The organism is Shewanella sp. SG41-3 (assembly GCF_014164545.1).
GTDB lineage: Bacteria > Pseudomonadota > Gammaproteobacteria > Enterobacterales > Shewanellaceae > Shewanella > Shewanella vesiculosa.
The window spans coordinates 124,764-240,106 of sequence record NZ_JACJFJ010000008.1 but is presented as its reverse complement, the minus strand read 5'-3'; the positions used below and the strand labels follow the sequence as shown (position 1 = coordinate 240,106).

Genomic DNA, 115,343 nt, shown 5'->3' with positions numbered 1-115,343 from the left:
TAATCATTGATGATGAACCGTTTGCCCGCCAAGAAGTGGCCGATTTACTCGACAAACATCCTGATATAAGAGTGTTGGGGCAATGCAGTAATGCCATTGAAGCTCTACAGCAAATTAACCTTGTAAAACCTGATCTTATTTTTGTTGATATTCAAATGCCGCGGATCAATGGTATGGAGCTGCTTGCGATGCTCAATCCAGAGCAAATGCCACGAGCAGTATTTATTACCGCATTTGATGAATATGCGATAAAAGCATTCGATAACAATGCCTTCGATTACTTATTAAAACCCATCGATGAGAAACGCTTTAACCAAACCTTAGATAAAGTTAGAGCCAATATCGCGCCGCAACGGATGTCTCAGATATTACCGACGCAATTAGCTCATTTACCCTGCTACAGTGGTAATAAGCTCAAAGTCGTCGCGACCGCTGACGTTGAATTTATTGTTAGTGATATTGGCGGTATTCATGTGTGTTCAAATAAAGGTTTAAGCCATACTCAATTAACCCTAAAAGTCTTAGAGCAAAAAACCGCACTTTTTCGTTGTCATAAACAATACCTACTGGCACCGAGTGCAATTTCTGAAATTGAAATCACCGACAGCGGCGCAGAAGTCACTACCCATAGCGGCGCTAAAGTTCCTGTTTCACGCAGATATCTCAAAGAGTTGAAACTGTTGCTTGGATTTCAATAGTATTTAGTTCAAAAGACATGTGATACAGGCCACATTTACTCTGCTGGTCAAACCGCTCACAGTGAATATTTACCGCTTACGCAAGACATTCAACCTGTCACAGAGTTCGCCCCCAATTGACCACCTTGATGCTTTAAAGTGGTCACACGATATAAATGGGGAGATATAAAAATGACTTGGTTTCTACTCTGTGTTGCTTTACTCATCGGCGGTTACTTTATTTACGGGACCTTTGTCGAAAAAGTATTCGGCATTAACACTCAAAGACAAACACCCGCTTTTACACAAACAGACGGCGTCGATTTCGTGCCAATGTCTAAAGGCAAAGTCTACTTAATTCAATTATTAAACATTGCTGGAGTCGGCCCAATTTTTGGCCCTATTCTCGGCGCACTATACGGCCCAGCGGCTATGCTGTGGATTGTATTTGGTTGTATTTTTGCTGGTGCCGTTCACGATTATTTTTCGGGGATGTTATCGGTACGCAATAACGGTCAATCAGTTCCTAACCTAGCGGGTAAGTATTTAGGCAAAAGCGCTAAACACTTTATGAACTTTTTTGCCATTATCTTATTATTGTTAGTTGGAGTGGTGTTTATCTCTGCTCCTGCGGGCTTGTTGAGTAAACTAACTGGTTTAGATGTCACCATTTTTGTCGGTATTATTTTTGTCTATTACTTAGTTGCCACTATCGTTCCTATCGATAAAATCATTGGCCGCTTATACCCATTCTTCGGTGCATTACTGGTATTTATGTCACTGGGTCTTATCATAGCCCTAGCAGTGTCAAGTGAACATACCATGTTGCCAGGCTTTGTAATGGGCGACTTTTTTAGCAACCTAAACCCTAATGACATGCCACTATGGCCTGCATTATTCATCACCATTGCTTGTGGAGCCGTATCAGGTTTCCATGCAACACAATCTCCATTAATGGCGCGCTGTGTTGAAAATGAGTCAAATGGTCGCTTTGTGTTCTTTGGTGCCATGATTGGTGAAGGTGTGATTGCGCTAATTTGGTGTGCTATTGCATTATCATTCTTTGGTGGTGTGGAAGGATTAAATGCCGGCATGGGTGGCAACCCCGCTAACGTGGTATACGAAGCATCTAATGGACTACTAGGCACATTTGGTGGCTTCTTGGCTATCTTGGGTGTGATTGTATTACCTATCACCTCAGGTGATACCGCATTTCGTTCAGCACGTCTAATCTTGGCTGAGTTCTTTAACATTAAACAAGTCGAGCTACCTAAGCGCTTACTGCTAGCATTACCATTATTTGCTGTTGGTGCAATGCTCACTCAAGTCGATTTTGGCATTATCTGGCGCTACTTTGGTGTTGCAAACCAAACCACTGCGGTATTGATGCTATGGACTGCAGCGGCTTACTTACTGCGCCATAATAAGTTTCATTGGATTTGTACTGTACCAGCGATGTTCATGACCTGTGTTGTCATTAGCTTTATGTTGAACTCATCAACATTAGGTGCGGGTTTACCGATGACAGTATCAACCATTGCAGGTTTAGTCACTACCGCAATTATTGCCGCAATGATTATTATTAATACTAAAGGTAAAGGCGATATAGATTCAGATGATGAAGAAAAAGTCGTATTCGTCAAAGAGCAATAATCGCTCATATTAAATAAAAACGGCAGCCTAGGCTGCCGTTTTTGTGTAGATATCTCTTTGGTTGCAATATAGGTATAATATCACCAAACTCAATTAGCTCGCACGGTCCATGACACAAGCAAACAACCCGCTTCACGGCATAAAACTAGAAACGATAGTGACTTCACTGGTTGAAAAATACGGCTGGGAAGAACTCGCATCGAGGATAAACATTCAGTGTTTCAAAGATAACCCGAGTGTAAAATCAACCTTGAAGTTTTTACGTAAAACGCCTTGGGCCCGCGACAAAGTTGAATACTTGTACCTTAAAGCTAACAAGCTGCCATTGCCGCCACCGAAAGAAGATAGTCGCGGAGCATTTACGACCAAACCTCGGCCATCAAAGGGAAAAGTAGCCTCAACGAGACCTGCAACCCACAAAGCGACTACAGCAAAACCAAGCTCAAGCACAGCTGCAGAAAAATCGACAACACCTGTCAATGCGGATATTTGGGGAACAAACTCAAATTAATGTATTAAGAGGTAACCATTGCAGGGGCTTATAACGGAAACTCAAAAATCAATCGCCACACTTTAAGCCCACCACCTACTTGATAACTTAATCCAAAATGCTCTATTTCAACACTGTCTAAACCTATTGCACTCAAGGTAATAGGTTTAGAAAAAGCCAACGTAGTACCAATTTCATAAGTATATGAGGTTAATACATTATCCCCAACCGGCGAGACAAATTTTAGCTTATCGAAATACCAATGTCCGGCAATAAAAAATCTCGGTTCAACCCGAGTATCCTGCCACTGCCAATCATAATTAACCCCAAAATCAATACCGCTTTTAAACACAGAATAGCCTTCTGTACTGTCATTTTGATTACTTTGATAACCCGCATAATAAATCCGATTGACCCATACTGGAGTAAATAAAGGCGCATCGAGCTTATAGAGTGCAGAAATGCCAGTTGAAAAAATGCCTACATGGCTGGAAGTTGAAAAATTATGTCCATAACCTAAATCAACATAACTCTCTAAGGTTAACTTATCATCCACTCGCCAGTGATATTCAAGCCCAGGGGTTAACGTTATCGTACCAACACTTTTAGGAATGCTGCCTTGAGGTAAATCGTTAAATGAATAATCAAAAAAACCCAGCGATGCGGTAAAGCGAAGTTTAAGTAAATAATCGTCGGTTGAGTCAAGCACAAACCCCAAAGGAATATTGGCCACTGCAGCACTTTGGCCTGAGGTGCGATAAATACCACTGCCTAAATAATTGGCAAACGCATAATGTGAAGCATCAGGTTCAGTGATTAATTGAGGGGATGTTGGTGAAGGTAATTCAGATCCATAGCTACCCCTACTGCAAAAAAACAGAAGCGCTACCAAGATTAAGCGAAAAAGTACCGCTGCAAAGCGCGCAGAAGCAAATGATGATGACCCAATAAGCTGTGTGTTCTGCCCTTGTCTCATCATCATTTAAACTATTTCTGTGCCAAACTATTCATCGTGAAAATGATATTCCGACATCATATGACCTAGCTCAGTGGACTTGGTCTTTAAATATGATTCGTTGTAGCGATTTTTACCGACTTGCAACGGAATACGTTCCACTACTTCAATGCCCACATTTTGCATTGCCATCACTTTACGCGGATTATTGGTCATCAACTTTACTTTGGTCACCCCAATTTGGGTTAACATCGGCAAAATCATGTCGTATTTACGCATGTCGGCTTCAAAACCCAAACGCAAATTGGCTTCTACGGTATTAGCACCCGCATCTTGGAGCTCATAAGCACGAATTTTATTGAGTAAGCCAATCCCACGCCCTTCTTGACGTAAGTACAACAAAAAGCCTTGGCCTTTTTCAGCGATACTTTGCATGGCGGCTTGTAATTGAAAACCACAATCACAACGTAAACTAAATAATGCATCACCGGTTAAACATTCAGAATGAACACGACCTAGCATAGGTTGAGTGGGATCCAGTTGACCAAATGTCAACGCAACGTGTTCTTTACCAGTAGCAATTTCTTCGAAACCGTGCATGGCAAAAACACCCCAAGGTGTGGGTAACTTAGATGTTGCGATATATTTTATCGGCATGAATTAACCTTACGACAACTAACTGTAAAAGAAAATATTAGAACTTAGCAGGAGCAAAACCCGTGACTTCTTTTATGCCCATCTCACGGCCTAACGCCGTTAAAGGATGCACAACCACTAAGCCTTTAACCGATTTATTTAACTTACCCATATCAGCTTGTTCAGCTTTGGTTAAAGTGCGCTTAAAACCGAGCGCTTTTAGTGCTGTACCTTCTTGACTAAACTGACGCGTTTGTTGGCCTTTAATACTCGCGATTCGCTTAGTAACAGTGGCCACTTCTTTCTTAAACTGCAGGACAATCGTGGCGTCGCCACGTGCTTCAGCCGCAGCTAATTTGCGACGAAACTTGTCTAATTTATCATTCAATGTCTGCAGTTCTAGCTTTAAATTCATTTGATTACCTTAAGTGCTTTGGTGTGTTAGTGAATCGTTTACGTTTATACGTTTATCACAACACCGTTTCGGAGGCAGATTATATACCCAAAACCCCCTAAGATGCGAATAGGAAACGCTTCTTATAGACATGTACTGGTAAAGTTTTTCAACCTCGATACACAATTTAGCCAGTACTACCCTGCGAAAAACCAACGCTACTATTCCACTTTGTCCTGACCTTGTGAGCATAATTAATGATTTTTATGGTCTCGACTCACTAATTCCTCGCTGATGTAACACTTTAAAAGCTCCTCACCGCTGTCTAATTACCACTCATCTTGTTTAATTGTTCAGCAACCACATCTAGCAAAGCCGCTTTCTACAGCATTTCCGTCAAGCCACTATTGCAATACTTATGATAATCATTATCATTCGCATAAATATTAATAGAGGTCCCATGTTATGTCGCCACTGCGTTTATCACTACTTGCTATAGCTTGCCAAAGTGTATTGTTTCCCGTTTATGTTCATGCCCAAACACCTATTCCATCGCCAGAGATTATTGCACCAGCATCAAGTGATTCGAGCAGTGCATCAGACTCAGAACACTATGAGCGAATGACGGTTTACGGCAGACAAAATCAAGTAGTAATGAACTCAGGATTAGCGACTAAATCTGATATGTCGCTTATGGAAACGCCTGCAGCGGTAGTGATCGTTGATGAGACACTCATCGACTCACAAGGCATCACCAATATGCAGGATTTAGTGCGTAACATAAGTGGTGTAACCCAAGCCGGTAATAATTATGGTATTGGCGATAACATAGTCGTGCGAGGGTTAGGTGCAAACTACACTTACGATGGTATGTATGGCGGCGCAGGTTTAGGTAACACCTTTAATCCCACTCGTTCATTGACTAATGTGAGTTCTGTTGAAGTTCTCAAAGGTCCAGCAACAGGGCTTTATGGTATGGGCAGCGCGGGCGGTGTAATTAACCTTATTGAGAAAAAGCCTGAGTTTGTCAGCAAACAACTGTTTGAAGCCGAAGTAGGTCAATGGGATACCTACTCTCTTATGGCTGATTCTACTGGCGGTATATCTGACGACCTAGCCTACCGTCTAGTGGCGAAAACCGCCCGTAGTACCGGTTATCGAGATCTAGGTACCGATCGCGATGAAATATATGGCTCGCTTAAATATATGCTTAATGAAAATCAAAACATTATGCTATCAACGGCTTATATTAATGATGCTATTCCCGTCGACTCAATAGGCCATCCTATCCGCATCTATAATGCCGCCTCTGTCGAGGGCAAAACCGCAGGTGAAGTGAACTGGCAGGATTTGGTCAATGATCCAACCAATAATGGCTTACAGCTAACAGATCAACAACGTCAACAATTAGCGGATTCATTAAGTGCAAACGATGGCTTAACACCTTATCAATTTGGCCATAATGGTCTTATTTCACCGATGGCGAAAGACAACAAGGGTGAAGAGTTACGCTTTAAACTCAGCCATAATGTGTACTTAACCGATAATTTGTTTTTAAATCAGCAGTTGCAACACCGTGATTACGAAACCAGCTTTGCACGTCAAACTGGTGCTTATAATTACGTTTATTGGCGACGAAATGGCGTTATTAATGCCGATCCCCGTGCGCCTTTAGTTGAGGATGGCACCTTATACCCTTTTGCCGCCCGTCGTCAGGAATATCGCAAAGTCTCGGCAGAAGAAAAGTCGTGGCAGTATTTTGCTGATTTGCGCTATGACTTCGATATCGGCAATATCAGTAACGAATTACTGATCAATGCTAACTTTGAAGACCGCGACATCCGCTTTAAACAATATTCGATTTACGATGCCGATTACACTTTGAAAGATGCCAATGGCAATCAATCCTATCAAGGAAGCTTGCCGTACATTTATGACATCCGTAACCCTAATTGGGGCGAGGAAGAGTTTGAAGAGTACGATCCGTTATTAACCAGTAATTATAATAAATCAGTAACGGCATGGGGGTTAGGTATACAACATGTGGGCTATTTAGGCGGCGGATTTACCAGTCGTATTGGGTTTGCTTTTAACGAAATAAAACAAACTTACCAACACTTAGGCGTTGATGCTCGTTACAGCAGTAGCCTAGCGGATCCACAACCAGAAGCAGACACCACAGATAACGGTGTAACCTACAATTTAGGCCTAACTTATATGCCTACTGATGATATCTCTGTATTCATTAATCACTCTAAAGGTCGCACGACTTATAGTGTATTAGGTGATGTAAAAGGTAATGAAGCTGATCGTGATGATTCACAATCAATCAGTAATGATTTGGGTATTCGGATTAAAGCATTTGATGACCAATTACTGGCATCATTAGTATTGTTTAAAACCTCACGAACCAATGTAGCCTACAGCAATCCAGATTACGACAGTAGCGCAGTCACGCCTAACATTGACCCCTACTTTTATAATGGTAGCGAAGACACCAAAGGAGTTGAATTAGATCTTAATGCATATTTAAGCGAACAGTGGAAAGTCAACGTAAACGCAGTTTACCAAGATGCCAGAGACAACCAAAACCCCAATAGTAATGATTATGGACAACGCCAAAAAGGCATACCTTATGTTACTGCAGGCGCTTGGGTAACTTATGCCGCAGCATTGGGCTTACCTGCGCCACTGTCATTAAGTTTAGGCGCTAAATATGTCGATGAACGCAGCACGCAGTCTAGCTCATTTGGCATACCTGACGGTTATGTCCCCAGTTATAGCGTCATCGACTCTGCTATTAGCTATGATGTTGAACGTTATAAAATTCAACTGAACATTAATAACCTATTTAATCAAACGTATTTCGATAAGGCCATGTTCTTAGGGGGTCTTCCTGGCGAAGAGCGTAATGCGAAGTTAACCTTAACTTATCGTATTTAAAAACATATCAATCTGGATTTTGTTTGCTCGAAATCTAGATCTCAATTTAGCGCTAAATTGAGTAACGAGATGATGAAAGCACTGCCTGTGGCAGTGCTTTTTTTATCGCTATCTAATGAGCATAATTGACTATTTAGGCTACATGTAGGATAAACGAAGCATTAATTCAATAGCTTATCTTAGGATGTTATTTGATGGCTAATACCATTTTTAGTCCATACACCTTGACCAATGGTGCGATCATTGCCAATCGCTTAGTCAAAGCGGCAATGGAAGAGAATCTTGCCAACGTTCAGCAACAACCAGATCAAGCATTGTTCAACTTATACGATGCTTGGGCCAAGGGCGGTGTTGGATTAATGATTACCGGTAATGTGATGATTGACCCTTTAGCCATGACAGGCCCTGGTGGTGTGGTACTCACATCCAGCAGCGCACTTGAGCCGTTTATCCAATGGGCCAAAATAGCCAAGCAAAATAACGCCAGGGTGTGGATGCAAATTAATCATCCAGGCCGTCAGGTATTTAAAGCGATGGGGGGCAAAAATATTGCACCTTCAGCTGTCGCACTTGATTTAGGTAAACACTCATCGATGTTTTCTCAGCCTAAAGCAATGACAACCACTGACATTGATGATGTTATCCAACGCTTTGTCACGACCGCAAGCATGGCTCAACAAGCGGGTTTTGATGGTGTACAAGTTCATGCCGCACATGGTTATTTGTTAGCGCAGTTTTTATCACCGTTAACTAATCAGCGCGATGATGAATGGGGCGCAAGCTTAGAGAATCGAGCCAGGTTATTAATTGAAGTGGTCAAGCAAATTAGGCATAAATGTGGTGCAGATTTTGATATTGCGGTAAAGCTTAACTCAGCCGATTTTCAACGCGGTGGTTTTGATGTCGACGATGCCGAAAAAGTGATTAATATGCTCGCACCGCATCAAGTTGAAATGGTCGAGTTATCCGGCGGCAGCTATGAAGCCCCCGCAATGCAAGGTCGCAGCGCCGATGAGCGCACCTTAGCTCGAGAAGCTTACTTTTTACATTTAACCGCACAGTTAGTTCTGCGTAGTCCAATTGCGTTGATGTTAACGGGAGGCATTTATCGCCTGCCTGTTGCGCAACAAGTCGTTGATGCCGGCTTTACCTTATGCGGCATTGCCAGCGCCCTTGCCTTTTATCCTGACTTAGCCAATATATGGCGCAGTAAACCTGAGTTCACCCCCACTATGCCCACAGTGAATTGGCAGAGCAAACCTTTAGCCGGGCTAGCGACTATGGCAGTCATTAAACGCCAGCTTCGCCGTATAAGCCAAGGCAAACACCCTCAAATTAATGACTCCCCCATATGGAGTTTATTGGTCGATCAATTTAACACCAGACAACGTACTAAACGTTATCGTTATGGTTTAGGTCTTTCTAATGATCAACATGTAAACGATTAGCCTCTTAAAAATTAACGTGCTAATAATGAACCAGCTAACCATTAAAGCGCTGGCATTAAACGACTAGTCTTAAAAAACGCTAGCGCTTAAAACGATAAATCTGCTGATTGCTACTTCCGCGCCATAATAACGCGGGATCGGCTTTATCTTGTTCAAACTTACCGTCAATAAGTACATCGACTAATGCCACCACAGCTTGCTGCTGTGGCGTGAGATCGGCCTGTTGGTAACCAGTCCATAACCAAATGTCTTTATCGGGACATTCGGTATTTACCCTAGTCACTAATTGCAATACGGCTTCCAGGTTAGCCGGATGCAGTGGGTCACCACCACTTAACGATAGGCCGCGCCGATAAATACGGCTGTCGGTTAAATCAGCAATAATCTGATCTTCTAACGCTTGGCTAAATACATGGCCAGCATCTACACGCCAAGTACTTTGGTTATAGCATCCCTTACAGGCATGTTCACAACCGCTAACAAATAAGCAGCAACGGGTACCTTCGCCGTTGATCACATCAACACTATGGTAAGCACTGTAATGCATTATAAATGCTTCACTCTGCGTTTAACTTCTTCTTGCTTACCAAAGTTAAACGGCCGCGCATCAGGACTGCCTAAATAACCACATACACGGCGAGTCACCGATACCCTACTAGGCTCATGGTTACCGCATTTAGGGCAGACAAAGCCCTTACTGGTACAATTGAACTCACCAATGTAGCCGCAATCGTAACACTCATCTATCGGGGTGTTAGTGCCGTAATATGGCACCCTGCTGTAGCTGTAGTCCCAGACATTTTCCAGTGCTTCAATGTTGTTTTGCATGTTCGGAAATTCGCCGTAGCAAATAAACCCACCATTAGCGATGGCTGGGTAAGGTTGTTCAAAATCAATTTTATCAAAAGGATTCACTTTCTTTTCAACATCTAAATGGAAACTATTAGTGTAATAGCCTTTGTCTGTCACCCCAGGTACTACACCGAACTGGGTGGTATCAAGTAGGCAAAAGCGACTACATAAATTTTCACTTGGGGTACTGTACAAACTAAAACCATAACCGGTTTCTTGCTTCCAAGATTCAGTGGCTTGTTTTAGATGATGAATAATGGCGACCGCTTTGTCACGTAGTTGCGCGTTATCAAACACATGCTCAGCATTGCCATATAAAGCATTAACCGTTTCGTGCAGGCCAATAAAGCCTAACGAAATTGACGCACGGCCATTTTTAAAAATGTCGCTAACATCATCATCGGCATTTAAGCGTACACCGCAAGCACCTTCCATATATAAAATCGGCGCAACACGGGCTTTAACCCCGGTTAAGCGTGCAATCCGCGTATCTAACGCTTTGCGAGCAACTAACAAACGTTCATCGAGTAATTGATAAAAACGCTGCTCATCTTTACCCGCTTCTAACGCAATGCGCGGTAAGTTAAGGCTAACCACACCTAAATTATTGCGACCTTCATGTACTTGTTGACCATCTTGTTCATAAACCCCCAAAAAGGAGCGACAACCCATGGGGGTTTTAAATGAACCAGTGACTTTAACCACCTGATCATAATTTAAAATATCTGGATACATACGCATAGTTGAGCAAGTTAAGGCCATCTTTTTGATGTCGTAATTGACGTCAGTAGCTTGATGATTGACGCCATCTTTAATGGCAAACACCAATTTAGGAAAGACGGCCGTTTTGCGGTTTTTACCTAAACCAGCCATGCGCACAGTTAACATCGACCGCTGAATTAAGCGAGACTCCCACGACACACCTAAACCAAAGCCAAAGGTCACAAACGGCGTTTGGCCATTGGCGGTATGCAAGGTGTTGACTTCATATTCCAACGACTGGAATGCATCATGACACTCTTTTTCGGTTTGCGTCATTGCATAACCTTCGACATCGGCTACTTGCCATTTGCGAGCCACAGCAAGGTGTTTTTGATAACTAATTTGCACAAACTCAGCCAACACTTCATCAATACGGTTAATGGTTGTACCGCCGTAAATATGGCTCGCCACTTGGGCAATAATTTGCGCAGTCACCGCCGTTGCTGTTGAGATGGATTTAGGCGGTTCAATTTCAGCATTACCCATTTTAAAACCATGAGTTAACATGCCAGCTAAATCAATTAGCATGCAGTTAAACATCGGGAAAAATGGTGCATAGTCGAGATCATGATAGTGAATTTCTCCTTTCTCATGAGCGCTAACCACATCTTTAGGTAACAAGTGAGTTTTAGCGTAATGCTTGGCAACTATCCCTGCGAGTAAGTCTCGTTGAGTTGGGATCACTTTGGCATCTTTATTGGCATTTTCGTTTAAAATGGCATTGTCTGATTGCTCAACCAAACCACGAATAGCGCAGTTTAATTTACTCTGAGTCTCACGATGAGTGTCACGGTCGTGTCGATACTCAATATAGTGACGTGCCACCGACTTAAACGGTCCTGACATTAATAAGTTTTCAACCGCATCTTGTAGCTCGTGAATATCAACTTCGGTTTTGCAAGCCATTTGCTGCTCAACCGTTTGCGCTAACTGCAGCGCATATTGATGGTCAGCTTGACCTGCAGACTCCATTGCAGCCACAACAGCCTCTTTGATCCGACATCCATCAAATGCTGTCCGGCATCCATCCCTTTTCACGACTACAAGCATACAACCATCCTTACAAGCACTATATATAGAGCTTTAATTTACAAAAGACACAATATAGAGTGTATTAGATACATTAACGCTGAGTATTACTTTGATCCAGATCATAATTGTCGGCAGTACTTTTTATTGCAAATAACTTGCTATTCGCAATAAATATTGTAGGTGTGGAAAATGATTTGTATGACGGGAGATCGCATGGTAGAAAAAATTGAAAATAGCATCGCGATGTAAGATTTTGGCAAACAAGTTATCTCATAGGTAACCGTGTAGTTGTGGTTTTTAGCCGTTCAAAATGATGATCATTTCGATAACCTGGCATCAAATGCAGCGTTAATGACAGTATCAACCGCATAAGTGACTGATTCATTACGACAAGATGAATACTCAGGACGAAGAGGCGCGACATGAGATTGAATAAGTTAAACTAATACAGATTGCGCCGATTAAACGCATCCCAGAATAAATAAGCACCCTCTCCTTGATGCTGAACATCCATGTGATACCAATATCGGTACCACGATTGACAGGCACTGACTGATTAATCACCCATTAAGCACTTAGACGCGAACGGGTATATTGCCGTCAATACACCAGTCCGACATCGCCTAAGTGTTACTTTAAGGTTGCTTCAATTAAATGGTGAATATCTTTGACTGCCTGCTCACCCGCTTCAATGGCTTCTTTGGCGCGATGAAACTCCATGGTGCCAATATCAGCCACATCGGGCACAATACAAATATCAGGTGGCTCGCCCATTAAACGCGAACGTTTATGGCGTTGTTCTAAAATATCCATGGATTGTGACATCACCGCCAACATACCAGGATGAGATTTTGAGCTGCCCATGGCCAGCTTATCGGTTAAGCCACTCATGTACTCTTTGCCTTTCCCCCATAAATCCATAAAGCCGGTTTCAAGCTCACGCTTTTGTTCAATAGGTTCTGACTTACTGGCTTTGCGGCTTTTTACTTGTTCTGGGATCAAATGCATTTGGCCTCGGCGATGAGCATTTAAATCTACCGCAATAACCACATCAACGCCCATCGAACGGGCTAATGAAACAGGAACCGGATTGACGACTGCACCATCGACAACCCATCGATTACCTTGCTGCACGGGTGGTAAAAATCCAGGCATCGAACATGAAGCACGCACGGCATGGCGCAAGTCACCTTCTTTAAACCAAATCTCTTGCCCAGAATATAAATCTGTCGCCACCGCAGCAAACGGGCGCTGCAATTGTTCAATATTAAGGTCACCAATACGGTTAGCTAAAACATCAAACACTTTCTCACCACTAATAAGTCCGCCTTTACGCCAGCCTAAATCCATTAGGCCAAGTACATCCCAGCTTGAAAAGCCACTGACCCAAGTTTCAAGCTCAGCCAAATGATCATTGGCATAAGCTGCGCCGACTAACGCCCCCACCGAACAACCAGCCACTTTGTCTGGGTAAATGTCTAACTTGGCTAATCCATTCAATACCCCAATATGTGCCCAACCTTTAGCGGCTCCACTGCCTAGCGCTAATCCCACGGTGAGCTTTGTCATCTTTGTTCCTTCCATACTCTGTATTCATCTTTACCATAAAGCTCGGCTTAGTCGACCAATGACCTCGTCGAACTCAGGCAATAATATAATGCTAAAAAATAGCATAACTAAAGCGACTCTTGTTGGCTATAGCAAGGTGAAACAGCTATAATCGTCGGCTTACATTTTTTAGGGGATCTACCTTTGCAATTTACCGATTTTTCGTTGGACAAGCGCCTGCTTGACAGTTTAAAGCACCTTGGCATTTCTACGCCTACCGATGTTCAAGCGCAAGCACTTCCCATTGCCTTATCAGGTAAAGATTTAATGGCATCGTCTAAAACCGGCTCAGGTAAAACCTTAGCGTTTTTGTTGCCTGCTATGCAGCGAGTGATATCCACCAGAGCATTGTCGAAAAAAGATCCGCGGGTATTGATTTTGTTACCTACGCGAGAACTCGCCCAACAAGTTTATGGCCAATTACGTTTATTAGTTGCTAATACCCAATATAAAGCCATTAGCGTACTTGGTGGTGAGAACTTTAACGACCAAGCTAAAGCCTTGGCCAGAGATCCGCATTTTATCGTTGCCACACCAGGGCGTATTGCCGATCACTTACAACAACGCCATTTATATTTAAACGGCTTAGAATTGTTGGTGCTAGACGAAGCAGACCGCATGCTCGATTTAGGTTTTGCACCGCAATTAAAGGCCATCAACGATGCCGCCGATCATAAACGTCGCCAAACCTTAATGTTTTCGGCCACTTTAGATCATGACAGCATAGGTGATATTGCAGCAACATTACTGAAAACCCCAAGCCATGTCTCCATTGGTGAGTCTTACAGTGAACACAAAGATATTGAACAACGGATTATTTTGGTTGACCATTTAGACCATAAACAAGCCTTGTTGCAGCATATATTAAGCCAAGAACAGCATAAGCAAGTAATTGTATTTACCGCGACGCGTTCAGATACAGACCGTTTAGCGACCCTGTTAGCCGCTCAAGGTTTTGCGACCTCAGCGCTCAGTGGTGATTTGAAGCAATCGGCTCGTAACCAGATTATGGATCAATTTGCTCGAGGCCAATCGCAAATACTGGTGACTACCGATGTGGCATCACGTGGCCTTGATTTAATCAACGTCTCCTTAGTGATTAACTTTGATATGCCAAAGTTTGCAGAAGAGTACGTCCACCGTATTGGCCGAACAGGTCGCGCAGGCGCTAAAGGCGATGCTGTGTCGTTTGTGGGCCCTAAAGATTGGGACAGCTTTAAAAAAATCCAACTATTTTTACGTAAAAACTTTGACTTCACTGTGGTTGAAGGTTTAAAAGCCAAATTTAATGGCCTAAAAGACAAGCCTCAAGCAGCTAAAGCCGGTACCAGTGCAAAAGACGCCGTAACCAGCAATAGAGCTAGCGTGGCGAAAAAAGCTAAAGCAGCCCCTAAAAGTGATAAACGCTTTATTACCGGGGTTGATGTGGGTGATGCACCTGTGCGCCGTAAAGTTAAACCGATTGTCATTATTGAAGACGACGGAACAACAGAAGACTAAACGGCACATCAATCGCTGATAAACTGCGGTGACAGAATAATCAATGTAGGGCAGAACACTGCCCTACAACAAATGAACAATAACGAGCATGCTAACAGCATTATCGTATGAATAAACCAGTAAGGATTAACATGAAAATTTGTGGTGTGGAATTAAAAGGCGGCGAAGCCATTATCTGTTTACTGACCTATGAAGGCGAAACGTTTAACGTGCCAGCATGTCGTAAAGTTTCATTCAGTATTTCACAATCAGCTAGCACTGAATCCATTCGTGAATTTGATTTTGCGTTTAAAAAACTAATGAGCGATTATAAAGTTGATGAAATCGCCATTATTGAACGTGAGCAAAAAGGTAAATTTGCTGGTAGTGCCACCAGCTTCAAACTTGAAGCTACACTACAATTAATGGACCTTCCGGTTTCGCTTATTTCTCCTTTAACCATTAAAGAGCAACTAAAGCGCAACCCACCACAAGTTGACTTTGACTCATTGGACCTAAAACGCGTCCAGTTAAATGCTTTTGACGTTGCTTATGTTCAACATAATCGACTCATTTTCGGTAAAGTGTAAACACAGAACCGTTGTATTGTGGCGTTACCCATACCGAAAAAACGGTCGCGGTAGCGCCAGAACTAATCAGTTGATTTATGACAGACACTAAAACTAAAACGCTCAAAGCCCCGCCTAAAATGCCAGTCAAATCGGCGAGCCAGTCATTAAAACCAAAAGCAGACCTCAGCCTGCTAGTCACTAGCGCAGATATCAAAAAACAGCAGAGTGAACAGAGCCCTTTACGTTACCTAAACGGTTATCGGCCTGATGTGGTTGATAAAATCCGCCAATTGGTTGATACCAATGCATTGGGTGATCACTTTCTAACCCGCTACCCCAAAGTACACCAAGTACGTACAGACAAAGCCTTATATGATATGGCCATCGCATTAAAAAACACCTACATGCGTCAGTCAGACCCATTAGCCAAAGTCATTTTTGATGAAAAAATTAGCTTGAGCCATCACGCGCTAGGTTTGCATTCTTATGTTAATCGCCGTCAAGGCAATAAAGTCAAAGCCAAAAATGAGATTAGAATAGCCTCACACTTAAAGCATATTCCGTTTGAGCTTTTACAAATGGTCGTGGTGCACGAACTGGCCCACTTGCGCGAAAAAGAACACAACAAAGCTTTTTATCAGCTGTGTACTTTTATGCTCGCCGATTACCATCAATTAGAATTTGATATGCGAGTATGGTTAGTCGCTGAAGAAGTTGGCCAATCGCCCTACGGAAAATAATCGAAGGATTTTAATCATTGCCAACTCGCATCAGGCTTCCAGTTATTCATCCACGCGGGGATATCACAGGCAGGCATAGGTCTGGCAATGCCATAACCTTGTGCTAATTCACAGCCTAGTTGTAATAATGCAGTGCCATGTTCAACGGTTTCAACGCCTTCAGCAATCACGTCACGTTTAAATGATTTCGCTAGGGCGATTACGCCTTCAACAATGGCGAAATCATCAATATTACTCAACATGTCTTTGACAAAGCTCTGATCTATCTTAATCAAACTGGCAGGCAAGCGCCTAAGGTAAGTTAGCGACGAATAGCCAGTTCCGAAATCATCTAAAGCAAAATGGACACCTAGGCTCATGCAGTCATTCATGATAATTGACACATGATTAACATCTTCTAATGCGCTGGTTTCCAGCATCTCTAGCTCTAAATAGCGAGGCTCAACATTGGGGTGGGCAGCGAGAAGATCCGTTAACGTCTGTATGAAGCCAGGTTGCATTAATTGTACTGCCGCAATGTTAACACTAGTACTTACCGGGAGATCAAGCGCCATAGCTTGCCATTGGCCAATTTGTGTTAATGCGGTATCAATAACCCATTCACCTATTTCAATCATCATGGTGTGATTTTCAATTACAGGCAAAAACTCGATTGGACTTAATAATCCGCGCTCTGGATGTTGCCAACGAATAAGCGCCTCAACGCCCACCACAGTACCTATCTTCATATTAACTTTAGGTTGGTAATAGAGGACAAACTGATGATGATCTAAAGCATAGCGAATAGCCTCTAGACTTTCTCGTTGCACTTTAACGGCATCATCTTGCGCGGTATCAAATAAATGATAACGATTCTTGCCGGATTCTTTAGCCATATACATAGCTTGGTCGGCATGCCTCATCAGTAAATCAGCATCTACATTATCTCGCGGATAAAGCGTAACACCAATACTGGCGGATATATTGAGTACCACACCACTAACGGTTACAGATTCTGACGCGGCCAATAATAACCGCTCCAATACTGGCTCACAATCTTCAACTTTGGTTAAATCGGCCAACACAGCGACAAATTCATCACCGCCAATACGGCTTAAGCTGTCACCTTCGCGAAGCGCCTCTTTCATCCGGATCGATAGTGCAATAAGCAGTTCATCACCGATATCATGCCCATAGGCATCGTTGACCGTTTTAAAACCATCTAAATCTAGAAATACCACCGCTAAGGACTGCCCGTGCCGACTGCACTGCAGCATGGCTTGAGATAATCTGTCTGCCAGCAATACCCGATTGGGCAAATTGGTCAGTACATCATAATGCGCAATACGTTCTAATTGTTCTTGATGCTGCTTCATCGGCGTAATGTCGCTCGCTAAAGAGACATAATGGGTCGTTATACCGTTTACATCACGAACTGCACTGATGGTCTGCATTACTGCATACACTTCATTATTTTTACGGTGATTCCAAATTTCGCCATACCAGTATCCTTCGTTGACGATGGCTTGCCACATATCAACATAGAACTCTGGTGATTGACGTTCTGACTTGAGAATACGAGGGGTTTTCCCTATGGCCTCTTCACGGCTGTAACCTGTGATGTCACTGAAGGTCTTATTGACTTCGATAATAAGACCTTCAGCATCCGTGATCATAATGCTTTCACGGGCATGAGTGAATACCTTGGCGGCAAGGGCTAATTGTTTTACGCGCTGCTCTTTCTCTGCGTTGGCCAGAACTAACTCGTCTGCCCGCTTATCTTTCTCTTGGTTTTGAAAAGCCAGCTCTATGTTAGCAAGGGCTAATTCATTAGCACGTTGCTCTTTGTCTGCATTGGCCAGAACCAACTCGTCTGCCCGCTTATCTTTCTCTTGGTTTTGAAAAGCCAGCTCTATGTTAGCAAGGGCTAATTCGTTGGCGCGCTGTTCTTTGTCTGCGTTGGCCAGAACCAACTCGTCTGCCCGCTTATCTTTCTCTTGGTTTTGAAAGGCCAGCTCTATGTTAGCTCGGTTTTGACTATCTTCAGCTTGTTTTCTATCACTGATGTCAATCATAGCGGCAAGACAGTCTGTGCCTGTGATACCGAGATTAGCCTCAATATCGAGCCAAAGCGTATTATTACTCACTTGGCCTAATACTTCGCAAGATTGAATACCACTACCGCTAAAGGCTTTTCCTAAGCAACGTTTAAAAATTTCCCGATATTGTGCTGTGACATAGTGTGAAAACGGTTTGCCGACTAAGTGATCACGATCAATACCCAATAGGCTGGCACCTCGTAAATTGACTTGACTAATCATGCCATTGAGATCAAATACAAAGTAAGCAATCGGAGCAAATTCAAATAACTCGGTGTAACGATAATATAACCGTTCTGTTATCCGAGCTTGCTTTAACTCCTCATTTTGCATTTCCAATTCAATCTGATGAACCTGCAACTCATGGAGCATCTTTTTGGCTTCATAGTCACTAGAAGGAGATTGCGTATCACTAGTTTGTTTTTTCAGTTTAGCTTCCGCACGCTCACGTAGCACTTTGGTAGACGGCTTGGCTGACTTAGGAGTAGTCTTCATAAGCTAGGCCTGATCTTACGTAACTCTGATTCAAGCAGCTTGGCTTCACTGATATCGGTAAAGGTGATCACCACACCATCAATTACATCATCTTGGGTACGGTAAGGCATGATACGGACTTTGAACCAGCGTTGGTTTTTAGCGGTTATTTCTTTTTCGATGAAGATAAGCGTCTTCAATACTTCCTTTGAATCCTCTTGTAGCAGGACATAATCTAATTCCGTAACGATATCAGACAACGCACGGCCCACATCACTTTGGATAAGCTTAAATAAATGCGTCGCATAGTTAGTGAAGCGGCGAACATGCAGTTCATTATCCAGAAAAATGGTGGCAATTTGAGTACTATTAAGCAGATTTTTCATGTCGTTATTGACCCATGACAAATCATCCACTTTTGATTGCAGCTCATTATTGACGGTTTGCAATTCTTCATTCATTGACTGCATCTCTTCTTTGGATGTGGTCAATTCTTCATTGGTGGATTGCAATTCCTCATTGGCAGATTGCAGCTCTTCATTGGCAGACCTTAGCTCTTCTTGAGAAGATTGCATTTGTTCGCGAAGCGATTGTATTTCGTCATAGGCCTGTTGCAGTTCGGCCTGAGTTTCTTTGGCTAGTGAATCGCTTTTTCTACGCGGATATGGGGGCGGTGTCGCCACCTCAGTAAAGACCACCATCATCAAGCCGAGCAAAGCTTTTGGTTTAGAAATAGCTTGTACGGTCAAATTGATCGTACATGTGTCTATGCTTAGGTTTTTAATGATTACGGGATCGACTTGCATCTGGGCATTCTTCATAGCCAGATCAAGTTGATATTGCAGTTCTTCACGCACCATCACATGAATATTCCAGTTGGCTTTTCCTGCCGCGGGTTCTAAATATTTTCCAGTGCGGCCATTAATATAAATAATGTCACCTGCCGCATTAACCAAAACCGCTGCTGGAGAAAAGTGCTGTAGGAGAAGTTGATCTGCCTGGATTTGTAGATTAGTAATCGTTGTAGTCATCTTACTGGTTCTCTCAGGTTCACTTTCTACCAAAGATATAATCGGAAATATCCTGGGTAAAAAGTCGACTTCCGTCTGCGGTGCAGGGCCATCAATGCGGGTGTATATGCGTGTATTTTCTTTGAGCTCTGAGAACAACGAAGTGTAATGACCAATGGTTTCAGCACTTCCCAAAATTAACATACCTTGAGAAGTTAATGAGTAGTGGAACAAGGGGATTAACTTTTTTTGTAATTCCGGTCCCAAATAAATCAGCAGATTACGACAGGTAACAATATCTAACTTAGTGAACGGTGGATCCATGATGATATTTTGTGGCGCAAAAATGACCATGTCTCGAATGCGCTTATTGATGCGATAACCACTTCCATCTTTAATGAAGTATCGATTCAATTGCTCTGGCGAGACATCAGCCTCAATACTTGCTGGGTAATAACCTTTTCGTGCAACATTGATGGCATCCTCACCAAGATCAGTTGCAAATACCTGTAGTGTGAAATGCCCTTTTGGCTTAACGTCATCCAATACATCCATAATCGTCATCGCAAGCGAGTAAGCCTCCTCGCCGGTAGAACAAGCCGTTACCCATGCTCTAAGTTGTTTACCTTGTGGATAATGGGCTAACAGTGCAGGAAGTGAGACGCGCTTAAGCTGCGCCCACACTTTTTGGTCTCGAAAAAAATGAGTAACGCCTATCAATATTTCTTTGAACAGCAGGTCTTGCTCTTGCGGATTATCACGCAAATAGTGCGCGTAGAGTACAATGTTTTTAAGCTGATGCAAATCCATACGTCTTTCTATACGACGATAGATAGTATTTTTCTTGTACAATGAAAAGTCATTGCCACTGCGTCCACGTAAGATAATAATGATCCGCTCAAGCGCGCTTGTTGACATGAGCTCCGCACTCGATTCAAAATCGTTTGGTACACCGCGAGGGCTATGTTTGAGAAAAGCGATAATCTGTTCTGGTAAAGCTTCAGCAGGAGCAACGATGTCAGCCAGTCCAGTATTAATCGCGCTATAAGGCATTGAATCAAATTTGGCAAACTCAGGTGACTGCACCACAGACACCCCAGCATTTTCTTTAATGGCGCGTAAACCTAGGGTGCCATCAGACCCCATACCAGACAAAATAACCCCTACAGCCCGCTCATTCTGATCATTAGCCAAGGCCCGAAAAAAGAAATCAATCGGTAAACGCAATCCGCGACTGGCGGTTGGATCAAGTAGAAATAGCGATCCGTGAAGCATAGATAAATCTTTATTAGGTGGTATCACATATACACAGTTCGGCTTAACTTCCATCCCATTGCTGGCTTGGGTGACTTTCATTAAGGTGGTGCGTTGCAAAAGCTCAGGCATAATGCTTTTGCGAGTTGGGTCAAGGTGTTGAATAACAACAAATGCAATGCTGCTAGGAGTTAATACATGGGAAAAAAAATCTGCCAATGCTTCCAAGCCACCAGCTGAAGCTCCAATACCCACAATGATAGGTGTATTCACCACAGCCAACCTACTGTAATCCTTAAGTGGCTTAGTCAATGTTTTACTTTGGTTTTTCATTGGGTGAGCTTTTTATTATGCATGCATTGATTGTAGACGAATTAATCAGACAAGTATGTCAACTCAATCACTGCGGGACAGTAATTTATCCATTAAGCCTACCTTTGGCCTAAATATGAGTGACTTTATTAACGCAGACCTTTGTTTGTTGATAAAAAGCGTCTAAGTTTGTGCGTGAAACGGTGAGGCGGTTTATTTTTAAAAGTGCTTAGCTTGTACTTTTAGCGGTCAAATAAATTGAACACCGTTTGCGATTTTTTTCTTAAGGTTATGAGTACCGAAAACGGATAAAAGCTACAGAGCTAAGTGATTGAGGCCATATCTCTGAGGCGGTCGAAAACAGTAAACCTTCAGGATCCATCCATTAAATTCATTTAAAAATCAAATTTATAAATACTTAGGTATATATTTATTACACTCTGCCGCAGCAATTGATTGTATTTAATTGATGCTCTAAACAAGCTTTGAGACATAACAGTGAGGGGGTAAAGATGCCTGAGTTTGAGGGAAAACGGTTGGTGTATCCCCCTCTTGGTTATATGAACTTAGACATGCACCTGTTTTTGACTATTTGAACTACTTAGCGCTGATATTCTCATAAATAGGATGAGTGCCAACAATGGCAAAGCACAGCCAATTGCCGCGACGTAAATCCAACCACCATGGGCATACACAACACTGGCCAATATAGAACCAAGGGCGCCACCAATAAAAATACTCGTCATATATAGTGCATTCAAACGACCACGACTGTGTGGATCAAGTGTGTAGACGGCTCGCTGACCTAGCACCATATTCATTTGCACGGCAAAGTCGAGTAATACGCCGGTTAGCGCCAGAAATATCACACCATACGGCAGGTTAAAAAACCCCGGAACAAAACTAATCACGGCTAACACCATGGCAAACTTTGACATTTTTTCGGTGTGCCCCGCATCCGCCATTCGTCCTGCAATAGGCGCAGCAACAGCACCTATTGCACCAACTAATGCAAACAACGCAATTTGCGTTTGGCTTAACCCGTAGACAGATGACAACAGTAATGGCGCAGCGGTCCAAAACAAGCTGAATGATGCAAACATTAACCCTTGATACAAAGCACGCTGGCGTAATAAGGGATAGCGCTTAAATGACACTACTTAATGGGCGAAGGCATACCATGAGGTGACGAGCGAAGATACTGCGGTGGTGCAGTCACTTGCGCCCCTAATTCAGCGGCCGCATGCCAAACCCAATGTGGGTTGTAAAGGATCCCTCGAGCTAATGCCACGGCATCGGCCTTGCCAGTGGCGATGATCTCATCGGCCGCCTTTGGCTTGTCTATTAAGCCCACCGCAATAACCGGGATATCAACAGCGTGTTTTATGGCGTCAGCAAATGGCACCTGAAACTCTGGTGCAACGGGGATCTGTTGTTGAGGACTTAATCCTGCTGTGCTGACATGAATAAACTGACAACCCTTAACGGTAAGGGCTTTGGCTAATATAATACTTTGCTCAAGATCCCAGCCACCATCGACCCAATCGGTAGCTGAAATACGCACTCCAAGCGTGATCTTATCGGATACTGCAGCGCGGATGGCATAAATGATCTCGAGCAATAAACGCATACGGTTCTCAATGCTTCCACCGTATTGGTCATCACGCTGATTCGACAATGGAGATAAAAATTGATGAATTAAATATCCATGGGCAGCATGCACTTCGATGGCATCAATGCCTAATCGCTCTGCACGTTTAGCCGCTGCGGCAAAATCTGCCACAATATGACCAATATCGATAATACTAGCAGCTTCTGGTCGCGGTCCATCAAGGGTAAACGGTATTGGTGAGGGGGCAACGGGTCGCCATCCGTTCGGTTGATCAGCAGCGATAATATTGCCACCATCCCATGGTTTTTGAGTTGATGCCTTACGGCCAGCATGTGACAACTGAATGGCAATGGGCATAGTGGAATAACGGCGAGCAACAGCCAATGATTTAGCGATTGCCTGCTCTGTTCTATCGTCCCATAATCCCAAATCGGCATAGGTAATACGCCCAGTAGGATTGACCGCCGTGGCTTCAAGAATGAAAAATCCTGCACCAGATAATGCAAATCGTCCCCAATGCAAAGTATGCCAATCCGTTGCGGCGCCTTCATCTGCTGAATACTGACACATTGGCGCAATAATGACCCGGTTTTCCAAAGTTAACTGACCCATTTTCAGGGATTCAAACAAATGACTCATAAAAAGGTTTCCTTGTTGGTATAAGGTGACACAGGTGACTCATGGATCGGCGTCAGTAGTAAATATATATTCGTGGTAACAATAGATCTAAACGACTTAGGTTTAGTCTTATTTTTCCTCACTACACCATTAGCCTATTTATCAACAATCAGCTAAATACTGTTAACCCGTTGATAAAATTGTTTCAAGTGGCTTAGGTAGATACGTAAAATTGTGCCATAGCTTAGCTGGTAATAATCACGCTAACGAAGAGATTATTACCCAGAGACGAGAGCTCAAGCGTAGTGATGATTTTAATCAGACATGATAAAGGAATAACTATCACAGCAGAATATCGACTGGACGCAAAACACTATTGCTTATTTTGCAACACTCACCCGTAACGTATATCAGTTTATGAACCTGTGAGTTAATCACTGATTATGTAACTATCTCTCTAATAAAATCGATAAACGCATTAACCCTTCTCGAACCACGATGATTAGGTAAATATAAGGCCGAAATTGCTGCACTGGAACTGTTGGGATTAACTTGATATGACGTCAGTAAACTGATCATTTGACCACTATTAATGTCTTGTTGAATTAACCAATCTGGTAATAAAGCAATACCATGGCCTGATAACACCACTTCTCTGATCACTTCGACATTATTGGTCTTTAGCTTACCTTTAATAGGGATCCGTTGCTCTTCGTCTTCAGACAAAAACGTCCAGACCAGCTGACTACTAAAGCGCAAACATAGGTGATGTAACAAATCTGCTGGTTGCTGTGGCAGGCCATATTGTTTTATGTACTCTGGACTGGCAACCACTAGCCGTCGAAACTGACCTAGGGGTCGACTGATTAATTCTTCGGTCGGTGCAGCAGAGCCCAACCTGATGGAGAGATCGATGCGCTGGGTAAATAAATCAGTAATGTCATCACTGAGCTGCAAATCCAAATCTAATTTGGGGTATTGATGCAAAAAACGGCCAATGTGTGGTGCAATAACAAAACTGCCAAATGTTGTTGGCACTGTCACGCGCAGTGGACCTGATGCCTCATCTTGGCTGTCTTTTATTTGTTCATCTGCATCTAACACACTGTCGAGAATTTTCCTCGCACTCATGTAATAAGCCATGCCCGCATCAGACACAGTAATTTGACGAGTTGAACGGTTTAACAGCACGGTACCGAGCTCAGATTCAAGCGAATCGACCATGCGGGTTACCGATGACGTAGCCACCGAAAGATTGCGAGCCGCCGATGAAAATCCCTTCGCATCAACTGTCTCAACAAACATTTTCAACGCCAGTAATTTATCCATCTATGATCGTACTACCTCATTGTGGTTTCTAACTTATTCAACGCGACTTAGGTTATCACCACGATAAAAATAGCCGTTACACGCTATTTTGCAGTGTAGCCTACTGCTCTATTGTATTCAGTACAATTGATAATTTTACGGTTTTTTTACGCGATATACTGCTTGTCATTTGATATTGTTACTTCACTGAATTTTAAGTGATAAACAGCATTATGTGGGCAAATTTAATTTCAACTCGCTATATTTTTAGTTTTGTAGTGCTATTTTTGGTATTAACAAGTACCTGGATTATCGATTATATATGGGGTTCACCAGCTGTAATATTATTGCTATTACAATTGGCCATCGTGGTTATCGCGTTGCAATGTAGCATCAAGCTTGCCTATTTTTCTGCCATCATTGAAGCATTAAGCTTCAATTTTTTGTTCACCACGCCGCGTTATTCACTACAAATGTTCAACATTAACGACATCATGAATTTACTGGTGTTTATTTTTGTGGCATTTGCTACCAGCAAACTGGCGCAACATTACCGTCGTCAACAGCATGAATTAAAGCAGGCGCAACTTAGAAATAGTATCTTGTTGTCTGTGTCTCACGATCTGAGAACGCCACTGGCGACCATTATTGGCACATTAACGACACTCAAAGAATACATGGCTAAACTTAGCGAGTTTGAAAAGCAGGAGTTGCTCGATAGTGCAACAGCTGAAAGTCATCGATTACATCAATACATTGAAAACTTACTGCAAGCAACCAGGATGCAGCATGGAACATTAACGTTTAAAAAACTGCCTGTGTCTATTGTTAGTGTGATTGATCGTGTTGTTGAACGTTTTAGCGATGGCTCGAACCGAATTGCCTTGAACACAGAAAAGGTTTCGCAGTTATACATTAGTAGCTCATTGATTGAGCAGGCGATATTTAATGTTGTTGATAATGCTCTCCGATATTCCCCGAAAAATAAACCTGTCAGTATCAGTCTTTATTGCGCCCAAGATTATGTTCATATTGATGTCCAAGATTATGGCCAAGGCATTGATCCAAAATACGCAGACAATATATTTGAGCTTTTTTATTCAAGCCACGATCACCAACCTAGTGACTCTGGCAGTGGATCGGGTATTGGACTTGCCGTTTCAAAAGGCATAATTGCCGCGCATCAAGGCCATATTTCATTCATCCCTGTTGAGCAAGGCTGTTTAATCCGCATTGCGCTCCCCATAAGTAAACCTGAGGCATAAATGACTTATAAAATACTGGTCGTTGATGATGAACCGCAAATTCATACCTTTATTCGTATTTCGTTAACGGCTGAAGGTTATTGCTATGTTGGTGCGCAGTCTATTGAAGAAGCTAAAACTATATTCAATCAACAGCGTCCTGAAGTGATTATTTTAGACTTAGGTTTACCTGATGGAGATGGCATAGATTTCCTTAACTATGTCCGCCACAGCAGCAAAACACCTGTGCTTATTTTGACAGCAAGAGATCAGGAAGACGAAAAAATCCGCTTATTAGAGGCTGGAGCAAACGATTATCTGATCAAACCCTTTGGTGTAAGAGAGTTAATCGCACGTATTAAGGTATTAGTGAGAGATTTAGTCATCAATGAGCCTGTCACGGATGTAATCAAACATGGGGTATTAAGCTTACAAAAAAGTACCCATCAGTTCTGGCTTAATGGTAATGAATTAGCGCTAACAAAAAAAGAGTTCGCCTTTATTGAGCTCTTACTGGCTCAGCCGGGAAATCTGGTTAAGCAAGAAGTCCTGCTCAAACGGATTTGGGGACCGAGTCATCAGGAGGACACTCATTATCTGAGAATTATGGTTAGCCAATTACGTAAAAAACTCAATAACACTGCTGAGCAACCATTTATCAAAACCGAAGCCGGATTAGGTTATCGATTAAATATAGCGGCGGATCCTGATGATCAGTGATCGCTCGGTATATCAAGTTATCGATCAGGCTATTTCGTTTTCTTTTTATCAACAAAAATACAGGTCATAAATGGCACATTTTACAGTAATTGGCTTAGGCCGTTTTGGAGTGTCAGCTTCTTTAGAGCTGATCCATTTAGGGCACACGGTAACAGGCGTGGATCTTGACCCTAAAATTGTCGAGAAATACGCAGAAGATCTAACCGAGTCGGTTATATGCGACTCTTCTGATGAGAGCGTTTTGAGGGAGCTTAATCTGTGTACGAGTGAGGCGGTGTTGGTGGCAATTGGAGAGGACATGCAATCAAGTTTGCTCTGTACTCTGGCCCTTAAAAATATTGGTGTTAAAAATATTTGGGTAAAAGCCAGTACCAAAGCCCATCATACTATTGTGTCTAAACTCGGGGTACAAAGGATCATTCATCCCGAAGATGAAATGGGCATTCGAGTGGCTCAGTCACTCAATTATCCTATGGTGAATAATTATCTTGCCATTGGTCATGGCATTTATGTTGTGGAGATCCATATAAAACAGATCCTCAACGGTCAGACATTATCGCAAGTATTAGGCGACGTAAAAAACACCATTAAGCCAATAATGGTTAAACGGGAGGAAACTATTTTCTCTCAGCTCGAGCCTTTATTTGTATTACAGGCTAATGACATCTTACTGCTGTGTGGCACGCGTGCTCAATTAAAATACGTTGCGCCCAGGCTGGTATAACATGATTTTATGGCATCCCTCTATCACGCCTATTGAGCGAAAACCCAAAGCGGGTAAGAAATTATTTGCAGCACCGCCGCTTATCTTATGTGGCAGCTTTGTCGTATTAATCTTGCTCGGGTCAGTGTTATTAAAATTACCGATAGCCACTTATGTCCCAATAAGCTGGCTTAAAAGTATCTTCACTGCCACCTCAGCGGTAACGGTAACAGGATTAGTCGTTGTTGATACTGGCACGGCTTTCACGCCTTTTGGTCAGATTGTTATTGCCATATTAATTCAATGTGGTGGTTTGGGTTTGATGACGTTTGCCATTGTGACCTTAATCGCATTAGGGGGTAAGATTGGCTTTTTACAAAGTACTGTCGCACGAGAAGCATTTAATCAAACCGACTCGTCAACCTTAGTTTCAACAGCGAAATCAGTGATCATTTTTGCGCTCATTGTTGAATGCATTGGTATGCTGATTTTGACCCTGTATTGGCGTAATGAATTAGGTTGGGAAAAAAGCCTATTTCATGGCTTTTTTTATACTATAAGTGCATTTAACAATGCTGGTTTTGCACTCAGTGCGGACAGCTTGATGCCTTACGTTGATGATGTAGTGGTGAATATAACGATTACGTCGCTGTTTGTTATTGGCGGACTAGGATTTTCTGTTTGGATTGATCTTAATCGAAATCGAAAATGGGCGCGTTTAACTGTCTATAGCAGAATGATGATCTTGGGAACCATCTTAATTAACGCAATCGCTGTTATCCTGATTTACCTTATTGAATATGATAACCCAAATACATTAGCGCCACTGAGCGAGTCAGGAAAATGGTTAGCGTCTTGGTTTCAAGCATTAACCCCCAGAACTGCGGGCTTTAATACACTGGCGATTGATCAACTTGAAGATGCAACTACGGCAGTCATGTTGATGTTAATGTTTATCGGTGGCGGCTCGATGAGTACCGCAAGTGGCATAAAAGTAGTGACATTTATGATTTTAATATTAGCCACTTACTCCTATTTTAGACGTGATGAAGCGGTTTACGTGTTTAAACGTGAAATTCCAAAAGAAACCGTCAGCAAAGCGTTTGCGTTAACCATCATGTCTATCGGAGTCAGTTGTTTAGCCATATTTTCTCTGTTACTCAGTGAGAAAGCCCCCATGTTGGATATCATTTTTGAGGCAATCTCAGCCCTAGGTACAGTTGGCTTATCAAGAGGTTTAACTGCCAATCTGTCTAGCGCTGGCGAACTTATCATTATCTTCCTGATGTTTATGGGACGCTTAGGACCATTAACATTGGCCTATTTCCTCGCGAGCCCTCGGACTACCAAGCTGCGTTATCCATCAACCAAACTGGCTATTGGATAACTTATATCAACAAAGATTAGACAACCGAATATCATTTTTTGATTATAAAGTTTGATCACTTTCAAACTCACTTTTGGACATTTCCGAGTTGGAACATTAATGTTAATTCGTGAGTTTCAGGTTAAATTTTCTATGTGTAACGAATAGTTAAGAGGAAAAAAATTATTGACTAAAATTAGCGACGAAGGAGCAAAAGCCAACGGTTTTTTGTCCTTTTAAACGACTTATTATGAGTAAGTTACACCGTAGTTGTAATCTGTTTAATTACTTTCGCAGGATTACCACCGATGACAACATTGCTACCAAAGCTCTTTGTAACTACTGCCCCTGAAGCAACAACTACGTTATCACCTAAAGTCACTCCAGGATTAATTGTTGCGTGCCCCCCAATCCAGCAGTTATCTCCGATAGTAATTGGTTTGGCAAGTTCTAGTCCGCTATTTCTCTCAATTGGGTCTAAGGGGTGGGTTGCAGTATAAATGCCTACTTGTGGTGCAATCATACAATTGTCGCCAATTCGAACCTCTGCTACATCTAAAATAACACACCCAAAGTTAACGTAAAAATTTTCTCCAACGTGAATGTTAGAACCGTAATCACAGTTAAATATTGACTCAATATGTATATTTTTACCCGTACTACCGAACAGAGACTTTAATAATTTAGTTCTTACCTGTAAATCTGCTACAGAGGTTTGATTTAACTTCTCTGTCGTTAGGCGAGCACTTAATCTCATCTCAACAAGTTCTTTATTGCTAGGATCATACAATTCCCCTGCTAGCATTTTTGATTTTTCTGACACTTGATGAAGCTCCTTAATACAAGATTTACTCATAACACCCCAAGCAGCGGAAAGCGCGAACGCTGTGGCGCAGCCAGTGACTGATTGTCCGATAACTTGGTTTGTTATGTGTTACCAAACTCGTACCTTTATTTCTAAATAAATGGAGGTTTCGTCCAACTCTCCAGATGGCATAATTGTAATTGACTTGGTTTCAACTAATTTATCGACCGCTACAGCTTCATGCAACCAGAAGTCTTCACGATCAATAAGTTGTTCTGGATATCCACCGGCACTGTGGTAGTCGTTATCTAATATTTCGATGGAAATAACATCAACCAATTCACCATCTTCAAGCAAGGGACCTGCGTGGCTAATCTTCCCGTTTGTAATTTCAAATTCAGAAGACTCCCACCACTCATCTGAACCCACAAGAGGGTTTTGATCGAAAAAGCTGGGAAAGGCAGCAGCAATTTCTTCATTTATATCTGTTGCCCACTCACAAGATTCTGACTTAAGGTCAAAAATTATTGTCACAAAACCTCCAGTAACACATAACGCCCGCCGATGCTGCAATTATGAGTGTTTTGCAACGAAGTTGCAGCGAGTAATGTCCAAGCCCAACTTGTTGGGTGAATATAAGGCGCTTGTTATGCACGTTTGTCTACTTTCCATGGTGGGTTTAAACGATTTTCACCAGCCCAATAAAGCTTTATTTTATTACCAGACGGGTCTTTAATTATCGCTTCTTTCCAAAGATAACGCTGTTCTGTTGGTTCTTGTTCAAAGACAATACCTTTTTGTGCTAGGTTTTCACATAGTTCTTCAAGGTCTTCGTGCTCGAAATAGATAACTGAATGATTTTCAAATTTGTCGTTTTCGAGAGAAAGAGAAAAGGTAGAATCGCCGTCTGGACAAGAGAAACGAGCATAATGGGGGGTATCAACTATTTGAGTGAAGCCCAGCTTTAGATAAAACTGAACAGCATCTTCCATATTTTTAACGGGTAAAGTTACCTGATTAAGTTCCATCTATCCTCCAAGTGCATAACGCTTTGCTAAGCGGCTATAAATGGCTGGCTATAATAACGAGGAACGAGCACAGCCAGCTGTTTGTGTCAGTTTAAGTAACTTGTTATACGAATTTTCTGCATAGAGCCTTAACTTTATCATGACTATCCATACATTTTACAAGCTCGGATTCTGAAGTATTATAAAAACTTAAAACATCGTGAGTTGAAGATATTGCAACATTAATTGTGGATGACAAAATAAAGAGTAAATCAGCATCACTAATTTTAGCGGTCATAACTACTCTATCATTTTCAAAATTTTTAGATGCTAATGCACTTATATTTCCGTGGGTATAACGACACAAAGTATTATAAACAGTTGAATAAAGATCTTCACAACCAGCTTTTTTGAAGCGTTCAAAGATATTAATACTATTAGTTTTTTCTTCTTTTAAGTTTTCAATATGTTTGGGACTTGCTTTAGCTATACCCTTGTAATAAGGGTTAGACTCAGAATGTTTTTTTAAGTTTTTATACATAGAGTCAGCTTCCGCTGCCATGATATTTTTTACATAGTCCTCATCTGAAATTAAACACCGAAGATCAACGAATGACTCCAGAGTACTCCGCATTAAAATCTGAGGTGAAACAAAACAATCACTCTTAACTAATACAATGGTTTCTTCACAAAGTGAATTTATTCTTACCCATAAAGCCAAAATAAATTTTGATCTGTCATCGGTAAAATTTAAACTTTCCAAATAGATATTTCGAAAATCACAAAATTCATCCCATATTTGATAAAACGACGCTTTCATAAATGCCTATTCGTATAACGCCGCAATTTGCACACGGAGTTCCGCAAGATTACCTTGTTAAATGCTGAGTTCAATGATTTCACCATCTTTATTTATATATTGAATGCCACTATATTTTTTAGTTGTTCTTGACCATTTAGCGGTTGCCTCAACAGGAAGTTGGTAGTCATTACTTAACAAAAAATTAGACATACTTTCAATATCTTTTTGCTCAGGTTTGACGACGCCATACCAAAATGAAAACCCTTGATCATTTGCTACTAAAGTAAATGATGACGCACCATCGTAAATACCTAAGGCTACCTTTCCATTTGCGAACTTAAATTCAGCCAACTCTAACTCAATGGTGTCTGCTGAGAAATCAGGATGGGTATCTGGAATTACATGTTCAAAAGCATCGAAGCCTTCTTCGTCATTTTGGTAAAAGCACCATCGATGAGACTGTAGATCTTCCAATGTTACTTCTCCAATCAGTTTAGGCTTGCACATATTTATTGCCATTTAACGCCTTACTAATGGGCGCATAAATGCTTGGCTAAAATTAGCGACGAAGGAGCACAAGCCAAGCGTTTTGCGTCCTTTTGAGTAACTTGTTATAGCTCGCGTTCCCACGGTATATCTTTAGCTACCTTTACACCCTGATAATTGCAATTTACAAAATATTCAAAGTCCAACCGTTTACCATTAATTGTTAGGTTGCCAACAGCTTCGTTGCAATCCTTGGTAAATTTAATGTACCTCAGAATGTTGTTTATTTGGACTTTAGTACCTTTAGGTAATAAAACTATCAGTCTCCCGCTAGCGCAACAGTCTGATTGGCGCACTAACGCACTTTTAAAAAAGCTAAAGTTATGTTCGTTGTTTTCAAACAATGCCATGTCTTCGGTAAGATAAAAGTCTCCACCAATATATTCAGGATAATGATGTGACATGTTTTCGGTTTTTGCTGCACATGCTGCTACTAGCATGATTGATAGAAAAACGAGAATCTTACGCATACTTTCCTTGAGAGCTATAACAGCTTATTGAACGGCTCACCCGATAAAGTCGGCTGTTCAAATTATTGATTAATAACATCCTACATTTTTTATCTTATTGATGTAAAACAATAAGTTATTATTGAACCATAAAAACAAATCGAGGTTGCACGATAAAAGTGGCTAAAAAATGATAATTATTTTAAATAAATAACTATCAACAACTTAGGGGGTAACGAGATTATTCCATCATACTACTTTCGTTTACTTATTCATCGTTCTCATTCAATTTGCCCTAAAAACTTATTATAACTGTATATAAAAACAGTTAACCAATATGTTCATTAAATTAACCATAAATGGTCTTTGCTACAGAGGAATTATGATCTTTTTTATTAACGAGAAATGATGACCCATAAATGAAATAGAACGCTATTCCTAACTTGGAACGAGGCAAAACCAAGTTAGCTGTTAACTTAACATTCGTACCAAATGAAGCTAAATCGAAGAGATAGCATGAACCAGTGAAGATGCGACTGAAGGTATCGAAAACAGGAACGTCTTCGTTAAGTGGCGTAAAGCGTGTCACAGCAGTATCTGCACATCAGCCCAATGCAGGTGATTGACTACAATGAAACTACAAGCTTCAAACCCATTTAACCAATACCCACTCAGCTAAACACGACTCAACCAAACATAAAAATGCCAGTTTAGCGGCAATACTGTAATGGCTATTTGCTAATGGCCAGGAAATACATGCCCATGAATCATGACATCAGCGTAACTAAATACGGTGTATGATTAAACTTAAGAAATAAAATAAAAATGCAGCCATCAGGCTGCATTTTTATTTTGTACTAACGCTAAGCAATTGTGATAAATAGCGTGGATTAATCGAAGTTAATTAGCCTAAATCCATCATCATGCTTCTGCTTTTAACCAAAGCTTGAAAGGCTTGCAATTGCTTTTTAGGTAATACTTTGGCTTCTGCGATATTGGCTTTCATCGCGTCAACAGGGCGACCATTTACAATAAATTCATAATGTAAATGAGGGCCTGTTGAAGCACCTGTATTACCCGATAGGGCAATCACTTGACCGCGAGTCACTCGCTGTCCTTTTTTAACCAAAAACTTCGACAAATGTAGGTAGCGAGTGCTGACTTTATTATCGTGTTGAATCACAACATAGTTACCCGCAAAAGGATGCTTAGTCACCAAGGTCACCACACCATCACCGGGAGCCACAACAGGAGTGCCAATTGGTGTCGCAAAGTCGGTACCATTGTGAGGACGCACGCGGCCGGTAATAGGATGTTTGCGATTAGGGTTAAAGCGAGAACTCAAACGGTATTGTCTATTAAGCGGTACACGTTGAAAAGCTGGGGTTAAACTTTGGCCTTGGATGTCGTAATAGTTGCCATCAGTATTTTGAAATGCGGTTATATCGCGACGACTGGTATTAATCCTAATACCTTCAATCGTTGTCATCCCCGTTAGTTCACCTTCAACGAACTGATCATTTACCAAAACCGAAAAGGTGTCACCTGCATGTAACTCGCGTGAAAAGTTTAATTTCGACTTTAGTAATGACTCCACTTTTTGAATTTCAGCAGCACTTAAACCGGCTTTTTTAGCTGACACATAAAAAGAACCATTAATTTCGCCGCCGACGATACGATTTTGCCAAATACCATCAATATTAATGTCATTTACAGCGTAAGTTCCGTCTTCAAAACGAGTGAAAACCACTTGATGAGCAGGATTAAAATATAACTCTAACTTATCAAGTTCGCCGTTCGCGTTATCCCAGAACTGGATACGGTTACCGGGTAACAAAGTATCTAACGCTAACACTTCTAAATCAGCCTCAAGGACTTTGTACATGGTTCGTTGGTCGATACCAGCTAACTCAAATAACTGACTTAAAGTATCACCACTTTGGATCACGCGGTCTAAAATTGGCGATGTCGGCTTAACAATTTTCAAGGTACTGTCTTGCTGAGCGATATGTGGCAATAGTGAATCGATATCAATAGCCACGGGAATTCGTTGAGATGAAAACTCTTGTTGTGTTGGCCATAATAAGGCGGCACCGACAACAAACACGCTTGCTAGCAAGAATTTCTTGTGCAAGTTTGGTAAGTTCAATTGACTTACCGATGGCCGTTGGAAGGCCATTATTTTACTCATTAGCAATGTTTAATCCACCCTAAAAGATGACGTTTTATATTTATTGTTTTTTCTTTTACTGCAAACTGTTATTGCGATACTGAGAATAAAATGAGCTAACACGTTACGTTTAGGTCATTTTTGTCATCAATATGGCCTAATATTTGATACTTCGCAGTCCGGTAAAAACAGCTTAAAACGCGGGCTTCTGTACTCAAATTGCATTTCAACGCTCTTTTATATCAAAAAAAAATCATATTACAAATATAAAATGTTATTTAATTAATATTAATTTTGAACTCAATGGCAGTAATAACGGGAGTTTGAGGTAGATCAACTGCCGTTAATCGCAAATTCATGCTGTAATTTACTTATACCAAGACCATTCATTTTATTCACTTTTATCTGCACGTCGATCCGCTCTTTCATCGCTTCAATATGGCTAATCACGCCTATCATTTTGCCCGATGCATTTAAATTATCTAATGCATCGAGTGCGGTATCTAGAGTTTGGCTGTCTAAGGTACCAAAGCCTTCATCCAAAAACAGTGAGTCAATGCTCGTTTTATGACTTACCAAGTCAGATAGCGCTAACGCAAGCGCTAGGCTAACCAAAAAGCTTTCACCGCCAGACAAGGTTCGGGTATCGCGAACGGCATCACCTTGCCAGGTATCGAGCACTTGTAACTCTAATGCATCCGACTCTTTGCGCTCTAATAAGTAACGGCCCTGGAGACGTTCAAGCTGTCGATTAGCTAACGCTACTAAATGATCTAAAGTAAGCCCTTGAGCAAATTTGCGGAACTTATCGCCTTTTTGTGAGCCGATGAGAGCATGCAAATAGGCAAGATCGTCATAAACTTGCAGTGATTGCGCCTGCTGTTTTAACAGTTGCTGCTGCCCTTCTCGCCTACTGGCATCAAGTTCGAGCTCGTGCGTTAAGCGCCACAAAGTTTGGGTTAATTGTTGATGCTCTGAATCGAGCGTCTGATGCTGCTGTAATATTTCACCTTGTTGGGCTAAATCATAACGATGTTGTTGCCCAAGCTGCATCAACTCAGTTTGGCGCGCAACGGCCTGCTCAACCAAGGTTTTGGCTTTAACAATTTCATTGTCTAATTGCTGTTTAAGTTGTTGCAATCGATAACGTTCATCCGCGCTAAGTAACGCTTGCTCAAAAGCCTGTCGATCATCAAATGGACTAGCATGTAAGGCACTCATCCATTGGCGGTGTAATTGCTGCCATTCTTGATTAACTTGTGTTGTCTGAGTTTGGGTGGCGCTTTGCTGCGCACTTAAGCTCGCAAGATGTTTATCCGCTGCTTGTAATTGCTGCTGTACTGTCGCTAATTGTTGCTGAGCTTGCTCTAATGCTGTTTGGCTTAGCTGTTTTTCATCCTCAATCACTTTATCTGCAAAAATAAGCTTACGTTGTGCCTGTAGGTTGCTGAGCTGCTGTTGTGCATTATCGAATTGCTCTGTCACTGCACTTAACCTTGTACTCAAATCCTCCGCTTGCAGATTATTGGCCATGAGCTTTTCAGCCGTAATACTCAATTGCTGCTGATTATCATTTGCCTGCTGCTGCGCTTGAGTCCAAAGCTCGAGTTGCTGTTGTAACTGGTTTAGCCAATCTACGGCATCGGCTATTGTCGGCGCCGTTAACCCTGTGGCGATAATCTGTTTTTCAAGCCCGCTGAGTAATGACGTTTGCTGCGCAGTCACCGTCTCCACTTGCTGCTGATGACTGAGTATGCCTTGCTGCAAGTTATCAAGCTGTTGTTGTAACAGCGCTTGCTGATTAATCAACTCAGCAAGCGCTTGTTGAGCTTGCACCACATACTGCTGATGCTTATGTAAGGTTTTTTGACATTGGCTAAGCTGAGAGATTGTGAGCGCTAATTGCTGTTGCTTGGTTTCAGTTTGGTCGATGTAATCGCTTAAAGCGGACTGCTGCTGCAAATCCAATTCAAGAGATATTGATAAAGCCTCTGTTTGCTGCTTCCACTGATGAACTATGGTTTGGATGTCTGCTTGAGTTTGAGTTAACTGTTGTTGCGTATTGTCATAATTAATTTGCAGCGCCGTTTGTTGATGTTTAAGTTGCTCACCTTGTTGTTTAATCGCGTCAAGCTCAGCCTGCAACTGTTGTGCTCTTTGTTCTGTCGCTGACACATTGAGTGTTTGGTAGCGCTCAACTAAGGGATGCTCGGTTGAACCGCATAAAGCACAAGGCTCACCGGCTTTAAGTTTGGCACGCTCTATGGTTAAACTGGCAATTTGCTGTTCTTGGTGCAATAACATTTGCACATCTTTAACTTGCTGATTTTTATCACTCCACTGGCTTCTTACCCCAGAAAGAGACTGCACCAGAGCTTGCAACTCAGTCTCAAATTGCACCGAATGAGCAGTTAACTGCTGGCATTGCTGTTGCTGGCGGATAAATTGGCTCAACAACTGGGTTAATTGATAACGTCCCGCTTGCTGCTCAATCAGTTGCTGATAATCAGCATTAATTTGTGCTTCATCTTGGCCGGCCAATAATGCTGCTAATGCTTTTTGGCTGTCTTCTTGCTGTGATCTTGCTTGAGCAAGCTCAGTTTGAGCTTGTTGTATTTGTGGCGCGAACGCCCCTAGCTTCACCTGATTGTGCTTAATCGCATCTTGTTGCTGCGTACATAGGCTATTAATCTGGCTCAGCTGCTCGCTAAGTTGCACAACTTGTGTGTACTGGTTTTGCCAAGCGGCAAACTTTTTAGCCACTTCCTGGCCTTGTGGCAAACTCTCGAGCTGTTGCTGAATGTGTTGCTTTGCGGCGGTCAGTGTCTTTTGCTGCACTAATAAATCTTGTTGTTGCTCGCGCGTCTTTTGTTGCTGCTCATGGGTTTGTTGATGAGTTAATTTAATGTGGTTTAATTGATAATTGTGTTGATGGATCTGCTGATCCAACGGCAACACTTGCTCATCAATTAATGCCAGTAAAACGTTATGTGCCTGATTAACATTTTCAAGCTGTAGTAGGCTTTGAGTCTGCTTATGTTTATGCTCTTGCAGTAGCGTTTCAGCTTGCTCGGTTTGTTGACTTAATTCACTCAACTGCGCCGTCAATAGTTGCGCTTTTTCGTGAGCTTTCTGCTGTTGTTCAAATAATGGCAAAATCTGCTGCGCAGGTTCACTGCGCTGTAATTGCATTAACGCGTCACTGTGTTGTTGCTGATGTATTAGCGCCTGTTGCTGCTCAGCCTCAAGCTTAGCTAATGACTGCTGGGCTTGCTCAGAACTATTGGCCCAGGTAATAAACTGACTTAATTGAGTCAGCTGTAATTGTTGCTGCTGCAAGGTTTGGCTATATTGTTCAATCTGGTCTTTGTGTTGCTGTATTTGCTGTTCATCAAACAACTCGACACTGCCAAGTTTTGCCTCGAGCAATTTCAAATTGGTTTTGGCTTCGCTAAAATGCTGGTGAACTCGTTCTGAGATCAGTCCATAAATTTCGGTGCCGGTGAGCTCTTCTAACAATTCAGCACGATCATTGGCATCGGCATTCAAAAAGGCCGCAAACTGCCCTTGAGACAACATCATTGATTTGGTAAAACGAGCAAAGTCGAGTCCAGTAATTTGTTCAATTAATTCTGTTTTACGCTTTATTTGGCTGGCAAGAATTTTACCGTCACTTAGCTGTGCCAGCTCCACTTGTGCATCTTGCAGATTACCATCGGCTTTATCACGCGAGCGCCTTTGACTCCAAAAAGCACGATAAGCAACGCCTTTAACTTCAAACTCAACTTCAGCTAAACATTCAGCGGTGCCGCGAGTCATTAACTCATTAGTGGTTTTAGAGATATTATTTAACCGTGGCGTGCGATGGTAAAGCGCTAGGCAAATAGCATCCAGTATGGTGGTTTTACCCGAACCTGTGGGCCCAGTAATGGCAAATAAACCGTTTTCAGCAAAAGGTGATTGGGTAAAGTCGATTTTCCACTCATTTTTAAGCGAGTTAATATTTTTAAAACGAAGGCTTAAAATTTTCATGACTGTTCACCGTCTGTCGCACTTTGTGTAACAACCTCAGTGTTAACCTGATGAGACATAGTCTCTTGCAACACATGACTTGCAGCGGTTTCTTGAGTATGTCGCTCAGACTCAACCTCAGCAACCACTTGGCTAAAGCGCTGCTTAATGCGGCCTAACTGCGCCTGCTGCAACTCACTGTCAAATGTTTCTTGGGCTAAGCGTCGAGCAAAGACCTCATCAACACTTAACTCAGATAAGGTTTCATTATCTAACTGTTTAATGTGTTGTTGACGTTGGCTACGGGCACGTTTTAATTGCAATACCTCAACCGCTTGACCTTGAGTCATGTCGGCGATACGCGATTGCAGATCTGAGAGGTAATCTTGCTGCGAGACTTCAATGCTTAACCAAGTCATGGTTGTGGCATCGGTTTGCACAGCAAATGCACTTATCTGTTGTTCAATACTGTCTAAGTCGCCTTTGAGCACCTGCATCGGCTGAAAAATGGGTACAAGCAACGGCGTAACCTGGCTGAGTGCGGCATGGCTAAACTCAACCAGAAATACCGATTTATTTGGCGTATTGTCGCTTGATAGCTCATCAAAACTGAGTGCAATAGGTGAGCCGCTATAACGAATATGGGCAGATTTCGCCACCGCTTGTGGCCGATGAATGTGGCCTAAGGCAATGTAATCTGCTGCCGGAAAAAGTGCCGCGTTAAAAGCATCTAAACTGCCAATATAAATATCACGTACGGATTCAGAAGTACTTGCACCAACAGTGGTTAAATGGCCGGTCGCAATAATAGGCACTGGTGTTGCCAGCCTTGTATTAACAAGCTTTGCTTGCTCAAAACAACTTTGATAGAGCTCACTAATGGCATCACCTAATTTGCGTTGTTTATCGATTGAAGATTCACCAGATTCACTTAACACCACATCTCGTGGACGTAAAAAAGGTAACGCACATAAAATAGCTCCTACTTCACCCATGCGATTATTGAGAGTAAAGACATGCTCTTCAACACGTTCAAGAGCCCCTGGGATAACCACGGTATTAAGGCAGGCTAACAGATTTTTAGATTCATTTAAGGTTGATACTGAATCGTGATTACCACCCAGTAAAATTAGCTGACAACCTGTTTGTTGAATTTGAACAATGAATTGATTATATAAGGCGCGGGCATAGCTTGGCGGCGTGCCAGTATCGAAAATATCGCCCGCAACAATAAGGGCATCAACTTGATGAAGGTCGATTTGCTCAAGTAACCATGCCATAAAAGCTTGATGCTCGGCTGCGCGGCTTTTGCCATAAAAATATTGGCCGAGGTGCCAATCTGATGTGTGAATAATGCGCATAACATCCCTTTTAATCAAAAACGCTTAATAATGGCGTGAGTAAACCCGAATTGCCGCTATTACGATCACATATATTGCGACCACAATAATTTACCGCTCATTCCCAATGACATGATCACCACCAAAGGTTTAATAATTTTAACTCCTTTAGTGACCACAAGGCGTGAGCCTAATGTGGCACCAATGGCCTGGCCTACCAGCATAATTAATCCTAATATCACCGCCACTTGACCACCAATTAAGAAGAAAATGAGCGAAGCAATGTTCGTGGCAAAATTGAGTAGTTTTGCATGCGCAGTGGCTTTAGCTAAACCAAAACCGGCTAATGAGACAAATGCCAAGGCAAAAAAGCTCCCAGTACCTGGGCCAAAAAAACCATCATAGAAGCCAACGCCTAATGCAGCAGTAAATGCAAATACGCTTGGCGTGAGAATTTGTTGGCGATCTTGCTCACTGATTTTTTTAGACAATAAAAAATAACAACCAATGGCTAAAATCAAAAAAGGTAACACTACCTCTAACAGTTTCGCGTCGATCATTTGTACTAATATGGTGCCAATTGAGGCACCGATAAAGGCGCAAATCAACGACAGTTTTATACTGCGTAAATCGACCAAGCCTTTACGGACAAAATATAGACTTGCAAAAAAACTCCCACCACAGGCTTGTAACTTATTGGTACCTAAAGCCGCTGCTGGCGGCAGCCCAGCCCACATCAATGCCGGAATGGTGAGTAAACCGCCCCCACCAGCTATTGCGTCAATAAAACCTGCAATTAAAGCAACAGCAAACAAAATAACGCCGAGTTGGAGCGTGAGTTCAAACATGAAAGTTCTCTATAATGGCAACAAATGTGAAGTCAGTAAGACAATAATAAGGCGTTATTAGACAATCTTTAACGTCAAAATACAAAGCGTTCCGAGTTATTTATTCGATTTAACTTAACTAATCGCTACTCGCATAAATAAATAATTATCAAACAGCTCAATGTTTGCATTGATTATCGTTTTAGGACACTGGCACTTTGCGCTTCAGTTGTGCATTGATATAGTAGCCGACCTAATGAACACTAGCTGAAGGCTTTATTATGATTGTTATTACCGGCGCGAGCAGCGGCTTAGGTGCCGCATTGACCCATCTTTACGCTGCAGAAAAACACAGTCTATTGATCACTGGTCGCAGTGAGCAAAAATTGGCTAATGTCATGGCAGACTTAACCCCACTTGAACAAGCTAATGTAACCGCTCACGCAGCAGACTTATGTGTGGCTCAGGATGTTAGTGATTTATTTTCGCGTTTATCGACGCCGCCTAGTCGGGTAATTCATTGTGCAGGTAGTGGTTACTTTGGCCCAATTGAACAACAATCTCCACATGCGATTAATCAACTAATTAACAATAACCTCACCTCAAGCATTCTAATGTTACGAGAGCTAGTAAGTCGTTATCGTCATCACAAGGTGACGGTTGTTGTAGTCATGTCGACGGCAGCGCAGGCTGGCAAAGCAAATGAGTCAACCTATTGTGCTGTGAAGTGGGCGGTAAAAGGGTTGCTTGAATCCTTGCGACTAGAATTAAAAGACAGTCCCATGAAATTAGTTGCCGTTTATCCCGGAGGCATGGCAACCGACTTTTGGCAAACCAGTGGCAAAGACATCGATACCTCAAGCTTTATGACTGCAGCAGAAGCAGCCACGATGCTTAAACAAGCTTTAATCGCTACTGAGCATGGTTATGTGTCGGACATTACCCTTAATCGTAGTTAACAAGCCGTTTGTTGATTAAAGAGTTGGCTTTGTTGACCAATACCAGCAATATATCCAACCTGCTGGAGCAAAAACAATGTTTAACACTAAGGCATAAAATCCGACAAGCGGTAAATTAGTGGTTTTACCTTTGGCAAACTTTAAGGTGAAAAACACCACAACCAAGGTTAGAACGAAAATAATTTGGCCAATCAATGTGGCATTTAAATTCATGATTTTACCCTTTAATCATCAAGCCCGTTATGCTGAAATAGCAATATCGTTAACTGATGATACATTTAATATTAGATTATTGATAAGGCCACCACAATGTGTAAAAAAGTCGTCGTAATACTGGTGTCGATCAACCTGCTTCTTGGCTTGTCAGCTTGCGCTGAATTAAAACACACTGGCAAAGAAATCGGTCACACCACAAAAAAAGTGACCACAGCAATCGGTCACGGTACGCGCGATGCCGTAAAGGCCATTGGTCACGAAACTAAAGAAGTCATTAATGACATAAGAGAAGATGACTAAATTCCGTTGTATAAACTAAGAAAAAGCCGTTAATGCGTGGCATTAACGGCTTTTTTTGAATTGGACAATTCAATTTTTAATCATGACTAAATGGCGATATTAGTGTTTACAATGCTCACCGTGTACATGGTCATCATCAGCAAATTCATCATCGCCACCTTGATTTTGCATTACGCCCCAACCATCAGAAATACCGTCAAATTCTTGCGCAAAGCTATTTAACTCGGTCTCTTTACCAACCAGTGCCGCGTATTCTGGCACCATTTGCAAGCAAACAATCACTTCCCACTTAGTGTTTTCTTCATCAAAATTTAGCTCAAGCTCGCCTTGCATATCGGTTTGGCTTAATGCCTCTAAGGCTGACTCTGCATCACGTTGATCATCAAACACTAAGAAGAAATCGACTTCTATTGACTTAGTAAGATCAATACCGGCATCCGCCATTGCTGCCAACATTTGGCCATTATCATCTTCTGGGAATTGCATTTATCAATCCTTACTCTGCTGGAACAATTTCAATTGTTGTACCATTGAACGACACCATATCGCCAACAACACACTTTTTACGTTTACGCGTATCAACTTCACCATTAACGGTAACCTGACCTTCGGTAATGACATGCTTTGCTTCACCACCACCGTTAACTAAACCAAGTACTTTGAGTACTTTGTACAGTTCTACGAATTCATCACCTTGAAGTAATGCAAACGCTTGAGTTTGAGTCGTCACAATAATCGCCTTTTTATCAAAATATATCGGCTATTATAGCCTATGCCAGTTTAGCAAGCATCAAGCATTTTAAATGGACTACTAAAGGCATATTCAAAGCCTAACTGATGGCAGATTAATTGACCGTCGATAATTTTACTGGGTTGTTCCTGTTGATTAAACTGCGGCGCAATTAATCCCAGATGCTCGGTCGCAGCAACATAAAATTCACCGCGAGTAGGATGCTCATTTGCAGTAAGATTATAAATAGCTGAGGTATCTTTACGTGACAAAATCAAGCTAACGGCAGCAATACAGTCATCTAAATGCACTAAATTTACCGCAACATTGGCACCACTCACATCGGTTTTACCCGCAAAAAAACGTCCAGGATGACGTTTCGGTCCAACTAAGCCTGAAAATCGCACAATACAGCTGTTTTGCATTGCAGAAAATACCGCTTCTGCTTGTAGTAAAATATCGCTGCTATCATTAAATGCCGCCGCATCTTGTTCGGTGACGATTTGATCTAGCGACGGATAAACCCCTGTCGTACTGATAAAAATCACTTTTTGGTATTGGCGTTCACCGATAAAGTTTTTCAATTGAGTTAAATAAGCAAGATAGTCAGTATCACCGCGCCTTAGTCCAGGCGGTATATTAATCACGATCGCATCGGCATCGAATAAAGATGAGTGCTTTGCATCAGCAATAATATGGGCCAAATCGAGTTGATAAGCCTCGATACCCGCTTGCTGTAACTGAGCTAAATCATCAGGATCACGCTTTGAAGCTTTTACCTTGAAACCTTGTTTAACTAACTGTGTGGCTAGTGGGAAACCAAACCAACCACATCCGATAATGGTAATTGTATTCATGTGTTCTCAGTGTAACTAAGTGATGTTTTAGTGATTGAAGTGGTTAAAATAAAAGCTGATTGGGCTGTTGGCTTGTAATGTTTTAATCGCGCCTTCTGATAAGTCTTCTAGCTTAATGACTTCTTTTATTTGCACATCTTCATCAATTAAAAATCGAAAGCTTGGCTCTGAACCGCTGTCATGGCAGGACCATACATGAGGTTGTTTGACATCGGTAGTCGTCATCATCACCTTGGCAATATTATCGTCGGTTAAGCGCACTATTGTGCCTGGTGGATAGATACCTAATATTTTAACTAACACCGAAATCAAATTGTTACTGTGCTTACTGCTTTGAGTTTTAAATAATATGCCCAATGCAATTTGTGGACTCTGATGTTGATGTAAAAGGATTTCATAACTATTGGCCAAAGACACTATTTGGGTTGTCTGTAAAATTTTTGCTTCGGTTAAATGATTAGGAAATCCACTGCCATCAATAAACTCGTGATGATGCAGCACAATATCCAGCATGGCTTCAGGAAACAATCCGGTTCGATTAAGAATGTCATAACCAAAGTTAGGATGCATTTTCAAAAAATTACTTTCGTGATCGGTTAATTCACCCCGCTTGCGCCTAATGGTTTCGGGCACTTTGAGTTTACCGATATCATGAAACAAACTGCCTAATGCAATGTCACGCACCTCACTTTTAGTCAGTAATAAAGTATGAGCAATCAGCATAGAAATAACCGCCACTGAAATACCGTGCTGTGTGACGCTGATATCGGTTTCACCGCTGCCCACTAAGGTTAAATGAGGGGTTTCGCTTTCATACAAATGATCAACTAAATCTTCGACTAAAGTGGCCGCTTCCCGATAAGCGCCTTCAGGATCGCTAACGATTTTGCCAAACACGGTTCGACTATCATTAACTGATTTAAGAAAATGTTGTTGGCTAACGCGCATACTCTTTTTTGCTAATGGCCGATAATCGATTTCTTCATCAACCACTTCTTCAGGTAATTCGATGTCTTCAGGCTCTGCAATTTGCGGCAATAAATCATGACCTTCAATCACATAAACGTATGACAAATCGAGACCTTTTATCATCTCAATTTGGATTTGTTTTTCAAGCTTAACTTTACTGCGGAAAAAAGGATGGCTAGTCCAAGATAAAGGCAGCTTAACGGTTAACCCGAGCACCATTTGCGAAACAGGTATTTTTAGTAATTCTGCTTTAGCCAAAATATCGATCCTTTTCACATTCGCCGAATGATGGCGGTAATGAAAGTGCCATTGTTACACTGACATTTTCACAAATAGACTTATGTGTATCAAGGTGTTACATCTTTACCTTTGGTGATGATCAAATATAGTGCATTTATGCCTAGGCGTACATTATTTCGTATCTTGTTTACTCTCATCTATTGATGACGTTGCAACTTGCGCCTCGGTCTCATCTTCAGTCCAATCGGCAAAGTAGTAGTATAATCGTTTTGACTTTAATACATAAATCACTGACCAAAAAAGAAAAAGTGCGTCAATTGAATAGCCAATTTTAAACAAAAAGTCATCGTGCATCATCCGCTGGAATAAAAATATGCCATCAAGGATAAGCAATGCCCATAAAAACCAACCACTGTTCTTAAACAGTGGAATGAGTATCGGCCAACTGCGTTTTCGTTCGGCAATAATAAGTCCATAAAGCAACACGGCGCCAACGCCAGCAATTAATGCTAAGACAAAGTCGCTTTTTTCAGGATAAAACAACCGAACTAAACCAGCGCGGTCATTAAACTGGGTGAGTGAGGCGATAAAAATACACCAACCACGGGCTAAAAAAACTAAGATTAAATACAAAAACAACGGTGGTTTAATATGACCGCGATCATCAAGCCAAGTAATATTACTAAAATTCACAATAGCCTCTTATCGGCTGTCACAAGTATAAATAAAACATCTTTATTAGCATCAATATCAGCTCGGTTAGTTTGATCCATTGAGTAAATCCAGCAAACCTTGCTCGTCGATGACCTTAACCCCCAACTCCTGTGCTTTAGCAAGCTTAGAGCCAGCAGCTTCACCAGCAACAACACAATCGGTATTCTTAGACACACTGCCGGCCACTTTTGCACCTAAGGCCTGTAATTGGGCTTTAGCATCATTACGATTAAGTTGAGTCAATGTGCCAGTTAATACCCATGTTTGACCTTTTAGGCTTAATTGTGACTCATCGGCTTGTTCTATAACCGGCCAAGTAATACCCGCAGCAAGCAATTGTTGTATTACTTCGATGTTGTGTGGCTGAGCAAAAAATTGACGAATGTGCTTTGCAACAATGTCACCAACATCTGCCACCTCAAGTAACTGTTCCACACTGGCACTGCGGATTAGTTCAAAATCAGCGAAGTGTTGTGCCAAATTAGCTGCGGTTGCTTCACCGACTTCTCGAATACCTAGGCTATATAAAAAACGCGCCAAGGTAGTGGTTTTAGCATCTTTAATTGCCGCCACGATATTGGTCGCCGACTTCATTGCCATGCGATCTAACATGGTCACCGCAGAAGCCGTTAGGGTAAATAAATCGGCAGGGGTTTTAACTAATTCTTTATCAATAAGTTGCTCGACAATTTTATCGCCCATACCATCAATATTTAACGCTTTACGCGAGGCAAAATGCTTGATCGCTTCTTTACGTTGCGCTTCACAAAATAGTCCACCACTGCAACGCGCAACGGCTTCGCCCTCTAAACGCTCAACAATACTTTGGCAAACAGGACAATGCAGAGGAAACACAATATCTCGAGCATCATCAGGGCGCTGCTCTGGGACTATCGCAACAATTTGTGGGATAACGTCGCCAGCGCGGCGAATGATCACAGTGTCGCCAATCTTAACCCCAAGGCGAGCGATTTCATCTGCATTATGCAAGGTAGCATTTGATACCGTCACGCCACCAACAAATATTGGTTTTAGACGGGCTACTGGGGTAACGGCGCCAGTTCTGCCGACCTGAAAGTCAACCGACTCCAGTAAAGTCATTTCTTCTTGAGCAGGAAATTTATAGGCTATGGCCCATCGAGGGGCTTTAGCGACAAAACCAAGAGTTTGCTGCTTAGCAATGTCGTTAACCTTGATGACTACGCCATCGATTTCATATTCAAGTGCAGTGCGTCTGGCCATAATGTCAGCATAATAAGCGTACACTTGCTCCAATGACTCAGTCACTTTCACTTCATTGCTAACCGGTATCCCCCATTGTTTTAGCTGTGTTAACTGGCCAAAATGAGTGGTTTGCATCGGTTGTGATTCACCTTCAACCACACCGAGTGCATAAGCATAAAACCCTAGTGCGCGTGCAGCGGTAATTTTACTGTCTAACTGGCGTAAACTCCCTGCAGCCGCATTACGCGGATTCACAAACACTTTGTCACCTTTGCTGATTTGACGTTGGTTTAATGCCTCAAACGCCGCTTTAGGCATAAACACTTCGCCACGCACCTCAACAAGATCGGGAAATCCTTCACCACGTAATTTAAGAGGAATGGAACGGATAGTGCGCACATTTTCAGTAATGTCTTCACCGACACTGCCGTCACCCCGTGTTGCTGCTCGCTCAAACAGACCCAAACGATAAGTAATACTCACCGCGAGACCATCGAGTTTGGGTTCGCAGACATAATCAACGCTATCGACTTTATCAGTGATACGCTTGTTAAAGGCAGCAAAGTCGGCTTGTTCAAAAGCATTATCAAGGCTTAGCATTGGTTTAAGGTGGGTAATTTGAGCAAACTTTTGCAAGGCCATACCACCGACTCGCTGTGTCGGTGAGTCAACTGACTTAAATTGCGGATACTCTTGCTCTAGCTCAGTTAAGCGCTTAATTAATCTATCGTATTCAGCATCGGGAATTGACGGAGCATCATCAACGTAATAACGAATATTATGCTGATTAATAGTATGAGTGAGTTGATCCATTTCAGTTTGAATAGCGTGCATTGTGGTATCCGTAATACGAGTTGTAACCGTAATTTTCTTATAAAAATGAACAGGTATAAAACAATTAAGGCCGCTGCTGCGGCCTTAATAAAAACATCAACCTACGCCGCATTGAGTCGTCGTAAATACTCTTTTTTGGTCCCATCGGTCCAAGGTTGACGTTGTCCATCTAGTAATTGTGCATTGAGATCGTCGGCAATTTGATAAGCCGAGTTCAACATAATGGTAAAGTTCATCATTGGATCGCCGTATCCAGGTAAGGTCATAAATAACACCACACCTTGAGTCACAAACTGCTCCATTTCATCTGGATCAAATACGCCTGGCTTTAACATGTTGGCAAGTGAAAACAGCACTTTACCTGTACCAGCATTATCGATGTGACGATGAAAAATATCCATGTCTCCAAATTTAAAATTAAGCGATAACAAACTTGGTAATAATTCAGCGCCCTGAATTTGTTCACCTTCTTTTGCCACTATATGTAGAACTAAGACATCGGTCGGCTCTAGCGGTTCATCAGCCGGGGCATCAGCTGGCTGAGTTGAATTAGCGTTATTGTCTAACTTAACCTCAGGGTTAATCTCAGCGGCAGGTGTTGGCTCTGCCATTTGCGTTGCTTTATGGGGTTCGGCTTTGGCTGCCAGAGGCTTACCGGTATAGCTTTCTAACTTGGCTGTACTGGTTGAAGGATTAAATATCTTTTTAGGCGTATTCATTGATACGCTTGACGTCACAGCAGCTTGAAGATCATCTTCAACAAACAATGTCTGTTGTGTTGGTTGCGCAGTTTTAGCTTCAGCATGGCTAGGCTCAGATGGCTTAATCGCGGGCTGACGGAGCGAGTCTTGCAAGGGTGTATTGGAAAGCTTTGCATCACTTGAATGAGGCTTTTGGCTTAAATTAGTTTTTAATATCGGCTTAATGACCGTCTCTTCAACCTCGCCAGGTTTACGCACGCGCACCGGGCCAATACCATCGGCGTCAAAACCGTCAGAGTCGATACGTTTAGCTTGTTCTTTATAAAACCCAGCCATAGGACTTTGTTTCATTGACTTAGGTTGTTGCTTACGAATCGACCAAAAACCGTGCACTAACACCGCAATGATTGCGATTGCGCCTAATACGAATAACACCAGTTGTAGATCTTTCATAGATTCCCTGTCTTCCTAATTTATACCGCGTCAGCCATGGCGACTGCGGCTTCAATGTCCACTGCGACTATTCTTGAAACGCCAGGTTCATGCATAGTAACGCCAATAAGTTGATCAGCCATTTCCATTGTTATTTTATTATGACTGATATAAATAAATTGCACACTTTGTGACATTTCTTTCAGTAACCGACAAAAACGTTCGACGTTGGCGTCATCCAAAGGTGCATCAACTTCATCTAGCATACAAAAAGGTGCTGGATTCAGTCTAAAAATGGCAAAGACCAATGATAAAGCGGTTAACGCTTTTTCTCCACCACTAAGTAAATGTATGGTGCTATTCTTCTTACCTGGCGGCTGCGCCATGATGGTAACCCCCGTTTCGAGAAGGTCATCACCCGTTAAGGCCAAGTACGCTTTTCCGCCACCAAAGACTTTAGGAAATAGCAGACCTAAATCATGATTTACCGTTTCAAATGTTGCTTTAAAACGACTGCGGGTTTCTTTATCTATCTTACGGATAGCGTCTTCTAATATCGCTAATCCTTTATTTAAGTCGTCATCCTGACTGTCTAAATACGCTTTTCTCTCTCGTTGCGATTCAAATTCTTCAATGGCTGCAAGGTTGATGGCACCAAGACGTAAAATGTTCTGTTTCACTTTTTCAAGCTGTTGCGACCAAGCGTCAATAGATGCCTGCTCTGGCATGTCGGCAATCACTTGTTGCAGCTGGATTTGCTGTTCTTGTAGTAATTGCAGCTGACCATTGGCCTGCCCTTTTAAACCTTCACGACGTAACTTTAACGCGCTTATCTTTTGAGTCAAGTCCTGTAGCACTACAAGCTGTTGTTTTTGCATCAATACTAAACTGTCTAAGCTGGTTTGCAGCTCTGCTTGTTGAGAACGATTATGCTGTAATTGCTGCTGCAGAGCTTGCTGCTGCTCGAGTACTTGAGCTAACTGAGTTGAAAGTTGGCTCAAATCATGTTGACCGCGTTGCTGCTGATTGTCGAGTAACATTTGTTGTAACTGAGTCAATTGGTTGATTAATTCAGTCTTTTTTTCATGCTTTTGCTTTAATTTTTGCTCGCTCAATGCTTGTTCAGTGACATGCTGTTGCACTTGTGCTTGCTGGTGCTTAACACGATTGGCAGCATCAGAGCGAATAGCTTTGGTTTCTCGAAGCTTAGCTTGACTCGTTTGCCAAGCTTGTTGGGCCAGCTCGTGTTGATTCATTGCCTGTAACAATGCTTCTTCTTGAATAAGGATCTGCTCTTCAAACGCATCAACTTGTATGTGTTTATCGTTTATTTGCTGAGTAAGTTGGTCAATAGTCTGACTATATTGTTGTTGCTTTTGACGTTTATCAGCGACTTGCTGAGTTAAACTCGTGACCAAAGAGTGCAGTTTTGTCTGCTCTATTTGTAACTGATGACAGGCTTGTTGGCATTGATTCAGTTCTAGCTGAGTGGTTGCGGCCCGTTGAGTTAACGATGTCAGTGAGTGCTGAGACGATATCTGCTGTTGCTCAAGTTCTGCTAACTGCTGACTTAAGCTTAAGCGCTCTTGGCTGAGCACAATAGCTGATTGCCCCGACTGAGTATGATTAAGCACAAAACCATGGCCAATCAAAAAACCTTCTTGGGTGGCAATATATTGTTCGGGGGCTAATGTCGGCAATAACACTTTGGCTTCAGCCATACTCGTCGCCCACACCACGTGTTGTAACCAAGGCGCTAAATTCACCGGCGTGGTCAAAGCAGGATAAGCCACGGTTTCTTGCTGTTCAAACCCCATTATTGGGCTGGTTTCATCCACCAAAGACGTTATGTCCTCAGCTAAAATAGGTAACTGACTTAACCCTTGCAAGACTTTATCGACCGCTTTTTCCCAGCCGGGCACCACCTCAATCACTTGCCATAATTGTTGACCCTCATCTTGAGTGTGCTCAGCCAGTAGCTCGTCGATAAACTGCAAGCGCGAATGATGATGAGTCACCGATTGCTTGAGTTTTTGATAGGTTTCGCTTGCTTCAGTCACAGCTTGCTGCTGTTCAACTAAGGTCAATTTAAGTTGACTGTGTTGCAGCTGTTTATCAGTAAGTTGTTGATCAAATTTGGCTAATTCGGTCTCACTGAGTTGCAATTCTTGATGGTTATTCTGTTGTGCCAAAGCAGCGAATTCGCTTTGAGATTGAGATAAACGCTGCTCGTCTTGCCGAACACTATGCTGTTGATGACTGAGGGTTGATTGACTCAGTGCCAACTGCATTTTATTGCTCGCCAAGGTTTCGGCATACTGGGTTAGCTGGCGTTGCTGATCATCACAAGCTTCTTCAATAGCAAAAACCTGCTCATCGATCTGCTCAAGCGCCTGGTTTGCCTGATCATAAGCGGGTTGATGAGTATTCACTTGTTCAATTAACTGCTGGTGAACGTCAGTCATCCTAACAATATGTTCCTCAGCTTGCTCAACTTGCTGTTGTAACGACTGAATTTGTTGTTGCAGCTGGTTATCTTGTTGCTGTTGATGCGCAAGCTGTTGCTCAAGCTTGGTGGTGGTATTGCCAGCTTGGTAATACTGTTCAACCAGTTTATGTTCGGCATCACTGAGTTCAGCCAATTGCTGTTTCAGCTGAATAACACTGGTATCGCCCTGCTGGGCATTCTTGGCTAACGCTTCAGCTCTCAGTTCACCTGCAGCCGTTTCGGTGTCGAGCTTGTCGGTTTGCTGTAATAGTTGTTGATAGCGCATAACGAGGAGCTGGCTATGTAACTGGCGTTCGCTGTGTTTTAATTCGCGATAGCGCAACGCCGCTTTAGCTTGTTGCGATAATTTATCTAACTGAGCGCCGAGCTCAACCCGAATATCATTTAAACGTTCAAGGTTTTCACGGGTATGACGAATCCGATTTTCAGTTTCACGGCGGCGTTCTTTATAACGCGAAATGCCGGCGGCTTCTTCAATAAATACTCTCAACTCTTGAGGTTTAGATTCAATTAAACGTGAAATCGTCCCCTGTTCGATAATTGCGTAGCTTCGTGGCCCAAGACCGGTCCCCATAAATAAGTCGGTAATGTCTTTGCGGCGACACTTTTGACCATTTAAAAAGTAACTTGATTCACTATCGCGGTTGACTTGGCGCTTAACCGATATTTCTTGATAACTAGCGTACTGACCAGTAAGTCGTCCTTGGGTATTTTCAAATACAAGCTCTACCCCTGCCACCGAAATAGGCTTGCGCGAAGATGAACCGTTAAAAATAACATCGGTCATCGAATCGCCACGTAAATGCTTGGCACTACTTTCCCCCAGCACCCAGCGTACAGCATCAATCACATTGGATTTGCCGCAGCCGTTAGGGCCAATAATGGCCGATAAGGCATTATCAAATGGGATTTTTGTTGGGTCTACAAACGACTTAAATCCAGCAAGTTTTATTTGTTTTAATCTCATGTTGCCAGTTCAGGTACGCATTAAAAGGAAAAAGCAGTTCACTTTAGCAATTGAGCCGCATTTTGTAACGATTTTTATCCTATTGATCCTGTTTATCACTTGTTTTATTGTCTCTGGCTGGTCAAAATCAATGTTATGAGTCATAAAAAAGGCGCGTTAAATGGTAAACAACACTCAGACCGTTAAAAAGAGCGGTGTAAATTATTTTATGCAAGGCTTTCAATTAATTAAACAGCCGGGGTTACGCTCGTTTGTGTTTATCCCGTTAATGATAAATTTACTGCTGTTTGCTGGGGCAATGTATTTTGCCTTGGGCCAATTGACTGAGCTATTCGATTGGATGAATGGCCAACTGCCTGACTACTTAAGTTGGTTACATTTTTTCTTATGGCCATTAGCCTTGTTAACCATGTTAGTGGTCATGTCATTTATATTCAGCTCAGTGATGAACTGGCTGGCAGCTCCCTTTAATGGTTTATTGGCCGAAAAGGTTGAACAACACTTAACAGGTAAAAATTTAAATACCGGCACATCTGTCGATATGGTGAAAGATTTGCCCCGTGTGTTAGGCCGAGAATGGATCAAACTGAAATACTATTTACCTAGAGCATTATTATTTTTAGTGTTGTTTTGGGTGCCGGTCATTGGTCAAACAGCAGCCCCCATTTTATGGTTTTTATTTACCGCTTGGATGATGGCGATTCAATATTGTGACTATCCTTTTGACAACCACAAAGTCAGTTTTGATGATATGAAGTTTGCCCTTAAGAACACTAAAGGTTCAAGCTACAGTTTCGGGGCATCGGTGACCTTATTTTCGATGATCCCTATTGTTAACTTTATCGTTATGCCTGTAGCCATTTGCGGCGCAACCGCGATGTGGGTAGATAAATATCGTCAAGCCTACAAAAACAATATTATCGCTCCTGATTAATCGGCTGTTATTGGCCTCGATGAATAAATACTAATCTAACAGTCTAATGGCATACCTCTAAAAATGATTTATGAGTAAGGCGCCATTGGAGAATAGATCGACTTGATACTCCCTCAGCCCGATGCTTAGCAGCGGGCTTTTTTATTATAGCTACCATCAAGATTTAACACTTGGTAACAATTTATCGGTAATTTTAACACGGGCCAAACCTCCGCTTTAATAGGTTTTTTGAGATAATGGCGCAAATAACAAAAATATCAAAGAGTACCTGTGACCAACTTGTTAACCTCAGCCAAGACCCCGCGTCCAATCAACCGTTTACGCCAAATGAATAACCTTGCTTGCGGGTTAATGTTGAGCAGTTTTCTATCCTTCGCTGCACTTGCAGGTTCCAGCCAACAATTTCATCTCGACATTCCGACCATCAATGAAGATATAGTACTTGATGGCGACTTTAATGAAGCAGCATGGCAACAAGCCACTGAAGTGATGCTTAATTACGAAACTTCTCCTGGAGAAAACACTGCCGCGCCAGTCAGTACTAAGGTCAAGGTATATGCTTCAAACACCAGCCTATATTTTGCATTTACTGCCCAAGACCCTAATCCCGATAATATTCGAGTCAACTTACGTGACCGCGATAAATCCTGGGGCGATGACATGGTGGGGATTAAACTGGATACCTTCAACAATGCTCGTTTAGCGTATCAATTTTTTATTAATCCTTATGGCGTCCAAAGTGATTCCATTGAAAATGAACTCACAGGCCAAGAAAGTGATGCCTGGGACGGTATTTGGTATAGCGAAGGCAAGCTCACCGCGAACGGCTTTCAAGTTGAAGTGCAGCTGCCATTAAGATTATTTAATTTTGATGGTACTAATCCTATCCAAACCTGGGGCATTGAGCTGATCCGCTTTTACCCTCGCAATGAAACCCATCGTTTATCCACCCACCAAATTGACCGCAATGTGTCATGTCAGTTATGCCAATTAGGCACGGCATCAGGCCTAGCAGGTGCCACTCAAGGTAAAGATTTACAGCTCACACCATCGATTGTTGCTAACCAAAGTCAACAAAGAGATGTCGGTCAGTCCCAACCTTGGAATGATGAAAACAATGTTGATATTGGAGTTGATTTACGTTGGGGAATCACCCCGACTACATTGTTAAATGCCACCCTCAACCCTGACTTTTCTCAAGTAGAAGCCGATGCTGGCCAGCTTGATGTTAACAACACCTTTGCGCTGTTTTTTCCAGAAAAACGAGCCTTTTTTCTTGATAATAAAGATTACTTTGATACTCAACTGGATTTATTGCACACCCGTAATATTAGTTCGCCAGATTATGGCTTAAAACTCACGAGCAAAACCGACGACCATACATTTGCAATACTGGCAGCCAATGATGTCCAAAGTCAGTTTTTAGTGCCCGGTAATTTAAGCTCAGACATTGCCGTTATCGACGAGCCAAGCCATAACGTAGCAACCCGATATCGTTTCGATCCTAGTAAGCAATTTTCAGTCGGTGGTTTAGTGACGTTGAAGCAGGCTAATGAATACCATAACTATGTCGCTAGCGCCGACATCAAGTATCAACCGACAAAGCAAGATACATTGACGGCTCAATATGCCCACTCACAAACCGCCTATCCTGATGCGCTATTTAATCAATTTTGTGGCGGCGATAATTGTAGCCAAAGCCAACTTGATTGTGACCGAGGAGATTGTGCGATAAATGAGCGCGTGCTTCGTACTCGTAAAGACGGTGAATTTAGTGATGCTATGTACAGCATCACTTACAAGCATGAACGCCGTAATTGGTATGCCAACACACAATACCAATCTATTGGCCGCGATTTTAGGGCCGATTTGGGATTCATTGATAAAGTCGATGTGAGCAAGTTTGTTGCTGGCGGCGGCTATATTTGGTACCCAGAACATAACTTCTTCAGCAAAATAACATTTGGTGGCGACTGGGATATTAGCCATAGCCAAGATAATGAGCGTTTGGAACAAGAAACAGAAATGCTTGTTGAATTCGAAGGTGGTCTACAAAGCTATATCGCCTCAGGTATCGTACAACGTGAACGAGTGGGTCGGCGTCATAATCCAAGCATCATCAACATTGATGGCAATACCACCATGTTTGAAGAAACCTTAGGCTGGTTTTACACTAACTTCACTCCCATTGGTTCACTCAAACTCGAGCTGGATGTAAACTATGGCGATGATATTGATTTTGCCAACGATCGTCCGGCAACAATTACCATGTTCAATCCAGGTGTGGAATGGAAACTAACCGAATCTCTTGTGCTGGATATCTCGCATCGTTACCAAGTATTAGACGTTGACGATGGACGTTTATTTACAGCCAATCTCAGTGACGTTCGCCTAAATTGGCAGTTGACGCTAAACAGTTTTATCCGCCTTAGCAGTGTGTACACGCGTATAGAGCGCGATCCTGATTTATACCGCTACCAACGCCCTGATACACTTTATCAAGATATGGGTAATGAATTACTGTATGGCTATAAACTCAACCCACAAAGCGTATTCTATCTCGGTTACTCAGATGCCTTTATTGCTAATGATGACATTGATTCATTAACCCAAGACGAAAAGACCTACTTTATGAAAGTCAGCTACGCTTGGTTACTGTAAGCATTAATCACAAAACCGTGACGGGTAAACTAATGCGATAGATTTGTGCCATGGCGAAATACCCCAGCACCAAGCGAGTTGCTGTAGACGCAATAAGGCCGTTGATACTGAGTATCAACGGCCTTATTAATTGAAGATCTTATCCGCTCAAACGGCTCACTTAGCCATAGAACAAGAGCTACTTTTATTATATTGAATCAATCGACGCTAGCAAGGTAGGCATCTTAATGACGGCCTATCAGCCAATTAGCACTTCTCAAGTACAATACTACCAATAGAATAACCCGCACCAAATGAGCACAATAAACCTAAGTCACCGGTTTTAAAATCTTGATTAAATTTATGAAAAGCAATAACCGATCCCGCAGAAGCGGTATTGGCATACTCATCGAGTACTATTGGTGCTTTATCTGCTTCAACATTGTCACCGAGAAGCTTTTTCACCACAAACAAATTCATATTAATGTTGGCTTGATGCAACCATAAACGCTTAAATTCTTCAGGCTTTATTTGCTCATCAGTAAATTGGGCATCTAAATGCTGGTAAATCATCGGTAATAATTCTTTAAATACTTTACGACCTTGTTGATGAAACAATTTATCAGCCGTAGTAGCATTTTCAGGATCGCAACGATTTACAAAGCCAAAATTACTGCGAATATTACTAGAGTAATCAGTTAAACAACGCATAGACAATACGCTAAAGGCACGTTTTGAGGTCGATAACTCTTCGCGCTCAACCACAACTGCGGTAGCAACGTCACCGAAAATAAAATGACTGTCACGATCACGAAAATTGATTTGTGGTGAGGTTAATTCAGGATTGATGACCAATACTCTGTTTGCCGTACCACCACGAATCGCATTAACCGCATTCACAATCGCAAAAGTCGCTGATGAACAAGCCACAAGCATGTCATAAGCAAATCCTTTAGTGCCCATAGCTTGCTGGATCTCAATCGCAATAGCCGGGTAAGCCCGCTGTGTATAAGCACAAGCAACAATCACTAAATCAATGTCTTCAGCCGTTAGGTTTGCTTGCTCTAGGGCTTGTTTGGCTGCGTTAATCCCCATTTCAGCTTGCATAGATAATAATTCAGAAGACTTATCAGCAATTAATGGCATCATGATATCGGTATCGAGAATCCCCTCTTTCACCATCACATAACGGCTTTTTATCCCAGAGGCCTTTTCGATAAACTCACTTGAAGAGTACGCCATTGCAACCGTGGCTCCGGCTTCGATATCTGCTGCATTTTGCTGATTAAATAGGTCTACATAGCTGTTGTAACTGTTAACCAGTTCGTCGTTAGAGACACTGTAAGGTGGTGTGTATAAACCACTGCCTGAAATCACAACTTTATTCATTTTGCTCTACCATTTTTAGTGAATGAGTTAGCGAAAGTTCATCTGCGCCAGAGAGATCGACATCAATTCATCGATCTAATTTATTGAAAGGTTTACTCTCCCTTATCAATAAACCATGCTCGTCAATTGGGTAGCACGACATAGAAACATTTGCTGATTAACGCCATTCTAGTATTTTATGATTTATTCTTGGCATACTAAATTAAATTTATCTGATGGTCAGACCATTGAATGATGATAATTCGCCCCAAAAGCCTAATATAGCAGCATATAGAGGTTTTTTAGAATAAAGGTTTACACCTTAATAACTAAAAGGAATAAAGAAGAACAAATTATCACTTCTAAATCCTGCTAAGCAGATTATGATTAGACAATGCAACCATAGGAGCAAATAATCCATGAGCAAAATTTTCGAAGATAATTCATATACTTTAGGCAACACACCGCTAGTTCGTTTAAACCGCGTCAGCAATGGCAATGTGTTAGCAAAAGTAGAATCACGTAATCCTAGTTTCAGTATCAAATGCCGTATTGGCGCGAACATGATTTGGGATGCTGAAAAAAAAGGTCTACTCACTAAAGATATCGAGTTAATTGAACCTACATCTGGTAATACAGGTATTGCACTTGCTTATGTTGCTGCGGCGCGTGGTTACAAATTAACCTTAACGATGCCAAACACGATGAGCTTAGAACGTCGTAAGCTGCTTAAGGCATTAGGTGCTAACTTAGTGCTAACAGAAGGCGCTAAAGGTATGAAAGGTGCTATTGAGAAGGCAGAAGAAATTCGCCAATCAGCACCAGAAAAATATCTAATACTTGGCCAATTTGATAATCCTGCTAACCCAGCAATTCATGAACAAACCACAGGTCCAGAGATCTGGAATGATACTGATGGGGAAGTTGATGTATTTGTTGCAGGTGTAGGTACTGGCGGTACATTGACCGGTGTCAGTCGTTTCTTAAAAGCACAAGGTAAAACCATTACCTCTGTCGCTGTTGAGCCTGTTGACTCACCTGTTATTGCTCAAGCTTTAGCTGGACAGCCTATACAGCCCGGTCCACACAAAATTCAAGGTATCGGTGCTGGATTTATTCCTGGTAACTTAGATTTATCTCTTATTGATCGCGTAGAAGCCGTTACAAATGACGAGTCAATTGAAATGGCCCGTCGTTTAATGAAAGAAGAAGGTATCCTTGTAGGTATTTCTTCTGGTGCTGCTGTTGTTGCTGCTAACCGTATTGCAGCATTACCAGAATTTGCCGATAAAATGATTGTGGTTATTCTTCCATCTGCCGCAGAGCGATATTTATCAACAGCATTATTTGCTGGTGAATTTAGTGACAGTGAAAACGTGCAGTAATACCGGTTAGCTTAATTTAATCGTTAAGCGCTAAATTAACCCCAAAATGCCAGCAAATTGCTGGCATTTTTTATCGCAAATAATAATACCGCTCGCCTACTTGTCTGCTCTTGTGAGTTAGATATTACCGAATAAAAATTAACCACTAATCAACAACCGATTAAACAGGAATAACAAATCAAGATAACCGCATAAATACCACTTCAATTATCTTTCCTAGTAAGAAAATAATATCGCACGAGTCACTTAAGTTATTAATAGCGTTATTCATAACTCTATTAATGACTAATACTGCTTAGTCTAAAAAGGATTATTTACCCTATCATTTTCAGCGTCATTAAATAATTTCATCTTTTTTTACACCAACAAAAATTACAATCCTATAACAACCAGTAATTAAAACCCGCTCAACACCTCAATAAATAAACATATATTCAACAACAAACCAAAAACAACGAAACGAATTAGCATCAAACCACTCACAACCAAGTATTTCAGACACTGAATTGCTTATTTTGTGTTAATTAAAGATGTTTAATGTGTTAACGCATATTTAGGTAACATGCTGATTTATAAGTATTGTATTTTAATCTCATTATGGTTATATCCATATTGGTGTAATTTTGTTTCATTTTTATATTAAAAATGTTTAAAAAAATCATCACATAATAAAAAATAATTCTGGGAGAGATAAATGCAAGTAAATTCACAACTAGCCAATGCGATTCGCGTAGCGCTAATCGGTGGTGCGGCACTGTCTGCTGCAACTACTTTTAATACTTTTGCAGCAGAAGACACTGCTGCTGCACCGGTAGAAAGAATATCTGTAACGGGGTCACGTATTATTCGTGAAGGCGCTGTAGCACCAACACCGGTTACAGTAATTACTGGCGACGAGTTATTATCAACAGGTGTAACTAATATTGGTGAAGCGCTAAACCAATTACCTGCACTCGGTAATACCTACTCGCTAGCCAACTCTGGGCGATTTATTGGTACATCTGGTCTTAACTTGCTCGATTTAAGAAGCATGGGCACCGCCAGAACACTAGTATTAGTCGACGGTAAACGTCATGTATCAAGCTCTGCTGGTACATCCTCTGTTGATGTTAATACTATCCCAAGTGTTTGGATTGAAAGAGTTGAAGTGATTACCGGCGGTGCATCTGCTATTTATGGCGCTGATGCGGTAACTGGTGTAGTTAACTTTATTTTAAAGAAAGACATTAACGGTTTAGATGTATCAGCAACCAAAGGTTGGGCTGATGACAGCGGCCACAATAAGGATCGTTTTTCTTTATCTTATGGAACTGACTTCGCCCAAGGTGATGGTAATGTTGCCTTCGCAGTTGAATACAGTGCTCAAGAGCAACTTCGCGCCTTTGATCGCGATCAAACATCAACTTCATTTTCGAGTCTAGCAAATAAAAATCGTCCTACCGATAATAATGACCCATCAGATCCAGATAAAATATGGACACCTAATGCTGGTCATTACACCATTAGTAATGCGGGCACTTTCAATTTAGACGGTTGGAAAAGCTTTAATCCTGATGGCTCGTTAAGAGATGTCTATAGTGGTCAAAATGTTGATGGCATTCGTTGTGCTAATTGCGATGTAACCAACTTGAATCAATTTGTTGAGTTACAACCCGAATTTGAACGTTACAATATTAACTTCAAAGCAAACTACCAGCTTAATGATAACCATAACGTTTATTTTGAAGCTAAATACGTTAACAGCCAATCAACAGATGAAGGTCAACCGGCATTTTTCTTTGGCAACCCGGTTAACAATATTAAAATTGATAACGCTTTTATCAATCCTGAACTTGTTGCTTTAATGAAAGCAAACAAAGATAGCGATGGAAATGCTGCGCCATTAGACACTCTCAATATCCGTCGTTTTATGACGGACTTGGGTGCACGCATTGAAGATGATACTCGTGAAACCCAACGCTATGTTGTCGGTCTTGAAGGCATAGTATTTCAAGATTGGGATTACGACGCCTATGCGATATACGGTCAAACGGATTTAGAACGGGTTAATAAAAATAACTTAATCTATGATAATTATACCAACGCACTTGATTCAGTTTTAGAAAATGGTGTTGCGGTATGTCGAGATCAAGCCGCTAGAGATGCTGGCTGTGTGCCGGTTAACATCTTTGGTTTTGGCGCGCCAAGTCAAGATGCAATCAATTATATAAATACCACTTCAACAGGTACTTCAGTTATTAAGCAAACTGTACTTGGTGGCTCATTAACCAACTCGAGTTTATTTGAATTACCTGCCGGTTATGCAGGCTTCTCTACCGGTGTTGAATACCGTAAAGAAGAGAGCGAGATTTTTGAACCATCAAATGCGGCAGGTACTTTCTTTAATGCATTAGGTGAAGATAAAGGTGATTTTGATGTCAGTGAGGTTTTTGCTGAAATCACGCTACCATTATTAGCCGATTTACCTATGATGCGCCAATTAGATCTTGATCTTGCGATTCGTTTTGCCGATTACAGTACTATTGGCAATGCAACGACTTGGAAAACAGGTTTAAGCTGGGAGGTCGACGATCAACTACGCGTTCGTACAACATACTCTGAAGCCATGCGTGCGCCAAACATTAGTGAGTTGTATGGTGCAGAAAGCCAAACATTCTTCTCAGTAAATGATTCTTGCCGTGCTAAATACTTAAATGATTTAGAAGATCCAACTCAACGTCAGACAAATTGTGCCGCTTTAGGGATCCCAGCTGGCTTTGATGCAGACTACGACGATAAAACGCTTGAAGGATTAAGTGGTGGTAACCGCGAGCTAAAAGCAGAAGAATCGAAAAGTTTTACCCTAGGGATTGTCTATCAACCTGATTTTATCGATGGATTATCGATCACTACCGATTACTGGAATATTGAGATCGAAAACGCAATCAGTGCCGTTGGTGCTCAAGATATTATTGACCGTTGTGTCGATTCTAAAACTGGTGTGAATAACGAGTACTGTAGCTTAATTACTCGTGATCCAGCGAGCCATGAAATTACTCAAATTAGACAGTTCTCGTTAAACATTGCGTCGCTTGAAGCTGCTGGTATCGACTTTGATATTGGTTATAACTTTGAAGCCTTTAGTGGTGATGTTCGCACTAACCTTATTGCGACTCGCCTATTAAAACGTAAAGACTTTTCATTCCAGGATGAGCCAGATACATTTGAAGAACTTGCAGGCACTGCCGGTTATGCTAAATGGCAAGCAAACTGGAGTTTAGGTTATTCAATCGATAGCTGGGATATTAGCTGGAGAACACGCTTTGTTGAGGGTGTAAGCCTTTATACCGATAAAGAATTAGCCTTAAATGCGAATCCAAACAGCAACATGGAATTTGGTGATTACTTTATCAGTGATATGGCAGTTGCATATAACTTTAACTCAGGTATTACCTTGAAGTTTGGTATCGATAACGTATTTAACCGTGACTTGCCTTACGGCTATACAGGTACAGATACCACCAGCTCAGCTTACGATAACGTTGGTCGCTTCTTCCATACTACCGCTAGCTATAAGTTTTAAACATTGATCGCTTAGCTATTTACCTAACCACTAAGGTTAGATAGGTTAAACGGCATCTTAGGATGCCGTTTTTTTATTCGTTAATTCATTCAATTACAATCTGATGCCCATCAAAATTCAGGCAACGTCTTATAGAGATCGTAAACCTTTGTCTTGTTCACTTCGCCAGTTAATTTCATCATTTAGATTTAAGCATTGTAAAAGTGAACATTGTTAGATAGCAGGTATGGCGATTTTTCCAACGGATAAATAACCATTATTGAAGCAAGGCCACAAATTTTATAGTGTTAAGTATACCTAGGATCAAAAATAGCTGATCATGGAAACATTGTTTTATATCTTGTTTTTCACCAATAAGGGATCTCATGCATTATACGCTTAAGCAAATAGCCGTTTTCGATGCTGTTGCAAGTTTAGAGAGCGTTAGCGCAGCAGCCAAGAAACTGTCAATGAGTCAATCAGCGGTTAGCATGTCGTTAAGCCAACTCGAACATTTATTGGGCCGACCATTATTTATCCGCCAGGGAAATCGACTTATCTTGAGTCATTGGGGAAGATGGTTACGTCCAAGGGCCCAAAAACTACTGCAAGACGCACAACAAATCGCTCTGGGCCTTCACGATCAACATATTATTAGTGGCACAGTAAAACTGTGCGCGAGCCAAACCGCTGCGGAGCATTTATTACCCGCCTTGATCAGTAAAATTGATAACGATTTTCCAGAGCTCAGAATCGAAATTGCCGTTGAAAATAGCGACCATGTAGCACAAGAGGTACTCGATTATCAATTTGATTTAGGGGTTATTGAAGGTCGAATTGATGACAGTCGATTGCATCAAGAACCATGGATTGATGATCACCTAGTTGTTGTTGTCTCTCCGCACCACCCGTTTGCGCAAAACAAACGCACTAGCATCGCTCAACTTGAACAAGCCAAATGGGTTTTAAGAGAGCCAGGTGCTGGCACTCGGCGTATTTTTGATGCCGCCATCCATGGGGTAATTGTTAAATTAAATGTCTGGAAAGAATACGATCACGTCGGATTATTAAAAGCTTTAGTTAAAAATGGCGTGTATTTAAGCTGCTTGCCCTATTTGGATGTCGAACAAGATGTCGCCAATGGCGAATTAGTTGTGTTAACTACGCCTGAATTAAACTTAAAACGACATTTATCATTTATCTGGCGCCAAGATACTGGTGATAACCCACTCAGAGATTGCCTTATTGCAGAAGCAAAGTGTGTTACTCGCAGTTAAGCTTCATTATTGACCAAGAACTTGTACAACATATTTAGTGCCGGCTGTTAATCGGCATGGCCTCTATCTTCGCAGCTTAAACACCACACCATTAGCGCTAAGCGCAATAGTAACAGGTTATGCTCGCCTGCTTTGCTGCATCTATTTTGATACGACCGACTAACCTGCCTCATAACATCGCGCTGTGGCAGGCTAAGTTGGCGTAAACTCAGCTAACACATGTGGATTGTATTTAACGTCAACTCGAGTTAATTATTCCTGCTACAGTCATATTAACTAAAATAATATTGAGCTTTAAGCAACAGTAAGATTCGTCAGTATCATCAGTATCATCAGTATCAAGTTTCTCGATACTCAGTTTTACCTTCAAACGATTTGCATAAGCCGAGATAATTTTTATCTCAACAAAATTTTTTTGTCTAGTATTGATGCTATAACCTGCTTTGATATCAACTACGATTGAACGATGACGATACTTTGTATCAATTATATTGATGTGGCATGATATTTTTAACCGCAAAGGGCTAAGCGAGCTAACTTTTAGACTCATTTCTTCGTCTAATAATGCAGTCAACTTGTTATCCAGCTCTCACTTCCAACAAACAAAACATCAACTTTATTGATACCAAGTGATGCAATCAAATCACTATGCTAAAATTCGTGAGGTAAATTGGTCTTACCAAGAAAGACTTAAATAAGGACATCACTGTAATGCTTCACAAATGAAACATTACAGATGAGTAAAGTGATAAGAGCTATTAGCGGCTCTCTGGCAAGCAGCTCTTATGAATATCGCCATCACTTCAAGGGAACACACTTAAACTTCATCATTTGATGGATTAACCTGTTCTTTTCGGAGAATGAGAAATTATGTCAGAAACTGTCAGCAATTCAGAAAAACAAGCACAAGAAGCGAGCTATCGCGAACTTCACCGCCCTGCGAGTGAATTTGATACTCGCGATGCCTATTTAGAAAACGAACTAAAAATAATGAAACCAAGACGCTGGGGACTTAACCTCCCTGGGCGTGATTTTCGCTTTGAATGGGAAGACTTAGTTCCAGCTATCGCAGGAACCATTGGTATTACTGTGATGTATTCAGCAGTAATGGCTGCTTGGGCTGCTGGCTTAAGCGAAAAGTGGGACCACATCAATCTTGGCGCTGACTTTGCTATCCAAGTCGTGCGGGTAGAAATGCTCATCCCAGCTTTACTGTTCTGTATTATTAGCTCAGGTTTTATTAACCCAAGGGCAAACCTCGGCGGCAACCATGGACCAATGATCCCGTTAATTGGTACTATCGCACTCGCCGGTGCTCACCCTTTAGCCTTAGCAATTCTCATTGGTATATTTGGCTTAATTTTAAGTTATTTCAAAGGTGGCTCGAAACTGGTCAATCTCACCAGTAGCGGCGTGGCTGGCGGCTTATTAGTGTTCTTAGGCTTCATGGGAGCGAAAAGTCAAATAGGCTCGTTATTCGACTGGGCTGGCGGACTGCAAGCCAAGCATAGCTTGGACTACTCACTCGGTTATGTTGCCTTTGCCATATTGTTAATCAATGTGATCATTTATGCAGCATTAGCTAAATTTGGTAAACGCTGGTTAGCCATTCCTTTGTGTTCGATTGCAGCAGTCGCACTGGCATTTGCTTTTGGTGCAGGCTTAGATTTGCAGTTTACCACGGCGCCTGGGATTCCTAATTTAAACCCTGTGTATTGGTGGGGCTCAACTGAACACGGTTGGCAGTTAGGTTTACCTAATATGGCCCATTTTATTGCATCATTACCGTTTGCTATTCTTGCTGTTGCCATGTGGTCACCAGACTTCCTTGGTCATCGTATTTTCCAAGAATTAAATTACCCAAAAGGGGCTGAAAAAGTACTGATGGATGTCGATGACACCATGACCACCTGTTCAGTGAGACAGATCGTAGGTACAGCAGTAGGTGGCGGTAACATTACCTCCTCTTGGGGAACATATATGATCCCTGCAGCAATAGCCAAACGTCCTATTCCTGCTGGCGCAATCTTGCTTGGTAGCTTATGTATTATTGTCGCTGTCATTGGTTATCCTATGGATATCACAGTATGGCGCCCGGTTATGTCAATTGCGTTGTTAGTCGGTGTGTTCCTACCGTTACTGGAAGCCGGCTTACAGATGGTTAAAGACACCACCAGTAGCCAAGCTGCAGGGATCTGTATTTTTGCCTCATTTGTAGCCAATCCGGTATTAGCATGGGCATTAACCATGTTGCTTGATAACAACGGCTTAATTGGTGACAAAGAACGTCCTAAAACATTATCGTTTGCCGACCGTATCGTAATCCCAACACTAGCATTCGTGATTTGTTTAGCGGCGATGTTAGCAGTAGGCATGATTGAAGGTATCCCAGCCTTCTTATAATCGCGTTATGCTTGGTAATATCACTCTTAAAAGGCGAAATCGGCAACGATTTCGCTTTTTTATTGGCTAATATTAATGTGTGCTACTCTTAATTCTAAACAGATATGTTAGCCAGTTAACACTTTTGTTATTCAATTATCAAAAGCTGCCGATATCGTCATTTAGCTGTGCTATTATCAACTCATGGATAAATGGTCTTACCAATTAATTCATTGACTAAAACAATATCGATTAGCGTCATTATAAAAACCAGGCGGAACATTTCTGCCACCAATGTCGCAGAAGATGTTAACAGCTCAATCTAGCGAATGCGCCTAGATGACAGAATGTAAATACTCACGGATACCAGCTCGTGCTAATTGAGACAGTATCCGTTGAAAATCAACCAGAGGGTTAAGTAAATGACAGATAAAACCGAACTATTTGCCAACGCGTGGGAAGGTTTCGTAGCTGGCGATTGGAAAACAGAAGTTAATGTACGTGACTTTATCCAACAAAATTACACACCATATGAGGGTGATGAGTCATTCTTAACAGGTGCAACAGATGCAACATTAACTTTGTGGGACAAAGTTATGGAAGGCATCAAGCAAGAGAACCAAACTCATGCTCCTGTCGATTTCGATACTGAAATGGTCTCTACCATTACTTCTCATAATGCTGGTTACATTAATCAAGAGCTTGAAACTATTGTCGGTTTACAAACTGATGCACCATTAAAACGTGCCATGTTGCCTAATGGCGGCATTCGTATGGTTGAAGGTTCATGTAAAGCATATGGCCGTGAACTTAACAGCGATGTTAATTACATTTATTCTGAATTACGTAAAACCCACAACCAGGGTGTGTTTGATGTTTATACCCCTGAAATTATGGCTTGTCGTAAATCAGGTATATTAACGGGTTTACCTGATGCTTACGGCCGTGGTCGTATTATTGGTGATTACCGCCGCATTGCTTTATACGGTATTGATTACTTAATGAAAGATAAGTTTGCCCAATTCAGTTCACTGCAAGCGCAGTTTGAAGCAGGCGAAGACTTATCAAGTGTGATTCAATTACGTGAAGAAATTTCTGAGCAGCATCGTGCTTTAGGCCAAATGAAAGTGATGGCAGCTAAATACGGTTGTGATATTTCTGTACCGGCCAAAAATGCTAAAGAAGCCATTCAATGGACTTACTTTGGTTATCTTGCTGCAGTAAAAAGCCAAAATGGCGCAGCAATGTCACTGGGTCGTACTTCAACGTTCATTGATGCTTATATTGAACGTGACATTAAAAATGGTGTTCTTACTGAACAGCAAGCCCAAGAAATGGTTGACCATTTCGTAATGAAACTGCGTATGGTTCGTTTCCTTCGCACACCTGAATACGATGAACTATTCTCTGGCGACCCGATTTGGGCAACTGAGTCTATCGCAGGTATGGGTCTTGATGGCCGTACATTAGTCACAAAATCTAGCTTCCGTTTTTTACATACCTTGTACAACATGGGCCCAAGCCCAGAGCCAAACATTACCGTATTGTGGTCAACAAAATTACCACAAGGGTTTAAAAGCTACTGTGCAAAAGTATCGATTGACACCAGCTCAATTCAATATGAAAACGATGATTTAATGCGTCCAGACTTCGAATCTGACGATTACGCCATCGCCTGTTGTGTTAGCCCAATGATTGTGGGTAAACACATGCAGTTCTTTGGTGCTCGCGCTAACTTAGCCAAAACCATGTTATATGCCATTAACGGTGGTGTTGACGAAAAACTTAAAACTCAAATTGCTCCAAAAGCAGATCCAATCACTGCCGATGTACTTGAGTTTGATGATGTGATGTCTCGTCTTGACGGTTTAATGGACTGGCTTGCAACACAATATGTGTCTGCACTTAACGCCATTCACTATATGCACGACAAATACTCTTACGAGTCTGCGTTGATGGCATTACATGACCGCGATGTGCGCCGCACTATGGCTTGTGGTATTGCTGGTTTATCAATTGCTGCCGATTCATTGTCTGCAATTAAGTACGCTCAAGTTAAGCCTATCCGTGACGAAAATGGTATTGCCGTTGATTTTGATATCCAAGGTGACTATCCAAAATTTGGTAACAATGACGCTCGTGTAGATGACATTGCTTGCGATTTAGTTGAACGTTTTATGGCAAAAATTCGCGATAAGAAAATGTATCGTAATGCCATTCCAACTCAATCAATCTTAACCATCACTTCAAACGTGGTTTATGGTAAGAAAACCGGTAACACTCCAGACGGTCGTCGTTCAGGTGCACCATTTGCTCCAGGTGCAAACCCTATGCATGGTCGTGATGAAAATGGCGCAATTGCTTCATTAACATCAGTCGCCAAGCTACCATTTGCTCACGCACAAGATGGTGTTTCTTACACTTTCTCTATCGTGCCAAATGCATTAGGTAAAGATGACACAGGTCGTCGTACTAACTTAGCGTCATTAATGGATGGCTACTTCTTAAGCAAGCCAAATCGTGAAGGTGGTCAACACTTAAACGTTAACGTGATGAACCGTGAAATGTTAGAAGATGCGATTGTTCATCCGGATAAATATCCACAATTAACAATCCGTGTATCAGGTTACGCCGTTCGCTTTAATGCGCTCACTCCAGAGCAGCAACAAGACGTGATTACTCGTACATTTACTAAAAGTATGTAGTCTCTGCTAAAATTGGCTGTATCGATGTGTAACAAATTATCGATACAGCCTTTTTTATAGATATTTGAGGAATAATAATGACCTTAGGTCGCATTCATTCAGTGGAATCATTCGGAACCGTAGACGGTCCGGGGATCCGTTATATTACTTTTATGCAGGGCTGTCTTATGCGCTGCCAATATTGTCATAATCGTGATACGTGGGATTTGGATGGCGGCAAAGAAATATCTGTCGATGAAATAATGAAACAAGTTATTGCTTATCAACCCTTTTTAGACGCTAGCGGTGGTGGTATTACGGCCAGTGGTGGGGAAGCAATTTTACAAGCTCAATTTGTCAGTGAATTATTTAAAGCCTGCAAAGATCAGGGTGTCCACACCTGTTTAGACACTAACGGTTTTGTGCGCAAATACGAACCTGTGATTGATGAGTTACTCGACAATACCGATTTAGTATTACTTGATATAAAACAAATGGATGATGCTAAACACATCGAACTGACAAAAGTCAGTAACCATAGAACATTACAATTTGCTCAATATCTCGCTAAACGAAACATAAAAACCTGGATCCGATATGTCGTTGTCGCCGGATTTACCGAAGACGTAGAGTCGGCCATTGCATTAGCTGAGTTTATTAAACCGATGAATAATGTTGAGAAAGTTGAGCTACTGCCTTATCACCCGTTAGGTCAACATAAATGGCAAGCCTTTGGCGAAGCATATACCTTGGCTGATATTGCAGCGCCAAGTACTGAGACGATGCAAAAAATTCAACAAGTGTTTTTAGATCGAGGCATTAGCGCTACATTTTAGTCATAACAAAAATAAACCGACTTAAATGAGCAACAGATTATCAAGCAGATAGATTAGAGTTCTTCCCAGTAACTTTGATCCAAACGTTCAAAAGCCAATTTCAAGATGGCGGCCATGTCTGAATAACAGGCTCTGGCACCTAGGGGTTGGCAATAGATACCCATCTCGGTCAATTTAGCACTGAGTTGATTGCCCCACTCGAATAACGATAAAGGCAATGGGTGGCTCGCTCGCCAGCCTAACCATAATAAGCCTTGTAGTGGCAGGCTAATAAAAAAGAGCAGTGTTGTTAATGCTTGCGGTAAGTAATTCCAGCCCAAAACGTAGAGTTGGCTGGCCGCAACCACTAATGCCAAAATCGGCATGGCGATGATCGCTAACTGAGTCGCTTTGACGACACGGTACTCGGGGAAATAAAACCCGAGTTGCCTAACCATTGGCCAAGTCTTCATATAACGTTGACCGTCGCCAAGTAATTTAACCAGATTCATGTTCAATATACGGTTACCTTTACTGCCTAGGACATGAGTGAAACATTATCATAATACAGTGTCGTACCAAAAATGCACTGGCCGATTTGACACTTTAATGATTTAGCTTAATGTGCCAATCAGCAAAAGAACACCAAAGTGTAGCGTTTATGAATAATGTTCATAAACCTTAATCAAAATGGAATTTTACTATTTTATTTAGTTTCATTGACTTAAAAGGCGTTAACATGTCAGACAAATTAGTACTCGTGCTCAACTGCGGTAGCTCATCATTAAAATTTGCCATCATTGATGCTCAATCAGGCGATGATAAAATTTCTGGATTAGCTGAATGTTTTGGTTTAGAAGATTCACGCATTAAATGGAAATTTAATGGCGGTAAAAATGAAGCCAAATTAGGCGCCTTTACTGCACATCGCGAAGCAGTCGAATTCATCGTTAATAACATCTTGGCGGAACACCCAGAACTGGCGGCACAAATTAAGGCTATTGGCCATCGCATCGTTCACGGTGGTGAAAAATTTACCCGCTCTGTCATTATCACCCCTGAAGTCATCCAAGGCATCGAAGATTGTGCCTCACTAGCACCGCTGCATAACCCGGCCCATTTAATTGGTATTCGCGCAGCGATAGCGTCTTTTCCTCAGTTGCCACAAGTAACAGTGTTTGACACCGCATTTCATCAAACCATGCCTGAGAAAGCGTATATTTATGCCCTACCTTACAAATTGTATCGTGAACATAGTATTCGCCGTTATGGCATGCATGGAACTAGCCACTTTTACGTTTGCCGTGAAGCAGCCAAAGTATTAGGCAAAGATGTTAAAGACATCAATGTTATTTGTGCTCATCTAGGTAATGGCGCATCCGTTGCAGCCATTAAAGGCGGTAAAAGCGTCGACACTTCAATGGGTTTAACCCCGCTTGAAGGTTTAGTCATGGGCACCCGTTGTGGGGATTTAGACCCATCGATTATTTTTCATTTAGTCAAACAACTTGGCTATACCCTGGATGAAGTAAACAACCTACTGAATAAACAAAGTGGTTTACTGGGCATTTCAGAGCTTACTAATGATTGTCGTGGAATTGAAGAAGGTTATCATGATGGCCATAAAGGGGCCACGTTAGCCTTGGATATTTTCTGCTACCGTTTAGCTAAATATATTGCCTCTTACACTGTGCCATTAGGGCGTTTAGACGCCATCATTTTTACTGGCGGTATTGGCGAAAACTCGAATCTTATTCGTGAGAAAGTCCTTAATTTATTAGAAATATTTAACTTCAAAGTTGACGACATCTTGAATAAAGCTGCTCGTTTTGGCCAACAGGGTGTAATAACCCAAGCAGGTACCCCTATTGCTATGGTCATACCAACAAATGAAGAGTGGGTTATTGCCGAAGATGCCATTAAGCTGATCACAGCTAAGTAAAACCGCTATTAGGTTTATATTCGGTTAACTATCATGAACACTACGCACATAAGAGGTCGTCATGTCTCGTAATATTATGCTTATTCCAATTGGTATTGGAGTAGGATTAACATCGCTTAGTTTAGGTATGGTTCGCGCCCTAGAACGCAAAGGCGTTAAAGTGCAATTTTTTAAACCTATTGCACAAATTCGATCTGGTGATACAGGTCCTGAGCGTTCAACCACTATTTTAAGTACTTCTCCTACGGTTAATCCGTTAGAGCCTTTTTCAATGGAACACGCTGAAGCTTTAATCCGCTCAGAGCAAACTGATGTCCTATTGGAACAGATTATTGCCCGTGCGTCGGAATGCGCCAATAATACTGAAACCTTAGTGATTGAAGGCTTAGTGCCAACACGAAGTCACCCTTTTGCTGATGACATTAACTACGAAATTGCTAAAGCATTAGATGCAGATGTTATTTTCATCGCAACCCCAGGCAACGATACGCCTAATGGATTAATGAATCGCTTAGAGATCGCCTTTAACTCTTGGGGTGGGCAGAAAAATAAACGCTTAATTGGCGCTATCATCAATAAAATTGGTGCCCCCGTTGACAACGAAGGTCGTACACGTCCTGATTTATCAGAAGTCTTTGATGATAAAAACATGAACGCGGTTGATAGCTCGGGGATGTTCCAACTGCCGGGTAAAAGTCCACTGCGCATATTAGGTAGTGTGCCATATAATTTAGAGTTAATTGCCCCACGCGCATCTGATTTAGCTAAGCACTTAAATGCAAAAATCATTAATGCCGGTGAAATGCATACTCGTCGTATGCGCCGGGTGACATTTTGTGCTCGCAGTCTTCCAAACTTGGTCACTCACATCAAAACCAACTCACTTTTAGTGACTTCAGGCGATCGCTCTGACGTCATAGTCTCAGCGTGTTTAGCTGCAATGAATGGTGTGAAAATTGGTGCATTATTGCTGACTGGTGGCTATTCGCCTGAACCAGAAATCATGAACCTATGTGAGCAAGCATTTGAAACTGGCTTGCCAGTATTTTTAATTGATTCAAATACATGGCAGACATCGCTTAATATTCAACGCTTTGATCATGAAGTGCCTGTTGATGATGCTGTACGGGTCGAGAAAGTGCAAGAGTACGTTGCCAGCCATATCGACCAAACATGGATTGAAAGTGTTACTCAAGATTCTCCCCGTGAACACCGATTATCGCCACCAGCATTCCGTTATAAGTTAACTGAATTAGCCCGTGCTGCGCGTAAAACTATCGTGCTTCCGGAAGGTGAAGAACCGAGAACCGTTAAAGCGGCCTCGATTTGTGCTGAACGCGGTATCGCTCGCTGTGTGTTATTAGGTAACCGCGAAGAAATTTTACGCGTTGCATTGTTGCAAGACGTCGTTTTAGGTGATGGCATTGAGATCATTGAGCCTGAAACCGTGCGTGAAAAATACGTAGAACCAATGCTTAAATTACGTCGCAGCAAAGGCTTAACCGAAGTCGTCGCCCGTGAGCAACTTGAAGACAACATGGTGCTTGGTACTATGATGCTGGCACAAGATGAGGTCGATGGTATTGTGTCTGGCGCTGTTAATACCACAGCCCACACTATTCGCCCACCACTGCAATTGATTAAAACGGCACCGGGTTCTAGCTTAGTATCGTCAATTTTCTTCATGCTGATGCCTGATCAAGTGCTTGTTTATGGTGACTGTGCGATTAACCCAGATCCTAATCCTGAGCAGTTAGCCGATATTGCGATTCAGTCAGCGGAATCAGCTAAAGCCTTTGGTATTGAACCTCGCGTTGCGATGATCAGTTACTCAACGGGCACCTCTGGTACAGGTTCTGATGTGGATAAAGTCCGCGAAGCCACACGAATTGCTAAAGAAAAACGTCCAGATTTAATTATCGATGGCCCTTTGCAGTACGATGCCGCAGTGATGCCTAACGTCGCTCAATCTAAAGCGCCTAACAGCCCTGTTGCCGGCAAAGCTACTGTGTTTGTGTTCCCAGACTTAAATACTGGTAACACCACATACAAAGCCGTACAGCGGAGCGCGGATTTGATCAGTATCGGTCCTATGCTTCAAGGTATGCGTAAACCGGTTAACGATTTATCACGAGGTGCACTTGTCGATGATATTGTCTACACGATTGCATTAACCGCGATTCAAGCTGCGCAAAACAGTGCCAAATAATTTGCGATATTTCGGTTTAACACTGAGGTAATACGCAATACTTTATCACTAAAAAAGCACTGATTATTATCAGTGCTTTTTTGTGTCTGCTTGGCTAAATTAACTTGTTGGTCAGAGTCTAAACAACACGTTTTCCCAGCTATTCACTATACAAAAATGCAATAACCCCTATCTGGCGCAAACAAAAACGCTACCCAATCGGGTAGCGTTAATCAACAACGATGAAGTAACTAAAGCTAGAAACTATTTCTTGGCTTTTTTCTTAGTTGCTTCACTGACCCATTTACCGCCAATAAACTTAGAAGACCAACCGGTGGCTTTACCATCAACTTCAGTAGCAACATATTGCTCTTTGGTTTTACGGCTAAATTTAACCGAGGCTTTATTACCATCATCATCTTCTGTAGGTGCGTCAGCAAGATACGCATATTTAGGCCATAACAGATCACGATACTGAACTAACTCTTCCACTAATGGCGCACGTGTTTCACGCGATTTAGGGAAAGTACTTGCCGCTAAAAATATGCCAGCAGCACCATCACGAAGCACAAAATGCGCATCTGACTTAGTGCATTTTAATTCAGGTAGAAAAATAGGATCTTCTTTTGGTGGCGCAGCTTCGCCGCTTCTTAGCAACTTACGCGTATTTTTACACTCGCTGTTAGTGCAACCAAAATACTTACCAAATCGACCATTTTTCAGTTCCATATTATTGCCGCAACGATCGCACTCAATAATTGGACCTTCATAACCTTTAATCTTAAATTGCCCGGCTTCCACTTCGTAACCATCACATGAGGGGTTATTACCACAAACATGTAATTTACGCGTCTCATCAATCAGGTAACTGTCCATCGCTGTGCCACACTTGCCACAACGATGTTTAGCGCGTAACGCTTCCGTTTCACCATCTTCATTGTCGCTAACCGCTTCTTCACCTGGGGTTAAGTTAAGCGTGGTTTTGCAACGTTCTTTAGGCGGTAAAGCATAACCAGAACAGCCTAAAAACACACCAGTAGAACCGGTTCTGATCCCCATTGGACGGCCACAGGTAGGACACTTAATGTCGTCTGTTAATACCATCTCATTGGGGCGCATGCCGCCTTCATCTGGGTCTAACTCAGCCAACAATAATTGTTTGGTAAAGTCACCGTAAAAACCATCGAGTACTTTTTTCCAGTCAAGCTTACCTTGAGCAACATCATCTAATGTTTGCTCCATGCTTGCGGTAAAGTCGTAACTCATTAATTCTTTAAAACTGCCTACTAAACGTTCGCTAACTATCTCACCCATTTTTTCAGCAAAGAAACGGCGATTATCCACTTTGACGTAGCCGCGATCCTGAATGGTTGAAATAATTGTCGCATACGTTGACGGACGGCCAATACCACGTTTTTCGAGCTCTTTAACTAAAGAGGCTTCGCTGTAACGTGGCGCAGGCTTGGTAAAGTGCTGTTTAGGGGATAAGGTTTCAAGCACTAACTTGTCACCTTTTTCGACTACTGGCAGTGTTTTATCGTCTTCGTTTTTCTTACTCATCTGTGGTTGAACACTCGTCCAACCATCAAAGCGTAAGGTGCGACCACTGGCTTTTAATTCGTAATCACCCGCAGTTACCGTTAAACGTGTTGCGTCATACTGAGCAGGGGTCATTTGACACGACACGAATTGACGCCAAATGAGCTCATACAAGCGCTGAGCGTCTCTTTCCATATCGGTTAGGGATGCAGACTGCACAGCAACGTTCGACGGTCTAATCGCTTCATGCGCTTCTTGGGCACCTTCTTTACTACCATAACGGATAGGTTCAGCTGGTAAATACTTATCACCAAACTCAGAAGCAATCATTTCACGTAAATTTTCAACCGCTTCTTTACTTAAATTGGTTGAATCGGTACGCATATAGGTAATGTGGCCCGCTTCGTATAAACGCTGCGCCATCATCATGGTTTTCTTCACACCAAAACCTAGACGAGTACTCGCGGCTTGCTGCAATGTAGAGGTTATATAAGGTGCTGTTGGTTTGCTTGAGGTTGCTTTATCCTCACGCGCACTGACCACGTAAGACGCCCCACGCAATGCATCGACTGCCACTTTAGCTTGTGCTTCATTAATCGGCTCAAATGCAGCAGATTGATACTTCATCACCTGCATTTTCAAGCTTGCTGCGGTTGGCGTATTTAATTCAGCATGTATGTCCCAAAATTCTTCTGGAACAAATGCTTTAATCTCACTTTCACGTTCTACAACTAAGCGAACCGCAACCGATTGCACACGCCCAGCCGATAGACCACGAGCAACTTTTTTCCATAATAAAGGTGACACCATAAAGCCAACGACACGGTCTAAGAAACGACGTGCTTGTTGGGCGTTAACCATATTAGTGTCAAGTACAGACGGGTTACTAAATGCATCTTGAATCGCAGTTTTAGTAATTTCGTTAAACACAACTCGCTGATACCGTGAAGCATCACCACCAATGATCTCCTGCAAATGCCAGGCGATGGCTTCCCCTTCACGGTCCAAATCCGTTGCGAGATATATTTGATCAGCATCTTCTGCTAACGCTTTGAGTTCTTTAACAACTTTTTCTTTACCAGGCAGGATTTGATACTTAGCCGCCCAGCCTTTATCCGGGTTGACACCCATTCGCGCCACAAGCGCTTGTTTGTCTCTGATTAGCTTGTATTTAGCTTTTTCTTCAGGAGATAATTTCTTAACTTCTGCTGCGGTTTTAGTCACAGTTGTACCGTCAGAAGTAGACGAAGTTGGTAAGTCACGTATGTGACCTACACTCGACTTCACAATGAAGTCTTTACCAAGATATTTATTAATTGTCTTGGCTTTGGCCGGCGATTCGACAATAACTAGCGATTTACCCATAGTTTTATTTGCGCCAAAAAGTCTCGAAAAAAAGAAAATTGATTCCATATATAGAGGGTTGAGACAATAGTTTCAAGTTAATCCCTCTTTTACATGGCTAGTAAGTCATTTTTTAAGCAAAATTTATTCAATAATAAAAAATGCGAAAAATAATATGCGTTTTTTAAACGTAATTTTTCACTTAATGATACTTGCGAGCACCTTCAGTGCATTTTTAGTCATTTATACACATTTGTACAAATTAACCACACCTTGTTAACCCTTATAGCTTCAGTATACTGGGGTTAAATTAGCGTTAACTGTAGTCAGCAATCACGTTCCTTTTTTATAAGTAACACAAATAAGTGCAACAACAATAATAATTATTCACTAAAAACTCTCAAGGATCACGAATGAAGCATTTTGAAGCAAACTTTGATGGCTTGGTAGGACCAACCCATAACTATGCCGGATTATCATTTGGTAATGTAGCCTCATTTAGTAATGCGGCCCAAACCTCAAATCCCAAAGCGGCAGCTAAACAAGGTTTGCAAAAAGCCAAATCATTAGCAGACTTAGGAATGGTACAAGGGGTATTAGCCCCGCAAGAGCGTCCAGACCTTTATACACTGCGTCGAATTGGTTTTTCTGGGTCAGACGCTGAAGTTTTACAAAAAGCGGCTCAACAGGCTCCTGCGCTACTTAATGCTTGTTGCAGTGCATCAAGTATGTGGACTGCTAACGCGGCAACCGTATCCCCCAGTGCCGATACCCGGGACGGTAAAGTTCATTTCACGCCAGCTAACTTAGTCGACAAATTACACCGCAGCATTGAGCCTGTCACCACAGGCAATATTTTACAGGCAACATTTAACAACGATCGCCATTTTAAACATCACCAACATTTACCAGAACATGCAAGTTTTGGTGATGAAGGCGCCGCAAATCATACCCGCCTATGTGCTGAATACGGCCATGCTGGTGTTGAACTGTTTGTTTATGGACAATCGGCAACCAATCCTGATGCACCAAAACCGAAAAAATATCCCGCCCGTCAAACCTTAGAAGCATCACAAGCCGTTGCTCGTTTGCATCAGCTTGAAGATGAAAGTTGCGTGTTTATGCAGCAAAACCCTGATGTGATTGACCAAGGTGTATTCCACAACGATGTGATTTCTGTTGGTAATCAAAACGTCCTTTTTTATCATGAACAGGCGTTTTTACATACCGAAGCAAAATTTGATGAAATTCGCCGAAAAATGGATAGTGACATGCATTTTATCAAAGTGGCAACCAGCCAAGTGTCAATTGATGATGCGGTCAAAAGTTACCTGTTTAATACGCAGATCATTACCTTACCGTCTGGTGAAATGGCCATTATTGCACCGACAAACTGCCAAGAAAATCCCGCAGTTTTTGCTTACTTAAATGAACTGATAACCTTAGGCACGCCAATCAAACAGGTGCGTTATTTTGATGTGAAACAAAGTATGCAAAATGGTGGTGGGCCAGCTTGTTTACGTTTACGTGTGGCAATGAACCAACAAGAAGTTGCCGCAGTTAATCAAAACACCCTAATGAATGATAGCTTATTTACTCGTCTAAATACCTGGGTTGATAGGCATTATCGCGACCAATTAACGGTTCAAGATTTAGCCGACCCACAATTGATTATTGAATCGCGCACTGCGTTAGATGAGCTAACCCAAATTTTGAAACTAGGCAGTGTGTATCAGTTCCAAAAGTAAACTTAAACGGGGTCAATAAATGATAGCGGTATTTACAAAATCATAAACTTGACCCATCTCATATCAAACGAGTAATGTGTTTACCAAGCAAGAAACAATAACGTATCCAGCGCTAAGCTTTAGCAAGTTAAATTTTCCACACTAGCGGGCAAATAACGGTTTAATAAACGTTTTTTATCCCGCTTATAGGTTACTGATAAAAATAACAAAAAAGAGTAATTATTCCAGCTATTTTTTTATTGTTAACTATACTTTATTTATCATCAATCAATCACTAAATCGGCGCTGTATGAAAAGTCAGTTAATAAGGATGTTAACACTTGTAATCTTATGTTCATTCAATACCTCAAACGCCTCAGAAAATGCGTTAGAGTTTGAACACACCATAGTTAATTATAATGCCTCCGTTCAAGGTGTTGATCCTAAGCAAGCCTATTTTATTTCACTGTTAGCACTCGCTCTGGATAAAAGTGCTAGCCGCTACGGTACGTTTCAAATGCGTGCAGCCATGATTAATATGCCTCAAAGTCGCACCCTAAAAATGCTGGCCGAAAACAAAAATATCGATGTCGCGTGGAGCATGACAAGTATTGAACGGGAAGCACAGCTTCAAGCGGTCTATATCCCACTATTAAAAGGGCTTATGGGATATAGAATTGGGATTATACGCAAAGGCGACCAGCCACAATTTGATCAACTCACCAGCCTAGAAGACCTAAAAAAAATCCTTATGGGTCAAGGTTTAGATTGGCCTGATACCAATATTTTGAACAGCAATGGCTTTAATGTGGTCCCAGGACCAGAAAAGAGTTTAATTAGTATGTTGCTTAAAAATCGGTTTGATTATTATCCTCGTGCTCTTTTTGAACCTTGGCGCGACCTTGCTCGTCACAGTGAATTAGTAGTAGAAAAGAATATCTTAATACGCTACACAGCCCCGATTTATTTTTTTGTCAGTAAAGACAATCCTCGGTTAGCTGAACGAATTGAATATGGCTTACGAGTCGCCATCGATGACGGTAGCTTCAATGCCATGTTCTATAATCACCCCATCACCGATGGCATGCTCGAAAAATCCGAACTCGACAAACGTAAAGAATTTGTTCTGCATAATCCCTTGTTGTCAGAAAAAAGCGCCAGTCTTCTTGATGAGCCTAAATTATGGTTAACCATCAAAACAGCAACCTCTATTGCGGTACCACTTTACAAATAAACGCTCAACCTATGCGATGCCCATTGATGATACAGAGATTGCAGGTTTTATCAAAAATATTGATAATCAATAATTTACACTCAGCCACAACAGGTTTAGCACTACTGTAATCACCTTCTATTACTCACAAACCTAATTAAAAAGGTTTACATTCTTTTGCACAATAGAGGTTTAGAATCCGCAGATTAACCACCATATTAATGCGAATGGCAATAACATCATGCTACAATTGGCCACAATTACGATTGGAAATATGATGTAATCATGTCTGAACTAGACATTATCGTTTCCCTAGCCTGAGATTTATATGAAGCAACTGTTAGATTTTTTACCATTAGTCATTTTTTTTGCGGTTTACAAGTTCTATGATATTTACGCCGCAACAGGAGTATTGATTGCGGCAACAGCGCTTCAACTTGTGATCACTTATCTGCTTTATAAACACATTGAAAAAATGCATTTAGCCACCTTTGCCTTGGTCACTGTGTTCGGCTCACTCACACTGTTTTTCCATGACGATGCCTTTATCAAATGGAAAGTCAGTATCGTTTATGCCTTATTCGCCATAGGACTAATTGCCTCACAAATGATGGGCAAACCTGCGCTTAAAAGCATGCTTGGTAAAGAAATGAAAGTTGACGATAGAATATGGGCTCAAGTCACTTGGTATTGGGTTGGATTTTTTGTCTTATGTGCCTTTGCTAATATTTACATTGCGTTTAATTTACCTCTGGAAACCTGGGTAAACTTCAAAGTGTTTGGCCTAACCGCCCTCACCTTAATCAACACCGTTATTACGGTCGTTTATTTGTATAAAAATATGCAAGATGACGATTCGCAAACAACTGATGGTCAATAAGCATTCATGTAAAATAAAATCAAATAAAGGAAGCAACGATATGTGGTATATGATTTCATCTCAAGATGTGGAAAACAGTTTAGAGAAACGCTTATCTGTTCGCGCTGAACATTTAGCCCGTTTACAAGATTTAGCTGATGAAGGCCGTTTATTAACTGCCGGACCACATCCTGCTATTGATAACGAAAACCCTGGTGAAGCAGGTTTTACCGGCTCATTAGTTATTGCCGATTTTGCCTCATTAGAAGATGCACAAGCATGGGCTGATGTGGATCCTTACATTGGTGCTGGTGTGTATAAAAGCGTTATTGTTAAGCCATTTAAACGAGTGCTCCCATAATGAAGATTGTTTCTTTTAACATTAATGGCATACGTGCTCGACTGCATCAATTACAAGCACTTATAGACAGCCACGCGCCTGACATTATTGGCTTACAAGAAACCAAAGTGCACGACGAAGCCTTTCCGGTTGCAGATGTTGAGGCAATGGGCTACAAAGTTCATTACCATGGCGGCAAAGCACATTATGGCGTAGCCATGCTGTCCAAAGCTGAACCCATTAGCATTATTAAAGGTTTTGAATCTGATAATGAAGATGCTCAGCGTCGACTTATTATTGGCCAATTTACACAAGATAATGGCCGAGTATTAACGGTATTCAATGGATATTTTCCACAAGGTGAAAGCATTCACCACGAAACAAAATACCCGGCTAAACGTAAGTTCTATCAAGACTTAATGCTATATTTAGAGAAACATCACCAACCAAGCGATGACATAGCAATCATTGGTGATATCAATATATCGCCCACCGATTTAGATATCGGCATCGGTGAAGTGAACGCTAAGCGTTGGTTAAAAAGCGGAAAATGTAGCTTCCAGCCAGAAGAACGTGAATGGTTAGCACGTTTACAACAATGGGGCTTTATTGATAGTTTCCGCCAATTGCACCCAGATCGCACTGAACGTTACTCGTGGTTTGATTATCGCAGTAAAGGCTTTGATGATAACCGTGGTCTGCGCATCGACGTGATATTAGTGACCGACTCATTAGTGTCACGCGTAGTCGAATCTGATGTCGACTACGAGTTACGCGCGATTGAGAAACCGTCCGATCATGCCCCCATTTGGACTACGTTTAGTTAATCGTTAGGGTGCTGACATAACCTAGCCCCCGACATCGCTTAGCAACAAAAAAGCTATAAGCAATCTTGCTTATAGCTTTTTTAGTTTTACAGCATTCCTTCACCACCGGCTAAGCTTGATAGCTTGATAGTTTGTCAACACGCTCACATGAGCAGAGCAAACGACTCACGTTAGTATATTACAGGCCAAATAATCGCCCTTAAAAGGTTGCTGCTATAAAAATCAAATAATGGCTAAGCCATGCATATTAGTAACCCAAGTGATTATCATCACTACTATGCCATCTTTATCGAGCACCTTAACTAACTGTCACTGACCGTTGTTATGGGCTGCTTGACACAAAATTAAATTTTATATTGACTTAAAATCGCCGCTAAACCTTGAGATGATTGATGTAAATCTTTCGCTAATATTCCGGCATGTTTTGCAGTACTGCGAATCGTCTCCGATTGCTGACGGATTTGATTAAGTTGCGAGGCAATATCACCAGCAGAGACACTTTGTTGTTCCGCTGAGGCGGCTATCTGGCTACTCATATCAAACACGGCATTAATCGACTCAGCCATGTCGGTAATATCGTCACCGACCGCTTTAATACTTGCACTGCCCTGATCGGCTTCGGTAACAATCACATTGGTAATGCTGGTCAGTTTTTTAGAACCTTGTTGTAAGCCTTCGATCATATTTTGAATTTCAACGGTCGCTTGTTGAGTCCGCCCTGCAAGAGTACGTACTTCATCAGCCACCACAGCAAAACCCCGGCCTTGCTCACCGGCACGCGCCGCTTCAATGGCTGCATTTAACGCTAATAAATTAGTTTGTTCAGAAATACTTTCAATGGTAGTAACAGCAACATTAATTTGGGTGGCATCATGAGATAACTGCTCTACAGATGAAAATGCTTCAGCAATACGCTCAGACAAATAGCCAATCCGCTTAACTGCATCATTAATCTTGCCCTGACTCTGACCCATTTGGGTAGCATTTTGCTTAGTATTCAAAGATGCATCACTCGCATGATGTGATACATCTGCAATGGCTCCGGTCATTTGATCCATGGCATGCGCTACAGAATCTAAATAATGATGTTGCTGATCAATTAAGTCATCATTAGTGTTAGCTTGATGGTTAAACTCATTGGCGGCAGTCGCTAGGGTTTCTGCATTACTCCGAATAGCGGTCACCATTTCACTCATATTATTAGCACAGCGATCAATTTCATTGGCGATTAAACTGAAATCGTCAGTACCAAAGAAGTTTAATCTCAAGGTTAAATCACCATCAGCTAACCGTTTGATAGCCATGTACATATCCCATAAACCGCCGCCTAACGAGGTTGAGATCCAGTAACTCAGTTGAAATAATGGTAGCAAGCCAACTAATGCGATGATTAGCATAAAATAGCTTTGGCTTAATGGTTCCTGTTCCCAGGATTGAACATTTTGACTCACGCTTAGAAACTGATCGCCGACACTAGCTGATGCTGTTACTTGATCACCACTGCGCAAAGTATTATCGCGACCAGATAACTGTAATTGATGAGTTTGTGCAAATTGCTCCAGAGCAGTATTTGTTAAGCCTTGATTATTGGCAACCGAGGCATAACTTTCAGCACTTGCTTTAACCCGCTGTAATGATGATTGAGCAATTAAATCATTCGTTTGTTGGTAATTCATCAGAGCAATAACACTGGTGATGAATGCAACCAGCGAACACACCACCCAAAATTTTCCATTCAGGCTAAATTTAATCAAAATTGCATCAATGGTTCTAAACTGAATTTGCTTCATATAAGCTTCCTAAGGCAATGCGTTACTATCTCAAATATGAGAATAAGATTAAATAAACAACAGCACCCACTCAATCTGAATCAATACTAAAATTCATTAACGATTCAATTGAGAGTGATTTTAAATTATCGTTAAAAAAAACAATGCCTAAGTGCGAATACACTTAGGCATTTAGCTTAATTATTATCGGCTTAAGCGCAGTAAACTTAAGTGTTGTAGCTCACGAAAATGGCTAAACCGATAAAAATTTATTAAGCGGTAAATCGCGATATCGTATCCCCGTTGCCGCAAAAATGGCATTGGTTAAACTGGGCGCAACTGGAGGCACACCGGGCTCACCTACACCAGCAGGCTTTGCTATCGACTCAATAATATAAGTGTCAATCTGCGGCGATTGCGGCATACGCAATAACGGATAGTCATGAAAGTTAGATTGTTCGACTTTACCGTCTTTAAAGGTAATTTCGCCCATGGTCGCTAAACTTAAACCAAAAATGATCGCACCTTCTAATTGTGATTTCACTCGATCAGGATTAATCACTCTCCCAGCATCCATCACCGCAATAGATTTCAATACTTTAAGCTGTTTATCTACCACTTCAACTAGCGTAGCAACGGCAACATAGCTAACAAAGCTGCGATGCACCGCCATACCCCAACCTTGGTTTTTAGCCGCTTTAGGGGCATCTGCCATTACGGCTTCTAACTTATCGAGCACTTTATGATAACGCCCTACATCCACCGGGTGATCGGCTAAGTCTTCACCGTAATTGCCATAGGTAAAGTTTTGGTTTTCAAACGGTTCGATGCGCGCTTTACCTAATAAATCACGCCACATTTGCACACAGGGCTTATTAGCATTTACGGCTATCTCGTCAACAAAACTGCCAATACCAAAAGCATGCTGAATATTACACACAGAACGCATCCAACCAATACGCGTATGCGCGGGCGCTTTGACAGCTTCAAGTTGAATGTGCTTAAGCGCTAACGGTACGTCACTAAAACCTAAATCGAGCTCACCAGCTGAAGGGTATTCAACCCCTTCGGCAAATGTTGAACTGATTGACGGAAAGCCTGTACGGGCTAATAGTGCGGTGGGCATCTTATTATTGTCGAGAGCGACTTGGTACATCTGCGCACTGATAGCATGATAATAACCATTCTGAATTTCGTCTTCACGGCTCCAACATACTTTGACGGGTTTATTGAGCTTTTGCGATAAAATGGCGGCTTCAACACTAAAGTCAGGCTTAGATTTACGCCCAAAACCACCACCCAGTAAAGTCACGTTAACGGTAACTTGCTCTTCTTTTAACCCTAATGCACCAGCCACATTTTGCTGGGTACTTTGTGGGGTTTGGCTCGAAGCCCACAACTCACATCCATTAGCAGTTACATTTGCTGTTGCTACTGGTGGCTCCATCATAGCATGGGTTAAATAGGGCACAGTGTAAACAGCCTTAACTGTTGACGCTTCAGGCCAATCAGTGACTGACTCACCCAACTGGCGCATCACTTTACCTGGTTGGTTTACTCTCTCGACCAACCCCTGCAGGTATGTGTCTGAATTGTGGCTATCATTAATCGATTTAGACCAGGTAATCACCAACGCTTTACGCGCTTCAATCGCACTCCAACTGTTAGTGGCAATCACTGCGACGCCGCCTAAAGCCTGAAATAATGGTGCACCTTTCGGAACGGGTAAGGTAATAATGTCAACCACCCCGGCTATTTTACGGGCTTTGGTGTCATCAAGGCTCAGCACATCACTGCCTAATACTGGCGGACGAGTGATACTGGCATACAACATACCGTCTAATTTAATGTCATAGCCGTAAATCGCTTTGCCCGTGAGCATGGCATCCATATCGACAATAGTATGAGATTGACCAATATGGGTAAATTCACTTTCTGGCTTTAGCACTACAGAATCTAATTCTGGCATCGGTAATCTCGATGCCGCTACAGCCAACTCACCGTAACTAAGGCTTTTGTTACTGCCTTTATGATGGATCTTATGGGCTTTAGCATACACCTCCGCAACCGGAACTTGCCAAATTTGCGCCGCAGCTTGTTCAAGCATGGTTCTTGCGGTCGCGCCCATTTGACGCATACGATGATAATGTTTACGAATACTGCGGCTACCATCAGTATTTTGGCTGCCATAGCGTTTATCCGCTAAGCCTTGCACCACTACAACCTTATCCCAATCAGCTTCTAACTCGTCAGCCAAAATTTGCGGTATGCCTGTTCTAATCCCTTGTCCCATCTCAGAACGATGACAAGTCAAATACACTTTATTGTCTTCACCGATAGCAACAAACAAGTTCATCAGCGCTTGCTTGTCTTCAGCTAAGGCCATTGGGCTCCAACTTAAACTGGTTGCCCCTAGAGCGAGTCCACCACCGACTGCACCAAATAACTTTAATACATTACGGCGACTAATATTCTCAACAGCTGTGAATGTGGTCATGATCACGCCTCCGAAGCCGATTGAATGGCGGCTTTTATCCGTGGATACGTACCACAACGACAAATATTACCCGACATCGCATCAAGGATTTGGGTTTCAGTCGGTTTAGGCGTGCTGGTGAGTAAGGCTGCGGCAGACATTAACTGCCCAGCCTGACAATAACCACATTGCGGCACATTATGCGCTAACCAAGCTTGCTTTAGTTTTTCAGCCTCAAGACCTTCAATAGTGGTAACTTGCTTACCCTGAACTTGCTTTAAGCTGGTTAAACAACCACGCATTGGACTGCCGTCAACATGGATAGTGCATGCACCACAAAGCCCTGCTCCACAACCAAATTTAGTGCCAGTTAGACCTAATATGTCACGCAATGCCCAAAGTACTGGCATATTAGGGTCGGCATCAAGGGTAAAATCCTTTCCATTGACCATCAATTTTTGTGTTGGGGTTGTCATAATCAATCCTTATTATCTAACCAACGTACTAAGTCAGCAGGTGTATCAATATCAAATTGCGCTTGTTCCATCACAATAATGTTCAAGCTATTATTTTTATCATTTTGTTTTAAAATGCTTTTTGCACCATTATCGCCATCAAGAGACATCAATATTTTAATATCTTCAGTTGAAAAGATAGCAGGTACACCTACGCTATGCAGGTAAAAAGCACAGCTAGTTAACTTATTATGGATATACGCTTGGATCAATTGTAAATAATCACGGCTTTGTAATGCGACTTGGTCGGCTAACACCACCAGTAAAGCATCCGCCTGTTGCGTTTGGGCATATTGGCCAGCAAGTTTCACTGAACTGGACAAACCTAAATGCCAATCATGATTGATAATTCGCTGATGATTGGCCGTTATCGCTAACACTTCATCGGTTTGATGGGCACCCAACATCACCACCGCAGGTGCAATACCTGCCGTTTGAGTCACCACATCAAGAGTCTGTAAGCTGTGTGCCAGCAAACTTTGTTCACCTTGCACTTTAGCAACAATTTTAGCGCTGTTAAATCGGCTGCTTGCCCCAGCAGCTAAGATCACTGTAACTATGTTTGCCGTCATTTACGTATCAACTCGCTAAGACAGCATTACAGTATCAAGACTGGTTATCTTGCTTTGATAAAGTACGCCATGGCACTGGGACAATATGCTCAGTCCAACCGAACCAGGCAGCTCGCCCCCTAATGCCAACCCTGCTGGTGCCGAAAAATAACCACTAAAGTCATCGATATTAAGTTCAGCCATGCTCAACACCTTGTCACGGCGGTGAGTCGGACCTAATAATGAAATATACGCTAGGGATAAAGGTTGCAGTACCTGTAATGTTTTAGCATCAATCTGTAAATTATGACTCATCACAAAGGCTGCATCTAAACTGGCCAACAGTGAGCTTGACACATCCTTGGTGGCTTTTTTGATGATCTGGCAGCCAGGAAAATCATAAGTGCGTGCGTACGCAGTACGTTCATCAAATACAGTGACTTTCCAACCTAACGTTTGCGCCATTTGCGAAATTGGTTGGGCATCTAAACCGCCCCCAAAAATACCAATATGCACAGGTGGCCTGATTGGAATATGTAACACTGAGTGATCTTCAAAGGCTTCTTTGTGGGTTTTAGTATTGAGAGTGATAACGGTTGCTTGCTCCGATTTTTGTTCAACAAAGTGACCATTGAGTTGGTCGGCCGGCGTGCCATCAGCAACGATATCAATTTGATATACACCTGAATGACTGCGCATCAAAGCATCATGAACACTCACTAAACCAAGATAATTGTTAGATTTATTCAACGACACCATCATGATATTAACGATGCCACCACAGCCAAGTTGATAACTGGTATCAGACTCGTCAGTTGCATCATAGGTTAACTGAATAACTTGCTGAGTTTGAATCGCACGTTGCGCGTGACGACGGAGATCCGCTTCAAGGCAACCACCACTTAACATTCCTAAGCTTTTGCCCATGGGATGAAATAGCATTATTGCGCCTGGTTTACGGTAAGAAGAGCCTTGTACTTGAGTGAGAACGGCGAGTACCCAGTCTTCTTGATAAGAAGGTAACCAGGTATCGAGTAAATCAACGAGGTGTTGAACCATTTGAACTGTCCATCATATGTAAACGCATACTCTTAAGCTAACAGACTGGGTTTACAATGCAAAGAATCAATAGTTTCAACTTATTAATAAATAACCTCAACGACCTAATTGTGTAGAAAAGTGTTAATCAAATAACTGATCCGCAACAAAAGGGTTATGTTGTCGTTCATCTGCAAACGTCGACATTGGGCCATGACCAGGAATAAAACTCACATTGTGACCTAATGGCCATAACTTGGTAGTGATTGATTGGAGTAAGTCTTGATGATTGGATTGCGGGAAATCGGTACGACCAATTGAGCCACGAAAAAGCACATCGCCCACCCAGGCTAAATTAGCAAAAGCATTATAAAAAATAATGTGTCCTGGTGTGTGTCCAGGGCAATGCAAAACTCGTAAATGTTGCTCACCAACACTTAGCACATCATCTTCATTAAGGTATTGGGTTGGCTCAAAAGCTTCTACACGCGGAAACCCAAAGTTTTGACTTTGTTTTACCAAGTTTTCTAACCAAAATTTATCCGCAATGTGCGGACCAATGATCGGAATAGCTAATTCGCTCGCCAATGCCGCCGCCCCACCAACATGATCAATATGCCCATGGGTTAATAATATTTTTTCAACCGTTAAGCCTAACTTAGCCACCTCAGCTAAAATCCTATCAATGTTACCACCAGGATCAACTACCGCAGCCTTCAAGGTCTTTTCGCACCAAATAACACTACAATTTTGCTGAAAAGGCGTTACGGGGATGATTTGATACTTCATTGACAACCTCGTTGTTTAATAATCAGTGGCTAATTATCGGTTAATTCTACCTAGGCAGATTTGATCTAGATAGCTATTTAAGATGATTTGCATCAAGTTAGTGATTGTTAATCATTAACATGGCTCATAAAATAACGTTACTTACGGCTGAATAAGCTTGATATCACCATTAATCATGACCCAATAGGCATTTTATGCACACAGAACTCACCTTAGCAGACATTGTTGCTCGTAAGCACTTTTTCTCGGTGCCATTAGATTATCAACAAAGTCCCAGTAAACAGATTACGGTTTTCGCTCGGGAAATTGTCAGTGTTGAAAACCAACATAAAAAACTGCCTTATTTAGTATTCTTTCAAGGTGGGCCAGGATTTGGTGCCGTCAGGCCGATCAGCAATAACGGCTGGATAAAACGTGCGTTAACTGAATATAGAGTGTTATTGCTCGACCAGCGGGGCACCGGATTATCAAGCCCAATCAATGCCACCAGCTTAAGTTATATGAACGCCACCGACCAGGCTGATTATTTAAGTTTTTTCCGTGCCGACAACATTATTCGCGATGCAGAATATATTAGAGCCAAACTATCCCCAGACCAACCTTGGAGTATTTTAGGCCAAAGCTTTGGTGGCTTTTGTGTGCTGCATTATTTGTCTGCCGCGCCTGAAGGCCTAAAAGAAGCCTACATTACTGGCGGCATACCTTCACTTAGCCGCCCTGCTGATGAAGTATATCAAGCGACATATCAACGAGTCATCGCCAAAAACAACGACTTTTTCAAACGCTTTAGTGATGCCCGCAGCTTAGTTGATAACTTAGCCAGCCACCTTTATCAAAACAAAGTGTACTTAGCCACAGGCGAATTACTGACAGTTGAAATGTTGCAATTGTTAGGGATTAATTTAGGCATGGAACAAGGGCCAGAAGCGGTCTACTATTTGCTTGAACAAGCCTTAATCGAAACACCCCACGGTATTGATGTTAATCCGTTATTTTTACATCAATTTAGTCATTTCCTCGACTACAGCACTAATCCTATTTTTGCTTTATTGCACGAATCTATTTACTGCCAACATAAGGCTTCAGCGTGGGCGGCCCATCGAGTGAGAGCGCAGTTTGAACAATTCAATTACCGTCCGAATAAGCCATTATTGTTTACAGGTGAAATGATTTACCCATGGATGTTTGCTCAATTTGAAGCATTAATGCCATTACAACCTGCAGCAGACTTAATCGCGGCTAAGAAAGATTGGCCGGCATTATATGACCTTGAAACGTTAGCGAATAATAAGGTTCCGGTAGCAGCCGCTATTTACAGCAACGACATGTTTGTCGAAATGCAATACAGCCTAGAAACCGCTAAGCAAGTCAACAATCTCAAGTATTGGCTGACATCAGAATATGAACACAACGGCATCCGCATGGATGGCGATCGCATTTTTGATAAGCTTATTAGTCTCAACCGCGGTCATTGTTTACGTTAATGCATCAATCAACCAAGTTTGTGTAATGAAAATAAACTGGCATAAGATTAACTAAAACAAAGCGATAAACCTAAAGTCACCGTCCGAAGTGTTCGAAATAGCATGATGAGAACCCTGTGGTAACATCATGCAATTTATCACACATCACGGCGTCAGAGGTTTTTCACATCAGATGTACTCTCTGGGCTATGAGGTGATTGTTATTATGATATGGAAGATCAACACCTTGGCGGAATTGATGGAGTGATCAACAAGGGCAAGCAGTGTTCCCCTTGTTGATCCTCTGTGTGCGAAGCGCTACAACGTTAATATTTTCTAACCAAGGTTTATTCGACATTGAAACGAATAAAATCAATATCAAAGCCTATTTATACGACCTGTAATACTTGCTCTTTAGCCAAACGAGATTTAGGTAACTTAGCGTTATAGTCTTCATCCGAATGATGATAACCAAATGCTAATGCAACTTCACACACATAACCGCCAAGTTCTTCAGCAAAAATTTCACCTAGCAACTCACTGTCTACGCCTTCCATCGGCGTAGAATCAATACCAAGGCGAGCTAAAACATGCATAGTGTTACCTAATGCTAAATAGGTTTGTGACTTAGTCCATGCCGCATTGTTGCCCGCTTCATCAGTGTTTAAGTCAACAAATGCGTATCCACCAAATGCAGCTTCGCGATCTTCAGGCTTAGTACGGCCATCGATAATGCCTTGATCAACCACTTTGGCATAATCTTCACGGGTATACTTAGGGTTATATGCAAACAATATGGTATGTGAAGCCGCTTTAGCATGCGGTTGGTTAAACTGAAACTTATTAGCATAAGAGTCATGTAGGCGTTGTTTGGCTTGATCACTTTCAATCACGATAAATTTCCATGGTTGAGAGTTAATAGATGAAGGTGATAACACCATTGCGTCATAAATGATGGCTAAATCTAGTTGTGACACGCGCTTAGTCGCATCATAACGTTTGGCGGTGTAACGTTTTTCTAAATCAGTAATAATAGCGTTGGTCATGTCAGACTCCATATTAATTTTAAACACTCAGAGAAAGAGTTAGCAGTGAAACGACATGTCGTAATGTTATCGATTAACCTACAATCTGGCTCAATAGACTTGATACGAACAATATAAAACAACAAAACAATATTAAAAAAATTGAGTAAATACACTATAAGACGGTTATGGTGCCAAAACATGGGGTTTTCAAGGTTTATCACTAACTAAAGTTCGATTAGGCTATTCGACCAAGCTGCCCAAAGATACTATTTACTGCGGGTATCAAGTCATTCAGATTTTCAATCCGCTTACTGACTTTAGCTGCCGCATACAGTGCCAGGATGGCAAGGTTATCGAGTGAATTTTGCCATTAAGCAGACGAAGAAAAACAGCCAACAAATGTTAGCTGTTTAGATAAGCGTCATAGCCTTAAACAATAGCCATGCAATGATTAGCTTTCAGTTACCACAGCACGATAGCCGCCTTGATGTTCGTCGGCGACAAACTCAATAAAGTGCTGAATACTATCAAGGCTATCTTCTTGATAATGTGACACATACAACAATTGGCTCAAGTGCTCTTTAGCGATGAGTTCAAGGGCATTTTTAATCAATCTTCGGCCTAGGTAATCTAAGCCTTGGTAAGGCTCGTCAAGGATCAATAACGTTGGCTGCTTCACAATAGCGCGAGCAATGAGCAACAAGCGTTGCTGGCCATATTCTAATTGTCTAAAGGCCGTTTTACTCAACTGACCCATGTGTAAAATGGCTAACCATTCGGATGCGATAGCTAACTGTTGTGCTGTCGGTTGTTGATACAAACCAATCGAGTCATAAAAGCCCGATACAATCACATCTAAGGCACTGCAATTAACTCTATACTGTAAATGTAACGCTGATGACACCATGCCGATATGCTTTTTTATCTCCCAAATACTCTCGCCTGAGCCTCTTTTTTTACCAAAAATATCAATGTCGTTACTGTAACATTGTGGATGATCGCCAAAAATAAGCCCTAGCAAAGTACTTTTACCACAACCATTTGGGCCTTTAACTTGCCAATGTACGCCATAATCGATGCGCCAATTAACCCCAGAGAAAATCACTTTGTCACTGTAAGCCACTCGGCCATTGTGTAACTGAAAGACCGGATTTGCGAATAATGGCTTATGTCTGTGACGACGAATAAGGGCCAACATATCTTCACTTTGTTGGCCTGATTGCGCCGTAAGTTGACTAATCAGCGGATGATTATCCCACTCAGTCTTAGTCATTATGCTGTCTAACGCGCCATGATTAAACATCGCAACATGCTCAATCCAGTCAGGCATATCTTCTTCACGTGACACGACCACCAGCATTTGTACCGTTTGCGACAACAGCTGTAAATATTGACTTAACGCTTGTCGATGGCCCACATCAAGCCCTGCATAAGGTTCGTCGAGGACTAAAAATGGCACTTGGGTTGCCACAGCACGGGCCAGCATGACCCGGCGACTTTCACCGGTAGAAAGCTGAGTAAACTGGCTATCGCTTAACCGAGTGAGATCCAGCTGTTCTAATAAGCGCTTTGTCAGTGCGTGATCATCACATTGGGTAAAGATCACCCCATAAACGCTAGTATTAGGGTCGATGTAGCCTAAAGCCTCGCTGTCATCTTGCTCAAGAATCTGTTCGAGTAACAGCTGCTGTTCATGCAGTGACACCAAAGCGACCTGCGAGTAGTCAACACCCGATAGTATGCCAGAATAGGCCAAAGCGTTATCTTGTGCTTGCTGAGTCAATAACTGGCCCAATATGGCGCCTAAATCACCTTCGGTACTAAACACGCCCCAAGATTGTTGTGATTCAATAAGCCAATCTTCAATGTTCATGGTGACACTAGACGAACGGCATTGCAGCTGAGTAAACCGAATTTCCATTGTGGCGATTATCCCTGTCTATTAATACTGATTCTTCACCAGAGTTTATCTTCTGAGTGTCTCACAGGAGTCTTAAAAAAATCGACAAAAAAAGTAGAACATTTTGGTTCTACTTTGCGATTAAAATCACTTCAGTTGATCACACTGACGATTATTCACGAAAACGGCCATTTCATTAGCGTAGATTCAATTATCGCCCCTCTGCCATTGCTACATAATCAGCTTAATACTAAGTCTGCATAGAGACTTGGCATAATTCACGGCCAAGCCTGATTTCATAAAACATAAAATCAGCCTGGTTAGCATCATCTTGCTGTATCGTGTTCATTGCTCTTCAAACTTGTATTTTGCCTACTCAAGCTTGCCCCTATACTTTTGAGAAGATGTTGATAGGTTACTGGCAATAATCTTTCTTTGACACCTGACTGTTTTAAACCATGTCGTCACCAACCTAGCCTGGGTAAGTTTGCCTGTATCATCCCTCTTAACGATTTTCATCGCTTGCCACCCTGTTAATTTTTCGCTTTAGTTTTCTTTTTATATGGCTTTTTAAAGCTGCGCTTTGGTGCACTGCTGGCAACACCTTGTAATGCAGAAGGTAACTGACTCGATGCTTGGGTAATTAGGTTATCTAATTGGCTGAGTAATGGCTGCATAAACGCATCATACTTAAGCCTTTTTTGACTGATGGCATCGAGGCTATTTTCCCATAATGCGGTCATGTCTGGTGTGGTTGCAGATTCAGGTAAACTGCGGATCAAACCAACACCCACAGGTGTGGCCAGTATTGATTTACCTTGGCGAACTAAATAACCGCGCTTAAACAGTAATTCAATAATCCCAGCACGAGTCGCTTCAGTGCCTAAGCCATCAGTTTCTTTAAGAATTTTCTTAATATCGCTGTTTGTCACATAACGGCTAATGCCAGTCATGGCGCCTAATAATGTCGCGTCGGTAAAATGCTTCGGCGCTTGAGTCATTTTCTCTAGTAATTCACCACGCTCACATTGGAGTATTTGCCCTTTAACCAGCGGCGGTAATGATTGTACCGTGTCGTCGTTATCGTCATCGCTGCTAGTTGAACTAGAACTAGAATTAGAACTGGCTTGATTTACTGTGGTCGCCCGCTTATACAGTTGTTTCCAGCCTAAGCTTTTGTCTTGACGCGCTTTAGTGGTAAACAAACCTCCAGCAATAGTCACTTCCACAGCAGTTTCAGCATACATATAAGCTGGATAAAACTGGGCTAAATATTGCCTCGCAACGTGTTGGTATAACTTGGCTTCGTTACTGGATAACGATGACAAATTAGCAACTTTCTCTGTGGGTATAATGGCATGGTGAGCATCGACTTTACTGTCATCCCAAGCTTTGGACTTAAGCTTGGCATTTGGTGCCTCACAACCATCAACTAATGCAGCAGCACCTTTGAGTACCGCGTCCAATACTTTTGGTGCCAAAGCATGTTGCTCTTTAGGTAAATAGCGACTATCTGAACGCGGATAGGTAATTAATTTATGGCGCTCATACAAACTTTGGCAAGTATCAAGTACCTCTTTTGCCGAGAGGCCAAAACGTTTAGCCGCGTCTATTTGCAATGCTGATAAGCTATAGGGTAATGGTGGATTTTGGCGCTTATCTTTGGCTTCAATTTTAGTCACTTGCGCTGGTTGACCATTAATACGAGCAACAACATTTTCAGCTAAGCCTTTGGCTAACACTCTGCCATCTTCATCCATGTAGGGTTGGCAGGCTTCACTCGGTTGCCATTTGGCGGTAAAGGTTTGTTGCTGATCGGTAACCAGATGGGCCAGCACTTCATAAAAAGACTTTGGCTTGAAATCGGCAATCTCATCATCACGGCGCACCACTAAGCCAAGCAAAGGCGTTTGCACTCGGCCAACAGACAACACGCCTTGGTAACCCACTTTGCGCCCTTGAATGGTATAAGCACGAGTCATGTTCATGCCATATAGCCAATCAGCGCGGCTGCGGGCTAATGCAGAAGTCGATAAAGGAATAAACTCACGATTACTGCGTAACTGCCCTAACGCACGTTTGACTGCTTGTGGATTTAAATCACTAATTAATAGTCGCTGAACTTGATTGAGCTTGTCACCCTTGACGCCTAAATAAACAATCACTTCATCCACCAGCAACTGCCCTTCACGGTCTGGATCGCCAGCATTAATGATTGCTGAGGCTTGCTTAACCAGTTTACGCAACACAGTAAGTTGACTGCGAGTTTTGGTTTTAGGCATGAGCTTCCACGTTTGTGGCACTATGGGCAAATGTTCGAGCTTCCATGATTTAAATGCATCATCGTAAGCATCAGGTTCGGCTTGCTCCAATAAATGGCCAATACACCATGACACGCAATCACCATTAGCGGCAGTGATAAAGCCATCACCTTTTTTATGTGGTTTTGGCAGAACATCGGCAATAGCACGACCGAGACTGGGTTTTTCAGCAATATATAGAATCATAATCCATTATTAGGGTGCTAAAGTTCAATTAGATAAAACTCAATGGCACCGCTTAACTGTATAAATTTACAGTATAGATTAGCGCTAAATACGCCAAGCTGCAAATACGAAATAATTCACCACTTATATCGTCAAAATATTACAATACGCAGCTTAAATCCCAAACACGATGAACAGATGAAACTCGGCCAGCGTTTAGCACAAATCAACAGTATGATCCCCATGGGTTATAGCCATATTTGGGATTGTTGTTGCGACCATGGATTTCTTGGTGCGGCATTACTCGATAGGCATGCTGCAACCACGATCCATTTTGTCGATATTGTGCCGGCATTAATGCAGCAGTTAACCGCTAAGCTTGAACTTTTTTATCCACTGCAAACTGCCAATCAATGGCAAGTACATTGTGTCGATGTGTCAGCGATACCTCTGGAGCCAGACGAGCAAACTCCATTAGTGATCATTGCTGGTATTGGCGGAGATTTGATGATCGAGTTAGTGAATACACTTTGCCAATTGCACCCTAACCGTCAAATTGATTTTATCTTGTGTCCGGTCCATCATCAGTACGAACTTCGCCACCAACTCATTGAACTTGATTGCCGTTTAATTGATGAAAAACTGATTGAAGAAAATCGCCGCTTTTATGAAATTATCTATGTGAGGCGTGACAGTCCATCATCGCGAATAGCATGTGATAGTGAAAGTGATAGTTCTACCACTAAGATTAGCGCTGTGGGCGATAAACTTTGGCAATGTAACAATGACCACGAGCGCAATGTTGCTATACGATATTTACACAAAGTGCTGACTCACTATCAAAAAATAACCCTGTCGAATCCGCAAAAAGCATCACAGGCGTTGCAAGATTATCTAGCAATTAAAGCACAAGTCGAGCGTAAAGAACGGACGTCGACCTCCGAGTGTACGGCGCTATTTTAGACGCTGGATCCCGGCTCAAAAGCATTACCGGGATGACGGTAAAAGGGATCATATCTGGTTGACGATAAAAGTAATCGCTATCTGATTGAAGGAGTAGCAGACATATTCGTTTGACGATGAAAGTAATCGATATCTGATTGAAGGTGTAGCAGACATATTCGTTTGATGATGAAAGCAATCGATATCTGATTGATGCTGTAATAATCATATCTGGTTGCGGTGATAGCAATCGCTATCTGATTGAAGGCGTAGACAATATTGCTGGATGGTCATATTTGAAAGCGAGCCCTTAAATCCGATGCGTTTATATTCTCAGGTTATCACTTGTCATCGATCTTTATCGCTCTTACAGCCTCTAGCCGCGAAGCGACCTAGCATCTAGGCATTTGCTCAGCGCTCGCTTGCTATCGTTCTTTATCGCTTTTATAGCCTCTAGCCGCAAAGCGACCTAGTATCGAGATATCTATCTTGTTATCGCCTGTTATCAAGTAATACCGAGTGTTTAAAGCGGACATAAAAAAACCAGCATTTTCATGCTGGTTTTTTATGGCTATGAAAACCTGGCTAGCTTATGGATGACACTCGTTGTGCATTTCTAAGTTAGTTCCAATGTCTTTTGAGCGGTTAGCTTTGGCATCATCATTACGTAATTGTGTTAAATGGTCCAAGTAAGCTTGGTCAACGTCATTAGTAATGTAATGACCATCAAACACTGATGTTTCAAAACGCTTAATCTCTGGATTTTCCATTCTTACGGCTTCAATTAAGTCGCTTAAGTCTTGGAAAATAATACCATCGGCACCAATGATTTTAGCAATTTCGTCAGCATCACGACCATGAGCAATAAGCTCATTTGAGGTCGGCATATCGATACCATAGACATTCGGGAAACGGATTTCAGGAGCTGCTGATGCAAAGTACACTTTCTTTGCTCCAGCTTCACGCGCCATTTCAATGATCTGCTCAGACGTAGTACCACGTACTATTGAGTCATCAACTAATAGTACGTTTTTGCCTTTAAATTCAGTGTTAATCGCATTCAATTTACGACGAACTGATTTTTTACGTTCTTGCTGACCAGGCATGATAAACGTACGACCAATATAACGGTTTTTAACAAAACCTTGGCGATACGGTAGATCCATGCAACGGGCAATTTCTAAGGCGATATCACACGAGGTTTCAGGAATAGGAATCACCACATCAATGTCATGATCTTCCCATTCTTTCTTAATTTTTTCGCCCAACTTGGCGCCCATGTTTACACGACTAGCATAAACAGACACTTTATCAATGCTCGAATCAGGACGTGCAAAATACACGAATTCAAAAATACACGGAGCATAGCTAGGATCTGCAGCACATTGACGGGTAAATAATTGTCCATCAAGTGAAATATAAATTGCTTCGCCAGGTGCCACGTCACGCATCACTTCAAAGCCAACTGCGTCTAAAGCAACACTCTCTGAAGCAACCATATATTCAGTGCCGGTAGGCGTTTCATGCTTACCAAGTACCAATGGACGGATACCAAATGGGTCACGAAATGCAACTAAACCTTGACCGATGATCATGGCCACTACAGCGTAAGCACCGCGGGTTTGCGCATGCACTTTGGCAACAGCATCAAACACTTCATCAGCACTTAAGGTTAAACTGCGCGTTTCTTGTAACTCATCGGCTAACAGGTTCAACAAGACCTCGGAGTCAGAAGTAGTATTAACATGACGACGCTTTGTCACTAGGCTTTCAGCCAGTTCAATCGTATTAGTCAAGTTACCGTTATGTGCTAACGAAATACCAAATGGCGAGTTAACATAAAACGGTTGAGCTTCTGATGCACTCGAGCTACCAGCAGTAGGATAACGAACATGTCCAATACCGGCATTGCCTTGTAAACGCTGCATATGTTTAGGCTCAAACACATCTTTGACTAAGCCGTTTGCTTTACGTAAACGAAACGCATTCATGTCAACAGTCACAATACCTGCTGCGTCTTGACCACGATGTTGAAGCACAGTTAGCGCATCATAAATGGTCTGATTAACTGTTGATTTTCCTACTATTCCGACGATACCACACATGGGTAAGGTTCCTCACTGTAAAGTGTTTTATGTTTATATTTGGGGTACAAAGCTTGACGTGTTTTCCAGATAGTTAAAAAACCACTGAATAACCACACCAAATTCAGGTACAAGTACAGAATCGTGCCACCATTTAGAATCTGGAAATGCTGTAAACGCATCCATGAAAAACAGTAAAGCACTAACGATCAACGCGCCACGAATGGCACCAAAACACAGGCCTAACACTCGGTCTGTGCCTGATAAGCCTGTTTTGGCCACTAACTGGCCGAGTAAATAATTAACGAGTGCCCCTAAGATCAGGGTAATGATAAAAAGAATAGCAATCGCCACACCGTTTCTGACTAACTCGTCCTGCATTTGGGTTAAATGAGCAGCAAGATCGAGGTAAAACTGGCTAGCGATAAAGAATGCAGCAAACCAAACCACAAGAGACATGGCTTCTTTGGCAAATCCGCGGATCAAACTGATTACAGTTGATAACCCGATGACGATAATAATTGCGTAATCAATCCAAACCATGAAGATGGGGATCCGGTATAGGGTTCAAGACGGCGGGATTCTAACAGAGACAGAGATGTTTCTCACCTCTGATTGTACAAATTATTCTTGCGTGATTAAGAACAATCAAATTGTAAATATTAATCACCCAAGCAAAATACCGTCTGAATAGGTTATTGTTCTTGTGGATTATAGGCAACGATTTTGCCTTTTAATCCGGTTAATTTGAATATAGGTTGCTGACGAGCTTTAAGTTTATCTTCTGATACTTCAGGGCCAACGAACACTCGGGTGAGTTTCCCCTCGACAGGTGTTTTAGGCAGTGTGTAAGCCGTAAATCCGGCTTTACGCAGTTGAATAATCAACGCTTTTACATTAGTAATATTATTAAAACCGCCTAACTGCAGCGTAAAGCCTGCGGTGATCGGTGCAGAGGTTTTATTCGCTACCTGGACTTGAGGTTTTTTGACCGTTTTAACCACAGCAGGCTTTTCAACTACTTGAGCCACTTCTTTAGCCGGTTCTTTGGTTGCTTCCTCTTCACCTAATGCCACAATATCGTTGCTAAGGTCTTGTGGTTCTGCAATCGTTAATACTTGGAACTCTTCTACTTTTTCAGCAGAATTAGGGCGATTTGGAGCTGTTAATCTAGCTGGTCGTAAAGGAATTTCAGTGAACTCCTCAACAACCTGAGCTTTTTTACCGTCTAATAAATCAGGTAAAAAAATCACCCCCAAGGCCACGAGTACTATGGTTCCTACCAAACGATTTTGAAATTGACGATTCAAAGCTAATTCCCTTCTTTAACCAAATGACGTTTATGATGATTTCTAAAAACGACGTCTTAAACAAATAGTGTTTATAACAATTTAAACCCTGCGACAGTATAAAAAGAGCCAAATACAATGACTACATCATCGGCTTTCACTGTCGTTTGGATCGCGTGCCATGCACTGCTGATATCAACAAACTCACTGGCACGGTCACGGCATGTATCATTAGGCAATGCTTGACGTAGAGCTTGCGCTGATGCGCCACGTGGAATATCTAAACTGACGAAGTTCCAGTGACTAATTTGCTCGGCTAATGTCGCTAATACTGACGTAATATCTTTATCTTTAAGCATGCCACACAAGGCTACAATACGACGACCTTGATACGCCTGCAATTGCTGGGCTAAATATCTGGCCGCATGGGGATTATGTGCCACATCTAAGAGTACTAATGGTTGCTCACTGACTTGCTCTAATCGTCCAGCGAGTTGAGCTTGCTGCAAACCTTGGTTAATCTGCTGCTGACTAATGTGCGGCCAAATATGGCTTAGCAAGGCTACAACACTCGCCGCATTGGCCAGAGGTAGCTTTGGTACACTCAGCCCTGAATATGTTTGCTGCATTGATGTAAAGTGCCATTGGTCTGAATGACTCTGGTCTTTATGGTAATCAAACTCATGACCAACACGATAAAGTGTAGTCCCAATTTGATGCGCATATTCAGTGACGCTCATCGGCAAATCGGGTTCACCAACAATGGCCAGGCAATCGGGGCGAAACACACCGGCTTTTTCTCTGCCAACCAGTTCACGGGTATCACCTAAATATTCTTGATGATCAAGATCAATAGAGGTAAGGATCGTGGCGGTGGAATCAATTATATTGGTGGCATCTAACCTGCCCCCTAAGCCCACTTCCAGAATAATCACATCGACTTTAGCAGCTTTAAATAAATATAAACCAGCTAAGGTAGCATATTCAAAAAAGGTTAATGAAATATCACCACGAGCGGCCTCAATGGCACAAAAGGCTTCAATAAGAGAGGCATCACTGGCGTCTTGCTGATTAATCTGTACTCGTTCATTGTAGTGCAGTAAATGCGGTGAGCTGTAAACACCCACCGACAAATCAGCTTGGCGTAAAATCGACGCGAGCATGGCGCAGGTGGTGCCTTTACCATTGGTACCGGCTACAGTAATCACTTTAGCAGGAGCCAAATCAATCACCTCAAGACGCCTAGCAACAGCGCTCACTCGAGTTAATCCCATATCAATTTCACTAGGATGAATAGCCAGTAAATAATCCAGCCATTGATTTAAGCTTGATTGTTGATTAGGAACAGTAATTTCAGACGCGATTGACATAATTCAATACCATTTAACGTATGCAAACCTTAGCAGGTGTTGCAGTAATATACTCTGGGTTTAACAACTCAAAAATGACCAACATAACTTTAGTCGAGCATAAACAATGGCCCAAGAGGCAATTTAGGCAGTTGATATTGCTCAGGGTAAGTCACATCGACTAAATACAATCCATTAGGTTTAGCCGTCGCAGCAGCTTGCTTGCGATTTTTCAGAGCCAACAGTTCAGAGATCCACTCGATAGGTTGATTGCCTAAACCGATTTGCAATAATGAACCCACAATATTACGCACCATGTGATGTAAAAATGCATTAGCTTGAATATCGACCATGATGTACATGCCTTGGCGAGTCACATTGACTTGATGCACATTACGAAATGGGGTTTTAGATTGACAATGCAGCGCTCTAAAACTGGTAAAATCGTGTTCACCAACAAAAAGTTGCGCAGCTTGATGCATCAATTTTTCATCAATATCGCCGTGATAATGACTCACTCCGGCACTGAGAATACCAGGCCGTAGCTTATGATTATAAATAACATAACGATAGCGTCTGGCCAATGCACTGTATCTGGCATGAAAACTGTCATCAACTTCTTTTGCCCATCTCACCGCTACGCTGTTGGGTAAATTAGCATTAACGCCTTGTGTCCACGCCGTCATTGGACGTTGCACATTGGTGTCAAAATGCACCACTTGCCCAGTACCATGTACTCCGGTGTCAGTTCGTCCAGCACACGATACGGTTATAGGCTCGTTAGCCACATAACTTAACGCTTTCTCAATCTGGGCTTGCACTGAATCGACATCGAGTTGGCGCTGCCACCCACAAAACCCACTACCATCATACTCAACACCTAACGCGACCCGCATGCCTATATCCTCTACTCAATAATGGCGCGCAGTTTATCACAAAAAAACGGCGCATGTATCTGCGCCGTTTGCTTTTATATGGTCAACATAAGCCTGTATTTTAAGCCTATGAGACCTCATTTAGTGGGTTAACTGAAACTGTTAATTAAATTCTTAGCTTCTAATTGTTGACGTTCATTACCGTCGATTTGCACTTCTTTTAATAATGCTCGGGCACTGTCTTGATCTTCAATTTCAATGTATGCCCTGGCTAAATCAAGTTTGGCATTAACAGAGTTTTCTTCATCATCAACATCAACCATATCTGGATTGCCGATTAACGAGTTTACAGAGCCCATATCAACACTAACGTCTTTATATTGATCTGTTTTATCGTCATCTTCATCCGCATCGTTCAACAATTTATCAATATCAATGTAGCCGTTTTCACGTTCAAAACGCATTAAGTCATCATCACTGGCTTTATATGCTGAAGATTTGCTACGTTCTTTTTCGTCAAGTGCCGCTAATGCTTCATCAACCGTTAAGTTGTTATCGCTAAGGATATAATCGTCTTCAGAGCTATAGTCATCATCATTGTCATCATCTTTTAATGACTGTGAAAATGCTGCCAATAAATCATCATCACTTACCTGTGGCTCATCGACGTCTCTTTCATCAGCCGCTGACTCAACCGCATTAAGTAAATCACTTTCCCAATCTAATAACTCAGGTTTAGGTTTGCTCGATTTAAGATCATTAAAGAAACCAGAATCTTTATTGGCCTTATTTTGCGCGACCGATGGCGGCGTATCGTCATCGTCCATTTGAGCCAACAATGCCTCAAGACCATCATCATCTGTCTCTGCAGCTATTTTAGTAGCAGGCTCTGGCTCAACCTCGGTATCACTATCAACATCGCTGTCAGTCGCGCTACTTGATGCTAATGCCGCCTCAAGTTCAGCCTCCAACCAGCTGTTATCTTCCTCTTCGCTGTCGACTGCAGTATCAACTTTGGGTTCTGCTGCCGCAGGAGCTTGGTTGTCTTCAATATCATCGTCTGTTGAAGCTAAGTCGGTTTCAGTTTCAGTTTCAGTTTCAGTTTCAGTAAGATATTGGTCAAACTCGTCAAATAATTCATTATCTTCAAGAGCCTCTTCGACAGATGTCGAACTATCAGCATCAGTGGCAGAAGGTGAATCGTCGGTTGCTTTCTCTTCAAAGCTGGCCAATAGAGCATTAATATCATCATCGATAGATTCATCATCGGCGACTAGTTCTTCAGCAGCGGTATCATCCTCTAACTCAGCGGCAATTTGTGCTTGTAGCGCAGCGTTGTCCTTATCAGTAGTATCAGACTCAATAACCGGGTCATTAAGGCTAGCTAACAATGCATCGATGTCATCATCACTGGTTTCATTATCGTCATTAGCATCAGTGATATCTTCATCAGTTAATTCTGCAGCAATTTGCGCCGCTAAATCATCATCTTCTTCGGCAAATGTAGAATCAATAACCGGTTCATTTAAGCTCGCCAATAATGAATCAATATCTTCATCGCTGCTCTGTTCATCCTGGTCATCTGCATCGTCTTGTAACTCAGCAGCAATTAACGCGGCAATGTCATCATCATTGTCAACCGAATCACTGGTAAGTGGTGCCAATTCGTCTGCTTCAGCACGGTTATCGCCGCTATCTTGCGAACCATCTTGATCACTCTCATCTTTGGTGGCAGATAAGCCAGCAAGCAGCTCGTCAGCATTATCTTCAGTATTGGTGTCATCAGTGGATAAAGTGTCATCAGCAGGTGAATAATCATCTGCAGATATAGTCTCATCCGATTCAGCATGCGCAGCATCAGACTCAGCCGGCATATCAAATTCAGCTAACAATGAATCGATATCATCTTCGGCTGTGGCCGCTTCCTGTTTACTCTCTGCAGGCACATCGTCAGACTCAGCTGGCAGATCAAATTCAGCTAACAATGATTCGATATCATCTTCGGCTGTGGCCGCTTCGGGTTTACTCTCTGCAGGCGCAGCATCAGACTCAGCTTGCAGATCAAATTCAGCTAACAATGAATCGATATCATCTTCGGCTGTGGCCGCTTCGGGTTTACTCTGTGCAGGCGCAGCATCAGATTCAGCTGGCAGATCAAATTCAGCCAATAACGAATCGATATCATCTTCGGCTGTGACCGCTTCGGGTTTACTTACTGCAGGTGCAGCATCAGACTCAGCTGGCAGATCAAATTCGGCCAATAACGAATCAATATCATCTTCGGCGCTATCCGCCATAATGGGTGTATCAGCTTCATCAGACTCAGCCGGCATATCAAATTCAGCCAATAACGAATCAATATCATCTTCGGCAGTTGATTGCTGAGGTTTTACAGCAGCAGCTGCAGCAACCGACTCTGCTGGCATATCAAATTCAGCTAATAACGAATCAATATCATCTTCGGCAGCTGCATCTAAAGCATCAGTATCATTATTTACAATGTCGTCAGCATCTAGCTCAGCTAATAAGCTGTTTATATCATCCTCTGACGCGGTAGAATCTAGGGATTGATCAGGATCATCATCTAACCCAGCAAGCAGACTGTCGAGATCATCGTCATCTTCAAGCGGTGGCAGATCAGAATCTTGATCATCCATGGCTTCAGCCCATAAATCGTCTAAAGAAGTGCCCTCATCTTCAGGCACTTTTTCATCAATGAACATATCTGAAGCCATGTCCATCTCAGCATCACCGCTCATTTGGACTTCAGGCTGTAAATCAACGCTATCTAAATCCAATAAATCATCAATCGACTCTTCATCATCGGTATCTAAATGAACCACTATATCGTCAGAGTCGTCAGCGGCTTGTGTTGGATCAAGCGCTTTCTCGGCTTGAGTTTCTGTATTTGTTTCAGACTGCTGAGACTTCTTGCTCCGGCGACTGAGTAACCAAAATATAAGCCCAAATATCGCCAAAAGCGGCACCGATGCAGCCAAGATCAGCAACATAGTGTTGTCCATTAAACTGCGCCAAAAGTCAGTCGGCTCCTCAATAACGGGGGGAGCATTCTCGCCTTGATCTACGAGTTTTTTATTTTCTAAACTTAGGGCATCAAATTTTTCGCGTAATAGCTGTAAATCTTCTTCAAGCGACGAAATGTTTAATGACATTTGTTCAATTTTGTTTTTCAACGCTTGATTGTCATTGTTACTGACCATTAACTCATCTTGTGAGCGCGCTAGCTCATCGGTAAGCATTAATGTTTTTGCATTCGCTTTATCTAGCGAGCTGTTTAGCTCACTCACTTCAACAACATTCGCTTGATTAATCGCTTTGGTTTGAACCTCAACAGCAGGGGGTTGTGGGGCTATTTGCAGTGGTTTTGTTGCTGTAGGTTTTTTGGCAATATCCACTTTAGGAGATTGCACCGGTTTGCTGGCGGGACGGGGCTGAGTTTGTCTACTCATGCGGCTGTCATCTTGCTCTGCGCGGCGTTTAGCGACATCATTGGGAATAGCGGCTATCTCATCGGCAGAAGGAATCAGTAATATCATTCCTCGCTCTAATGTATTGTAATTATTACCGCTAAATGCGTGCGGATTAGCATCAAATAACGCCGCCATCACTTGATAAACACTAACCTTGTCACTGGGTCTGACTTTTTGCGCAATACTCCAAAAGGTATCTCTTGACGTCGTCGGACCATATTGGCGTTTGGCTGGTTGTTTAACCTCGCCATTGGGACCAGTAATTTTGAGCGTTTCAGCTTGTGCCGACTCAATAATTTGTACACTGGTTAAGCCAACGGCTGTGCAGGCGATCAAACCTACAATATATGAAGTACGCAAAGTCATCCCATCCTTCCCATTTAGCGCTATTGAGTTACCGACTTGGCAACAGGCTTTAGGCAATTTTTATCGTTAGTATTATGGTCGTTAACTATATCTGATCACATCCATGATGAGCCAATTTCGCAGGCAATTTCAATGTTATTGATGTTAAAAATGATATGTTTACGACTATAAACTAGATTTACCACACCTGCTACTATTGGGATCAGTAAAACGAAAAAAGCCTGCGCATTGCAGGCTTTTTAAACTAAATCGCGTAACTGATTAAGTCATTACTGATCATAAAAACGTGACTAGTAATAATCTCTAATCAAAATCTCGGCGATTTGCACACTGTTTAATGCTGCACCCTTACGAATATTATCGGCAGTAACCCATAAATTTATACCGTGAGAATGAGAAATATCTTTACGAACACGACCAACGTAAACAGGATCGCTACCAGCGGCTTCAGTGACAGCTGTTGGATATTCGCTATCATCGTCAAATAATTCTACGCCAGGTGCGTTACGTAATACGGCTTTAACATCTTCGGCATCAACAGGTTGACGAGTTTCAATGTGGATAGCTTCTGAGTGACCATAAAAAACAGGCACGCGCACAGCCGTTGGATTAACGACAATTTCATCGTCACCAAAAATTTTCTGCGTTTCCCACACCATTTTCATTTCTTCTTTGGTGTAGCCATTTTCCATGAACACATCGATTTGCGGCAATACGTTAAACGCAATTTGCTTTGGATAAACCGACGGCTCTGAAGGCAAACCTTGCAGTAATTTAGCTGATTGACCCGCTAACTCATCAATCGCCTTTTTACCGGTACCCGATACAGACTGATAGGTCGCCACGTTAATACGTGAAATGCCAAACGCATCATAAATAGGCTTAAGCGCCACTAACATTTGGATGGTTGAACAATTAGGATTGGCGATAATATTGCGATTTCGAAAATCAGCAATCGCTTCTGGATTAACTTCAGGCACGACCAATGGCACATCAACGTCATATCTAAAATGTGAAGTATTATCGATGACGACACAACCTGCTTCACCTGCAATAGGCGCCCATTTAGCCGAAACATCGCCACCAGCAGAAAAGAAACCAATTTGTGCTTGGGTCCAATCAAACGTTTCTACGTCAAGAATTTCAACTTGTTTACCGTGAAAACTGACCGTTTCGCCAGCACTGCGACTGCTCGCTAATGGAAACAACTTAGCAACCGGAAAATTACGCTGCTCGAGGATCTCAATCATAGTTTGACCCACTGCGCCCGATGCACCTAAAACGACTACATTAAATTCTTGAGACATAATTAACGCCCGACTCCATATTTTCCAGTTTGAACAATCAATCTACCTTAGTTTAGTTGTGCTTTACTAGGGTTAATGTACTAAAAAAGCCGACTTTGAAGTGATTTTTTCTCAACTGGCTAAAATTACTGTTTTTTAGCCTTAATCTGTGCGCTTGTCGGCAATATTCACATTAGCTTATCAATTAAAACCTAAAGCATTCAACATCGATGGGTTTATCGAACCAGCAGATAAATAGTCTACAGATTGCGTTAACGAGATAGCACTATATTCACGACGATAAGTGTGATTTTTACGCATTAGATCAAAACCTGTCGCGGTTGAAAAACACCCCCTAAAGTTAAAATCATCATCACGTAAATCATAGACCAAACGCGACAATTTCAGCAATTGGCCTTCAGTTAAATCACCTTGGCTGACAATTTGGTTAAATTGGAACGCCGGTAATAAACTCTCCAATGATTTCTTTACTGGAAAATCAAGTAACTCACACCACTTTTGATACAACATAAACGTACCGCGAGCTTTGCCTTCAAGGCTATAACCAGCAATATGCGGTGTTGCAAACTCTGCTAAAGCAACTAATTCGGCCATTGGGTTAGGTTCACCTTCCCACACATCAAGCACCAGTTTGACATCATCGCGTTGCTGTTTAAATTTGATCAACGCTCGGTTATCAATTACCTCACCTCGACAGCAATTTAGTAACCAAGTATTGGGTTTTAACTTATTCAGTCGAGCCTCATCAAACAAGTACCAGGTTTTGTGCTCACCTTCTTTGGTGATAGGTACATGCAAACTGATAATATCGGCCTGCTCAATAATCGTATCAAGTGACACAAACTCACGGGTATCACCTTGCAAGGCTTTAATGGGGTCACACAACAACACTTTTAGCCCATAAGCTTGCATACACTTCGCGGCTGCAGTGCCGGTATTACCTGCCCCGACAATCCCCACCACTTTACCGGCTAAAGACTCACCAAAACGCTGAGCTAATTCCAACATGGCAATAAAAGCATACTCACCGACTGCTGTGGCGTTACAACCAGGGGCGTTAGTGAAGTAAATATTGCGCGTCGAAAGATACTCAAGATCAACATGATCGGTACCAATGGTCGCACTGCCGACAAATTTAAGTTTATGTGCATTGTTAATTAATGCAGCATTCACTTTCGTCACCGAACGCACCAGTAACACATCAGCATCTTCGACTTGTTTAGGAGTCAATGTTCGGCCGTTTACATATTCTATCTTGCCTAAGTAGCCAAATAAGGCATCAACATAAGGCATGTTTTCATCGGCAATTATTTTCATTTGGGTATCTTATTCACTGCGAGTTTAACGACAAGGTATCGCGTTTTTTTATGGCCAGTATCTTATACCAAATTCACCCAGCTCGTCATTGGAAATAGCGCTGAATATTATCGCTGACTAAACCTAGATACTAGAGCGGACTTCGTCCTGCTAGTTCGCTTCGCGGCTATAAAAGCTAAGCAGTTACAATCAGAAATAACCGACAAATATCTACGATATACGCTTAAATCGCTTTCGCTTTTATAGCATTTAGCCATCCCTATAAGCGCAGCGTTCGCTTGTAATCGCCAGTTATCGTTTTTTCTCTAGGCAAAAGGCAACAAAAAAGCCAGCAAGGTTACCCAAGCTGGCTTTAACATCATTCGCGGCTTAAACCACTAACAACGCATTATGCTTTATATTTACGCATCACTAATGTTGCGTTAGTGCCACCAAAACCAAAGCTGTTGCTCATAATGGTGTTCAACTCAGTGTTACGCATTTCACGAACCACTGGCATGCCAATCGCTTTTTCATCAAGGTTATCGATGTTGATGCTTGGCGCAATGAAACTGTCTTCCATCATGATCATGCTGTAAATCGCTTCATGAACACCCGCAGCACCTAAAGCGTGACCCGTCAAAGATTTGGTTGACGCGATAGCTGGCATTTTTTCACCAAATACTTCGCGTAACGCTTCAAGTTCACGCATGTCACCTACTGGAGTAGAAGTACCATGAGTGTTGATATAATCAACCGGCGTATCGACATCGGCTAATGCCATCTGCATACAACGCACCGCACCTTCGCCAGACGGAGCAACCATGTCGTAGCCATCAGATGTTGCGCCATAGCCAATAATTTCAGCATAAATCTTCGCACCACGTGCTAATGCATGCTCTAATTCTTCAACAACAACAATCCCGCCGCCGCCAGAAATAACAAAACCATCACGGTCAGCATCATAAGTACGAGACGCTTTTTCAGGGGTATCATTGTATTTAGTTGATAATGCACCCATAGCGTCAAAGCCCATGGTTAATGTCCAATCAACTTCTTCAGCACCACCAGCAAACACCATATCTTGCTTACCCATCTGGATAAGTTCAACAGCATGGCCAATACAATGGGCCGAAGTGGCACAAGCTGAACTGATTGAATAGCTCATACCTTTAATTTTAAACGGTGTCGCCAAGCAAGCACTTGCGGTACTAGACATAATACGAGGTACTATATAAGGTCCTACACGCTTAACGCCTTTTTCACGCAGCGTATCAGCAGCCTGAACTTGGTTTTTTGACGATGCGCCACCCGTACCAGCAATCAGACCGACACGGAAATTAGAATACTGTTCTTCTGTTAAATTAGCATCAGCAATCGCTTCCTGCATAGCTATGTAAGCATATGCAGCAGCATCGCCCATAAAGCGAAACGCTTTACGATCGATATGATCAGCTGGGTTCATTTTAATGTCGCCCCAAACTTTGCTGCGTAATTGCATTTCTTCAAACTGTGCCGAGTGAGTAATACCGCTACGACCCGCTTTCAATGACTCTGTCACTTCTTGCTTGTTATTGCCGATACTTGAAACAACACCCATTCCGGTGATCACGACTCTTTTCATTTTTATACTATCCATTTGGTACATGTCGGTACTTAATTGTGGCAATCATAGCTGCTTTAACGCAATTAAGTGGTCAGCTTTCCATAAACGCAGGTAAAATAATGCCAACTTATCGGCTCTGAGTAAAATATTTTGAATAAAACTACTTTGTTATCTACATCTAACAACTTACACACATTACTAATCTGTGAATTGTTAGGCGACAACGTCAATCAAAACAGTCGATATTCACAACAAGTTAACCACTATATCAGTACTGTATTGCAAACCAGTGACTATGATGCAAAATCTAACCGCAATCAGCGTGAATTATTAACGCTAGGTCAATTTGGTTTTGGTAATGGTCATGAAATCATACTGCTATTAGCAGCCTTACAACAGGTAAACCTGCAAAACGACTTAAAACAGGTCCATAAACGAGTTCATATTAGTGTATTTGAACCCATCGCCATAAACCGCAAGCAACTTGAACATCAATGGCAACAACAAGGGCTACTAAATACACATCATCCATTATGCCCTTTTGCTCAAGCTTTGCTCGACTGTGAAATAGCTGCAATCGAAGGTTGCCAACGCCTAAGTCTCCTGCAAAGCCAAGTGACGATTGACCTTTATCAAGGTTGGCCACTGGAGCAAGTTAAGACTATCGCCACGCCGAATAAACAAAGGATAACACATTGGTTTGCCTTACCCCATACGAGCCTAGAGACTCATTCGGATCATTATTTTAATCAGCAACTACTTTGGCAATGTGGACGCATTAGTACTGATAATGCAAGATTTTTTGCCAGTACAAGTCATGACGATGTTGCGCTATCCATTAATGAGCAATTATCACGTTGCGGTTTTTTAACTGCCACATCATCGCAAGAAAATGATGACATAGCTATCGCAGAACGTCAGGCACTGAGACAACAAACCCGCCAGCAATTTGCTTATAACCCCATGCCTCCTTTACCTTCTCGCGACGGCAGTCCTATCGCTATTATAGGTGGCGGCATTGCTTCTGCAAGTCTTGCCCTATCTTTAGCTGAACGTGGTAAAGTAGTGGTCATTTATTGTAAAGACGACACATTAGGACAAGGCGCCTCGGGCAACAAACAAGGCGCTATTTATCCTTTATTAACGCCAGAAAATGGCCCACTAAGTCAGTTTTTTCAACAAGCCTTTCTATACAGCCGACGAAGAATTCAGGCTTTAGCGGATAATGGATTTAATATTAGTCATGACTGGTGTGGTGTTTTGCACACAGGCTTTGATCAGCGTAGCCAAACAAGATTAGATAAAATCATTGATGGTCAAGCATGGCCAACTGAAATTGCTTTTAAGGTAAACCCGAGCCAAGCGACACAACTGGCCAAAGTGGATATCGATAAGTCGGGCTTTTATTATCCATTAGGTGGCTGGGCCTGCCCGTTTGAATTCGCACAAGCTAGCATTATCAAAGCACAATCATTAGCCAAGGTTCGCGTTATCTATAATAGTGACATTAGCTCACTGGAATCACATCCATCTGGCTGGCAACTGCTTAGTGGCGAAAATAACACCCTTATAGCAAGGCACGACCAGGTCGTCATTGCATCAGGTGCTGAACTGACTCGCTACAAGCAAACAAAACAGCTACAAATCACCGGTTTTAGAGGCCAAGTGAGCCATGTTCCTCCACAAGGTGAATTGGCACAACTCAATACTGTTATCTGCGCTAATGGTTATCTTACGCCACAACACAATCAACTTCATTGCGTGGGAGCAAGCTATGTCAAAGACCCTAAGCACTTAGATTTTTGCCCATTAGAACAACATGAAAACAGTCTAAAAATGCAACAAAGCTTTCCCAATTCAAACTGGCCTAATGATATTGATGTTTCAAACAACGATGCCAGAGTTGGCGTAAGGATGGTCAGTCGCGATCATTTCCCAGTAATGGGCTGCGTACCTGATGTTGACGCGTTATTTACCCGATATGCTGTGCAGCAGCAATCGAAAGACAAGCCCAGCCTATGGCAACGTTACTGGCAAACAACACCAGCACCAATTTATGACGGGTTATATGTATTAGGAGGACTCGGCTCACGCGGCCTAAGCTCAGGCCCACTCGTAGCCGAATGCTTAGCAGCAAACCTCTGCGGCGAGCTATCACCACTAAGCCTAGAGCTACAAGCTTTGCTTAGCCCCAACAGAATGTGGCTGCGTAAATTGCTTAAAGGAAAGGCTTTGATGTAAGAAATATATATGAAAGTGCTTGAGCCCAGATCATTTTCCCAAACGCTAGTTCACAAAATAGAGATTAGATTATCTATTTTTGTGAACTACAGAAATGAATATTCAATCATAATTAATTAAATAATATATCAGATAATAACTATGATAAAACTAATACACCTGAATGTTAATTCAACTAATTTTAGTTTTATTCGAATCAGTTAAAAAACCACTGATCGGTGCTGAAAAAATATACTTTAAATTTGCCTTTCTAAAAACCCACAATGCTATTAAGGGAAAGAATAACCCAGCAACAAGTCCCAAAATTAAATGAATAACTACAGACTCAATACCAAAGATATTACCTAAAATAACTCTAACTCCACTCCCTGCAAGTATATGCATCAAGTATATAGCCATTGAAGCTCCACCTAAATATGATAAAAACTTCACTTTAGTCTTTGATAAAAATAATGAGAGTAATACAATAAAAAACACTGAGACAAATGCTAGCAACAGTGAAAAAATAGAATAATCTAAATAACTCAGTGAGTAATAAAAATGATATATATACTGTGATATAAAAAACAAAATAGAAACTATTAAAAGAAGAAGTTTTGATTCCATATAACCTTTGTTAAAATAAAAGTTATATATAACACCGAACAAAAAGAAAATACAATAAACTAATAAAAGGGTGTTATCATTTGAAACATTAAGAAGTATGTAATAAAAAGTAATCAAAAACAAAAAAGAAATAATTGTTCTAATTTTCGTCTGCGCATTAAGAATCACACTAAAAAAAACAAAACAAAAAAATAGATCATACAAAAACCAAAACTGTGCTCTAGGAGCCCAAAGTAAAGATAAGACATCGGAAAAAGTAACATTTCCATTGGTATAATTTGATAATATAGCTTCTATACTGCCTTGAAATATCGACCAGACAACATAAGGATAAAATAACGTATCTATTTTACTAAATATTAACTGCTTAGGACCTTTATTGCTGAGCGTCTGATAGAAAAACAGGCCTGACAAAAAGAAAAATAATGGCATATGAAAGCTGTATACAATGCTATCAGATAGTTCGTAAAAACGACCATAAAACTCAAACCCAGCACTATATAGCCCTCTCATTACATGTCCATATACAACAAGAATTATGCCAATTCCTTTTGCATAATCAACCCAACGAGCTCTATCTTCCATATTATCCCTTAAAAATATAAATATAAATATAAAAACAATTTTCAACAATAAAAAATTTATAACCTGAAAATATTGAACGTAAAATTTAATAGGTATTCCATTAACAAAGAAGATCTCAACTTTAGTAAAGTGCTATAATATTTAGACAGTTACATAAAAGTTAGATAATCTTTGCAAAAGTAATAATAACATTGTAAAAGAGACTAACTGCTGAACAAAGTTAAGCTATACTAGGTGTCCATCGTTTTAGACCGAAGTATTTCGATCTCAAATATAGTTAATGCCTTCATTTGCGTCATTATTCCAGTAAAGCTTTTAAAACAAGAATCGGCTTTGTCTTTTTCATGACGAAACGTAAAAGCAGGATCCCCGATAGAAGCGTTCGAGGATGACGGCAATAAGCAGTATCCCCAATAAAAGATCTTGGGGATGACGAACTAGAAGAATTGTGGGACTCGTATTAAAAGTGCTGGAGATAGCGGCGTTAGCACTCAATAATACCGGCGAAGCAAAAACAGTAACTATCTATACTCTTCCAATAAACCAGCAAGTTCTTTCTTAAAGTCGCCGCCTAATTTAGGGTCGCGTAAGCCGTATTCAACAAACGCTTTCATGTAACCCAACTTGTCACCACAATCGTGTGACTTACCGGTCATATTGAAAGCTTCAACCGTGTCAGATTCAATCAGCATATCAATAGCATCAGTTAATTGAATTTCATCACCGGCACCCGGTAAGGTTTTAGCCAGAAGATCCCAAATCTTTTCTGACAACACATAACGACCAACAACTGCTAGGTTAGAAGGTGCTTTTCCAATCTCTGGCTTTTCGACCATATTAAATATTTTAGTCGAGTCTCCTGGATTAATCGTTTCACCGTGACAATCGGCAATACCATACTTATTAACTTGGTCATCCGGAACTGGCGCAACCATAATTTGACTGGCATGAGATTCGCGATAACGAATTAACATTGACGCTAAGTTTTCGGTACGTTGATCAGCAGAATACGAATCTAAAATTACGTCAGGTAACACAACCGCAAAAGGATTATCACCAATACAAGGCTTAGCACATAAAATAGCATGCCCTAGCCCTTTAGCTTCGCCTTGGCGAACATGCATGATGGTGACGTTTTTAGGGCAAATAGCCTGTACTTCATGTAATAACTGACGCTTAACACGTTTCTCTAAGGTAGATTCAAGTTCGTAAGATTTATCAAAGTGGTTTTCAATGGCGTTTTTACTGGCATGAGTCACCAATACAATTTCTTTAATCCCTGCACTAACGCACTCATCGACAATATATTGAATGAGTGGCTTATCCACCAAAGGGAGCATTTCTTTCGGAATAGCTTTAGTCGCAGGCAACATACGAGTACCTAAACCAGCAACGGGAATAACAACTTTCATAAATATCCTTATTTAGCGTGAGCTAATAGCAAAAATAAAAAGGTAAAAAAGTAAAAAAGTAAAAAAGAATAAGTGACAATAAACACCCACTATCGTGTCGTTCCAGTATTGCTTCCTACTTCGTCGTTCCGGCAATGCTTTTGAGCCGGAATCCAGGTGTTGGCTTCAAATATTCAAGACAAAAAGTCAAAAGAAACACCTGGATCCCTGATAACAGCTCTCAGGGATGACGAGCGGGTTGAACATTCAAATAACAACAACGATTTCGTCCAGTAACACCCACTATCGTGTCGTTCCAGTATTGCTTCCTACTTCGTCGTTCCGG

86 protein-coding genes (1 of these 86 only partly in view) are annotated in these 115,343 nt (G+C 41.8%); 32 read left to right on the top strand and 54 right to left on the bottom strand.

Features of this window, described 5'->3' with window-relative positions:
• The 3 genes from btsR to H5164_RS16315 form a co-directional block, all read left to right on the top strand.
• Positions 1–698 carry the 3' portion of a two-component system response regulator BtsR gene (gene btsR, locus H5164_RS16325; protein ID WP_182757102.1) on the top strand. 13 nt of this gene lie to the left of the window's left edge, so the window shows 698 of its 711 coding nt (coding positions 14–711); the start codon falls outside the window, past its left edge; it ends in the stop codon at positions 696–698.
• 171 nt (positions 699–869) lie between these two features.
• Positions 870–2,330: a carbon starvation protein A gene (locus tag H5164_RS16320; RefSeq protein ID WP_124016089.1), complete on the top strand. Its 1,461-nt coding sequence runs from the start codon at positions 870–872 to the stop codon at positions 2,328–2,330.
• A 109-nt stretch (positions 2,331–2,439) separates the two neighbouring features.
• Positions 2,440–2,841 (top strand): VF530 family DNA-binding protein, encoded by a 402-nt coding sequence (locus H5164_RS16315; RefSeq protein WP_182757101.1) that lies wholly within the window; start codon positions 2,440–2,442, stop codon positions 2,839–2,841.
• Between the two features lie 28 nt (positions 2,842–2,869).
• Here the strand turns inward: H5164_RS16315 and H5164_RS16310 are convergent, their stop codons facing one another.
• Genes H5164_RS16310 through H5164_RS16300 form a run of 3 tightly spaced genes read right to left on the bottom strand, consistent with a single transcriptional unit; the run spans position 2,870 to position 4,826 of the window.
• Entirely contained in the window at positions 2,870–3,802 is a 933-nt protein-coding gene (locus H5164_RS16310) for a hypothetical protein (protein ID WP_182699004.1), read from the bottom strand.
• A gap of 21 nt (positions 3,803–3,823) precedes the next feature.
• Positions 3,824–4,432 (bottom strand): GTP cyclohydrolase II, encoded by a 609-nt coding sequence (gene ribA, locus H5164_RS16305; protein ID WP_124016092.1) that lies wholly within the window; start codon positions 4,430–4,432, stop codon positions 3,824–3,826.
• 37 nt (positions 4,433–4,469) lie between these two features.
• Complete coding sequence (locus H5164_RS16300) at positions 4,470–4,826, bottom strand: YibL family ribosome-associated protein (protein ID WP_124016093.1); 357 nt, start codon at positions 4,824–4,826, stop codon at positions 4,470–4,472.
• 444 nt (positions 4,827–5,270) lie between these two features.
• Between H5164_RS16300 and H5164_RS16295 the strand changes: the two genes are divergently transcribed.
• Positions 5,271–7,748, top strand: coding sequence for a TonB-dependent siderophore receptor (locus H5164_RS16295; protein ID WP_182757100.1), 2,478 nt, complete (start codon positions 5,271–5,273; stop codon positions 7,746–7,748).
• Between the two features lie 194 nt (positions 7,749–7,942).
• Positions 7,943–9,196 carry an NADH:flavin oxidoreductase/NADH oxidase family protein gene (locus tag H5164_RS16290; protein ID WP_182757099.1) on the top strand — a complete coding sequence of 418 codons (1,254 nt, stop codon included), beginning with the start codon at positions 7,943–7,945 and terminating at the stop codon, positions 9,194–9,196.
• Positions 9,197–9,275: 79 nt separating this feature from the next.
• Here the strand turns inward: H5164_RS16290 and nrdG are convergent, their stop codons facing one another.
• The 3 genes from nrdG to rssA form a co-directional block, all read right to left on the bottom strand.
• On the bottom strand, positions 9,276–9,743 hold the full coding sequence (nrdG, locus tag H5164_RS16285; RefSeq protein WP_182723452.1) for an anaerobic ribonucleoside-triphosphate reductase-activating protein: 468 nt from the start codon (positions 9,741–9,743) through the stop codon (positions 9,276–9,278).
• Complete coding sequence (nrdD, locus tag H5164_RS16280) at positions 9,743–11,860, bottom strand: anaerobic ribonucleoside-triphosphate reductase (RefSeq protein ID WP_182723453.1); 2,118 nt, start codon at positions 11,858–11,860, stop codon at positions 9,743–9,745. Before nrdD ends, nrdG begins: the two co-directional genes overlap by 1 nt.
• Before the next feature lie 612 nt (positions 11,861–12,472).
• A complete protein-coding gene (gene rssA, locus H5164_RS16275; RefSeq protein WP_124016098.1) occupies positions 12,473–13,411 on the bottom strand; it encodes a patatin-like phospholipase RssA in 939 nt (312 codons plus the stop codon).
• A gap of 183 nt (positions 13,412–13,594) precedes the next feature.
• Between rssA and H5164_RS16270 the strand changes: the two genes are divergently transcribed.
• The 3 genes from H5164_RS16270 (at position 13,595) to H5164_RS16260 (ending at position 16,241) form a co-directional block, all read left to right on the top strand.
• Positions 13,595–14,950 (top strand): DEAD/DEAH box helicase, encoded by a 1,356-nt coding sequence (locus H5164_RS16270; RefSeq protein WP_182757098.1) that lies wholly within the window; start codon positions 13,595–13,597, stop codon positions 14,948–14,950.
• Positions 14,951–15,081: 131 nt separating this feature from the next.
• The gene (locus tag H5164_RS16265) at positions 15,082–15,519 is read left to right on the top strand and encodes a DUF3010 family protein (protein ID WP_124016100.1); all 438 of its coding nucleotides are present in this window, start codon (positions 15,082–15,084) and stop codon (positions 15,517–15,519) included.
• 119 nt (positions 15,520–15,638) lie between these two features.
• A complete protein-coding gene (locus tag H5164_RS16260) occupies positions 15,639–16,241 on the top strand; it encodes a YgjP-like metallopeptidase domain-containing protein (protein WP_259395322.1) in 603 nt (200 codons plus the stop codon).
• Between the two features lie 14 nt (positions 16,242–16,255).
• On the opposite strand, the gene H5164_RS16255 is transcribed toward H5164_RS16260, so the two are convergent.
• From H5164_RS16255 to H5164_RS16235, 5 genes are all read right to left on the bottom strand, one after another.
• The gene (locus tag H5164_RS16255; protein ID WP_182757097.1) at positions 16,256–18,814 is read right to left on the bottom strand and encodes an EAL domain-containing protein; all 2,559 of its coding nucleotides are present in this window, start codon (positions 18,812–18,814) and stop codon (positions 16,256–16,258) included.
• Entirely contained in the window at positions 18,811–21,390 is a 2,580-nt protein-coding gene (locus H5164_RS16250) for a chemotaxis protein CheB (protein WP_220492724.1), read from the bottom strand. Before H5164_RS16250 ends, H5164_RS16255 begins: the two co-directional genes overlap by 4 nt.
• Before the next feature lie 545 nt (positions 21,391–21,935).
• The gene (locus H5164_RS16245; protein WP_182757096.1) at positions 21,936–22,472 is read right to left on the bottom strand and encodes an MFS transporter; all 537 of its coding nucleotides are present in this window, start codon (positions 22,470–22,472) and stop codon (positions 21,936–21,938) included.
• A gap of 53 nt (positions 22,473–22,525) precedes the next feature.
• Positions 22,526–23,620 carry an NADH:flavin oxidoreductase/NADH oxidase gene (locus tag H5164_RS16240; RefSeq protein ID WP_182757095.1) on the bottom strand — a complete coding sequence of 365 codons (1,095 nt, stop codon included), beginning with the start codon at positions 23,618–23,620 and terminating at the stop codon, positions 22,526–22,528.
• Between the two features lie 420 nt (positions 23,621–24,040).
• Positions 24,041–24,928, bottom strand: a complete 888-nt coding sequence (locus H5164_RS16235; protein ID WP_182757094.1) for a LysR family transcriptional regulator — start codon at positions 24,926–24,928, stop codon at positions 24,041–24,043.
• A gap of 212 nt (positions 24,929–25,140) precedes the next feature.
• Between H5164_RS16235 and H5164_RS16230 the strand changes: the two genes are divergently transcribed.
• The 4 genes from H5164_RS16230 to H5164_RS16215 all read left to right on the top strand — a co-directional run bounded on the left by H5164_RS16230 (position 25,141) and on the right by H5164_RS16215 (position 28,961).
• On the top strand, positions 25,141–26,172 hold the full coding sequence (locus tag H5164_RS16230) for an ATP-binding protein (RefSeq protein WP_182757093.1): 1,032 nt from the start codon (positions 25,141–25,143) through the stop codon (positions 26,170–26,172).
• Positions 26,173–26,871 carry a response regulator transcription factor gene (locus H5164_RS16225; RefSeq protein WP_182757092.1) on the top strand — a complete coding sequence of 233 codons (699 nt, stop codon included), beginning with the start codon at positions 26,173–26,175 and terminating at the stop codon, positions 26,869–26,871. It abuts the gene before it with no gap.
• A gap of 70 nt (positions 26,872–26,941) precedes the next feature.
• Positions 26,942–27,595, top strand: coding sequence for a TrkA family potassium uptake protein (locus H5164_RS16220; protein WP_124016106.1), 654 nt, complete (start codon positions 26,942–26,944; stop codon positions 27,593–27,595).
• A 1-nt stretch (position 27,596) separates the two neighbouring features.
• Positions 27,597–28,961, top strand: a complete 1,365-nt coding sequence (locus tag H5164_RS16215) for a TrkH family potassium uptake protein (protein ID WP_182757091.1) — start codon at positions 27,597–27,599, stop codon at positions 28,959–28,961.
• A 238-nt stretch (positions 28,962–29,199) separates the two neighbouring features.
• On the opposite strand, the gene H5164_RS16210 is transcribed toward H5164_RS16215, so the two are convergent.
• The 10 genes from H5164_RS16210 to H5164_RS16165 form a co-directional block, all read right to left on the bottom strand.
• Positions 29,200–29,763, bottom strand: coding sequence for a sugar O-acetyltransferase (locus H5164_RS16210; protein WP_273059135.1), 564 nt, complete (start codon positions 29,761–29,763; stop codon positions 29,200–29,202).
• A gap of 111 nt (positions 29,764–29,874) precedes the next feature.
• On the bottom strand, positions 29,875–30,279 hold the full coding sequence (locus tag H5164_RS16205; protein WP_182698466.1) for a hypothetical protein: 405 nt from the start codon (positions 30,277–30,279) through the stop codon (positions 29,875–29,877).
• Positions 30,280–30,392: 113 nt separating this feature from the next.
• On the bottom strand, positions 30,393–30,773 hold the full coding sequence (locus H5164_RS16200) for a VOC family protein (protein WP_182698467.1): 381 nt from the start codon (positions 30,771–30,773) through the stop codon (positions 30,393–30,395).
• Between the two features lie 103 nt (positions 30,774–30,876).
• Positions 30,877–31,572 (bottom strand): DUF5677 domain-containing protein, encoded by a 696-nt coding sequence (locus tag H5164_RS16195; RefSeq protein ID WP_182757090.1) that lies wholly within the window; start codon positions 31,570–31,572, stop codon positions 30,877–30,879.
• 57 nt (positions 31,573–31,629) lie between these two features.
• Positions 31,630–32,073 (bottom strand): hypothetical protein, encoded by a 444-nt coding sequence (locus H5164_RS16190; protein WP_182698469.1) that lies wholly within the window; start codon positions 32,071–32,073, stop codon positions 31,630–31,632.
• Between the two features lie 92 nt (positions 32,074–32,165).
• Positions 32,166–32,570: a hypothetical protein gene (locus H5164_RS16185; protein WP_182698470.1), complete on the bottom strand. Its 405-nt coding sequence runs from the start codon at positions 32,568–32,570 to the stop codon at positions 32,166–32,168.
• 883 nt (positions 32,571–33,453) lie between these two features.
• Positions 33,454–34,740 (bottom strand): peptidoglycan DD-metalloendopeptidase family protein, encoded by a 1,287-nt coding sequence (locus H5164_RS16180; RefSeq protein ID WP_124016112.1) that lies wholly within the window; start codon positions 34,738–34,740, stop codon positions 33,454–33,456.
• A gap of 312 nt (positions 34,741–35,052) precedes the next feature.
• The gene (locus H5164_RS16175; RefSeq protein ID WP_182757089.1) at positions 35,053–38,751 is read right to left on the bottom strand and encodes an AAA family ATPase; all 3,699 of its coding nucleotides are present in this window, start codon (positions 38,749–38,751) and stop codon (positions 35,053–35,055) included.
• Positions 38,748–40,091 carry an exonuclease subunit SbcD gene (sbcD, locus tag H5164_RS16170; protein WP_182757088.1) on the bottom strand — a complete coding sequence of 448 codons (1,344 nt, stop codon included), beginning with the start codon at positions 40,089–40,091 and terminating at the stop codon, positions 38,748–38,750. Before sbcD ends, H5164_RS16175 begins: the two co-directional genes overlap by 4 nt.
• Before the next feature lie 65 nt (positions 40,092–40,156).
• Positions 40,157–40,918 (bottom strand): TSUP family transporter, encoded by a 762-nt coding sequence (locus H5164_RS16165; RefSeq protein ID WP_124016115.1) that lies wholly within the window; start codon positions 40,916–40,918, stop codon positions 40,157–40,159.
• Positions 40,919–41,178: 260 nt separating this feature from the next.
• Between H5164_RS16165 and H5164_RS16160 the strand changes: the two genes are divergently transcribed.
• Entirely contained in the window at positions 41,179–41,856 is a 678-nt protein-coding gene (locus H5164_RS16160) for an SDR family NAD(P)-dependent oxidoreductase (RefSeq protein WP_182757087.1), read from the top strand.
• A 15-nt stretch (positions 41,857–41,871) separates the two neighbouring features.
• Here the strand turns inward: H5164_RS16160 and H5164_RS16155 are convergent, their stop codons facing one another.
• A complete protein-coding gene (locus tag H5164_RS16155; protein WP_124016117.1) occupies positions 41,872–42,069 on the bottom strand; it encodes a hypothetical protein in 198 nt (65 codons plus the stop codon).
• A 96-nt stretch (positions 42,070–42,165) separates the two neighbouring features.
• Here H5164_RS16155 and H5164_RS16150 point away from each other — a divergent pair, with 96 nt between their 5' ends.
• Positions 42,166–42,372 (top strand): hypothetical protein, encoded by a 207-nt coding sequence (locus H5164_RS16150; RefSeq protein WP_182757086.1) that lies wholly within the window; start codon positions 42,166–42,168, stop codon positions 42,370–42,372.
• A gap of 99 nt (positions 42,373–42,471) precedes the next feature.
• Here H5164_RS16150 and H5164_RS16145 read toward each other — a convergent pair whose 3' ends face one another.
• The 8 genes from H5164_RS16145 to H5164_RS16110 form a co-directional block, all read right to left on the bottom strand.
• Complete coding sequence (locus H5164_RS16145; RefSeq protein WP_182698474.1) at positions 42,472–42,858, bottom strand: ribonuclease E inhibitor RraB; 387 nt, start codon at positions 42,856–42,858, stop codon at positions 42,472–42,474.
• A 10-nt stretch (positions 42,859–42,868) separates the two neighbouring features.
• Positions 42,869–43,102, bottom strand: coding sequence for an RNA-binding S4 domain-containing protein (locus tag H5164_RS16140; protein ID WP_124016120.1), 234 nt, complete (start codon positions 43,100–43,102; stop codon positions 42,869–42,871).
• Positions 43,103–43,152: 50 nt separating this feature from the next.
• Positions 43,153–43,959, bottom strand: coding sequence for an SDR family oxidoreductase (locus H5164_RS16135; RefSeq protein WP_182757085.1), 807 nt, complete (start codon positions 43,957–43,959; stop codon positions 43,153–43,155).
• Between the two features lie 27 nt (positions 43,960–43,986).
• The gene (locus H5164_RS16130) at positions 43,987–45,186 is read right to left on the bottom strand and encodes an HD-GYP domain-containing protein (RefSeq protein WP_182723469.1); all 1,200 of its coding nucleotides are present in this window, start codon (positions 45,184–45,186) and stop codon (positions 43,987–43,989) included.
• A gap of 153 nt (positions 45,187–45,339) precedes the next feature.
• Positions 45,340–45,861: a DUF2919 domain-containing protein gene (locus tag H5164_RS16125; protein ID WP_124016123.1), complete on the bottom strand. Its 522-nt coding sequence runs from the start codon at positions 45,859–45,861 to the stop codon at positions 45,340–45,342.
• Positions 45,862–45,927: 66 nt separating this feature from the next.
• The gene (ligA, locus tag H5164_RS16120; protein ID WP_182698477.1) at positions 45,928–47,940 is read right to left on the bottom strand and encodes an NAD-dependent DNA ligase LigA; all 2,013 of its coding nucleotides are present in this window, start codon (positions 47,938–47,940) and stop codon (positions 45,928–45,930) included.
• 101 nt (positions 47,941–48,041) lie between these two features.
• Positions 48,042–49,094, bottom strand: coding sequence for a cell division protein ZipA (gene zipA / locus H5164_RS16115; protein WP_182757084.1), 1,053 nt, complete (start codon positions 49,092–49,094; stop codon positions 48,042–48,044).
• 20 nt (positions 49,095–49,114) lie between these two features.
• On the bottom strand, positions 49,115–52,549 hold the full coding sequence (locus tag H5164_RS16110; RefSeq protein WP_182757083.1) for a chromosome segregation protein SMC: 3,435 nt from the start codon (positions 52,547–52,549) through the stop codon (positions 49,115–49,117).
• A 160-nt stretch (positions 52,550–52,709) separates the two neighbouring features.
• On the opposite strand from H5164_RS16110, the gene cysZ reads away from it, so the two are divergent.
• Both cysZ and H5164_RS16100 read left to right on the top strand, forming a co-directional pair.
• Positions 52,710–53,483 carry a sulfate transporter CysZ gene (cysZ, locus tag H5164_RS16105; protein WP_124016126.1) on the top strand — a complete coding sequence of 258 codons (774 nt, stop codon included), beginning with the start codon at positions 52,710–52,712 and terminating at the stop codon, positions 53,481–53,483.
• 327 nt (positions 53,484–53,810) lie between these two features.
• Complete coding sequence (locus H5164_RS16100; protein WP_182757110.1) at positions 53,811–56,144, top strand: carbohydrate binding family 9 domain-containing protein; 2,334 nt, start codon at positions 53,811–53,813, stop codon at positions 56,142–56,144.
• 246 nt (positions 56,145–56,390) lie between these two features.
• Here H5164_RS16100 and H5164_RS16095 read toward each other — a convergent pair whose 3' ends face one another.
• Positions 56,391–57,512, bottom strand: a complete 1,122-nt coding sequence (locus H5164_RS16095) for a beta-ketoacyl-ACP synthase III (RefSeq protein WP_124016127.1) — start codon at positions 57,510–57,512, stop codon at positions 56,391–56,393.
• 398 nt (positions 57,513–57,910) lie between these two features.
• Between H5164_RS16095 and cysK the strand changes: the two genes are divergently transcribed.
• The 3 genes from cysK to H5164_RS16080 all read left to right on the top strand — a co-directional run bounded on the left by cysK (position 57,911) and on the right by H5164_RS16080 (position 63,694).
• Positions 57,911–58,876, top strand: coding sequence for a cysteine synthase A (gene cysK / locus H5164_RS16090; protein ID WP_124016128.1), 966 nt, complete (start codon positions 57,911–57,913; stop codon positions 58,874–58,876).
• A 694-nt stretch (positions 58,877–59,570) separates the two neighbouring features.
• Positions 59,571–62,438 carry a TonB-dependent receptor domain-containing protein gene (locus H5164_RS16085; RefSeq protein WP_182723474.1) on the top strand — a complete coding sequence of 956 codons (2,868 nt, stop codon included), beginning with the start codon at positions 59,571–59,573 and terminating at the stop codon, positions 62,436–62,438.
• Positions 62,439–62,803: 365 nt separating this feature from the next.
• A complete protein-coding gene (locus H5164_RS16080; protein WP_124016130.1) occupies positions 62,804–63,694 on the top strand; it encodes a LysR substrate-binding domain-containing protein in 891 nt (296 codons plus the stop codon).
• Positions 63,695–63,932: 238 nt separating this feature from the next.
• Here H5164_RS16080 and H5164_RS16075 read toward each other — a convergent pair whose 3' ends face one another.
• A complete protein-coding gene (locus H5164_RS16075) occupies positions 63,933–64,268 on the bottom strand; it encodes a hypothetical protein (RefSeq protein ID WP_182757082.1) in 336 nt (111 codons plus the stop codon).
• A gap of 296 nt (positions 64,269–64,564) precedes the next feature.
• Between H5164_RS16075 and H5164_RS16070 the strand changes: the two genes are divergently transcribed.
• The 3 genes from H5164_RS16070 to pflA all read left to right on the top strand — a co-directional run bounded on the left by H5164_RS16070 (position 64,565) and on the right by pflA (position 69,596).
• Positions 64,565–66,097, top strand: a complete 1,533-nt coding sequence (locus H5164_RS16070; RefSeq protein WP_182757081.1) for a DUF3360 family protein — start codon at positions 64,565–64,567, stop codon at positions 66,095–66,097.
• Between the two features lie 401 nt (positions 66,098–66,498).
• Positions 66,499–68,781 carry a formate C-acetyltransferase gene (gene pflB, locus H5164_RS16065; protein WP_124016133.1) on the top strand — a complete coding sequence of 761 codons (2,283 nt, stop codon included), beginning with the start codon at positions 66,499–66,501 and terminating at the stop codon, positions 68,779–68,781.
• Positions 68,782–68,855: 74 nt separating this feature from the next.
• On the top strand, positions 68,856–69,596 hold the full coding sequence (gene pflA / locus H5164_RS16060) for a pyruvate formate lyase 1-activating protein (protein ID WP_124016134.1): 741 nt from the start codon (positions 68,856–68,858) through the stop codon (positions 69,594–69,596).
• Between the two features lie 53 nt (positions 69,597–69,649).
• On the opposite strand, the gene yfbV is transcribed toward pflA, so the two are convergent.
• Positions 69,650–70,087 (bottom strand): terminus macrodomain insulation protein YfbV, encoded by a 438-nt coding sequence (yfbV, locus tag H5164_RS16055; RefSeq protein ID WP_182698518.1) that lies wholly within the window; start codon positions 70,085–70,087, stop codon positions 69,650–69,652.
• 227 nt (positions 70,088–70,314) lie between these two features.
• Between yfbV and ackA the strand changes: the two genes are divergently transcribed.
• Positions 70,315–71,517, top strand: coding sequence for an acetate kinase (gene ackA / locus H5164_RS16050; RefSeq protein WP_124016136.1), 1,203 nt, complete (start codon positions 70,315–70,317; stop codon positions 71,515–71,517).
• A 61-nt stretch (positions 71,518–71,578) separates the two neighbouring features.
• On the top strand, positions 71,579–73,726 hold the full coding sequence (pta, locus tag H5164_RS16045) for a phosphate acetyltransferase (RefSeq protein ID WP_124016137.1): 2,148 nt from the start codon (positions 71,579–71,581) through the stop codon (positions 73,724–73,726).
• 243 nt (positions 73,727–73,969) lie between these two features.
• Here the strand turns inward: pta and topA are convergent, their stop codons facing one another.
• Entirely contained in the window at positions 73,970–76,609 is a 2,640-nt protein-coding gene (gene topA / locus H5164_RS16040) for a type I DNA topoisomerase (RefSeq protein WP_182757080.1), read from the bottom strand.
• A gap of 392 nt (positions 76,610–77,001) precedes the next feature.
• On the opposite strand from topA, the gene astB reads away from it, so the two are divergent.
• The 5 genes from astB to xthA all read left to right on the top strand — a co-directional run bounded on the left by astB (position 77,002) and on the right by xthA (position 81,554).
• Positions 77,002–78,336 carry an N-succinylarginine dihydrolase gene (gene astB, locus H5164_RS16035; RefSeq protein WP_182698483.1) on the top strand — a complete coding sequence of 445 codons (1,335 nt, stop codon included), beginning with the start codon at positions 77,002–77,004 and terminating at the stop codon, positions 78,334–78,336.
• Between the two features lie 310 nt (positions 78,337–78,646).
• Complete coding sequence (locus H5164_RS16030; RefSeq protein WP_259396844.1) at positions 78,647–79,549, top strand: hypothetical protein; 903 nt, start codon at positions 78,647–78,649, stop codon at positions 79,547–79,549.
• A gap of 307 nt (positions 79,550–79,856) precedes the next feature.
• The gene (locus H5164_RS16025) at positions 79,857–80,408 is read left to right on the top strand and encodes a septation protein A (protein WP_182757078.1); all 552 of its coding nucleotides are present in this window, start codon (positions 79,857–79,859) and stop codon (positions 80,406–80,408) included.
• A gap of 40 nt (positions 80,409–80,448) precedes the next feature.
• Positions 80,449–80,748 carry a YciI family protein gene (locus H5164_RS16020; protein WP_182698485.1) on the top strand — a complete coding sequence of 100 codons (300 nt, stop codon included), beginning with the start codon at positions 80,449–80,451 and terminating at the stop codon, positions 80,746–80,748.
• Entirely contained in the window at positions 80,748–81,554 is an 807-nt protein-coding gene (gene xthA / locus H5164_RS16015) for an exodeoxyribonuclease III (RefSeq protein WP_182698486.1), read from the top strand. Before H5164_RS16020 ends, xthA begins: the two co-directional genes overlap by 1 nt.
• Before the next feature lie 344 nt (positions 81,555–81,898).
• On the opposite strand, the gene H5164_RS16010 is transcribed toward xthA, so the two are convergent.
• From H5164_RS16010 to H5164_RS15985, 6 genes are all read right to left on the bottom strand, one after another.
• A complete protein-coding gene (locus tag H5164_RS16010) occupies positions 81,899–83,344 on the bottom strand; it encodes a methyl-accepting chemotaxis protein (RefSeq protein WP_182757077.1) in 1,446 nt (481 codons plus the stop codon).
• Between the two features lie 232 nt (positions 83,345–83,576).
• Entirely contained in the window at positions 83,577–85,820 is a 2,244-nt protein-coding gene (locus H5164_RS16005) for a molybdopterin cofactor-binding domain-containing protein (RefSeq protein WP_182741535.1), read from the bottom strand.
• Between the two features lie 2 nt (positions 85,821–85,822).
• Complete coding sequence (locus H5164_RS16000) at positions 85,823–86,275, bottom strand: (2Fe-2S)-binding protein (protein ID WP_182698489.1); 453 nt, start codon at positions 86,273–86,275, stop codon at positions 85,823–85,825.
• A 2-nt stretch (positions 86,276–86,277) separates the two neighbouring features.
• Positions 86,278–86,886 (bottom strand): nucleotidyltransferase family protein, encoded by a 609-nt coding sequence (locus tag H5164_RS15995; RefSeq protein ID WP_182757076.1) that lies wholly within the window; start codon positions 86,884–86,886, stop codon positions 86,278–86,280.
• A gap of 15 nt (positions 86,887–86,901) precedes the next feature.
• A complete protein-coding gene (locus H5164_RS15990) occupies positions 86,902–87,924 on the bottom strand; it encodes an XdhC family protein (protein WP_182757075.1) in 1,023 nt (340 codons plus the stop codon).
• A 123-nt stretch (positions 87,925–88,047) separates the two neighbouring features.
• A complete protein-coding gene (locus tag H5164_RS15985) occupies positions 88,048–88,692 on the bottom strand; it encodes an MBL fold metallo-hydrolase (protein ID WP_182757074.1) in 645 nt (214 codons plus the stop codon).
• Positions 88,693–88,886: 194 nt separating this feature from the next.
• Between H5164_RS15985 and H5164_RS15980 the strand changes: the two genes are divergently transcribed.
• Positions 88,887–90,176 (top strand): alpha/beta fold hydrolase, encoded by a 1,290-nt coding sequence (locus tag H5164_RS15980; protein WP_182757073.1) that lies wholly within the window; start codon positions 88,887–88,889, stop codon positions 90,174–90,176.
• A 368-nt stretch (positions 90,177–90,544) separates the two neighbouring features.
• On the opposite strand, the gene H5164_RS15975 is transcribed toward H5164_RS15980, so the two are convergent.
• The 3 genes from H5164_RS15975 to H5164_RS15965 all read right to left on the bottom strand — a co-directional run bounded on the left by H5164_RS15975 (position 90,545) and on the right by H5164_RS15965 (position 95,590).
• Positions 90,545–91,201 carry a nitroreductase family protein gene (locus H5164_RS15975; RefSeq protein WP_182757072.1) on the bottom strand — a complete coding sequence of 219 codons (657 nt, stop codon included), beginning with the start codon at positions 91,199–91,201 and terminating at the stop codon, positions 90,545–90,547.
• Between the two features lie 433 nt (positions 91,202–91,634).
• Positions 91,635–93,104, bottom strand: a complete 1,470-nt coding sequence (locus H5164_RS15970) for an ATP-binding cassette domain-containing protein (RefSeq protein ID WP_182757071.1) — start codon at positions 93,102–93,104, stop codon at positions 91,635–91,637.
• Between the two features lie 512 nt (positions 93,105–93,616).
• Complete coding sequence (locus tag H5164_RS15965) at positions 93,617–95,590, bottom strand: DNA topoisomerase III (protein WP_182757070.1); 1,974 nt, start codon at positions 95,588–95,590, stop codon at positions 93,617–93,619.
• Positions 95,591–95,767: 177 nt separating this feature from the next.
• Here H5164_RS15965 and H5164_RS15960 point away from each other — a divergent pair, with 177 nt between their 5' ends.
• The gene (locus H5164_RS15960; protein ID WP_182757069.1) at positions 95,768–96,532 is read left to right on the top strand and encodes a tRNA (adenine(22)-N(1))-methyltransferase TrmK; all 765 of its coding nucleotides are present in this window, start codon (positions 95,768–95,770) and stop codon (positions 96,530–96,532) included.
• A gap of 569 nt (positions 96,533–97,101) precedes the next feature.
• Here H5164_RS15960 and purF read toward each other — a convergent pair.
• From purF to fabB, 9 genes are all read right to left on the bottom strand, one after another.
• Positions 97,102–98,616 (bottom strand): amidophosphoribosyltransferase, encoded by a 1,515-nt coding sequence (gene purF / locus H5164_RS15955; RefSeq protein ID WP_182698498.1) that lies wholly within the window; start codon positions 98,614–98,616, stop codon positions 97,102–97,104.
• Between the two features lie 33 nt (positions 98,617–98,649).
• Positions 98,650–99,138: a CvpA family protein gene (locus tag H5164_RS15950; protein ID WP_124016157.1), complete on the bottom strand. Its 489-nt coding sequence runs from the start codon at positions 99,136–99,138 to the stop codon at positions 98,650–98,652.
• Between the two features lie 152 nt (positions 99,139–99,290).
• On the bottom strand, positions 99,291–99,905 hold the full coding sequence (locus H5164_RS15945; RefSeq protein ID WP_124016158.1) for an SPOR domain-containing protein: 615 nt from the start codon (positions 99,903–99,905) through the stop codon (positions 99,291–99,293).
• A 71-nt stretch (positions 99,906–99,976) separates the two neighbouring features.
• The gene (folC, locus tag H5164_RS15940; protein ID WP_182757068.1) at positions 99,977–101,254 is read right to left on the bottom strand and encodes a bifunctional tetrahydrofolate synthase/dihydrofolate synthase; all 1,278 of its coding nucleotides are present in this window, start codon (positions 101,252–101,254) and stop codon (positions 99,977–99,979) included.
• A gap of 89 nt (positions 101,255–101,343) precedes the next feature.
• On the bottom strand, positions 101,344–102,129 hold the full coding sequence (truA, locus tag H5164_RS15935) for a tRNA pseudouridine(38-40) synthase TruA (protein WP_182757067.1): 786 nt from the start codon (positions 102,127–102,129) through the stop codon (positions 101,344–101,346).
• A 128-nt stretch (positions 102,130–102,257) separates the two neighbouring features.
• Positions 102,258–105,965, bottom strand: a complete 3,708-nt coding sequence (locus H5164_RS15930; protein ID WP_182757066.1) for a FimV/HubP family polar landmark protein — start codon at positions 105,963–105,965, stop codon at positions 102,258–102,260.
• A 290-nt stretch (positions 105,966–106,255) separates the two neighbouring features.
• A complete protein-coding gene (locus H5164_RS15925; RefSeq protein WP_182757065.1) occupies positions 106,256–107,272 on the bottom strand; it encodes an aspartate-semialdehyde dehydrogenase in 1,017 nt (338 codons plus the stop codon).
• Between the two features lie 180 nt (positions 107,273–107,452).
• Positions 107,453–108,589 (bottom strand): 4-phosphoerythronate dehydrogenase, encoded by a 1,137-nt coding sequence (locus H5164_RS15920; RefSeq protein WP_182757064.1) that lies wholly within the window; start codon positions 108,587–108,589, stop codon positions 107,453–107,455.
• Between the two features lie 388 nt (positions 108,590–108,977).
• The gene (fabB, locus tag H5164_RS15915) at positions 108,978–110,192 is read right to left on the bottom strand and encodes a beta-ketoacyl-ACP synthase I (protein WP_165870081.1); all 1,215 of its coding nucleotides are present in this window, start codon (positions 110,190–110,192) and stop codon (positions 108,978–108,980) included.
• Between the two features lie 132 nt (positions 110,193–110,324).
• Here fabB and mnmC point away from each other — a divergent pair, with 132 nt between their 5' ends.
• Positions 110,325–112,415 (top strand): FAD-dependent 5-carboxymethylaminomethyl-2-thiouridine(34) oxidoreductase MnmC, encoded by a 2,091-nt coding sequence (mnmC, locus tag H5164_RS15910; protein ID WP_259396842.1) that lies wholly within the window; start codon positions 110,325–110,327, stop codon positions 112,413–112,415.
• A 171-nt stretch (positions 112,416–112,586) separates the two neighbouring features.
• On the opposite strand, the gene H5164_RS15905 is transcribed toward mnmC, so the two are convergent.
• Positions 112,587–113,606 (bottom strand): acyltransferase family protein, encoded by a 1,020-nt coding sequence (locus H5164_RS15905; RefSeq protein ID WP_182757063.1) that lies wholly within the window; start codon positions 113,604–113,606, stop codon positions 112,587–112,589.
• A 521-nt stretch (positions 113,607–114,127) separates the two neighbouring features.
• Positions 114,128–115,018, bottom strand: coding sequence for a UTP--glucose-1-phosphate uridylyltransferase GalU (gene galU / locus H5164_RS15900; protein ID WP_124016165.1), 891 nt, complete (start codon positions 115,016–115,018; stop codon positions 114,128–114,130).
• Positions 115,019–115,343 lie beyond the last annotated feature (325 nt).

Excerpts from the sequence above, each read along its gene's own strand:
- H5164_RS16320 (WP_124016089.1), top strand. The coding sequence starts at position 870 with ATGACTTGGTTTCTACTCTGTGTTGCTTTACTCATCGGCGGTTACTTT.
- pta (WP_124016137.1), top strand. The coding sequence starts at position 71,579 with ATGTCTCGTAATATTATGCTTATTCCAATTGGTATTGGAGTAGGATTA.
- H5164_RS16190 (WP_182698469.1), bottom strand. The coding sequence starts at position 32,073 with ATGGCAATAAATATGTGCAAGCCTAAACTGATTGGAGAAGTAACATTG.
- H5164_RS16185 (WP_182698470.1), bottom strand. The coding sequence starts at position 32,570 with ATGCGTAAGATTCTCGTTTTTCTATCAATCATGCTAGTAGCAGCATGT.
- H5164_RS16245 (WP_182757096.1), bottom strand. The coding sequence starts at position 22,472 with ATGTTTGCATCATTCAGCTTGTTTTGGACCGCTGCGCCATTACTGTTG.
- H5164_RS15985 (WP_182757074.1), bottom strand. The coding sequence starts at position 88,692 with ATGAAGTATCAAATCATCCCCGTAACGCCTTTTCAGCAAAATTGTAGT.
- fabB (WP_165870081.1), bottom strand. The coding sequence starts at position 110,192 with ATGAAAAGAGTCGTGATCACCGGAATGGGTGTTGTTTCAAGTATCGGC.
- H5164_RS16295 (WP_182757100.1), top strand. The coding sequence starts at position 5,271 with ATGTCGCCACTGCGTTTATCACTACTTGCTATAGCTTGCCAAAGTGTA.
- ribA (WP_124016092.1), bottom strand. The coding sequence starts at position 4,432 with ATGCCGATAAAATATATCGCAACATCTAAGTTACCCACACCTTGGGGT.
- ackA (WP_124016136.1), top strand. The coding sequence starts at position 70,315 with ATGTCAGACAAATTAGTACTCGTGCTCAACTGCGGTAGCTCATCATTA.
- H5164_RS16250 (WP_220492724.1), bottom strand. The coding sequence starts at position 21,390 with ATGAAAAACCAAAGTAAAACATTGACTAAGCCACTTAAGGATTACAGT.
- H5164_RS16175 (WP_182757089.1), bottom strand. The coding sequence starts at position 38,751 with ATGAAAATTTTAAGCCTTCGTTTTAAAAATATTAACTCGCTTAAAAAT.
- H5164_RS15950 (WP_124016157.1), bottom strand. The coding sequence starts at position 99,138 with ATGGTTTGGATTGATTACGCAATTATTATCGTCATCGGGTTATCAACT.
- H5164_RS16030 (WP_259396844.1), top strand. The coding sequence starts at position 78,647 with ATGTTAACACTTGTAATCTTATGTTCATTCAATACCTCAAACGCCTCA.
- H5164_RS16230 (WP_182757093.1), top strand. The coding sequence starts at position 25,141 with ATGTGGGCAAATTTAATTTCAACTCGCTATATTTTTAGTTTTGTAGTG.
- H5164_RS16300 (WP_124016093.1), bottom strand. The coding sequence starts at position 4,826 with ATGAATTTAAAGCTAGAACTGCAGACATTGAATGATAAATTAGACAAG.
- H5164_RS15960 (WP_182757069.1), top strand. The coding sequence starts at position 95,768 with ATGAAACTCGGCCAGCGTTTAGCACAAATCAACAGTATGATCCCCATG.
- H5164_RS16070 (WP_182757081.1), top strand. The coding sequence starts at position 64,565 with ATGTCAGAAACTGTCAGCAATTCAGAAAAACAAGCACAAGAAGCGAGC.
- H5164_RS16265 (WP_124016100.1), top strand. The coding sequence starts at position 15,082 with ATGAAAATTTGTGGTGTGGAATTAAAAGGCGGCGAAGCCATTATCTGT.
- H5164_RS16255 (WP_182757097.1), bottom strand. The coding sequence starts at position 18,814 with ATGAAGACTACTCCTAAGTCAGCCAAGCCGTCTACCAAAGTGCTACGT.
- cysK (WP_124016128.1), top strand. The coding sequence starts at position 57,911 with ATGAGCAAAATTTTCGAAGATAATTCATATACTTTAGGCAACACACCG.
- H5164_RS16095 (WP_124016127.1), bottom strand. The coding sequence starts at position 57,512 with ATGAATAAAGTTGTGATTTCAGGCAGTGGTTTATACACACCACCTTAC.
- H5164_RS16165 (WP_124016115.1), bottom strand. The coding sequence starts at position 40,918 with ATGTTTGAACTCACGCTCCAACTCGGCGTTATTTTGTTTGCTGTTGCT.
- H5164_RS16225 (WP_182757092.1), top strand. The coding sequence starts at position 26,173 with ATGACTTATAAAATACTGGTCGTTGATGATGAACCGCAAATTCATACC.
- H5164_RS16110 (WP_182757083.1), bottom strand. The coding sequence starts at position 52,549 with ATGAGATTAAAACAAATAAAACTTGCTGGATTTAAGTCGTTTGTAGAC.
- rssA (WP_124016098.1), bottom strand. The coding sequence starts at position 13,411 with ATGACAAAGCTCACCGTGGGATTAGCGCTAGGCAGTGGAGCCGCTAAA.
- H5164_RS15930 (WP_182757066.1), bottom strand. The coding sequence starts at position 105,965 with ATGACTTTGCGTACTTCATATATTGTAGGTTTGATCGCCTGCACAGCC.
- H5164_RS16145 (WP_182698474.1), bottom strand. The coding sequence starts at position 42,858 with ATGCAATTCCCAGAAGATGATAATGGCCAAATGTTGGCAGCAATGGCG.
- xthA (WP_182698486.1), top strand. The coding sequence starts at position 80,748 with ATGAAGATTGTTTCTTTTAACATTAATGGCATACGTGCTCGACTGCAT.
- H5164_RS16085 (WP_182723474.1), top strand. The coding sequence starts at position 59,571 with ATGCAAGTAAATTCACAACTAGCCAATGCGATTCGCGTAGCGCTAATC.
- nrdD (WP_182723453.1), bottom strand. The coding sequence starts at position 11,860 with ATGCTTGTAGTCGTGAAAAGGGATGGATGCCGGACAGCATTTGATGGA.
- H5164_RS16215 (WP_182757091.1), top strand. The coding sequence starts at position 27,597 with ATGATTTTATGGCATCCCTCTATCACGCCTATTGAGCGAAAACCCAAA.
- H5164_RS15980 (WP_182757073.1), top strand. The coding sequence starts at position 88,887 with ATGCACACAGAACTCACCTTAGCAGACATTGTTGCTCGTAAGCACTTT.
- ligA (WP_182698477.1), bottom strand. The coding sequence starts at position 47,940 with ATGCACGCTATTCAAACTGAAATGGATCAACTCACTCATACTATTAAT.
- pflB (WP_124016133.1), top strand. The coding sequence starts at position 66,499 with ATGACAGATAAAACCGAACTATTTGCCAACGCGTGGGAAGGTTTCGTA.
- cysZ (WP_124016126.1), top strand. The coding sequence starts at position 52,710 with ATGGTAAACAACACTCAGACCGTTAAAAAGAGCGGTGTAAATTATTTT.
- topA (WP_182757080.1), bottom strand. The coding sequence starts at position 76,609 with ATGGGTAAATCGCTAGTTATTGTCGAATCGCCGGCCAAAGCCAAGACA.
- H5164_RS16180 (WP_124016112.1), bottom strand. The coding sequence starts at position 34,740 with ATGAGTAAAATAATGGCCTTCCAACGGCCATCGGTAAGTCAATTGAAC.
- H5164_RS16005 (WP_182741535.1), bottom strand. The coding sequence starts at position 85,820 with ATGACCACATTCACAGCTGTTGAGAATATTAGTCGCCGTAATGTATTA.
- H5164_RS15965 (WP_182757070.1), bottom strand. The coding sequence starts at position 95,590 with ATGATTCTATATATTGCTGAAAAACCCAGTCTCGGTCGTGCTATTGCC.
- H5164_RS16290 (WP_182757099.1), top strand. The coding sequence starts at position 7,943 with ATGGCTAATACCATTTTTAGTCCATACACCTTGACCAATGGTGCGATC.
- H5164_RS15920 (WP_182757064.1), bottom strand. The coding sequence starts at position 108,589 with ATGAAAATAATTGCCGATGAAAACATGCCTTATGTTGATGCCTTATTT.
- zipA (WP_182757084.1), bottom strand. The coding sequence starts at position 49,094 with ATGAAAGATCTACAACTGGTGTTATTCGTATTAGGCGCAATCGCAATC.
- H5164_RS16135 (WP_182757085.1), bottom strand. The coding sequence starts at position 43,959 with ATGAATACAATTACCATTATCGGATGTGGTTGGTTTGGTTTCCCACTA.
- H5164_RS16315 (WP_182757101.1), top strand. The coding sequence starts at position 2,440 with ATGACACAAGCAAACAACCCGCTTCACGGCATAAAACTAGAAACGATA.
- H5164_RS16200 (WP_182698467.1), bottom strand. The coding sequence starts at position 30,773 with ATGGAACTTAATCAGGTAACTTTACCCGTTAAAAATATGGAAGATGCT.
- truA (WP_182757067.1), bottom strand. The coding sequence starts at position 102,129 with ATGCGGGTCGCGTTAGGTGTTGAGTATGATGGTAGTGGGTTTTGTGGG.
- purF (WP_182698498.1), bottom strand. The coding sequence starts at position 98,616 with ATGTGTGGTATCGTCGGAATAGTAGGAAAATCAACAGTTAATCAGACC.
- H5164_RS16160 (WP_182757087.1), top strand. The coding sequence starts at position 41,179 with ATGATTGTTATTACCGGCGCGAGCAGCGGCTTAGGTGCCGCATTGACC.
- H5164_RS16195 (WP_182757090.1), bottom strand. The coding sequence starts at position 31,572 with ATGAAAGCGTCGTTTTATCAAATATGGGATGAATTTTGTGATTTTCGA.
- H5164_RS15975 (WP_182757072.1), bottom strand. The coding sequence starts at position 91,201 with ATGACCAACGCTATTATTACTGATTTAGAAAAACGTTACACCGCCAAA.
- H5164_RS15925 (WP_182757065.1), bottom strand. The coding sequence starts at position 107,272 with ATGTCTCAAGAATTTAATGTAGTCGTTTTAGGTGCATCGGGCGCAGTG.
- H5164_RS16155 (WP_124016117.1), bottom strand. The coding sequence starts at position 42,069 with ATGAATTTAAATGCCACATTGATTGGCCAAATTATTTTCGTTCTAACC.
- H5164_RS16020 (WP_182698485.1), top strand. The coding sequence starts at position 80,449 with ATGTGGTATATGATTTCATCTCAAGATGTGGAAAACAGTTTAGAGAAA.
- H5164_RS16260 (WP_259395322.1), top strand. The coding sequence starts at position 15,639 with ATGCCAGTCAAATCGGCGAGCCAGTCATTAAAACCAAAAGCAGACCTC.
- H5164_RS16310 (WP_182699004.1), bottom strand. The coding sequence starts at position 3,802 with ATGATGATGAGACAAGGGCAGAACACACAGCTTATTGGGTCATCATCA.
- H5164_RS16025 (WP_182757078.1), top strand. The coding sequence starts at position 79,857 with ATGAAGCAACTGTTAGATTTTTTACCATTAGTCATTTTTTTTGCGGTT.
- H5164_RS16000 (WP_182698489.1), bottom strand. The coding sequence starts at position 86,275 with ATGACAACCCCAACACAAAAATTGATGGTCAATGGAAAGGATTTTACC.
- sbcD (WP_182757088.1), bottom strand. The coding sequence starts at position 40,091 with ATGCGCATTATTCACACATCAGATTGGCACCTCGGCCAATATTTTTAT.
- H5164_RS16235 (WP_182757094.1), bottom strand. The coding sequence starts at position 24,928 with ATGGATAAATTACTGGCGTTGAAAATGTTTGTTGAGACAGTTGATGCG.
- H5164_RS16010 (WP_182757077.1), bottom strand. The coding sequence starts at position 83,344 with ATGAAGCAAATTCAGTTTAGAACCATTGATGCAATTTTGATTAAATTT.
- H5164_RS16220 (WP_124016106.1), top strand. The coding sequence starts at position 26,942 with ATGGCACATTTTACAGTAATTGGCTTAGGCCGTTTTGGAGTGTCAGCT.
- H5164_RS16240 (WP_182757095.1), bottom strand. The coding sequence starts at position 23,620 with ATGAGTCATTTGTTTGAATCCCTGAAAATGGGTCAGTTAACTTTGGAA.
- astB (WP_182698483.1), top strand. The coding sequence starts at position 77,002 with ATGAAGCATTTTGAAGCAAACTTTGATGGCTTGGTAGGACCAACCCAT.
- folC (WP_182757068.1), bottom strand. The coding sequence starts at position 101,254 with ATGTCAATCGCGTCTGAAATTACTGTTCCTAATCAACAATCAAGCTTA.
- H5164_RS16080 (WP_124016130.1), top strand. The coding sequence starts at position 62,804 with ATGCATTATACGCTTAAGCAAATAGCCGTTTTCGATGCTGTTGCAAGT.
- yfbV (WP_182698518.1), bottom strand. The coding sequence starts at position 70,087 with ATGAATCTGGTTAAATTACTTGGCGACGGTCAACGTTATATGAAGACT.
- galU (WP_124016165.1), bottom strand. The coding sequence starts at position 115,018 with ATGAAAGTTGTTATTCCCGTTGCTGGTTTAGGTACTCGTATGTTGCCT.
- H5164_RS16150 (WP_182757086.1), top strand. The coding sequence starts at position 42,166 with ATGTGTAAAAAAGTCGTCGTAATACTGGTGTCGATCAACCTGCTTCTT.
- H5164_RS16100 (WP_182757110.1), top strand. The coding sequence starts at position 53,811 with ATGAATAACCTTGCTTGCGGGTTAATGTTGAGCAGTTTTCTATCCTTC.
- H5164_RS15970 (WP_182757071.1), bottom strand. The coding sequence starts at position 93,104 with ATGGAAATTCGGTTTACTCAGCTGCAATGCCGTTCGTCTAGTGTCACC.
- nrdG (WP_182723452.1), bottom strand. The coding sequence starts at position 9,743 with ATGCATTACAGTGCTTACCATAGTGTTGATGTGATCAACGGCGAAGGT.
- H5164_RS15995 (WP_182757076.1), bottom strand. The coding sequence starts at position 86,886 with ATGACGGCAAACATAGTTACAGTGATCTTAGCTGCTGGGGCAAGCAGC.
- H5164_RS15990 (WP_182757075.1), bottom strand. The coding sequence starts at position 87,924 with ATGGTTCAACACCTCGTTGATTTACTCGATACCTGGTTACCTTCTTAT.
- H5164_RS15905 (WP_182757063.1), bottom strand. The coding sequence starts at position 113,606 with ATGGAAGATAGAGCTCGTTGGGTTGATTATGCAAAAGGAATTGGCATA.